This window comes from Burkholderia sp. Bp9016, assembly GCF_003857765.1.
Lineage (GTDB): Bacteria > Pseudomonadota > Gammaproteobacteria > Burkholderiales > Burkholderiaceae > Burkholderia.
On the sequence record NZ_QTPY01000006.1, the window covers coordinates 1 to 115343 of the forward strand.

Genomic DNA, 115343 nt, shown 5'->3' on the forward strand with positions numbered 1-115343 from the left:
CTACTGCCGCATCGTTGGCAACCTCTCTCGACTGCCGCCTAAACTCGCTCGTCAAGACGGGTTGGCTGGTCGCTTACCGCGAACTCGCGCTGATGCTGGCAAGACATAGCAATACGTGGCATAGCTCAAGAGGATAGAGCGCTGATGCAAAGCCACTCGCGGACAGTGGTCGTACGAGGGCTGGGGGGGCCTCCATCGTACGCATTAGAGATCTGGGTTCAAATCCCGGCGCTGCCCCCTGCTTTCACAACGGCGCAGTCCGCAGGGGATCTGCCGCCGTCTATCCGTGACCCGTGAACCCGATTGGTTGTCGCTTAGCTGGAGGTGGTGGCGCCAGCGTCGCAACACACTTTCCCGTTGCTAGCGCGATCGCGAACGCATCGACGACGGTGCGATGAAGCTGGCGCAGATCCAGGTCAGTGCGCTCCGCAAGGCTTGTTGCTCCACCTTCTTCGAGCTGTATATGCTTTCCTGTCGAGCGTTGCAAGTGGTCGACCTTTGCAAGGATGATTTGCATTCGTTGCTCCGGATCTGGTGTCGGAATATCGAACACCTCAACGCGACTGAGAAGCGGGGGCGGAACTCTGTCAAGATCATTCGCAGTGAGCACTATGATCATTCGGCTCGCATCAAATTCCATGCGAAAGAACGCGTCGTAGAATGCTCTAGCCGTATCGGCTTCGAGGAGATCGAGCAGTACAGGAACGATAGGGTAGTTGGTACCGCTTCCGATCTTGTCTACTTCGTCAAGTATCAGTACCGGAGCTGCCGAATCTCCTTTGGCAAGGACTTCGAATATCAGCCCGGGTCTAGCTTGCCGCCATCCACTGTCCCCGCCCACGAGTTGGAAGCTCGCCTGTGCGCTTCCGGCAGACCACTTTCGCATTGGTACCCCGAGCGCCTCGGCGAGCTTGGACGCGAAATGCGTTTTACCAATGCCGGGTTCGCCCATGAGCAGAATGGGGCGAACGTAAAACTCTCTGCTCCGCATGGCGCTCGCGAGCGTGAGATCGACCATTAGTTTTCCGATGGGTTCACTCAGGTTTGCGAAGCTCCCACGCGAAATGTCAAGTCTCTTCAATGCCTTTCGAATATCCGGAAGCTTTCGACAACCGTCGTTGCCGCCGGCCTTCTCAAGCAGCGGGCGTGCGTACTGCTGCTGATTCGCTTCGGCGCCGTCGAGAGCAGCGTTTGCTTGCTCAAGTGCATCTGACGAAAATATGTGGACATGCCGTGCCTTGGATCGACGTGAAGGCATTTTTGTTGTCGGTTTTGCCGCAAGCGCCGATTCCGAGTCTTCTTGCGACTGCGCTGGCTCAGAAGCCATTCGCTGAGTGGCTCGGATGGCAGCAATCTCATCATGTGCGCTCTGTGGAACGAGAAGTCGCCACGAGTCGCGGCACTGAATCGTGGATAGATCGCCAAGTGGGGCGAATCCTGCAGGACACTCGGCGTGTTGTTTGGGGACTGACATGACGCATTCTCCAAATGCGATGTAGCGGCCTAGTCGCCGCAACATCCAAACCGCTTGCGTCGCGGTTTGGCTTGATGCTGAAAGCTCAGCAGTCAGTTCGCATCGAATTTCGCACGAGTTGTGCGAATGCAAGGCTGCCGATCCAGATCGATCGGATCAGTTCATACCAGTAACGAATACTGATGGCAGCCATGGAGAGTCACGTGGTGTTGATGAGTTACTTCCGTGTCAACCAACGATACCGCATCTAGTGCAAAGATGACTAGCACGATTTGCAGAAACTCGATTCGCGTGAAGTACTAGGGATGCCTTGTGAGCCCAATAAGTATCAGCTACGGGTGATCAGGGCCTGCTGCCGTATGACTAACCCTACGTGAAAATTTGACGACACTCCCTATGGCTATGTCACAGGCAAGTCGTACCTCAAATGCCGCGCTGTCGAAGGATCTGGCTCGATGTGCTGGTGCATCCCACACTGGGCTTGATGCACCTGTAGTTACTGGTTGCGATGAAAAGTATCGATAAGTGTATATTTTTAATTATTTAAGATAGAAGTGAAGTTTGTTGAGTAGAAAAAAAGATATTTTTTTGAATCGTAGTATTTATATTGGTAATTGACGGCGAATAGCTGGTGAGATAACGTATTTGAAATTGTCAAAGGCGAGTTCATTTATGCTCGTTGCTCGAACGCAAATATCGTTCGCTGACTACCTCACTGCAATCCGCCGTCGCAGCGGGCAGCGGCAGAAGGCCGTCGCTCATCGAAGTGGCGTGGATCCGTCGTACCTTGCGTCGCTTGAGACTGGCCGCCGGAACCCCCCATCGTCGGAGGTGATGAACCGTCTTCTGGATGCTCTCGGTGCGTCAACGGAGGAGCGGCGGCGATTACATCGGTTGGCGTTCGCTCATGGCCTCCGATCATATGTAGACCATCGAGCTCCACCGGATTGGCCGCAAGAGGGAAGCGAAATCCTGGCAGCAGTCCCCATGCTGTCTGCAACCCAACTGAGATGTCTCTCTTCGATATTGAAGGCCGTTGCTGACAGCGACGCGCCGATCGCCACGGAGGAGCCCATGTAAACGAGAAACGGCGAGAAAGACCCTTTCGAGTCCCCCCGCCGTGTGTACCCAGCAAGGCCGCACTGAGCACGTGAGAGTTTTCAGTATGTGGCCTCGCTGGTACGCACGTCAAGGGCTCTTTTTGCTCAAAAATGCGGGAGCGAAGGAAATGGAACTCCGTGCTCCCATAAATGGAGCAGAGAAATGCCATTTACTGCCAGGCGCAGGCCAGCATCCCACGACCACGAAAGTGCTGACTGGGACGATCTCAATTCCTTGCCCGCCGACAAGGAGAACGAGCAGCCGGCGCGATCGATCATTTCCACGGTGCCACATCGAATCGTTGGAGGGTTCGACCTGCCGGGGCGGGCTCCATATGCGCTCGAGTGGGAGTCGTATCTGGAGCGAGTTTGTTACGCAACTTTGGCGATGTCGCAGGACGTCGAATGGATGGCATCTCAACCGGACGAATTGAAGTATGTACTGGATGGGGTGCCGCGTCGGTACTATCCGGATCTATTTGTACGGTGCAGCAGTGGCGAATGCTACGTCGAGGTGAAGCCGCTAGCTATCCTTGTTCGAGACGATAACTTGTCAAGGTACGCGGAGCTGGCGCTAAAGCTACGGGTCAATGGGAAAAGATTGGTATTCCTTACCGATGAGCAGATTCTGTCCAAGCGTGAGCGCGTCGAAAACGTCATGCTGATGCGTCGGTACATCAATGGGGTACTCGACGAGCAGCGCATCTGCGCCGTTCTACTGCGTCTCTCGGATGGCGCTCTATCTATCGGCGAGCTGACTGCGTGTTGCGAGGTGAGTATCCGAGAGATTTACACGATGATCGCAAGGCGATATCTGACTGTAGATTGGGATCAGCCAATCACACTCGAGTCCGGCGTGACGAAACCTACTTCCGGCAGCAAGGGGCTTGCGTTTGAGACACTCATCAATTCGGGTCGGTTCTATCCTCTTCTGGCGCAACTCGCTATGGGCCGCAGACCGCAGGATCAACGAATGTTGGAGCTTGCGAAGATTGATGGACAACGAGGCCGTACTTCTGAAGGACCATCAATTGTTGGAGGTCTTTCGAGAGAAAAGAGCAAAGGTCGTATCTACGAATCGAACGATGTACTTCGAAACCCTATCTCCCGACGAACTGCTCGATACCGAACGGGCTCTCAGGGCTCTCTGCAGCGAAAAGGGAGGGTCTAATGAGAAATTTCATCATAGCGAGGGGGCTCGTTATCAAGTTGGAAGGGGTGGTGTGTGAATACATTTCACGTGCTACCGGCATTTTCTATTTTCGAGACGTCCTGACGCAAGCTGTTGTTCAAGTCACTGAAGTTAAATTCTGGAATGCCTTTCGGTCTAGAAAGCTCCAAATATTAGAGGCAACATCGACTCCCACACATTTGCTTTATGACGAGGAAAGCCTGGATGCTGATGGAAATAATGATAAAGATATCAGCCAATTAGCCGAAAAATGGCAGGAAGATGCTGACAGGAAGATTTTATATATAGGCGAGCTGCGTCGCCAGGGTATAACGTGTGGCCAGCGTACAAAAATGCGAGCAGTGCTCCGTGAAATCGCCAAAAAATTAGGAGACTTGGAGGAGCCGCCGGCTCCTTCGACAGTTGGGAAGTGGATGAGCGAGTTTGAGCGTTCAGGCGGGGATGTCGCATCCGTTGTGTCAGGCTTCGCCATGAAATCTCGCAGGAAGTCGACTGGTCCTGAGCATGAAGAACTTATTCAAACATCAATCGACGACCATTACTTGCTACCAACGAGGCCGTCACGGACCAGTGCGTATTGGTGGTATCTATCGCATCTCAAGACAGAGAATCGCGAGCGGCTGTCGGATTCGCTTGATCCTCTTGTGCCCATCTCATACCGAACGTTCTCGAGGCGTATCGACGAGCGTCCAAAGTACGAAGTTGATGTAGCCCGTTTGGGAGCGCAAGTCGCAAAGCGACGTTACACCATGATTGAAGGGCATCTGCCAGCGAGTCATCCATTAGATTACGCCGAGTTAGATCATACGCTGCTGAACCTGTTTGTCGTCGATGACGAATCGTGTCTGCCACTTGGTCGACCGTGGCTCACGGCCATGAAAGATCGATTTTCTGGAATGGTGCTCGGACTGTATCTAACCTTCTCGTCTCCGAGTCTGCAAAGCACATTCGGCTTGCTTCGACACTCGTTGGAAGGCCACCATCTCGCCACGCTCAAGTGGCCGGATATCGAGAACCCTTGGTTGTCGTCCGGCCTTGCTGCGACATATGTCTCTGATCGTGGTTCGGACTACCGCTCGCTTCGATACCGGATGGCCATAAGAAGCCTCGGTTCTGAATATCAGTATTGCGAAGTAAGAACTCCATGGCACAAGGCATCAATTGAAAGATTCTTTGGAACAGTCGAGACAACATTTCTTGAGAGTTTGCCGGGAAAGACGTTTCGTTGTCTCGCTGATCGTAACGATTACGATTCATCTGGAACGGCTGTAATAAGATTTTCAGTTATTGTCTACTTGCTTCACAAGTGGGCGGCAGATTTCCACAACGTGTTTCCGAATAGCAGAACTGGAGCTCGTCCGATTGACCTATGGAACGAGGGGATTGTCACGGCGCCCCCCAGCTTGCCAGCTAATCTAGATCAACTAGATGTAGTCCTCGGTAACGTTGCATCTAGTCGTCTCTCGAATGTTGGCTTACGGTATGAAAATATGACATTCGCAGATGGCTACTTGCGGGATCTGATGGAAGATCTCGGTCGTGGAGCAATTGTTCAATTCTCGGTACCAGAGAATGATCTTGGGGTTGCATACGTGCTGGATCCTCGAAGTAACAAAAATGTACCAGTTCCGAATACGCGGCCCGATTATGCGAATGGGCTCTCGTTGTTCCAACATAAGTGGATGAGCAAAATTTGCCGAAATAAATATAAAAAGACATCGATAGACGGATTGATGTCGGTAAAAATGGAAATTAATGCAAGAATTAGAGATGAACTAGCGGCGAAAAATACAAAGTCAAAGACAACGCTCGCTCGTCTTGCGGGTATAAACTCGCAGGCTATTCTGAACGGTGAGGCTAGGACAATTCTCGATCCATTGGCGTCGTCCAAAACCAAATCTGAAGAGGTGCCCGAAACTACTAGTTCGATTTCTGATGTTCGAAGACCTCGCTGGGACGTTATCTGACTTTTTAGTGCGAAATCCTAATGTCGGGATGCGGAGGGTTTATAAATGGACGTCAATGAGAGGGAGCGAGGTCTATTCGAGCCACCATTCGCTGTTAATAAGGATGTGAAGAAGTCGCGAGATGAAGTTCGGATGGAGGCGTTGGCTGGAGACCCGCTCCAGCGCGCAAAGTTTGTGGAGACGATGTTGATTAGAACGACGGAGTTCGATCAAGCTGGACCGGCCAGCCTTTCGTAGACATCTTCGAGCCATAATTTATGGCAACCGAGGAGGTCAGCATGAGCGGCAAGCGGTACACGGATGAGTTCAAGATCGAGGCAGTCAAACAGGTAACCGAACGGGGTCATTCGGTGGCAGAGGTGGCCCAGCGTTTGGGCATCACGACCCACAGCCTTTACGCATGGAAACTGAAGTTCGGCAGGCCCGACGTCGTGCGGCAGGCGGAACTGGATCAGAGCGCCGAGGTTCGGCGACTGAAGGCCGAGCTCAAGCGCATGACCGAGGAACGCGACATTCTAAAAAAAGCCGCCGCGTACTTTGCAAAGGGATAACGGCAAGGTACGCATTCATGCGATCCCATCTCGGCGAGTTTCACCTGCACTCGATGTGCCGAGTCCTTGGCGTGCATCGCAGCGGCTATTACGTCTGGCAGCGGCAGACAGTTGGAGCCCGCAAGCGCGAGGATGATCGATTGCTCGGTTTGATCAAGCATTCCTGGCTAGCCAGCGGCGGCGTCTATGGCTACCGCAAGATCACGGTGGATTTGCGTGAATCGGGCGAAACGTGCAGCCGTCACCGCGTCCATCGCCTCATGAAAGGCGAAGGTCTGCGGGCAGAAGTGGGCTATGGCAGCAAGCCCCGCTATCGGGGTGGTCCGGTCGGCGTAATCGCCAACGTGCTGAACCGTGAGTTCGCGCCAACCGCACCGAACCGGGTCTGGGTAACGGACATCACGTACATCCGGACTTACGAGGGCTGGCTGTATCTGGCGGCTGTTATGGATCTGTACTCGCGCCAGATCGTCGGTTGGGCTACGCGCTCGACGATGACCAGCGATCTGGTTTTACAGGCGTTGTTGGCTGCGGTTTGGAAACGCAAACCGGGACCCGGTGTCATGGTGCATTCCGATCAGGGCAGTCAATTCACGAGCGATGACTGGCAGTCATTCCTGAAGGCGCACCATATGGTGCCAAGCATGAGTCGGCGCGGTAATTGCCACGACAATGCCGTGGCCGAGAGCTTCTTCAGCGCCCTAAAAAAGGAGCGAATCAAGCGGCGCATCTATCCGAGTCGGGCGACCGCGACCTCGGACCTGTTCGATTACATCGAAATGTTTTATAACCCGGTTCGTCGGCATGGTTCCGCCGGCGATCTTTCACCGATTGAGTTTGAGCGGCGCTACGCGCTAAACGGCTCGTGAGTGTCTATGAAACTCTGGCCGGTCCAAGCTGAGGTGACTATTGAATCTCTAATGCAACGCTCGGAAGCACTATCCTATCCCGGTGGTTTATGCGTAATTGGTGAGGGTGGAACAGGAAAGAGTTTTATTCGCGAATACTTTTCACGCCGATATCCAATCGAAGAGACGGCGTTGCGCACATTTTGTCCTGTACTGGCGATTCAGCTATTTGGTACGCCGACCCCGCGTCAGTTGTTCGTTGATCTGCTATCGGCACTCGGTTACCGGTTTGTTCGTGATGATGTGCCGCTGAAAAAATTAACTCCAATATTGCTGAAGGCGTTAATTGAGTGCTCGGTCAAGATAATTATGATCGATGAGGCGCATCATCTGATCCCAACATCTGGATCGCGAAAGAACAAGGAGCGACTGGGAGGTGAGTTGGGAGATGTCGCTAAAAATCTATATGACCAATGCAGATTGCCGTTCGTCTGGAGCGGAAAACCTAGTTTAGGTGATCTGTTTGATGCGGATGAGCAGTTAAAAAGTCGATGGCCGGGAACCATTCGACTAGCAGAGTACAAATGTGACAAATTGTGGAGAGCTGTGCTTGATGTAATCGACGAGGCGCTACCAATGGAGCAGAAATGTGGCCTCGGGGAAGTCGCACGTTCCGATCGCGTTCATCAGATTACACGTGGAAACTTCAGAATATTGAAGTCGTACTTGAGTGAGTGCGTCCGCCTGGCTTGTGCAGACGGTGAGCAACTCATAACGCCTAGTCACTTTGAAAGGGCAAGATGCGCACTATCGCTTTGAGTACATCGCGAGGCATTCATGAAACCAGATCCGAAGCCGTTCTTCTCAGCGATCCCATATTTTGATGAGTCCGTTGGTGGATATCTGTTGCGCATATCTGAGGTAAATATAGGGCTATCAGCTCAGCACCTTCTTCAATCAGTGTTCGGTAGTAAATCTAGATTTTCTTTCGAAAAGGCTGGCGAGCTTGCAGATTGCTGCCGATCTGATCCAACTGCTGTCTGTGAGCTTTCCGGGTATTGGCGATCACGCGATGGCATAGACGAAAGCTTGATAGGAGGATGGTGGATACCTAGAAGACCGCACGTGAGGCGTTCGTGCTCGGCGCTATGCCCGGTTTGCCTGGACGATGTTCCTTACTGCAGGGCGATATGGGACGTTGCGTTGGTTTCTTGTTGCCCGTGCCATAGGACTATGCTTGTCGATAGGTGCCCGCAATGTGCGCTAATGGTTAGTATTCGACGAAACAAAGTGTGTCAGTGTCGATGTGGTCACGACTATCGATCTATAAAGCCGGTGCTGGTATCGGACGGTGCAATTGAGATCGCGTGCGTCATTCACAGTGATATTTGGGGAGGTGAAGGATCAAAATTATCCTCGAAAATCGACGTGGTGAACAGAATTTCTGTCGAGGGAAATCTGTCGATCACTTTCCAATACTTCTGGTTCTTCGGTGTGACCTTCCCTGCACTCGTGACCGGAATTCCGGTCACGAGTCAACGTCCGATGAATAAAGTGCGAGCAATTTCTGCTTGTGAGGAAGCAGTGCTTGTTATGCGTGACTGGCCAGAATCCTTTTTTTGCCGATTAGATCGACTTTATCGGGTACGTAGTCGTGGAAATGCAGAAATGGTTGATAGGGTTCTGAGAGTAGTGTGGGCGAAGATTTCTTTGCTTACAAATGACCGGGATGTAATTGATATGCGAGGTGCTTTTAGGTTGTACGTGCGAGAGTATGTGGCAAAAACCGCACGAAAAAACTCTCTAAAAATTTGCCTTAATCAAGATGAGTTGCCATTTGAGTAATCGAATTTATAGATTGCGTCATATCACTTTCAAAGTAACGAGCGAAAGGTCGGGGGTGGGCGAATACCCAGTTCCTCGATTAATAGGATCCCCTGCTATCTTGACTGATGAAGCGCTAAGCGGATGGATCCATCGTGTATGCACGCATCATGGAATCAAGCCGGGCAGCTTAATTCGGAGGTGGGGGATTGCGGCTCCTACGTCAGCACTTGATTTTTCTCCCATTGGTCGACCTATTCTGATTAAGATCGCCTCGACCACGTTGAGTAATATAGAGGATCTTGATGAGGCAACGTATTTAGATCATACCATTCTGGGTAATTCGAGGTTTTCTTGCCTGACTAACGATTTTTCGGAATCTCGTCCAATATATAGATATTGCCCTGCTTGCATAGGGGGTGATGAAATGCCGCACTTCAGAATTTCATGGCGATTTGCATATAGTTTTGTTTGTGAATTCCATCGTTGTCCATTGTTCGATGCGTGCACGAATTGTGGGAGGCGGATCGATTTAACTTGGCGATTCCCGTGCAGGTCGAAACTATTTAAAATATCTGATATTTCAAGTTGCTACTACTGCGCGAAGCCTTTACGTACGGCACCGTCTGATCCGATCTGCGAAGAAATCGCAAATCAGATGATCGTACTTCAACGGTGGTTTCATGAGAGGGTTCGACGGGGAGGGATGTCGGAAAACGGAATACCAGAATTAGCACCGATGTTTGTCGCGCGCTACCTTAGAAGCATCCCTTCCAAACGTCCGTTGGCTGTGCAATTTGTTGGACTCGATATGGACAAGTTGTTCGGCCGCGATTGGCGAGATCTTGCGGAGCAGATCCCATGCATGCGCAGTTCCGGACGCGCGGTGCCAGAAGAGGAGGCATGAGATCAAATTATGTCAGGACTTCCAGCTCAGCTATCGAGCAGCATTGGTTCAGTGGGTGACCGCGCTGACCACGGAGAGGTCTTTCTCCGCAGTCGGCGCGGGCGCTAGTGAAAAAATCACTTCTCAATCAGGAAACGATTGCGATTCTTGGCATCTTTGATCCATACCGGCGCACGGCCGCGACCTGACCACGTAGCACCGGTTTTCGGATCACGATACTTCGCTTCGACCAGGGTCGTTGCCTTCTTCGCTGCCGGGCGCCCTCGACGGCCGCCAAAGATGTCCTGTTCGGTGATCCCATATTCAGCGACCTTCGTGCGAATGTCGTCGACGACGGCTTTGAATTCGGCGACGCGGGCGGCTTCGGTTTTCTCGGCCAGCGCGTCCATCTGCGCTTTCAGGTCTTTGTAAGTTGCCATCTAATTCTCCTCTGTTCGTGATGCACTCATCATAGCGGGTTCCATAAGAGCCGAGAGCTACGTACATCGCGTGACGATACCAGCCATGGACGTACTCAACGATAGTAAATTGTTAGGATTGGAGACAAGCTATGTCGATCACGGTAAAGTTATCTCCCTATGTTGGCTTAGTCGCGGGCCGGTTTCAATGCCCATCCCCAGAGGCCATTTTGTCCGGAACGGCAATGACTTCACTAGCTGATACGTAGTCACCTTCAAAAGTCAGGCTCGCTGTAACCCATAGCTTGCTACCCAGAGGCACCACGACGCTCGTCGCGTCATCGAAGTCGACCTTGGGCAAGAACGTGTAGCCGTCCGTTGGCATCATGTTGATCGTCTTTGCGAACATCCCTTTCGCGGGGGGATCATCTGGATCGCTCACCGCCCCCAAGGGCTTTCCATCCGGAATCTGTTGAATGGTAAGCTTGTAGACATCACTTTTAGGGTCCAGGTTCACCTCGTTTTCGAGTGGGTTCTTGGCGTGGATGTGGACCACAAGCAGTCCGAGCTTGTCGTGATACTGGACGACCTGGCTAGAAATCGACAGGTTGATCGCCCAATCCTGTGCGCCTGCAACAGAGTATTTGTAGATCGCCCACCCGCCCCCAACGAAAACTGCGACGATTGCCGCCCACTTCGACAACGGGTCCGCAACACGCCCGAACCACCGAGTGACGCGTCGCGACGTGCCGGCGACGCGGAGGAGAAACACACGCCTACGATCCGATTGCCCCATCGACGCCCCCGTTCTTAGAGTACGCGGGACTTACTTTACCTGATCGAACAACACCCCAATTTGCCCGCCGAAGCAGGCTGGTGCGTAGGGGCATCATCCGGTGTCGGGTTAATTCGACTCCGGGGCAGCGGAGGGCGAACCAAGCCCAAACGGTAATGGTTCAGACGCCCACTTAGCCCGCAATTCGTCAATCTCCGCGCGTCGTTGCGTCATGAATTGCAAGGGGTCCCACCGTGCATCCGGTGCGGGCCGCTCAGGCAACCCTATACGCGCACGAAGCTTCGCTGAAATTTCTGCTGCTTGTAGGCCCAGCTTCGCGTATTGGTACTGCCTCTCCTGAAACCATTCCTCGTACTCGGGTGGGGACGCGTGGTCCCCCTCGGCTTCAATTTTTGATTTCGCCCGTTCTATCAACGATGGGAAGCTCAAGACCTCGTACATGAGGTCAGGTGGCATTGACTTCCAATCAACCTGAAGCGCCTCGGGCTCGAATGTCGGCTCCTGCGCTTGCGCCTGATGCACACCATTTTCATCGGGTTGGCCGTGATATAGGCCATCATCCGCCACGACCGCAACACAGCCGGCACTAAATCGCTCCAGCTGCGCGGTCACCCGAATGGCAAGATACTGTCGCTCTCGGGTCTCCTGTCGGCTCTTGAACCACATGTCACGGACGAACGTCATGATTGCGCCAACGACCACTCCAACTAGTCCAAAGACAGCCGGCAACAAAGACGCGAGCTGCATCGTTCCCCCTTCCGTAGGTCTAATTCAGTCCCTATGACGCGTAATGCGCTGTCACTGTACACAGGCGACGCAGGCGCTTATGATTTCATGCACTTACCATCCAGATGAGTGAGCTTTGCTGTGCGGCTACACTATCGTTCGCCGCGGCCATTATCGTCCGTAATCTACCGTCCAAAGCAGCAGCAGATAGCCCCGGTTGTACACAATATACGGTAAGGCGCAGGTCGATTGGTTGGAGCGACTCAAGTACTTCAATTGCCGCGTCGCGCGTTCCTCGAAGGAACGGGGAGATTCCGCCTCCTCGGTTCGCCAATGTTCGGCGCTTCACATGGCGAATGAGTTCGTCCAAGACTTGATAGCGGACCGACTTTACTGCTTGTCCTACCAGTTCATAGACATCGTCAACCCGTTCTCCGCTGGCGTGCGCTCCTCCTGCTCCCTTGCAGTGAAACAGATCGATGTCGTATCTACCATCATCTCCGCGTTTGCCGACAATGAAGTCGGCCGCCTCTCCCGACCTGTGGTCGTAAATTACGAAGTCGACGGCGGGCTTAGCTAGTAGGAGGTCTTGCAGATGGCGTTGGACCGTCCTGCGCCGATCGTCTCTAAGTTCGAACTCTACCTGAATCTCGCAGTCTTGCCAGTCAACGACTTGCAGGTTGCCGATGCTTGCCCCCGGACTTTGCGCTCGTCGATTGAGTGTGTTTCCAACAAACGTATTCAGATGAGCAGTGTAGAAAACGAGCGGCTCATCGTTTAACCACTCCTCCACGCGGGACTGACGCCCGTCACGGGACTCTACGAGGACCGGCGATTGGTTAGGGCCTGCGATGTATTGCGGGACGCGATGCGGGGTAAATGTAATTCTCCGAGATACCAAGTCGTCGCCAATCGTAAACTCCAAAGACTGTCTATCTTCGTTAACCTGAATGTTTGTGATGGAAAGGTCTAGCGCACATCCGCGGCGTTGCTCATCCTCACCCATGATAACGGTGGGATTACTGCGATATGTGTCGCGAGACCAATCGGCTGCCACTGTGTCCGCCGGAATATCGGTGAGTACTTCACCAAAGGGTAAGCGGTCGAGGCCTGACCGTCCGATGGACACAACTGCGGCGGAAATACGCGCGTGCAACGTGTCCATCCAGTCTAGAAGTTCAGGTAGTGACGTCTTACCGTTTGACCATACCCGTCCGCCGCTACTGGCACCTATGATTTCCGACTCGCCATCGATTTCTCCTCTTCCGAAGAAATGGCCCTGGCAGTAGGTGGCGCCATCTGTGTCGCGGACACCTCGATCCGCTTGGCTGCCGGCGACAATACGGTAGCTTTCCGTAGTGGCGACTGGGCTAGTATTTCGTAGGCCTATACTGAAAAACTCTTGCTGATCAAGTCCATTTAGTACTTTTCGAAGTCGCGCGAAAGGGATAGGTGAAACATTGCCTTCTACGAGTTGCTCGACGAGACTTGAATACAGTCGTTCTTTGCGCTGTGTTGTCGTGATGAACAGTATCTGGGTATCAGGATAGTATTTGACAAGAAACAAATCGTGCTTTGCGTCGATAATGTCTCGCCCGCGGGACCAAGTTGGGGCATCGAGATCTCGAACCAAATAGAGATTTGCGTTTCGTTCGAGCGATTCCCAGCGTTTTACAACTTCGAGCGGGCCAATCTTCTCTAGATCATTGGCACCGGCGGGCGCTTGTCGCGCTACGTACGCGGCTATGTGTTGCGGAAGCAATAGATAGCGAGCGTCGACCGAGTCGTAATCAGCGGATGGGCGGCCACCCTCTTCAAAGCTCCTAATGTGCTCTTCCGCTTGTATTGCTAGTTGCTGGCGAGCGTCGGCGACGTTGGCAATCAAGAGATCCCATTGCAATCCGCTCTTGTAGAGTTCATCGCTCTCGGATTCAAGCTCTTGTGGAGCGGCGATGAACGTTGCATCTCCCGTTCGCACACCATTGGTTCGCGCGAAACGGCCGATAAACTGTAAGGTTGGAACGAGCGAGCGGTGCGCGTCGTGCAGCACGGCGACTTTAAGTTGCGGAAAGTCGTATCCTTCGCCGAACATATCCACGCAAACGATTCCGTCAAGTTCTCCTTCGCGTAGTCTTGTTTCGATCGCTTCTACTGCCCGCGGACTTAGCTTGCTCGACACACTCTCGACACGCAGTCCGGCTGCTACATACTTTTCGGCTAATGGACCAGACGCATTGACACGGCCACATCGGATGAGTAAGCGATGTTCGTGCCCTATATCGCGGTCGCGTGCAAAGATTTGAACCGCTCGCGCTACGAGTGCGTCATCGATCTCGTCTCGTGAAGCATATTGTGGTAACACAACGGATTCGAAATTGACTTTGCCGAAGGCGTTCTCCTCGACGGCCCGTTTGAGCGGGTAGTAAAACACAAGACGCCCGGGGAGCTTTATTCCGTCGAGCCGGTAGGGTGTGGCGGTAAATAGCGCATGGCGCGCCTGCGGCAGAAGGCGGATGAACGGCTCCCAAGTTCTCGCTGGCGCGTGATGTCCTTCATCCATCAGAACGAGGTCAAAGAACCCATCCGGCGGTGCGACAACATCCGGAAGTTCAGGGCTAGCGGCATGCGGAGTCGCAATGACCACGTCAGCATTTTCATGAGCGAGCCAGTCGTCAATTCGAGAAACCCGTGCATCTATAACGCCAACCACCGGGAGCCTTTCCTGCTCCAATTGCAGTGTCCCATGCTTGATGAGCACGTCAAGGGAGCTGAAAGAGCGCATGGTCTGCTTCCGCAAGGCCGCTGTTGGAACTATCACCAAAACCCGACGAGCCCGCAAAGTAAAACACGCGCCGGCCATCACGGCTGTTTTTCCATAGCCGGTTGGCAGAGATATGACTGCCGGGTCAGCATCGGCGCAGAAATGGGCGGCTAGTGCATGAAGGGCACCGACTTGACCTCGGCGCAATCCTGTGCCAGGATTTTCCGATTCAAAGAAGATGAAGCGGCCGGCGTTATCGTGAAAGAAGTTCAAAGCAACCCCCGGTTGTGATCCTGATGCTCTTGCCGCTTTTCGACTAGGTGTATCGAGGGATAGGCGGACTCTGTTAAGGCCTCGACGAGTTCGTCGACTTCTCCAGCGGATGGGCTTCGCTGATAGTTGCGGGGCTCCACACGACCGATTTTACGGTGTCGGACTTGATGGATAGCCTGGCCCCCGATATTGTTTCGACGTAGTATGCACTGCTTGTCAAGTAGAGCAACTTTACCGGGAGCAACGTCGTTGCCTTCTCGTCAGCTGCGCTCCCATGAACTTGATGGTTTGATACTAGAGACGGTGGGATTGCTGTTTGCTCGACGACCATTTGTGCAGTGACGGGCTTTCCTCCGCCAAGGGACTGCGGAATCCGAGGGTATAGAGCGACGATGTATGTCAGTAAGATCAATGCTAGATAGATCAATGCAATCACGATGCCGGCAATGCTCTCGACGGCACCAATTACTCTCGTGATTCCGGCTATGCGGTGAAGTCGCCGGGCGGACCGATCGAAAGTTTCTCGATCCTTCGCGCGTGCTGCCGTCAGAACTTCAGTGAGACCGAAAAGTCGTACGATTGCGGGGATGAGTGCCGCACCACCCAAAAATAGTGGTAGCGCACGAGCCGCAGCCTTCAAATCTTCGATCACGGCGAACTCATCTCGGGTCACCGGGTACCTTGCCTGAGCCCATCCATGGCGAATCTCCATTGCAGCGCGGTCGCCAGCTCGTAGGCACATCGTTGTAATCCGGCGCGAAAAGAGCAGAACGACTGAGACTGGTAGCCCAACCCATACATAGACTGGGTGCAGAAGTTCGATCACAGGCAGTCCGAGTCGCCATGTGTGGAGTGTGACAATTCCGAACCCCACCGCGTATGAAACTGATGCCCATGCAACGAGTTGCTTGACATAGTCTTCTGTTGCATTGGCAGCCGAATCCCCCTTTAACTGGCGGTCAAGTGATGGCCGTCTGGCCTTAAGCATCGTGGAGGAGGGTTTGGCAAGGCGCATGCAAGATCTCTTTTTTTGATTTGTCGGCCGATTTCCTGCAATCGAGGGCAAGTTAATGTCTGACGAGACTCGGATTCGAGATGGTCGGCAGATGCTCGAGGTGCGATCACATTTCATCGAATCAGACCGGCTACAAAAGGATTACGGCATACGGATCCATTACTTGATACGGAGCCGTTGCCTGGTATCGAACTCTGAGATTCCTTGAGCCGACTAGGAGCGGGGGGAAATGCGTGACCGTGACAGTCAGGTTGACTGGGTAGACGGTTGAGCTTTGGTAAGACCTGCCTCATCGGGGCGGTCGACGCGCTTGATCGGCCGTTCGGACGCAAGCCATTGATTGTTCTTTTTGCCAGCGCATTTGTGATTCCGGCCGCATGTCGAGAAGGGCGAAGGCACTGGTTGTTGGTGAGGGGCGCGCGGGGAGGAGATGGGTCAGGGTGATTGCCATCCACGAATGGTCCGTGAAGGCGATTGCTATCGGGTTAAAATATAGATTGACAAAATCAACTGATTGTGGCACTATCGTTCTTACCGTCTACGGAGGTGCCAGGGCTCGAAACCCAAAGCTTCAGATGGTCTCTCGTTGTGTGTTGTTGTTGATTGTCATGGCTACGTTGAAATGCGTAGCAATCGGCTTCCCGAGCTTTGACATTTTTAACATTATTCACACTATTAAGGAGATGACTATGGAAACATACACATTTGAAGTGGCTGGCGCAGTGAAGGTTGTTGTAGAAATTGCATGTGAAATTGGATTTGCAACGGCAGCCCATCTGATTGCGGAAGGTTCCGCGCCTCACCTACAGCGAAAGCCCGACTAAGTCGGGCTTTTTCTTTTTCAGTCAATTCGTCCGTCGCGCGCACGTATTAAGTTTTATTAAAACAACGACGTTTGAGTGCGTGGATAATCTTCAGTGTGTGCCGACTCTCAAGAGTTGCACGTATGGCCCATTTGCAATTGACGGCTTCAACGATTGCGTGAGGCGTGCCAGAGACAAGACTGGATCGCGACTAATCACCTTGAGTTCAACAGACATTTGATCCTCCATCGCAGGAGGTGCTGGTAGTTCCCGTGCGATCAGCGCCCCTAGTTTGATTGCGGCGTGGTGTGCTCGCATAGTAGCGATAAACGGTTGTGGCGTTCGTTCGTATCTAATCGAAGCCGAACACATTACGTCGTCTAGCAAATTGAGTGGCAACGCAGGTTTCCTTGCAGCGATCCACGCATTGTGCAATTCGCCGCGGACATCATGTCCATCACTCCCTTTCTTGATCGCCAATCCTTCGTTCGATAAGATTTCTTTCATGGCGCGCTCGACAAAGTATAGAGATTCCCATCGAGCTAAGGCATAGTGAGCTGCGCCGTCGTAAATGCGATGCGCGGACGCCTGTAGGTGAGTTACGGTAGTCGTGTCCAGGCGGCTTATTAAATACAAGAAATTGTAGAACTCATTGTAAGTGAGCTCTAATAGAGTCAAGCTTTTATGGGATGCGTTCTCTACCGCAAGATCGGTAAAATCAATCACGGCCTGGGTAAAGAGCATTTGAGGCTCGCGATGAATGGGAAACCTCAGTAAATATACGACCCCATTAATTTGATACGCGAGCGCCGGGAGGCAATGGGAAATATTCTCCCTGTCTCCGTAGAAGCTACTTATCCAGTTTGCGACGTTTACGCCAACGTCGTCGTGGTCGGAGCCAACGTTGATAGTGTGGCCGTCGGCTGTGATGATCTCGGCAGCATAAAAGAGGTAGAGCGCAGGGTCTGCAGTTTTTGTGGCGAGTCGTTGGATGACAAACTTCATGTAATCGTGAAAATCACCTGATCCTGTATTGAGATCATGTTGAGTAATCTCGACTTTTTGCATGTTCGAGTTTGTTTCCGGGTGTGATCTGACGCATCGTGCGATGAGGTATCCTTCTTGGGCACGTTTCTCGATGCGCCCGGCTGCTAGGAGTGCATCCCCTCAGAACGGTCGTGTGCTACTTGCTAAAGGGTTACGGCATTTGCCCCTAATACTTGCGGCAAGACCGTTGTAAGGCATGGTATCTTGCTGCGGTCCGTCGAGTCGACGGCGAATTGGAATTTGCTCCTGCGCTCTTGGCAAATCCGTGCAAGAGGGCGTGCTCAAATTTCCTGTCATTTTTCGTGATTTTGCTCATCTTACGGGGCAAAATGTACCGAGCGTCTATGGCAAATCTCAATCTAAGTCTTTGATTTTATTGATTTGCCATGCTCTACTTTATTGACAAACGATAGCTGCGGCCGTGCGCTCAGGCCTGCGTGTCGACCCAGAGGCGGCCCCAGCGGGACGCATATGCGAGCGCGTGTTCCTCTTCGAAGAAGAAGTCGATTGCGTCGAACGAGACGGCGCGCGGCGACGGGCCGCCGGTGGCCTTCTCGATCGTCAGGTTCGCGGCGAACAGCCCATTCGGCAGCCGGGCGGCAGCGGGGGCCACTTCGTAGCCTTTGTAGCGGATCGTGCGGTTCATGGCATGCGCAGAGGGTTCGGGCTTTCAGCGTACGAAAACCGGCAGCCCGCGTGAACCAATCTTTCGGCCAATGCAAATTACGTGGCGGGCCGAATCGTTATCGGCGCTGCGGGCGGGCTCGATGGAACGGGATGTGTGGAAGCGGCTCGCGCCGGGCTTCGGGACGCGCACCGCCCGCCGCCGGCGAATCGGGTCGGCCGGGGGCGGGGCGGCGGGAAGGCGGCGATTACTGGTTGGCGATCTTCAGAACGGGCGCGAGCGCGTCGACCGATGCGGCATGCGTGGCCGCGCGATGCGACGCGAACGCGAGCGCGAATTCGGCGGCTTGTGCGCCGACTGTCTCGAGCTGCGCGACGACCTTCGGGTCCGAGCAACTGTCGGCGCTGTCGAAGCGCGTTTCGAGCGTGTTCACGGTAGCGCCGAACGGCGTCGGCCAGCCGCGCAGCGCGTGGACGATCGAGCGCAGCGACGTGAGCACGGTGCCGGCCGCCTGCCACCCGTACGCGGTGACGATCAGGCCGACCGCGCGGCCGTCGAGATACGGACGGTCGTCGGCGCGCAGTTCCTCGAGCGTGTCGAGTGCGTTCTTCACGAGGCCGGACACGCCGCCGTGGTAGCCGGGCGTGGCGATGATGATCGCATCGGCTTCTCGCACGGTGTCGATCAGCTCGCGCTGTGCGTCGGTGAGCGTTTTGTGTTCGGGGGCGTAGTGCGGCAGCGTATGCAGGAACGGGCCGTCGAACAGGCGCGTGCGTGCGCCGGCGGCTTGTGCGCCGCGCAGCGCGAACGACAGTGCGCGCTCGGTCGACGACGCGGCTCGGGTGGTGCCGCCGATGCCGACGACGAAGGGGCGGCGGTGTTGATCGAATGCAGTCAAGGGACGCTCCTCGGATGGCTTGCCCGGCTAAGCACCGGCTTAAAACCAGATGGTAACGACCCTGTCGCCACTCTGAAAACGACTTTTCGTTCTATCGATATGCCATGCACGAGGGTCGCGCGTGCGCGCGACGCCGCAGATGGATAGCAGAAATGCTTGGTTGGGACGGCGAGCCATGCTCGATAAGATGGACTCGTCTCCTCCATGATGTCTCTACTGACATGGGTTGGCCCCGCCAAGCGGATGCAGGCGGGGCTTTTTTTCGTCCGTCGCCGGAGCGCGGCGCGTGCCGTGTGGCGGGTCTCCGATTGACGCGTCAGCCGAACACGGGGCGGAAGAAGCTGCGTTCGTAACTGACGATGCAGCGCGTTTCCTCCGCGTAGCGGAAGGCGGCCTGGCAGGCCGGATCGTCCTTCGAGCGTTCGCGGTAACGCTCGTATTCGGCAAGGCTCGGAAACGAGAACATCGCGAGCGCGATATTGCTCGCGCCTTCGGACGGCAGGAAGTAGCCGTGATGCGTGCCGCCGAATTGCTCGACGAGCGGGATCCACATCTTGCCGTACGTTTCGAACTGATCGAGTTTGTACGGATCGATGACGTAGCGAAGGAAGCAGGTGACCATGGGCGCTCGCGGTGCAATGAAGGAGCAGCGAGTCTGGATCGCGTTGAGTGGCGTGTCAACGGTCGGGCGAGTGCGCGTGACGATGTCGTCGACGAGCGGCAAGCCGTGCACTGATTCCCCGAACAACCATCGACGACTTCGCGCGCATGCGGTCAGTTGCACGCGCACCGGACCCGCACGTCGCCGTCGCGTCGTACGCATTCGTGCAGCGCCGTATTTACGACATTTTTTCTTGCGACGCCAGCCGGCACGCTCCTAGACTTCGGTCATTCGAACCACGGAGCACCGCGATGTCGATTTCCCGGAACACGATCGCCGAATGGTCACCCGATGCGCCGCCTGCGCTGCGCACCGACCGGGTCGTCGTGCGACGCTTCGATCCGGCGTTCGACAGCTATGCTCAGCTCACCGCGCTGCTGCACCGTGCGTTCGCGCGGCTCGGCGCGATGGGGTTGAACTGCACGTGCGTCGACCAGGGCGAGGACGTCACGCGTCGTCGCGCCGAGGGCGGCGAGTGTTTCGTTGCGGTGTGCGGTGGGCGCGTGATCGGCACCGCGACGCTGTACGCGACCGATCCGGCGTCGCCGTGCTCGCTGTACCGGCGCGAAGGTGTCGCGAGCGTGCGGCAACTGGCGGTCGACCCCGAATGCCAGAGCCGCGGAATCGGTGCGCTGCTGCTGTCGTTTGCGGGGCAATGGGCCGCGTTGTGCGGCTATACGCTGCTCGCGCTGGATACGCCGTATCCAGCGGCGCGCCTGGTCGCGTTCTACGGCGCGCAGGGTTTCGAGGTGGTCGACGTGATGCGCTTCGCCGGCAAGCGCTACGACAGCGCGATCCTCTGCAAAAGACCCGTCGCACTGCCTGTTCATCCTGCCCGCCGTGTGTCGCCGGCATCGCGTCTGGCTGCGCGCGCGGCTGCGGTGCGACGCCTCGCGTATGCGTTGCCGTCGCGGGGCGCGACGGTGGCCCGACGCGATTCGCGCATGCGGCGTGGCGCGGGATGGGCTGCGCGCCGTGCGGCCGGCGCCGCGAGCTGCCGCGCGTCGCCGTGGCGGCCGCGCCAGCACGGGCGCCATATGGTCGGCTGAGCATCGCACGCCGGCCCAATCTCGAGTTCTCCCCCGCTTTTACCGCGTCGACGTCGTGTGAGCAGAGCGTGGCGCTCCTGCTCGTGCAAGGCCCATGAGATACCTCGCCGCGTCGCGGCGAAGTGGACGTTTACGCGCTTTTTATGCTTTGACGGTGCCCTTTGTCGCGATCTTCACGCGGACCTTCCTATGACGGTTGTGTGGAAACGGAAGCCGCACGCCCGGACGCGCGAAGGCATCCGGCTCACCCGACCGATACCGGATGCGGCCGCGTCAACGCGCCGGCAAAAGGAAAATCGCCATGTCTCCCGCCCCTGTGACAAGCCCGCCCCCCGATTGCTCCGGCCATCCGCGCACGGCCACCCGCTCGATGTTCGATCCCGCTCTGGTGCGTCCCGCGATCGCCGACGCGTTCCGCAACCCGGTGATGTTTTGCGTGTATGTCGGCAGCATCCTGACGACGCTGCTGTGGATCGCCGCGCTGTTCGGCCAAGCCGAGGCGCCGGCCGGATTCATCGTCGCGATCGCGCTGTGGCTGTGGTTCACGGTGCTGTTCGCGAACTTCGCCGAAGCGCTGGCCGAGGGGCGTTCGAAAGCGCAAACCGAATCGCTGCGCAGTGCGAAACACAACGTCGTCGCGAAGAAGCTCGGCGTGCCGCACGGGAAGGCGGACGTCGAGGTGATGGCGTCGACCGACCTGCGCAAGGGCGACGTGGTGCTGATCGAGGTTGGCGACACGATTCCGGCCGACGGCGACGTGATCGAAGGCGTCGCGTCGGTCGACGAATCGGCGATCACCGGCGAATCCGCGCCGGTGATCCGTGAATCGGGCGGCGACTTCTCATCGGTGACGGGCGGCACGCGCGTGCTGTCCGACTGGATCGTCGTTCGGGTGGCGGTCAATCCGGGCGAAGCGCTTCTCGACCGGATGATCGCGATGGTCGAAGGCGCGAAGCGCAAGAAGACGCCGAACGAAATCGCGCTGACGATCCTGCTGGTCGCGCTGACGATCGTGATGCTGCTCGCGACCGCCACGCTGCTGCCGTTCTCGATGTTCTCGGTCGAGGCGATGAAGGCCGGCCACGTGGTGACGATCACGGCGCTCGTCGCGCTGCTCGTATGCCTGATCCCGACGACGATCGGCGGTCTGCTGTCGGCGATCGGCGTGGCGGGGATGAGCCGGATGATGACGCGCGGCTAGCTGACGACCTTCTCGATCGCGAATGACGTCGCGAAATACTTCGCGATCATCCCGGCGGCCTTTGCGACAACCTATCCGCAACTGCGTGTGCTTGACATGATGCACCTCGCGTCGCCGGCGTCGGCGATCCTGTCGGCGGTGATCTTCAACGCGCTGATCATCGTCGCACTGATCCCGCTCGCACTGAAGGGCGTGCGCTATCGTCCGCTCGGCGCCGCGCCGCTGTTGCGCCGCAACCTGCTGGTGTACGGCCTGGGCGGCGTGCTGTTGCCGTTCCCGTTCATCAAGCTGATCGACATGGTGCTGGTTGCATGCGGATAGGCGTGAACATGAGCTCGCATCGGGACGGAGGCGACGTCGCATGAGCGAGCCGAGCGTCGTCGTCGTGATCGTCGACGATGACAGGTTGATTCGGCATTTCGTCCGGGTCGCGCTGAAGGCCGAGCACATGAACGTCTGCGAAGCCGCGACCGGCGTCGCGGGCGTGGCGGCGGTTCGCGCGCGCCACCCGGACCTGATCGTCGCGGATACGAACCTGCGAGATATCGGCGGCACCGCGCTGATCCGTGCGGTGCGGGCCTGCTCGGCCGCACCGCTGATCGTGTTGTCGGCGCTCAGTGCTGAGCGCGACAAGGTCGCGGCGCTCGACGCGGGCGCGGACGACTACCTGACGAAGCCGTTCGGCACGGCCGAGCTGATCGCGCGGATTCGCGCGCACCTGCGGCGGCAGGCCGGCGGTGGCTGCGTCGGGCCGGTGCGGGTATGTTTCGGCGACGTCATCGTCGATCTCGGCAACCGTCAGGTATTGCGCGGCGGTGCGCGCGTGCATCTGAGCCCGATCGAATACCGGCTGCTCGCCGTACTCGCGCATCACGCGGGACGCCTGCTGACGCACGACCGTCTGCTGAACGAGGTGTGGGTTGCGACGCACGACAAGGACGCCCACTATCTGCGCGTGTACGTCGGTCATCTGCGGCGCAAGCTCGAATACGATCCGCGCAGGCCGCAGCACATCGTGACGGAAACCGGCGTCGGCTATCGGCTGGCCGGCGCGCAGTAGCGGTACGTCGTGCGCTGGCTCAGGGGGGCGCGGCGGTTCTTGGCTCGCTGAGGGGCGCGCCGTTCGGCCGGCGCAATTGCGCGTCGAATTGCTGCACGTGAAGGGCCACGCGCTGCGCATAGCGCTTCGTGCCGCCGTTGTACCGCACGAGCGCGGATTCGACGTCGCCGTCCGCATTGTCGAGATAGCCGTGGAAGATCGCCGCGCCGATTCGCACATTGGTCGCCGGATCGGACAGGTCCTTCACATGCGCAACGAGGTCGCGATGCGCGGACGGCAGCACCTGCATCAGGCCGCGCGCGCCGGCGACGCTGACCGCATGGCGATCGAAACCCGACTCGACGGCGATGATAGCGAGCAGCAACGCGGGTGCGAGTCCGTAGCGGTCCGATTCGGTCTGTACTGCACGGGCGATCGCGCATGCGTCGGCATAGGCAACATGAAAGCGGGTGCGCAGCGTGGCCACGATCGCGTCGAGTGCGGGGGACGGTGACGCATCGGGCTCGGCGACGGCGGTTGCCGAAGCCGTCGGCGTCGTGTCGGCTCGGGCCGCGGGCGTGACCGCCAGCGCCAGCGCCAGCGCGAGCGCGATCGGGACGGCGGACAGCAGTTGCCTCGTCGGCGGGGCCGGGCGCGTGCGTTGGAGCGGAAGGTCATGCGATGGGTACGTGTCCTGCATGTCGTCGCATCGTGGTTGCGATGCGACGACTGTACGCAGTTACCCGTTGCGATCGTCGAAAGAAACGGGGGCGGCGGATAAAAGGCGTGTAAAGCGCTCGGCGAACGCGCGGTATCACTTGTCGCGATTTTATGTGCCGCCGCCGTCGGCGTTGCCGCCGCCCCGTGCGAGGCGCCACGCAATCGTTCCCAGCATGCCGACCGCGACGACCAGCGCGCCCCACAGCACGTAACGGCGTGTCGCGTCCGTATCGGCGACGGCTGATTCCGGCGGTGCTTCCGATACCGGCAATGCCGCGGCCACGCGTGCGGGCCGGACTTCCGGCGCCATGCCGACCAGCAGCGCATCGCGGCTCACGGCTGACGACAGCAGCGCCGCGTTGCCGACGCCGAGCGTAAACGGCGGCGTGCCGCGCGCAACGAAGGTCAGCGCGGCCGGATGCCAGCCGACCGAGACGGCTGGCTGGCCGCCGCCGAGTCCGCCGTTGCGCGTGTCGACGACGATCCGCCATGCGCGGTCCGTATCCGACGGGAATTCGAGCGGCGGATTGCGTTGTTCGCCGCCCTTGCCCTGCAACCGGAACAGCACGGCGTCGGCAACGTCGCGCCACGGCGCTTGCGCGTCGGGGCGGCTCTGCAGTGTTGCACGCGCAACGGTATTCGGTTGCGGCAGGTCGATCCGGACGCGGTCGACCGGGTATGCGCCGTCGGTCTCGAACAGGTATTCGCCGGGCACGCTGCCGGCGCGCACGTGCGTGGCATCGCGCCATTGGCGCGGCACGGTCGACGCATCCGTCGAGCGTGCATCGCGCGGATGCGTCTCGACGTCGACGGACCCGATCGCGGGTGCGCCGTCGAGCCAGTCGAGCCGCAGGTAGCGCGGCCCCGCGCCTTCGAGCGCGATGCGTTCCTGCACCAGCATGTCACCGCCACGCCCGACCTTCAGCAGTTGCGTGCTGCCGAGCGAGCGCCAGCTGCGCAGGTCGTCGCTCGCGGCGACGGCAACGCGCCCCTGGTAGCTGTCGTCGTTCACATGCACGAACAGCGCGTCGATTTCGCCGTCCGCATGCGACAGGTCGACGAGATCCGACGCATGCCTGGCGCGTGCCGGCGCGGTGGCGGCCGCGCGCAGCGAGCCGTCCGGGCCGACGGACACGCCGAGCGGCGCGCGGCTGTCGTCGTTACGGGCCGGCGGCAGCGGGAACCAGTGCACCGGCGTGCGCGACGGCGCCGCCGCGGCCATGACGGGCGCATCGAGTGAATACGGCACGGGCTCGCCCGCGCTGTTGAAGATGCGCACGTCGCCGAGATCGTCGCGCCGGCTGCCCGCATAGACGGCCTGCGGCACGGTGAGCTGGTAATACGCGGCGCTGCCGTCGAGATCGAGCGAGAAGCGATGTACGACGCGTTCGGCGCCCGACGTGGCGTCGGCCGCCGCGAACGACGTCAGCAGGCTCAGGCCGAGCAGGGCTGCGAGTCGTTTCATGATTGTTGATCGTTGCGTTGGAGCGCGGCCTTCGGCGGCAGCGGCGAGAAATAACCGATCAGCAACAGCAGCACGCCGATGCCGATGAACGACACGATGCGCTCGATGCCGGTGACGTGCGACAGGTCGAACAGGAACAGCTTGATCACCGTGAGCGCAAGCAGCGCGGCGCCGACGAACCATAGCGCACGCAACCCGCGACGCGTCGCCCAGATCATCGTCGCGAGCGCGCAGACCGTCCAGTACACGGACACCGACGCCTGCACGAGTGTCGATTCCGCCATCGCATCCAGCGCGTATGGCACGCCGGTCCAGTGATGCAGCGTGCGCAGCAGGATCGCGTTCAGCCACAGGAACGCCGTCGCGCCGGCCGCGCCGAGCAGCCCGACGCGATAGTTGTCGAACGACCAGCCGAGCTTGCGCGCACGCACGAACCACGACCCGGCGAGCGCATAGACGACCACGAGCACGAGATCGAGCGGATTGAGCAGCGGGATGCGCGCCCAGTTGCCGCCGTCCTGCGTGAAGTTCGCGTAGAAGGTCCAGGCCCACATCACGACGATCAGCGGCAGCGCCGCGAGCGCGCACACGCGCGCGATGCCGTCGCGGCGCACGAGCCACATGCCGGCGAACGCGAACAGGCTCCAGCCGACCATGAACACCTGCTGGATGCTGAACGACGATAGCACGGTGTCGATGTCGTAGCCGAAGTGGAACCGCTGATGCAGCGTGCGCAGCAGCAGCGCGTTGAACCACAGGAACACGGTTGCGAGCGCGGCAAGGTCGATCGCGAGCGGATGCCACGTGACGCCGAGCGTCTTCAGGCGGCGCAGCCACGTCGCGAACCCGACGAAGATCAGCAGTTGCGCGACGTCGAGCGGATTGAGCAGCGGCAGCCAGAACAGCGGCGACGCGTCGCCGTCGCTCGTCACACTGGCGATGCTCCACAGCCACAGCAGCGCGGCGAGCGGCGCGGCGCCCCATACCTGATAGGCGCGCGGGAATGCGGCAATCGGCCAGCGCAGGCGCGTGCCGGGGCCGGACACCAGCAGGAGCAGCGCGCCGAAGCCGTATGCCCATGCGCTCCAGCTCCACGCGCCTTCGGGAACGAACGCGCGCAGCCGCCAGAAGCCTTCGAGCGAGAACAGCCCGCACAGCGTCCAGAACGTCAGCGTGTGCAGCGGCGCGATCACGCCGGCGGGGATGGCCGTCGCGCCGGTCGGTGTCGCGCCCGACGTGCCGGCGGCCGCGGTGTTGCGCGACTGGCGCCACAGCAGTGCATGGCATGCGACGACGGCGATCGGCCACGCGAACGCGCCCATGCCCGACAGCGGCGCTTCGTGCGCGTCGAAAGCGCGCAGCGCGAGCAGCGCCAGTACCGGCGTCAGCGCAAGCGCCGGCCATTCGGCGATCGGCCACGCGAGCTTGCGGCGCGCGACGTGTGCGAGCCAGGCGGTGCCGGCCGCGAACAGCGCGGTCGTGTCGACGACGAAGCGGTCCGCATGCAGGTCGACATGACGGCTTGCGTAGACGAGGATCTCGTGCAGCCCGCCGCTCAACCACCACAGCAGTCCCCACGCCGCGGCGGCTGCGCCGACCTCCGGCATCCATGCGTGCCACGCGCGCGCTTCGTCGCGCCCGTGCAGCCACCAGCCCGTGAACAGCCCGGCGAGCGCGATCAGCAGCATCGCGATATACGGGCTGTTGAGCACCGGCAATGCGTTTGCGTCGACCGGACCGAGCACGCTCGTGAAGAACGCGCCGGCCGCGGCCACCTGCATCAGCAGCCCGAAGCCGAACGGCGCGAGGCGCTTCTCGCGCACACCGACCCATACGATGGCCGCGCCTTCGATCGCCCATGCGGCGCTCGTCGTCGGGCCCGAGAATGCGAGCGGCACCGCCAGCGTCGCGAAGATTACCGCGAGCGCGAGCATCGCCTCGAACAGCAGCGCGAGGCGATCGCGGCGCCGCGCGAGCCATGCGGCGACGGCAACGTAGAACGCCGACAGCGCGACGGCGCTCCACGCGAGCCCGAACGGCATGTCCTTCACGAGCGACGCCTGCAGTGCGGTCGCGACGATCGGCGTGCCGAACACGAGGGTGCCGTCCACATAGTGACGCAACGCGAGCTCGCGTTTGACGGCATAGAGCAGCGCGATGCCGACATACATCAGGAAGAACAGGATCAGGAACGGCTCGGTGCTCGCGAACAGCGCGGGGCGGTAGGCCGTCACGCCCCACGCGGAGCCGATCGTGAACGTGAACACGAAGCCGAGCAGGTTCAGCGGGCGCCATGCCTTGAACCACGCGATCGCGAAGATACCCGCGTTCAGCAGCGCGTAGTAGCTGAACAGCGCGACGTGGCTGCCGTGGCCGGTCGACAGCAGCACCGGCGCGAGAAAGCCGCCCGCGCTGCCCATGAACGCGAGCGGCAAGGCGTTCTGTTTCACCGCGAGGAACGCGCTCAGCGCGCAGACCGCAACCATCAGCGGGAACGCCGCGCCGACGGGCAGCAACGGGTAGAGCTTGGTCGCGGCGAAGATCGTCAGATACAGGATGCCGATGCCGCCACCCTGCAGCACGAGACCGTACGCGGCGCGGCGCGCACGCACGCGCCAGCCGATCGCGAGCAGCGCGGCCGCGGCGAGCGCGGTGCCGGCCAGGCGGAATTCGATCGGCAGCATGTTGTTGTCGGCCGCGTACTTGAGCAGGAACGCGACGCCGAAGAACAGCACGATGATCCCGACGCGCACGACCGTGTTGCCGCCGAGCAGCCAGTCGCGCGCGGCACGGAACGCGCGTTCGGCGATGCCGGGTTCGCGCGGCTTCGGCGGGACGGGCGGGGTAGCCGGGGCAGGGCGCTCGATCGTTGCGGGCGCATTCATCGGTGCGGGAGTGGCAGCGTCGGCGTCGCGCATGCGCGGCGTGGTGATTGCAGGCGCGGGAGCCGGCATGGACGTCGGCGACGGCGAACTCGCGCTCGCGGCGGCAGGCTGTGTCGACGGTCGTGGCGGAATCGCGGCGGCGGATGGCGCGACGATGGCGGACGGAGACGACGCTTGCGCGGGGCTGCCGGCTGCTGCTGCGCCGGCCTTCGCACCGGCGAGCTGGCCGCGCAGCACATCGAGCTCGCGCGTGAGCGTGTCGACCGTCGCCTCGAGACGAGCGACGCGATCGGCGAGCGTCGCGGGCGGCTGTGGTGGCGTCGCTGCCGTCGTGATGGCGAATGCGTCGCGTGCGGTGGTGCCGTTCTTGCGCTTGTGTTGCAGCAGCGCGTGGCCGAGACAGAACCCAACCGCCGCGCCGAGCAGCGCGCCGTTGGCGGCGGAGAAATCCCCGAACAATGCGGCGATACCGCCCACGATGAAGCCGATTGCGGCAAAGGCCCAATTCATCGCCTTGCTCCCTCTTTCATTTCGTTATCGTGCTTCGATCGCGGTGCGCCCCGATCGAGGCTGTTTCGGCATGGCCGGCAGGCGAACCGGCATGCGCGCACTCCGGCGCGGTGCGGTGCGTGCAAGGCGCCGCGACGTCGCGAACAGTGTGGTTGCCGGCAATGTATCACAGCGGCCATGCGGGATTTTCTGGGTTGCGGACAGGCCTCCAGACGTGGCTGTCTGGCCGTTGCGACGCGCGGTTTTACGTACGGTCATGCTTTTTGTCCGCATGCGACCGCGATTCGGTCCGATCGGACGTGAAATTGTCGCAAAGCGACCTGCGGCCGATGCGCCTTGACGCAAAACGTCATCGGTCGCGCGTCACGCTGCTGCGCACAAGTCTCGCGCGCGATGCCCGTCGTTGCTGGCCCTGCGCGTATTGCATTGCCGCAATCGGATGCGGTCGCGTGCCGCGGTCCGCCAGGTGCGGCTGCCGGCCGTGTCGTATTTGCGCAAGCGTTTGTCGTAATTCGTCGGCAGGTCGGGGTTTTTTCTGGCAACTATGTAGGCACGCTATGTGACACGCGTGAGTCCCCGCTACACGAGGAGAAGGTTTCGATGGATGCCCCCAAGGTCGTGGTCGAAGGTCTGTGCAAGGTGTTTGGAAGTAACCCGCAGCAGGCGCTCGACATGCTCGCCGCCGGCTCGACGAAGGACGAAGTGCTCAAGCGTACCGGTCAGGTCGTCGGCGTGCACAACGTATCGTTCGACGTGCAGGAAGGCGAAATATTCGTGCTGATGGGCCTGTCTGGCTCCGGCAAGTCCACTCTGATCCGCCTCGTGAACCGGCTGGTCGATCCCAGCGCCGGCAAGGTGATGATCGACGGGCTCGACGTCGCGTCGGCACGCCGCTCGGCGCTGACCGCGCTGCGCCGCAAGGACATGAGCATGGTGTTCCAGTCGTTCGCGCTGATGCCGCATCGCACCGTGGTGTCGAATGCCGCGTTCGGCCTCGAGGTCGCGGGCGTCGGCAAGAAGGAACGCGAGCGCCGTGCGATGGAGGTGCTCGAGCAGGTCGGTCTCGCCCCGTTCTCGCAGAAGCTGCCGTCCGAGCTGTCGGGCGGGATGCAGCAGCGCGTCGGCCTCGCCCGCGCGCTGGCCGTGAACCCGTCGCTGATGATCATGGACGAGGCGTTTTCCGCGCTCGATCCGCTCAAGCGCCGCGAAATGCAGGACGTGCTGCTGCAACTGCAGAAGGAACAGCGCCGCACGATCATGTTCGTGTCGCACGATCTGGAAGAGGCGCTGCGCATCGGCAACCGCATCGCGATCATGGAAGGCGGCCGGCTCGTGCAGGTCGGCACGCCGCAGGACATCATCACGAACCCGGCCGACGACTACGTGCGCGCGTTCTTCGACGGCGTCGACACCAGCCGCTATCTCACGGCCGGCGACCTGATGCAGACGGGCGCCGTGCCGATCGTGTCGAAGTGCGATGCCGCAAATGTCGCAGCGACGCTGAACGGCAGCGCCGAATACGCGTTCGTGCTCGATGCGGCACGCAAGCTGCGCGGCTTCGTCACGCGCGATGCGATCGGCCAGGAGGCGCCGTCCGTGCGCCCGATCGAAAGCATCCGGCACGATGCGTCGCTCGAACACGTCGTCGCGCGCGTGGTCGCGAGCCCGAATGCACTGCCGGTCGTCGACGACGACGGCTGCTACTGCGGCTCGGTCGACCGTGCACTCATCCTGAAGGCCATCACGCGTTCGCGAGGTTCCCATGTCTGAAATGATTCCGCTCGGTACCTGGGTCGACCAGTCCGTTCACTACCTGCTCGATCACGATGCGGCGACGTTCGATGCGATCGGTCGCGCGATCGAGGGTCTCGCCGCCTTCGTCGAACACAGCCTGCAGGCGATCCCGATGTGGCTGATGATGGCGATCTTCATCGGTGTTGGTCTGTGGCGCGTGGGTTGGCGCTTTGCGCTGTTCACGACGCTGTCGCTGCTGCTGATCTTCGCGACGGGCTTCTGGGATCAGACCGTCATCACGCTCGGCCTCACGCTGTCGTCGACGATCATCAGCCTCGTGCTCGGCATTCCGCTCGGCATCTGGGCCGCGAAGAGCAAGTGGGTCGCCGCGATCGTGCGTCCGATCCTCGACCTGATGCAGACGATGCCCGCATTCGTCTACCTGATTCCGGCCGCAATGCTGTTCGGTCTGGGCCGCGTGCCGGGGATCTTGTCGACGGTGATCTTCGCAATGCCGCCGGCCGTGCGTCTGACGAGCCTCGGCATCCGTCACGTGAACCGCGAGATCGTCGAAGCCGGCCAGGCATTCGGCTGCACGCCGTGGCAACTGCTGTACAAGGTGCAGTTCCCGAACGCGCTCCCGTCGATCATGCAAGGCGTGAACCAGACGATCATGATGGCGCTGTCGATGGTGATCATCGCGTCGATGGTCGGTGCGGGCGGCCTCGGCAACGACGTGCTCGCCAGTATCCAGCGTCTCGACATCGGCCTCGGCTTCGAAAGCGGTCTGTCGGTCGTGCTGCTCGCGATCATTCTCGACCGCATTACCGAAAGCTTCGGCCGTGCGCCGGGCACCGTGAAAGCACCGCTGTTCTCGGGCCTGAAGCAACTGTTCCGCGGCAAGGCAACGCCCGTGCAAGCGTGACGCGCTGGCGGCCGGCAAGTCCTCCGGCCGCCTTCCCTGACTCGATACCGGCCTCCGCGGCATCCGCCGCGGGGCTGACCGCCTGCAACCTGCTCAACCCGTTCGCCAGGAGCCCGATGTGACGTCCGCCGCTGCCGTTGCGCCCGCCGCCTGCGTTTCACCGGTTTCGTCCCTCGCCCATTTCGGCTTCCTGACGCTGCCGAATTTCTCGATGATCGCGTTTTCGAGCGCCGTCGAAGTGCTTCGGATGGCGAACTACGTCGGACGCGCCGACCATTACCGGTGGTCGATCTACTCGCTCGACGGCGCTCCCGTGCATGCCAGCAACGGCATCGCGGTGCGGCCGACCCAGGCGCTCGACTACACGAGCCTGCCTGACGTGATGATCGTGTGCGGCGGCATTCGCATCCGCGACGTGGTCGACGACGGCGCGCGCGACACGCTCGCGGCGCTCGCCGAACGCGGGCTGCCGCTCGGCGGCATCTGCACGGGCGCGTATGCGCTGATGTCGGGCGGGCTGCTCGACGGCTATCGCTGCACCGTGCACTGGGAGAACCTGTCGTCGCTGCACGCCGAGTTTCCGAACGTCGGGTTTGCGGACGAACTGTTCGTGGTGGACCGCGACCGGCTGACCTGCACCGGCGGCACCGCGCCGCTCGACCTGATGCTGAACCTCGTCGGAATGCGCTTCGGCCAGCAGCTCGCCGCGCAGGTGTCCGAGCAGTTCATTCTCGAACGCATCCGCAGCTCGACCGACACGCAGCCGATTCCGGTGGATGCGCGCGTGGGCTTCTCGCGCGCGGAGCTGATCGAGGTCGTGCGGCTGATGGAAGCGAACATCGAGGAGCCGTTGTCGCTCGAGGAGCTCGCGCGGCTCGTGCGCCTGTCGCAGCGGCACTTGCAGCGGATGTTCAAGGTGTACCTGAACGTGTCGCCGACCCACTATTACCTGACGCTGCGTCTGAAACGCGCGCGCGATCTGCTGCGCACGACCGACGCGTCGATCGCACGCGTGACGACGACCTGCGGATTCCATTCGCCGTGTCACTTCAGCAAGGCATACCGCGCGCAGTTCGGCCACGCGCCGAGCTACGAGCGCCGATTGCCGGGGCGCTGAGACTTTGCGCGAACCCTGTTCGGTCCGCGACGCCGCCGGGATCGCGGCGCGTGGCTTCAATCAACGATCCCGCATCCAAGCAAACGACGTCACCTTGAGGAGAAGACAAATGAAGCGCCTATTGATCGCAGCGGTATGCGGGATCGGGATCGCCGCGCCGATGTCGGCCGTTTATGCGGCCGACCCGCCCGTGTGCAAGAACGTGCGCTTCGCGGACGTGGGCTGGACCGACATCGCGGCCACCACCGGCCTCGCAGCGACGATGCTGCAGGGCCTCGGCTACTCGCCGACCAAGACGATCGCATCGGTACCGATCACGTTCGCCGGCATCAAGAGCAAGCAGATCGACGTGTTCCTCGGCTATTGGTCGCCGACGATGGACCCGATCATCCAGCCGTTCACGAAGGCCGGCACGATCAAGGTGCTCGCGACGCCCAACCTGACCGGCGCGAAATACACGCTGGCCGTGCCCGACTATGTGTACCAGGGCGGCCTGAAGTCGTTCGCCGACATCCAGAAGTACGCGGACAAGCTGAACGGCAAGATCTACGGGATCGAGCCGGGCAACGACGGCAACCTGCTGATCAAGAAGATGATCGACGGCAACCAGTTCGGCCTCGGCAAGTTCAAGATGGTCGAGTCGAGCGAAGCGGGGATGCTGGTCGAGGTGAATCGTGCGATCCGCGACAAGCAGTGGATCGTGTTCCTCGGCTGGGAGCCGCACCCGATGAACGTGCAGATGAAGATCGACTACCTGAGCGGCGGCGACAGCGTGTTCGGCCCGAACTACGGCGAAGCGAAGGTGCTGACGGCCACGCCGCCCGACTACGCGCAGCGCTGCCCGAACGTCGCGAAGTTCGTGTCGAACCTGCAGTTCACGACGTCGATCGAAAACCACGTGATGGTGCCGATCATGAACAAGGAAGACCCGAACAAGGCGGCCGCCGAATGGCTGAAGGCGAACCCGCAATCGCTCGACAAGTGGCTGGCCGGCGTGACGACGTTCGACGGCAAGCCGGGTCTGCCGGCCGTGAAGGCGTATCTCGGCGTGCATTGAGCGAGGTGGTTGGTTTTTTTTCGCTTGGGCCTAAGGTTTGACGGTGGTCATGCGCCCCCGAACGACAGAGTTGTTATCTGGGTTCGGGGGCTTTTTGCATGCTTGTTCAGCATCCTGGTCGAGCGATTCGGAAGTTCAATGATGGAAATATAAGAAAAATTAGTTATACGAATTTCAAACTCGTATGATTGAAAACCCTTTCGAGAGCGAGCATCTTTGTGTTGGCCAATCACGCCAATTTCATGAACGGGGATCAGGATGCCGCATAAGCAGAAATTTCCCACGTATTTGTTTTCCGTTGTCGACTCGCATGCCGATCGCGGCGGGCACGGGGACGCTACCAATAGAGAACTGATGGTCCTGAGGCTTGCCGTCTCAGGCAGCGAGCGGGGTGGCGGCGCATGATCCGCTATTTTCTTGCCCAAGGTGATCGGGGCGGCAGCGCGACAATTACGGAAGGGCTGCCGACCGTTACCGGTTCCAATCCACCGCCGCGCGTGCATATCGCGCACTCGATATGAAAACCTACTGCACGGCTTGCGGGCAGAAGGGATTTATTGCCCCAAAGGGCCGCGGTGGCCTGGATTCGGGCCGAACGGAAAACCTTGGGCGTTGAGCGGCGACATTAACGTCTGTGGTTGCAATCCGCCGCCGGTGTTCTATGCCGAGCGCGGCATGAGGATGTTATTTACGGCTGAGCAAGCAGCGGCGTTGACTGGGCGGATCCGAAATCACACGGATTCTGCATCGGCAGCCAGCGATGAGCACGATGAGCCGTATGTCTTGTGCGATGAGCGGAGCGGTCGGCCGCTTGCACGTGTTCGGTACCGGATATGCACAACATCAGGTCAGGTCTTTAGTGGCGTCACTGATTTCGAGGGAAACACCCAGCGTGTAACAACGCGTCACGCGGAGAAAATCAGGCTCGAGGTCGTGGAGGAGAGCAGCGATGCCGTGTAACTAATACGTTTGCGTCCACGATTCTGCCGTGACGAATACCGTGCCGGGTTCCAAGCTTAAAGTTTCCCTTACGTTCAACGGGCCGCCAATCTGTCCGACCATGACTGATGCAGAATTCAGAAAACTGATAATGCAGCTTCGCGATGAAGGGGCCGATCTGGTCAAGGAGCGGCTCAAAAGACTGGCCGAGTGGGCACCCGAGGAACGTAGACGAGTCTGGACGTGGTTTGGCGCAAATAACCACGAGATTCGTCATCGCCTCGCCACTGGACTGACGTCGCCCCTTTCTGCCATGCGGTCACTCGGCCCGGGGAATTTCCTAAGGGCTCGTCCCGATCTGGATAGAGCACTTGGGTGCTTGCCTACCAACAAGAATGTTGGAACCGTTGCGCATGTATGTGGCCCCGACACTGAAACGCATACAATAAGCATTCGCGAAGAATTTTGTACCATTCGCGATCGAAGTCGGGCGGCAACTTCGAAGTTGTCAACAATTATCCACGAATGTACTCACTTCAAGGATACGTTCGGGGCGGGCGATCCAAAGTATGGAATCAAGCGATTTCTTCCCGAATGGGGGCAAAATAATCCTGAGATAGCCATTAAAAATGCGGACAGTATTTCGGCATATGTTATCTGGCTTGATTAGCGGTGCATTCTTGTTGTTTGGATCCGTAAATTCGTATGCTTGCGATGGGCCCGAGAATTTGCCGGGGAAAATTTTGATCTTATGTTTGAGCGGAATTCTGCGACGGTGAGCGACGCGCAAGCGAAGAGGCTGAGAGTCTGGGTATCGAAAATGTTGTCGCAGTTTCCGATTCGCGAAGGTGTAGCCGTGAGCGGCGCGGCCGAGTCTGCGGAAGTCTATCCAGGAGAACTGTCTGCCCGGCGTGCCGAGTCCGCCCGGCGGTTGTTGGTGCGTTTCGGGCTGAAACGGGAGCGCTACGCTGTTCATGGTTATGTTTATGAACGCATGAGCATTCAGGACGATGAAAATGCAAAGCGCGCCGAGATAACATTGCTCCCTGGCTGCCCCGACAACTGTTGCGTCGATAAGTAATGCACGTCGTGACGTGAGGCGGGGCGTATCCCGGCGGCGTCATTTCAATGACGACCGCGTCACTCAGGCCTCCTTCCTCGCCGCCGGCACATCGAACACGCGAGCGAACGCCCACTGGAACTTCGTTACCCGAAGCGCACGCAATACACCGGCGGCAAATGCGCCGATACCTGCCGCCAGTTCCCGCCGCCGTCGGCGGAGGTCCATAACCCGCCCGTCGTCGACGCTATCGCGAGGCGCGTGCCGGAATCATCCACGGCGAGCCCGTGCCGATACACGAGGTCGTAGGCCGGCACCGGCGGCAACCCGTTCGACAGGCTCTCGAAGCTGCGGCCGCCGTCGCGCGTGCGCGTGACGACGAACCGGCCGTTCACCGGAATCCGGCATGCATCCTTCACGGCCGGTACGAACCACGCGGTGTCGGGATCCGCTGGGTGCACGGCGACCGCGAAGCCGAAGCTCGACGGCTGTGCTTCGATGCGCTGCCAGCGAACCGCGCCGTCGGTCGAGCGGAAGATCGCGCAATGATGCTGGGTCCACAGCACGTCGGGATTGGCCGCGCACTGGACGACGCGGTGCGGGTCCTGCACGTTGGGCTCGCCGCGCCGCTCGGGCGGCATGTAGTCGGCTTCCATGCCGTCGGCGCTGACGCGCCAGGTCGCGCCGCCGTCAAAGGTCTGCCAGACGCCGCCGCACGAGATGCCGATCGTCACGTGCCGGCTGTCGCGCGGATCGACCATCACCGAATGGATGCCGGGCGCGTCGTAGCCGCCGCCGAACCACTCGGGGCGCTCCGGGCGATCCCACAGTGCGCGGTTGAGCACCCACGAATCGCCGCCGTCGTCGGAGCGGAACAGTCCGCCGGGTATCGTGCCGGCCCACAATACGCCCGGCTCGTCGACGCCGCCGGTTTCGAGCGACCAGATCTGCCGAAGCGTCCAGGGCGGGCGCGGCGGGGCGGGCGCTGCGCCGTCCGCGTCGCCGGCGGCTGCGTGTGCGCCTAGATCGGCGCGCGGTGCGTCGGCGGGCTGCAACGGATACACGGGAACCGCGCATTCTTCCCATTCGGCCGCGCCGGCGCGGTGGCGATGCAACTTGACGCCGAAATGGCCGAGATCGAGCGCCGCATACAGCGTGCCGTCGCGCGGGTCGGCGAGCGCCATGCTGACCGGGTCGCCGATGAAGTGCGGTTCGCCGAGCGACCAGCCGCCGTTGCTGTCGGCTTGCAGCACGAACAGGCCCTTGCGGGTCGCGACGAGCAGTCGATCGTTCATGTCGGGTGTCTCCGGTGGGCGCGGTCGGACGCCGGCTTCGGTGAGGATGGGACCCTTTATCCTCCGGACAACGCTTGCACGACGTAGACGCGGCTGGCGTCGCCGAGCGCATCGGACAGATGCTGCCGGTCGCGCACCGGCTGGCCGTCGATGAACACCGACAGGTGCTTTCTCAGCGCGCCCTGGTCGTCGACGATGTAGCCGCGTAGCCGCGGCTGTGCGCCGAAGACGGTTTCAAGCGCTTCGCCGAGCGTCCGTGCGTCGATGTCGCGTTCGGACACGTCGATGTGCCGCTGGATCGACGCCGCGAAGAAGAGATGTGCCATGACAGTGGCTGGCAGAACCCGTGCGGAAATGGGCGGGATATCGGTTCTATAGTTTAGGCGATCGTTCGGGGCGGCGACGCAGCGATGTTGCTGCGTCGCGCAATGGCTGGCATGCGCCGGACGGTTTGCTAAACCGGGATCGACCGTCCCCGCAAACGGATGCCGAGCCGCACGATGCCGATCACCGCATTCGACAGCCACGTCAGCAAGCGCGGCATGCCGCGCCGGCGGATATCGAGCAGCAGCACGATCCGCACTTCGTCGCTGTCGTTCCACACCTCGTGCATGAACGTGTCGTCCCACAACAGGAAGCGGCCTTCGTCGAGCCGGTATTCGCTGCCGTCGACCTTCAGCACCGCAGCGGGCGAGCCGTCCGCGCGCTTCGGCATCGACAGCACCAGATAGCCGCGCAGGATGCCGCGGAACGGCCCGCGATGCGGCGGGATGTGCTTGCCCGGCGCGAGGAACGACAGCGATGCGGACAGCACATCCGGCGACGCCGTGACGATCGATGCGATGGTCGGGCAGCGCGACAGGTTGCGCGGGAACGGCTGGCCATACGCCTGCATGATGAACATCCGCCAGTCGCGCGTATCGTTGGCCGAGATGTCGTACTGCTCGCGCATGATCTCGTGAAAGCGCGGGATGCGCGGCATGTCGCGCGCGACGGCGAGTGCCTCTGCCTGAATGTCGGGCCACGCACGGACGAAACGTTCGGCATCGGGGAACACGGCCGTGTCGAGCACCGCGCCGCCGTCGATATGACGGTCGTAAAGCGTGCGAAGCCAGCCGGCTGCATAGTCGTAAGCGACGGACATGATCGAAGGGCGATCCACAGGATGTCGTCAGTCTGCCCCACGCGCGGTGGGGGCTGCGTTACGTCAGGTTACGCCGGCTAACGAACGAATGACAGCAGGGTGAACGGCCGGCGCCGATGATCCGGAAGGCGGGGAGGTATCGCCTTCGCCGCCGCGGCACACCCGGGAATAAACACGCGTCGGGCGTCGTCATACGGGATGTAGCACGTCGTCTCGTTGATCTCGGAGGAGTAGACCATGAACGGGTACTGGATGAAGGCCGCCACGGTGGCGGCAATGGCTTTCGCGGGTGTCGCGACGCAGGCGTCGGCCCAGGCGCTGACGCGCGCGCAGGTCAGGCAGGAACTGATCGACGCCGAACGACACGGGATGAGCCTCGTGACCGATACGTCGTATCCGGACGTGAGCCCGCTGTTCCGGCGGCAGGTCGAACGGATGCCGTGGTATCGGACCGAGGCCGCGCTCGGAAGCGAGCCGGCAGCGACTTCCGAGGCGGGCAGGCCGGCGGTGGCGCCATCGCGTCCCGGCCCGGTTGCGTGCGTCGGCCCGGAGAGCTTCTGCAGGCCTTATTTCGGAAGCTGACGCATTCGCTCGCGTCGCCGGGTTCGACATTCACGCGGTTGATCGCTACGGAACATGGATGGAGTTCGTGATGAAAACATATATCGCACTACTGATGATGATCGGTGCAATGGCCGGTCAGTCTGGGTTCGCGCAGTCGTCTGAGCCGCTGACGCGCGCACAGGTTCGAGAAGAACTGATTCGTCTGGAAGCGGCCGGGTACGAGCCGTCGAAGGGCGACGACGGCGAATATCCCGCGGACATTCAGGCTGCGCAGGCGCGGGTTGTGGCGCAGGAGCAGGCGAGGCCGGCGGCGTCCGGCGTGCGTGCCGTCACCGCGGGTACACCGCTGCAGGCCGGAAACTAGGCGCCCGCACGAGGGCGGGCTCGTCCCGTTTCATGCCCGCGGCGCGGGGATCACCACGGCATCATGCGCTGCATCACGCCGTCGCGCAGCACGAAGCGATGCGCGAGTGCGGCCGCCACGTGCAGGCAGATGCCGCCGAACAGCACCCATGCGAGGATGCCGTGCACGTCGCCCATCGCATGACCGAATCCGGAGCCGGCCGCCGACAGCGCCGGCAACGGCACGATCCCGAGCAGCGTCACGCTCCATGCACGCGACGATGCGTTGATCCAGCCGAGCAGCGGCACCGCGACCAGCAACGCGTAGAGGGCGACGTGCGTCGCACCGGACAGCGTGCGCATCACGGGCGACAGGTCGTCGGGGGGCGGCCTGTGCGTCACGCGCCAGAGCACCCGGCATGCCATCGCCGCGAGCAGCGCGGCGCCAACGATCAGGTGTGCGGCGATCAGGCCGACCGGTTGCGTGTCGCGATGCACGTCGGGCATCGTCCAGCCGATCGCATACTGCGCGACGATCAACGTCACGATCAGCCAGTGGAGAAGGCGCGCAACGGCGTCGTATCGGGCAGGTCCGGACATGAAAGCTCCTGACGGATGGCGGAGGGTATCGATGGGGCGGATTCTACGGGGGAATCCTTAACGAAACGTTAAGCGCGAGGCGTCGCGTGCGAACGGTCTGCGCGCTCGCTGCCCGGCTCCGATCCGGCTTCGTCTGCTGATGGCAGCGCGATCACGATGCCGAGGCCCTGGCCGTCGATGCCCGTTCCGAATCGCACGGTGCCCCCGAAGTACTGGGCAATGCGCGTGACGATCGACAACCCGAGCCCGCTGCCCGGCGCCTGCGCGCCGCTGCCTCGATAAAAGCGGTCGCCGAGCCGTTCATGTTCGCCGTGCGCGACGCCCGGCCCGTCGTCGCGCACGACGATGCGCTGCACGGCGCCGTCGTCGTGCACGCCCAGCGCGATGTGTCCGCCCCGATGTCCGTACTTGATCGCGTTGTCGATCAGGTTGTCGAGCAGGATGCCGATCAGGATCGGATCGGCCGGCACCGCGCGCACCGATGCGCCGGTCGCCCGGATGTCGATGGCATGGTCCGACGCTTTCGCGGCGTGGCGGTCGATGGCGGCGTCGACGAGTTCGCGGAGGTCCACGGCGCGCGCCGGAATGCGTTCGTATTCGTCGAGCCGCGCGAGCAGCAGCAACTGCTCGGCAAGTCGCGCGCTGCGGTCGACGCCTTGCACGACGCGCTGCATCGCGAGCTGCTGGCGCGCCGGATCGTCGGTCGCGAGCGCCACCTGGGCCTGCACCTTGATCGCGGCCAGCGGTGTCTTGAGTTCGTGCGCCGCATCCGACGTGAACGCGCGCTCGCGCACGATCGATTGGCGCAGGCGGCCCAGCAAGCGGTCGATCGCGTCGACCAGCGTGCGCACTTCGTCCGGCACGGTGACGACGCCGAGCGGTTCCAGCGATCGCGCATCGCGCGCGCCGATCAGTGTCGACAGCGTTTTCAGCGGGGCGAGGCTGCGCCCGATCATGTACCACAGCAGGAGCGCGAGCACAGGCAGCGCGACGACCAGCGGCAGCACGATGCCGCGCGCGATCCCGGTCGCCAGGTCGCTGCGCGTATTGGTCGGCTCGATCACGCGCACCCATCGGCCCGACGCGTCGTCGTGTAGCGCATACGTGCGCCACGGTGCGTCGTGGACGACGATCGTCACCGGCGCGTCGTGCCCGTCGTGCCCGTCGTGTGCATTGTGTGTATCCGTCGACCCGGCAGCGCCCGCCGGCAGGCTCGATGCAACGACCTTGCCCTGCGCATCGCGCACTTCGAACAGCACGTCGCGCGGCAGGCGATCGCCGTCGGTGTCGGCGTCGTGTCTCGATGCGCCGCGAGCGAGTTCTACGCGCGCGTCGGGCGGGATGCGGGCAAGACGATCGAGATCGGCCGGCGACAGGTTGACCAGCAGCGACGCGTATTCGACGAGACGCGCATCTTCCCATTCGCCGATTTCGCGCGTCGCGTGCCGGAAGCTGCTGAATACGGCGACGAGCCACACCACGGTCACGCAGCCGAGCGCCATCAGCGAGACGCGGCGCCGTATCGAGCGCGAGATCATGGCTTGTCGACGACGTAGCCGATGCCGCGCACGGTTCGGATCAGCTCCGCGCCGAGCTTCTTGCGCAGGTTCGAGATATGGACCTCGATCGCATTGCTTTCGATGCCTTCCTGCCAGCCGTACAGGCCGTCCTCGAGACGCGAGCGTGACTGAGGCGTGCCCGCGTGACTGACGAGTTGCACCAGGATGCTCCATTCGCGCGACGTCAGCGCGATGCGCGACGCATTGCGGGTGACCGTATGGGCGGCCAGATCGATCGTGATGTCGCGCCAGACGATCTCGTCGCCGGCGCGGCCCTGCGAACGGCGCACGAGTGCACGGCAACGGGCGAGCACTTCGCTCAGCTCGAACGGCTTCGCGAGATAGTCGTCGGCGCCGTCGTCGAGGCCGCGGACGCGGTCGGCCACGGTGCCGCGCGCGGTCAGGACGAGCACCGGCGTCGTATCGCCCCCGTCGCGCAACGCGCGCAGCAGTTCCGATCCGGATTTCCCGGGCAGCCCGAGATCGAGCACGACGAGCGCGAAGCGCGTCGTCGCGAGTGCCGCGGCGGCCGCGTGGCCGTCGCGCAGCCAGTCGACTTGGTAGCCGGCCTGGCCGAGGCTGATCTCGAGGCCGCTGCCGATCAGGTCGTCGTCTTCAACAAGGAGGAGTCGCATGGTCGATCCGTATGCAGGCGTGTGCGATTGTACGAGCGTGGCCGCGAGTTCGTGCAACGGAACGTAATCGCGCCGCGTCGAATGTCGACCGATTCTGAAGAACGCTTAAGGTTTGCCGCCGGCATTCCCGCTACCATCGGCCACACCGTTTCCCGGTTATCCCCCGCTTCTCCAGGTCCCGAACGGCTCGGCACGTTCGGCACGGACCGCACACGGGGCCCCGAATCCGCGACCCGTCGATCGAACCGGATCGACGCCGGTCGACTGCACGGGAGGTTTGTTCGTGATGGCACCCTCGACGATCGAGCGATGGCGCGCCCATCTGCTGATCGCCGCGCTGGCCGGCATGGTCATCCAGTGCTTCGTGCTGGTGTCGTTGCTCGCGCTGCGCGTACCCGAAGCATTTTTCACCACGATGACATTTCGCGCATGGACCGTCGTTGCGATCGCGACGGCAATCCTGTCGGCCCGCAAGGTTGCCGACGCTGCGTTTGCGACCGCGCTCGCGTGCGGCGACGTGTGCGTGAGCGGGATCGATCGTTGCACGGTAGCCGTGTCATCGGATTGCGCGTACCGTGCGTGGGTCATTCTCTACATCCGGCTCAACGGCAACCGTTTCGACCGCGTGTGTGGATGAGCCCGTGCGCGCGGTGCCGGTCCCGGCGTCGCGGTCGTACGGGAAACCATGGGGACGAAGCATGGTCTTGCTGCATGTGGCGCACGCGCTGGCCTGGGCAATGTCGGTCGTTTGCGGGCTCGGCGCGGTGCTGGGCACGGCGTACACGATCGTGGCCAGCGTGCTGGTCGGCCGGTTCTTTTCCCGCGCGGCGGCGATGCCGCGCGATTTTCCGGGCGTCACCATCGCGAAGCCGCTGCACGGCGACGAGTGGCAGCTCGTACAGCATCTTGAAAGCTTCTTCGTCCAGGACTATCCGGGTCCGGTTCAGCACCTGTTCGGCGTGCACGATGCGGACGACGCCGCGCTCGACGCCGTCGCGACGCTGCGCGCGCGCTATCCGGACGCGAACATCGCGGTCGTCGCCGACGCGCGGCTGTACGGGCCGAACCGGAAGATCGCCAATCTCGTCAACATGCTCGAACGCGCGGAGCACGCGGTGCTCTGTCTCGCCGACAGCGACGTGCTGGTCGAGCGGGATTATTTGCGCGCCGTCGTCGGCGCGTTGCAGGAGCCGGAGGTCGGGATCGTGACGAGCGTGTATCGCGGCGTCCCGTCGCCGGGCTTCTGGCCTCGTGTCGCGGTCGCGATGACGAACTACCATTTTCTGCCGGGCGTGATCACCGGGCTTTTCATCGGTCGCGCGCGGCCGTGCTTCGGCCAGACCATTGCGATCACGCGCACGACGCTCGAACGCATCGGCGGCCTCGCGCGCTTCGCCCATCACCTGGCCGAAGATCACGCGCTCGGCGAAGCGGTGCGGCAGGCCGGCGCGCGGGTTGTCGTTCCGCCGTTCGTGGTCGGGCACGCGTGCGTCGAGGACACGTTTGCCACGCTGTACGCGCACGAATTGCGCTGGAGTTGCACCATCCGCGCCGCGGACCGGATCGGTCATGCCGGTTCGGTGCTGATGCATCCGTTGCCGCTCGCGCTGCTGGCGCTGCTGCTGTCCGGCGGCGCGCCGGCCGCGTGCGTGCTGACGGCGGCCTCGCTCGCCGCTCGCGCGCTGCTGATGGTGAAAACGGGCCGTGCAACCGGCGCGGGGCTGAGCGGCGCGGCGTGGTTGCCGCTCGTCGATCTGCTGCAGTTCGCGGTGTTCGTGTCGAGCTTCTTTTCGTCGCACGTCATCTGGCGCGGCACACGGTTTCGCGTCGACCGCGAGGGTCTGCTGTCGCCGGCGGGGAAATCATGACGCACGACACGCATTCCGGCGACGACGGTACGCGCCCGCCGTCCGTGCGTGGCGACGCACGGCTGCGGCATGCGGGCCGCCTGGCTGCGCTCGCGGGGCTGGCGATCGCGGTATGGCTGATCTGGCGCGAGCATCCGCTCGATATCCTGCACCGCCTCGAGGCGGCCGGTGCCGGGCTGCTGGTCGCCGCGCTCGTCCATATCCTGCCGATGCTTGCGAATGCGTGGGACTGGCGGATGCTGATTCGCGGCCGGCGCCGGCCGTCGTTCGCGACGATGCTGAAAATCGTCTGGATCCGCGAATCGATCAACGGGTTGCTGCCGGTCGCGCGGATCGGCGGCGAAATCGTGTCGTTCAGCCTGCTGCGGCAGGCCGGTGTGCGGCCGGCAACCGCCGTCGCGAGCCTCGTCGCCGACATGCAGCTCACGCTGATCAGCCAGCTGGTGTTCGCGCTGGTCGCGATCGGCTACGTGCTCGAGCGCGTGTCGTCCGATGCCGCGCGCGTGGCCGCGCAGCTCGCGATCGGGATGGCGGCGCTGGTGCCGGTGCTGCTGCTGTTCGCGCTGGTTCAGCATGCGCGGCCGTTCGAGCGGGCGATGCGCGCGCTCAACCACATCACGAGCGGAAAGGTCTATGCGCTGGTCGGCGAATCGGCGCGTACCGATCAGTCGATCCGAATGATCTGGAGAAAGACGGGGATCGTCGTCCGCTATCTGGGCATCTGGCAGACGCTGCAGTTTGCCGGTTATGCGCTGGAACTCTGGCTCGCGCTGCGTTTTCTCGGCACCGATGCGACTTTCGCGCAGGCGCTCGCGATCGAGGCGCTGATCCAGCTGCTGAGCAGCATCGCGTTCCTGATGCCGGGCGGGCTCGGCGTGCAGGAGGGCGGCTTCGTGTTGATCGGCGGCCTGCTCGGGTTCGACGCGTCGACCTGTCTGGCGCTGGCCGGCGCGCGGCGGGTGCGCGATCTGCTGTTCTATCTGCCGGGTTTGCTCGCGTGGCAGCACGCGGTCGGCGCGGCACGCCCGCCGGGCGGCGCGAAACCCGCGTCGATGCGTATCGGCGAATCCACCGGGCGGCGCTGAGCAGCGCGGCCCGATGTGGCTGCCTGCCGGCGCGGCCCGTTGCGGGCCGGGCGCGGCAGGCGCGACCGTCAACCGCGTTCGTCGGCGATATGACTGCGGATCACGTCCGCGAACGACGTATCGCCCTTCAACCCGAGCGCTTCGGCGCGCGTCGTGTCCCAGCGGCCCGGCCAGCTGCCGACGATCTTCTCGACACGCTCGTCCGGTGCATGGCGAATCAGCTTCACGACGTCGTCGCCGGCCACTTCGCGCAGCGCCGCGATCATTTCGTCGACCGACACCGACAGGCCGGGCAGGTTGATCACGCGCTTGTTGCCGAGCTTCGCGCTGTCGATCTCGCAGCCCGCGACGAGCGCCTCGATCGCGCCGCGCGGCGACAGCAGCCACAGCCGCGTCGACCCCGGCACCGGGCACACGCTTTCCTCGCCATTGAGCGGCTCGCGGATGATGCCGCTCGCGAACGACGACGCAGCCGCGTTCGGGCGGCCCGGCCGCACGCTGATGGTCGGCAGGCGCAGCACGCGGCCGTCGACGAAGCCGCGACGGGCGTAGTCGCACAGCAGCAGCTCGGCGATCGCCTTCTCCGCGCCGTACGACGATTGCGGGTTCAGCGCGGTGTCGTCCTGCACGACGTCGGGCAGCACGCCGCCGTAGACGGCGACCGAGCTCGTGAACACGACGCGCGGCTGGTGGCCGCGCGCGCGGCACACTTCGAGCAGCGCGCGCGACGCGTCGAGGTTGATCCGCATGCCGAGATCGAAATCGGCTTCGGCTTGCCCGCTGACGATCGCCGCGAGATGGAAGATCGCATTCGTCTGCGTGTCGATCGCGCTTTCGAGCACCGCGCGATCGGCGATGTCGCCGACGATCGACTTCACGCGTGCGTCGCCGAAATCGCTGCCCTTGACGACGTCGAGCAGCACCAGCTCGTCGATCTTCCCGATACGGCCGTCGGGGCCGGTCAGTTCGCCGCGCTCGAGCAGCTTGCGTGCGAGACGCTGGCCGAGAAAGCCGGCGCCGCCCGTGATCAGTACTTTCATTTGGATTGCCCTCTTCGAATGCTTTGAATTACAGGTAAGGCTTGAGCCAGCCGAGCCCTTCCGACGTGCCGGCCTTCGGGCGATATTCGCAGCCGATCCAGCCGTCGTAGCCGAGCGCGTCGATCAGCGCGAACAGGTACGGGTAGTTGAGTTCGCCGATGTCCGGCTCGTGGCGCTCTGGCACGCCGGCGATCTGGATGTGGCCGATGCCCGCGAAATCGCGCTTGAGCTTCATCGCGAGATCGCCCTCGACGATCTGGCAGTGATAGCAGTCGAACTGCACCTTCAGGTTCGGCGCGCCGACTTCCGCGCAGATCGCCTGCGCGTCGTCCTGCCGGCTCAGGAAATAGCCGGGCATGTCGCGCTGGTTGATCGGCTCGATCAGGATCGTGATGCCGTGCGCGGCAGCCGCCTGCGTCGCATGCCGCAGGTTCGACAGGTAGGTATCGCGATGGCGTGCGCGGTCCGCGCCCGGCGCTACCATGCCGGCCATCACGTGCAGCTTCCTGTTGCCGAGCACGCGCGCATAGTCGAGCGCCTGGTCGATGCCGCGGCGGAACTCGTCCTCGCGGCCCGGCAGCGACGCGATCCCGCGCTCGCCGGCGGCCCAGTCGCCGGGCGGCGCGTTGAACAGCGCCTGTTCGAGGTTGTGCGCGTCGAGGCGCGCACGGATGTCCCCGGCGGCGAAGTCGTACGGGAACAGGTACTCGACGGCCTTGAAACCGTCGTAGGAGGCAGCAGCGAAGCGTTCGAGGAACGCGTGCTCGGTGTACATCATCGAGAGGTTGGCGGCGAAGCGGGGCATGGCAGCGGGTCCTGTGAATGAGTGGGGCGGGGCGTCGCGCCCCGCGTCGAATGACGTGCGCGTCAGCGGTTCACGAGCTTCGCGGGCGTGAGCCACACGGCGATCGCACCGATCACGAGCATCGCCGCGAGCATGTACATGCCGGACGACGTGCTGTGCGTGACGTCCTTCAGGTAGCCGATCACGTACGGGCTTGCGAAGCCGGCGAGGTTGCCGACCGAGTTGATGATCGCGATCCCGGCGGCGGCGGCGGAGCCGGCGAGAAACGCGGTCGGCAGCGACCAGAACAGCGGTGCGCAGGTCAGCACGCCGCCTGCCGCGAGCGACAGGAACACGATCGACACCGCCGTATTGTGCGAGTACGACGCGGCGACCGCAAATCCGACCGCGCCCATGAGCGCCGGCACGATCAGGTGCCAGCGGCGTTCGCGGCGCTTGTCCGCGCTGTGGCCGAACAGGTTCATCACGAAGATTGCGACGAGGAACGGAATCGCGGACAACAGGCCGATCTGGAACGTATCGGTGATCCCGGTGGATTTGACGAGCGTCGGCATCCAGAACGTCAGGCCGTACTGGCCGGTGACGAACGCGAAGTAGATCAGCGACATCCACCACATGCGCGGGTCGGCGAACACGGCCTTCAGCGAATGGCCGTGCTGTTGCCGTTCCTGCGGCTGCGCGGCGATTTCCGTTTCGAGCAACTGCTTCTCGCGCTCGTCGAGCCACTTCGCGCTGCGGATGTTGTTGTCGAGATAGAGGATCGTCGCGATGCCGACGAGCACGGCCGGCACGGCTTCGATCATGAACATCCATTGCCAGCCGTGAAAACCCGAGCCGCCGTGAAAGCGCTCCATGATCCAGCCCGACAGCGGGTTGCCGAAGATGCCCGACACCGGGATCGCGGACATGAACACCGCGATGATCTTCGCGCGGCGATGCGACGGGAACCAGTACGTGAGGTACAGGATCACGCCCGGATAGAAGCCGGCTTCCGCGAGACCGAGCAGGAAGCGCAGCACGTAGAACTGCGTCGGTGTCTTCACGAACGCGAACACCGCCGACAGCAGCCCCCACGTGATCATGATCCGCGCGATCCAGATGCGTGCGCCGATGCGGTGCATCAGCATGTTGCTTGGCAGTTCGAACAGAAAATAGCCAAGGAAGAAGATGCCGGCGCCGAGGCCGAACACTGTTTCGCTGAACGCGAGATCCTGCGACATCTGCAGCTTCGCGAAGCCGACGTTGACGCGGTCGAGATACGCGACCACGTAGCAGAGCATCAGGAACGGCACGATGCGCCAGAACACTTTCCTGTAGGTGCGATCGAGTTCGGCCGCTTGGGCGGGCGCGGCGGGCGAGCGGCTTGCGGCCGCATCGAATGCAGTCATTGTCGTCTCCATGAATGTCGTGTGCCGGCGGCGCGTACGCCGCCGGATCGTGTGTGCTGACGGAAGGGCCCGCGCACACGGCGGGCATGGGAATCGGTGCGGATGCGTGCGCGACGGGTTACCAGCGTGCGCCGAAGGTGTCGCGCAGTTCGTCGAGCGCCGCGTCGGACAGCGGCTCGGGCTTCGGGTGCGTCATCAGCCACAGCCGCGCGGTTTCCTCGAGCTCCTCGAGTGCATACGACGCGTGCGACACCGACGGCCCCCACATCACCGGCCCGAGGCGGTCGAGCAGCACGCCGCGCACCTGGTCGGCCAGCGCGGCGACTTCGGCCGCGACGGCCGGGTCGCCGGGGCGGCGATAGCGGATCAGCGGAATGTGGCCGACCTTCATCACGTAGTACGGCGTGATCGGCGGCAGCACGTCGGTGTCGCGCCACACGCCCGCGAGCGTCAGCGCGACGAGGTGCGTCGAATGCGTATGGACGATGCCGTTCGCTTGCGTGTTGCGCGCGTAGATGCCGCGGTGCAGCGCGAGCGTCTTCGACGGCTTGCCGCCCGATATGGGCTGGCCGTCGACGCCGACCTTCGCGATGTCGTTCGGGTCGAGCCGGCCGAGGCAGGCATCGGTCGGCGTGATCAGCCAGCCGTCGGCAAGCCGCGCGCTGATGTTGCCGGCGCTGCCGACCGCATGGCCGCGCGCATACAGGCTCGCGCCGACGACGCAGATTTCTTCGCGCAGTTTCGCTTCGACGCTCATCGTGCGGCTCCGTCCAGCGCGCGCAGCGCCTTGTCGAAAAAGTCCACCGTGCCGAAGTTGCCGGATTTCAGCGCGAGGCCGAGCGGCTGCGCGTCGATGGTGGCGGTGGCGGGCACGCCCGGATCGATCTGCGCGCCGATCTGCAGCGACTTCACGTCAAGCGCCTGCACGACCGCGCCGGACGTCTCGCCGCCGGCGACGACGAACTTGCGCACGCCGAGCGCGCGCAGGCCGCGGGCGATCTCCGCGAGCGTGCTTTCGACGAGATGGCCGGCCGCTTCGACGCCGAGCGCCTGCTGGACGGCCCTCACCTCGTCGGGCGTCGCCGTTGCATAAATCAGCACGGGCTGCGGCAGGTGCGCGCGCGCGAAGGCCAGTGCGTCGTCGACGACGGGTTCGCCGCGCGAGGCCGCGAGCGGATCGATCCGGAAGCTCGGCCGGCTGTCGCGCCACACGGCGACCTGTGCATTGGTCGCCTTCGATGCGCTGCCGGCGAGCACCGCCGACAACCCGTCGATGCGCGGCAGCGACGCCGCGTTGTCGCGCGCGGGCAGCAGCCCCGCGCGGCGGAAATTCTCCGGCAGGCCGAGCGCGATGCCCGAGCCGCCGGTGACGAGCGGCAGGCTCGCGCATGCTTCGCCGAGCACGTGGAGATCGTGGTCCGACAGCGCATCGGCGATCGCGAAGCGCACACCGTCCGCACGCAGCGCGTCGATGCGCGCACGTACGGCAGCCGCGCCCTGCGCGATCGTGTCGTAGCGGATCAGGCCGACCGGCGACGTCGTTTGCCGCTGGAGCACGCGCACGAGGTTCGCGTCCTGCATCGGCGTGAGCGGGTGGTTTTCCATTCCCGATTCGTTCAGCAGCACGTCGCCGACGAACAGGTGGCCGCGGAAGATCGTGCGGCCGTTCTCGGGGAACGCCGGGCACGCGATCGTGAAGCCGCCGTCGGTCGCATCGAGCAGCGCGTCGGCCACCGGCCCGATGTTGCCCGCGTCGGTCGAGTCGAACGTCGAGCAGTACTTGAAGAAGAATTGCCGGCAGCCCTGCGCGCGCAGCCATGCGCAGGCGGCGAGCGATTGCGCAACGGCGTCGGCGGCGGGAATCGTGCGCGACTTCAGCGCGACGACGATCGCGTCGGCGTCGATGACCGTGTCGGCAGCGGCGCCGTCGGCGGGCACGCCGATCGTCTGCACGGTGCGCATGCCGCTCTTGACGAGCATGTTCGCGAGATCGGTCGCGCCGGTGAAATCGTCGGCGATGCAGCCGAGCAGGGGACGGGAAGCGGAAGCGGTCATGGCAGGAACGTCGTTCGAATCAGCGGGCAGGCGGCAGCGTGATGCCGGGGAAAGTCTTGATCACGGCGGAATCGTCCTCGCCGCCGTGGCCGGCGCTCGACGCGCTCATGAACATCTGGTGCGCGGTGGCCGACAGCGGCAGCGGGAACTTGCTGCGGCGCGCGGTATCGAGCACGAGGCCGAGATCCTTCACGAAGATGTCGACGGCCGACAGCGGCGTGTAGTCGCCGTTCAGGATGTGCGGCACGCGGTTCTCGAACATCCACGAATTGCCGGCGCTATGCGTGATCACGTCGTACAGCGCGTCCGCATCCACGCCTTCGCGCAGGCCCAGCGCCATCGCTTCGGCGGCCGCGGCGATATGCACACCGGCCAGCAGCTGGTTGATGATCTTCACCTTCGAGCCGACGCCGTGCGTGTCGCCGAGGCGATAGACTTTGCCGGCGATCGCGGCGAGCACGTCGTCGCAGCCCGCATACGCGGCGGCGGGGCCCGATGTCATCATCGTCATTTCGCCCGACGCCGCGCGCGCGGCGCCGCCGGACACCGGCGCATCGAGCATCTGCAGGCCCGCGGCCTCGATGCGCGCACCGAGTGCAACGGCGAATTCGGGGGCGACGGTCGCGCTCGCGATCACGACGCCGCCCGGCTTCATCGCGGCGACCGCGCCGTGCTCGCCGAACAGCACCGTTTCGGTTTGTGCGGCATTGACGACGAGCGTGACGACGACGTCGCACTGCGCACCCAGTTCGGCCGGCGTCGTGCAGGCCACGCCGCCTTCGGCCGCGAACGCCTGCAGCACGGTGTCGCGCACGTCGCATGCGTGCACGCGAAAGCCGGCGCGCAGCAGCGAGCGCGCGACGCCTAGGCCCATCGCGCCGAGGCCGATGACTCCAACATTTCGTGACATGGTCAACCTTGATCGATTCGGGAGAGGTTCGGGACAACGGCGGCGCACGCGCGCCGCCGGCTTCAGCAGATGCCGGCTTCCGCGAGACGTCGGGCAGCGTTGTACATGTGAGTGCGCGCCGCGTTGCGTGCCGCCATCGGGTCGCGCGCGCGGATCGCGTCGGCGATCGCCGCGTGTTCGTCGCGCACCTGGCGCGAGAAGTCGTCGCGCGTCGCTTCGTTGCGCCGCGTGACCTTCACGCCCGCTTCGAGGTACTGGTTCAGGAACTGCAGCGTCTTCAGGAAATACGGGTTGCCGGTGACGGCCGCGATCGTGCGGTGGAACGCGACGTCTTCCGCGACGCCGTCGCGGCCTTCGGCCACCGCATCGTCGATCCTGCGCAGCGCGTCGTCGATGTCGGCCATGTCGTCGTCGGTGTGGTGCAGCGCGGCTTCGGCCGCGACTTCAGCCTCGATCGCGCGGCGCACAGCGAGCAGGTGCGGCAGCGAGCTGGCTTCGACCGCTTCCGCGTAGTCGATCCGCAGCGGCCGGATCGCGCCGTGCTGGTTCACGTACACGCCGCTGCCCTGGCGCGGCTCGACCACGCCTTCGTTCTTCAGCCGCGAGATCGCCTCGCGGATCACGGTGCGGCTCACGCCGAATTCCTGCGCGAGCACGGCTTCCGTCGGCAGCTTGCCGCTGGCCGAGAAACTGCCGACTTCGATCTGCTTGAGCAGTTGCTGCGCGACATGGTCGCTCATCGCACGGGCGGGAATTTTCTCGAACATGACGCTCTAGTTTGTAAGGTGATGTGGTCATCATACAAATTTGAATGTGCGTCAGCATCCGGGATAACCCTCGGTTAATGCGCTGTAACGTCGGTCAAATTGATTGGAACCGGTTCCAATTGGCGGTAAAAATGGCTATCGCGCGCGGTTCGGCGCGCGATAGGGAGCGAAAAAGGGTGTCTTGCGTCAGTCGGCGATGTCTTCGACGGGATCGGTCACGGCCGGCGCCGCGACTTCCGCTACGTCTCCGCCGCGCTCGCGATACGTCGCGGGCGGCACGCCGAACTGCTTGCGGAATTCACGCCCGAGGTGCGACGCGTCGGCGAACCCGCAACTCGATGCGATATCGGCGACGGTGCGATCCGAACTGGTCAGCAGCCATGCGGCCGTGCGCAGCCGCACCTGTTTCGCGAACGCCTGCGGGCTCTTGCCCGTCTCGGCCTTGAACAGACGCTCGAGCTGGCGTGTCGACATGTCGAGCTTGGCCGCGAGTTCTTCGAGCGGCAGCGCGCGCCCGACATGCTGTTCCATCAGAAGAATCGCACGTTTGACCTTCGGGTGCGTGGCCGGCTCGAGGCCGGGCGGATGCGGCTGCGGCGCATTGCCTTTCTGCATCTCGCCAACGAGGAGGATACGCAGCGCCTTCTGCACCGTCGCATGGTCGAAATGGCGCAGCAGGATCGCGGCGGCGACGTCGATCGACGCGCGGCCGCCCGAACACGTGATCCGGCGCCGGTCGATCACGAACAGCCGGTCGGCGATCAACAGGTCGGGATCGGCGCTCGGGAAGCGCTCGATGAAATCCCAGTAGTGGAACCAGCTCACGCAGGTGCGGTAGCCGTCGAGCACGTTCGCGCGCATCAGCGTAAACACGCCCGTGCAAATCCCGACGACCGTCGCGCCGCCCGCCGCCGCCTGGCGGATGAACTGGAGCGTTTCGGGGCCGGCCTGCGGCCCCGAATGCAGCAGGCCACCCACCACGACCACGTAGTCGAACGGCTCGGCCGCATCGAAGGTTTCCCACGGCGTGATCTGGATCCCGCAGCTTGCGCGCACCGGCGCGAGGGTTTCGCCGATCACGCTCCAGGCGCAGCGCACGGGCTTGCTGTAGTCGCCGTCGTCGGCCGACAGCCGCAGCATGTCGACGAAACCCGAGAACGCGGTCAGCGTGAAATTCGGCAGCAGCAGGATGCCGAAGCGAATGCGCTGCGGCGCGGGTTCGGCGAGGGGGGAAGCGGGTACGTCGGGTGTCATCGCGGTAAATCTCGTCACGCCGGGCAGGCGGGTCTCACTCGTTTCACTCAGTTTGGGGGCACGGCTGCCGGCGCGCGCATCGCCGGCCGACTTGTGCTTTTTCGTCGCGAACCATCGTCAAAACGTACTTTCGGACCGACCTTTTCGGGGCTTGGCGGCGGTGTCCCACGCCGATGCCGTTTTTGTTCTATCGGCCAATTTTACGCTTTGATGTACTGATGCCAACGACATTTCACGTACGTCCACCCAGAGGAAGTCAGATGAACGTCAGCGCGTTCGACCTGTTCAAGATCGGTATCGGCCCGTCCAGTTCGCATACGGTCGGCCCGATGATCGCCGCCTGCCGCTTCGCGTCGCATATCGAAGATGCGAACCTGCTCGGCTTCGTGCGCCGCGTGCGGGTCGAACTATACGGCTCGCTCGGTGCAACGGGCAAGGGCCACGGCACCGACAAGGCCGTCTTGCTCGGTCTCGAGGGCCATCTGCCCGACACGATCGATCCGGACCTGATCGAGCCGCGGCTCGCGGCGATCCGTGCGGAGAAGTCGCTGTCGCTGCTCGGCAAGCAGACGATCCGCTTCGACGAGAAGGAAAACATCGGCTTCTATCGCAAGCTGATGAGCGGCACGAGCATCGTGCATCCGAACGGGATGCGCTTCCAGGCGTTCGACGAGCACGGCCAGCTGCTCGTCGAGAAAGAGTATTACTCGGTCGGCGGCGGCTTCGTCGTGAACCGCGACGGCGATCGCGTGAACGGCGTGCGCGCGGCGGCCGAAGTGCCGTATCCGTTCCGCACCGGCGACGACCTGATGCGCCAGTGCCGCGAACACGGCCTGTCGATCGCCGAACTGATGCTGCGCAACGAAAGCGCGCTGCGTTCGGCCGACGAGGTGCGCGCCGGGCTGCTCGCGATCTGGCGCACGATGGCCGCATGCGTGGAGCGCGGCTGCAAGGTCGAAGGCGAACTGCCGGGCCCGATGCGCGTGAAGCGCCGCGCGGCCGAACTGAACGGCCGCCTGCGCGCGCGTTCGGAGGAGTCGCTGCGCGATCCGCTGTCGATGCTCGACTGGGTCAACCTGTATGCGATGGCCGTCAACGAAGAGAACGCCGCGGGCGGCCGCGTCGTCACCGCACCCACCAACGGCGCGGCCGGCGTGATTCCCGCCGTGCTGCACTACTACGTGAAATTCGTGCCGGGCTCGAGCGAGGCCGGGATTGTCGAATTCCTGCTGACGGCCGCGGCGATCGGGATCATCTACAAGGAAACCGCGTCGATCTCCGGTGCGGAAGTCGGTTGCCAGGGCGAAGTGGGCGTTGCGTGCTCGATGGCCGCCGCCGCGCTCGCCGCGGTGATGGGCGGCACGCCCGACCAGGTCGAGAACGCCGCCGAGATCGGCATGGAGCACAACCTCGGCATGACCTGCGACCCGGTCGGCGGGCTCGTGCAGATTCCGTGCATCGAGCGCAACGCGATGGGCGCGATCAAGGCGCTCAACGCGTCGCGCATGGCGCTCAAGGGTAACGGCCAGCACTACGTGTCGCTCGATTCGGTCATCAAGACGATGCGCGAGACAGGTGCGGACATGAAGACGAAATACAAGGAAACGTCGCGCGGCGGTCTTGCCGTGAACGTCATCGAATGCTAACGAAGGATCACTAACATGAGCCGCTACTCGATATTCAGCCTGTTCCGCAACGGCCTCTCGTATCACGAGAACTGGGAAAAGCAGTGGAAGAGCCCGGAACCGAAGAAGGAATACGACGTCGTGATCGTCGGCGGCGGCGGCCACGGCCTCGCGACCGCGTATTACCTCGCGAAGGAGCACGGGATCACGAACGTCGCGATCCTCGAGAAGGGCTGGATCGGCGGCGGCAACACCGCGCGCAACACGACGATCGTGCGCTCGAACTACCTGTGGGACGAATCGGCCGCGCTGTACGAGAAGGCGATGAAGCTGTGGGAAGGGCTGTCGCAGGATCTCAACTACAACGTGATGTTCAGCCAGCGCGGCGTGATGAACCTCGCGCACACGCTGCAGGACGTGCGTGACACCGAGCGTCGCGTGAATGCGAACCGGCTGAACGGCGTCGACGCCGAATTCCTGACGCCCGCGCAGATCAAGGAAATCGAGCCGACGATCAACCTGAACAGCCGCTACCCGGTGCTCGGCGCATCGATCCAGCGCCGTGCGGGCGTCGCACGTCACGACGCGGTGGCCTGGGGCTTCGCGCGCGGCGCGGACCGCGCCGGCGTCGACATCATCCAGAACTGCCAGGTGACGGGCATTCGCCGCGAAGGCGGCGCGGTGGTCGGCGTCGATACGGTGAAGGGCTTCATCAAGGCGAAGAAAGTCGCGGTGGTCGCGGCCGGCAACACGACGACGCTCGCCGACATGGCCGGCGTGCGCCTGCCGATCGAAAGCCACCCGCTGCAGGCGCTGGTGTCCGAGCCGATCAAGCCGGTGGTCAACTCGGTGATCATGTCGAACGCGGTGCACGCGTACATCAGCCAGTCCGACAAGGGCGATCTCGTGATCGGCGCGGGTATCGACCAGTACACGGGCTTCGGTCAGCGCGGCAGCTTCCACATCATCGAAAGCACGCTGCAGGCGATCGTCGAGATGTTCCCGGTGTTCTCGCGCGTGCGGATGAACCGCCAGTGGGGCGGCATCGTCGACGTGTCGCCGGACGCCTGCCCGATCATCACCAAGACCGACGTGAAGGGCCTGTATTTCAACTGCGGCTGGGGTACCGGCGGCTTCAAGGCGACACCGGGCTCGGGCTGGGTGTTCGCGCACACGATCGCCCGCGACGAACCGCATCCGCTGAACGCACCGTTTGCACTCGACCGCTTCTACACGGGTCACCTGATCGACGAACACGGCGCTGCCGCCGTCGCGCACTAACCCCCGCACTGAAGGAGAAAGAAACATGTTGCTGATCGAATGTCCGTGGTGCGGGCCGCGCGCCGAATCCGAGTTCACGTGCGGCGGTGAAGCCGACATCGTGCGCCCGGTTGCGAACGAGAACATGACCGACCGCGAATGGGGCGAGTACGTGTTCATGCGCGAGAACAAGCGCGGAATTCACCGCGAGCAATGGCTGCACACGCAGGGTTGCCGCCGCTGGTTCAAGGTGACGCGCGACACGGTCACCTACGATATCAAGGGCTACGAAAAGTTCGGTGGGGCTGCCGTCAGTGGCGCAGCCGCCGGCAACGCACACGAAGAGGGCACGAGCAAATGAGCCAGAAAGACCGCCTCGGCACCGGAGGCCGCATCAATCGCGCGATTCCGTTGACGTTCACGTTCAACGGCCGCACGTATCAGGGCTTCCAGGGCGACACGCTCGCATCCGCGCTGCTCGCGAACGGCGTGCATTTCGTCGCGCGCAGCTTCAAGTACCACCGTCCGCGCGGGATCGTGACGGCGGACGTCGCGGAACCGAATGCCGTCGTGCAGCTCGAAACCGGCCCGTACACGGTGCCGAATGCGCGCGCGACCGAGATCGAGCTGTACCAGGGCCTCGTCGCGACGAGCGTGAACGCCGAACCGTCGCTCGAGAACGACAAGTACGCGATCAACCAGAAGCTGTCGCGCTTCATGCCGGCGGGCTTCTACTACAAGACCTTCATGTGGCCGCGCAACATGTGGCCGAAGTACGAAGAGAAGATCCGCGAGGCCGCCGGCCTCGGCAAGGCGCCTGAAGTGCTCGACGCCGATCGCTACGACAAGTGTTACGCGCACTGCGACGTGCTCGTGGTCGGCGGCGGGCCGTCGGGCCTCGCGGCCGCGCATGCGGCGGCCACGGCAGGCGCGCGCGTGATCCTCGTCGACGACCAGCGCGAACTCGGCGGCAGCCTGCTGTCGTGCCGTGCGGAAATCGACGCGAAGCCGGCGCAGCAGTGGGTCGAGAAGATCGAGGCCGAGCTGCGCAAGTTGCCCGACGTGACGATCCTGTCGCGCAGCACCGCGTTCGGCTACCAGGACCACAACCTCGTGACGGTCACGCAACGCCTGACCGATCACCAGCCGGTGTCGATGCGCAAGGGTACGCGCGAACTGCTGTGGAAGATCCGCGCGAAGCGCGTGATCCTCGCGACCGGCGCGCACGAGCGTCCGATCGTGTTCGGCAACAACGACCTGCCGGGCGTGATGCTCGCGGGCGCGGTGTCCACCTACATCCATCGCTTCGGCGTGCTGCCGGGCCGCAACGTGGTCGTGTTCACGAACAACGATCGTGCGTACCAGACCGCGCTCGACCTGAAAGCGTGCGGCGCGAAGGTGACGATCGTCGATTCGCGCGCATCGTCGAACGGTGCGTTGCCGGCGGCGGCAAAGCGGCAGGGCGTGACGGTGATGAGCGGTGCGGTCGTCACGGCCGCTTCGGGCAAGTGGCGCGTATCGTCGGTCGACGTCGCGTCCTATTCGAACGGCAAGACGGGCGGCAAGATGCAGTCGTTGCCGTGCGATCTCGTCGCGATGTCGGGCGGCTTCAGCCCGGTGCTGCACCTGTTCGCGCAGTCGGGCGGCAAGGCGTGCTGGAACGACGAGAAGGCGTGCTTCCTGCCGGGCAAGCCCGTGCAGGCCGAGGCGAGCGTCGGTGCGGCCGCGGGCGAGTTCGGTCTCGCCCGTGCGCTGCGGCTCGCGCTCGACGCGGGCGCCGAAGCGGCGAAGGCCGCGGGCTACACGGCCGCGCAGCGCCCCGTCGCGCCGCAGGTCGCTGAAACCGTCGAAGGCGCGCTGCAGCCGTTGTGGCTGGTCGGCAGCCGCGAGGCTGCGCCGCGCGGGCCGAAGCAGTTTGTCGACTTCCAGAACGACGTGGCCGCCGCCGACATCCTGCTGGCCGCTCGCGAAGGTTTCGAGTCGGTCGAGCACGTGAAGCGCTACACGGCGATGGGCTTCGGCACCGATCAGGGCAAGCTCGGCAACATCAACGGGATGGCGATCCTCGCGCAGGCGCTCGGCAAGACGATTCCGGAAACGGGCACGACGACGTTCCGCCCGAACTACACGCCGGTATCGTTCGGCACGTTCGCGGGCCGCGAAACGGGCGACTTCCTCGATCCGATCCGCAAGACGGCCGTGCATGAATGGCACGTCGAGCACGGTGCGATGTTCGAAGACGTCGGCAACTGGAAGCGGCCCTGGTATTTCCCGAAAAACGGCGAAGATCTGCACGCGGCCGTGAAGCGCGAATGCCTCGCGGTGCGCAACAGCGTCGGCATCCTCGACGCGTCGACGCTCGGCAAGATCGATATCCAGGGTCCGGACGCGGTGAAGCTGCTGAACTGGATGTACACGAACCCGTGGAACAAGCTCGAAGTGGGCAAGTGCCGCTACGGGCTGATGCTCGACGAAAACGGTATGGTGTTCGACGACGGCGTGACGGTGCGCCTCGCCGATCAGCATTTCATGATGACGACCACCACCGGCGGCGCGGCTCGCGTGCTGACGTGGCTCGAGCGCTGGCTGCAGACCGAATGGCCCGACATGAAGGTGCGGCTCGCGTCCGTCACCGACCACTGGGCGACGTTCGCAGTGGTCGGCCCGAAGAGCCGCAAGGTCGTGCAGAAGGTGTGCCAGGACATCGACTTCGGCAACGATGCGTTCCCGTTCATGAGCTACCGCAACGGCACCGTCGCAGGCGCGAAGGCGCGCGTGATGCGGATCAGCTTCTCGGGCGAACTGGCCTATGAAGTGAACGTGCCGGCGAACGCGGGCCGCGCGGTATGGGAAGCGCTGATGGCGGCCGGTGCCGAGTTCGACATCACGCCGTACGGCACCGAGACGATGCACGTGCTGCGCGCGGAGAAGGGCTACATCATCGTCGGACAGGATACCGACGGGTCGATCACGCCGTACGACCTCGGGATGGGCGGCGTCGTCGCGAAGTCGAAGGACTTCCTCGGCAAGCGCTCGCTGTCGCGCTCGGATACGTCGAAGGAAGGCCGCAAGCAGTTCGTCGGCCTCTTGACCGAAGACGAACAGTTCGTGCTGCCGGAAGGCGCGCAGATCATCGCGAAGGACACGCAGGTGTCGGCGACCGATCCGACGCCGATGCTTGGCCACGTGACGTCGAGTTATTACAGCCCGATCCTGAAGCGCTCGATTGCGCTGGCCGTGGTGAAGGGCGGTCTGAACAAGATGGGCGAGAGCGTCGTGATTCCGCTGGCCAACGGCAAGCGCATCACCGCGAAGATCTCGAGCCCGGTTTTCTATGATACGGAAGGGGTGCGCCAGCATGTGGAATGAAACGAGAAACCAGACGCCGGTGGCGGGCGCGAGCGTGACGCTCGAATCGCCGCTCGTCGGCGCGGCCGATGTGCTGAAGCCGCACCAGGCGCGCGTATCGAAGAAGTTCACGCTGCGCGAGCGGCCGTTCCTCGATCTCGTGAACGTGCGCGGCGAGCTGAGCGACCCGGTCTTCGTCAGCGCGTTCGAGCGCGTGGTCGGCTGCCGGCCGCCGGCGGCGCCGAACACGGTGGCGCGCGGCGCGGAGTACGACGTGCTGTGGCTCGGTCCTGACGAGTGGCTCGTGCGCTCGAACGGGCCGGTGCAGGCCGGCGTGCTCGAGGGCCGGCTCGCGGAGGCCGTGCAGGGTCTGTATGCGGCGGCCGTCGACGTCGGCAGCGGCTACACGGTGGTGGAAATCAGCGGCGAACGCGTGCGCGACGTGATCGCGCGCGGCTGCCCGCTCGATCTGCATCCGCGCGTGTTCAAGCCGGGCCAGTGCGCGCAGTCGCACTACTTCAAGTCGCCGATCACGCTGATCCCGACCGGCGACGATACGTTCGAGATCGTCCTGCGTCGCAGCTTCGCCGACTATTTCGTGCGCATCATGCTCGACGCCGCGGCGCCGCTCGCATCATGAAGCCGTTCGACGAACCGTTCGTGGCGATCGAATCGCCGCGCCTGCGCGGGCGCGGCTGGAGCGTGTTCGTCGACGAATTGAAGGTGCCTGCGCGGATCGGCATCCATGCTCACGAGCACGAGGCGCCTCAGCCGATCGTGGTCGATGCGCGGCTCGGGTATCGCTGCGAGCCGAGCGAGCAGGGCGAGTGGATCGACTACGACGGCTACTGCGCGCGTCTCGCGTCGTTCCTGTCGCACAAGCCGCATACGCGGCTGCTCGAAACGCTGGTCGCCGACATCGCGGTGCTGTCGTTTCGCGAATGGCCGGCGCTGGAGTCGCTGACGCTGTCGGTGTACAAGCCGAAGATACGGCCGGGCACGAAGCGCGTCGGCGTGTCGCTCGATTGGACGCGCGGGGATTACCTTCGGTGGACGGGGGCGGCGGGGCAGTTGTAGGCAGAGGGGACCGGATCGACGCAGGTGATCCGGCGACAGGGCGAACACGGCGGCGCGGATGCGCCGCCGTGTTCGTTTATAGTTCCTGAAATATGCGATCAATGTGGTGCCGCTACCTGTTCCGGTATTTATTCCTGAAATAACGGAATTATCGGCGGCCACGTCTGCGAACCACTATAATTCCGATATTCTCGGAACTATGCCGGTCGCTCGCTCGCGCCGGCGCTTTGTTCCTGAAATTTCGGAATTATGGCCCGCACCCTACCGCAACCCATCCCGACCCCCGATCCGCTCGCAGCCGACCTGGCCGCACTCGGAGCGCTCGTGCGCAACCGGCGAGCGCAGACCCGGATGCGGATCGACGATGCGGCCGATATGCTCGGCGTGTCGAAGGATGTGCTGTCGCGGCTCGAAAACGGCCGCGCGGTGAGTCTCGACAAGCTGTTCAAGGTACTGGACGGCTTCGGCCTCAATTTGCTTGTCGTGCCGAAACGCGATGTACAGACGGCGCGCAACGTATTGCGCGATCAGGCGACGGTACGCGCTGGCTCGTCCGGGGGCGCGTGATGATTCATCGCCTGCGCATTTCGGCCGACGGCTCGCCGGTCGGGCAGTTGACTTATGATGCTCGCCGCAACGACTACGGCTTCTCGTACGATCCGGCGTGGCTGGTGCGCGGCGATGCGTTTGCGTTGTCGCCATGCATTCCGCTCGATGTCGGCACGCCGCCGGAGGGTGCAATCCAGCGCTTCGTGGGCAACCTGCTCCCCGAGGGCCGCGCACTCGACGTTGCCGCATCGATGTATCAGATATCGAAGGACAACGTCTTCGGCCTGATCCGGATGCTCGGCAAGGAGCCCGTCGGCGCGCTGAGCTTCGTCCCGGTCGACGACTCGGCCGCGCGAGCGCCTGACACCCTCGAGCCCGTACGGCGACCGATCTCGGCGGAAGAATTGACCGACCGTATCCGTAAGCGCGATGCGATTCCGTTTTCCGTCTGGGACGATCGGGTGCGCCTGTCGATCGCCGGCCATCAGGACAAGCTGCAGGTACTCGTCGAGGGGGAGCGGTATGCGCTTGTCGACGGGGCGCTCAGCAGCTCGCATATTCTGAAGCCGGAATCGCGCAGCTCGAATGCGCCGTTCATGGTGGCCAACGAGCATTTCTGCATGACGCTGGCGCGCCACATGGGATTGCCGGTCGCGCATGTCGAGATTCGGCGTATCCCCGAGACGATTCTGCTGATCGAACGATTCGATCGGCTCGTGACGACCGAACCGGACGATCCGCAGCGCGTGAGCTCGGTGCGGCGACTGCATGTCATTGATGGATGCCAGGCCCTCGACTTGCCGGCGACGCTCAAATACGAACGCAATCTCGGCAACAACGAGGACATCCGCAATATCCGCGAAGGCGTGAGCTTCGAGAAACTGTTTTCGCTGACACCGTCGCTCGAGACACCCGCCGCAGCACGTTCAGCGATGTTGCGCTGGGCGCTGTTGCAACTGCTGATCGGCAACAGCGATGCACACGGCAAGAACATTTCGTTTTTCGTCAGCAGTGGCGGGCTCGATCCGGCGCCGCTTTACGATCTGGTGTGCGTGAACGTGTACGGCGACGCTTACGTGCAGGATATGGCGATGGCCTACGGGGATGTGTTTCGCACCGAGGAACTGACCGCTTTCGCGCTCGCGGACTTCGCGCATCGTGCGCGGATCCGGCCGGCGCTCGTTGCGCGTGAAATGACACGGATGGCGACGCTGGCTGCCAAACTGGCGCCCGGGCTGGCGGAGTCGGGCGTTTATGCAGGCGACGAGCGTGCGTGGGTGCATCGTATTTCGGAATATGTGCGCGTTCAGGCCGAGCGAGCCCTTCGCATTGCGCCCATGGTGCCGAAGGTCGACGTCGCGCTGCTCTGATCCCGCGCTTCGCCGACCATCGCCGCGACACCGATCCGGCATGTCACGGCGATGGCCCCGAATTGACGCCGTTACCCGCAACTGCGCTGCTCAGCGCCGGATAGTCGACGTACCCGCGCGCATCGCCGCCGAAGAACGTGTCGCGCTGCGCGTCGTTCAGCGGCGCGTCCGTCTTCACGCGCGTCACGAAATCCGGTTGGGCGAGCGCCATCTGGCCTTACGTTTCGAGATCGGCCACGCCGGACGCCACGTCCGCAACGATCGCGACCCGCGTGCGATTCTCGATCGACCCGCCGTATTCATCGCTGCCCGTTTATGCGATGACGGAAACGCGGCTGCTGCCTGCGAAGACGCAGCGCTTCATCGGGTTTCTGCGCGCGCACTTCGCACGCGAATGACGGGGGAAGCGCGTCGTCCCGCCGCTCAGGGCGACGCGTCCAGTTGCGCTTCCCACTTCTTCAGGATGCGCACGCGCGCGTCGCTGAAATCGACCAGGCAGTTCATCCAGGCGTCGTCCGGAATCATCCGCTGCGGATTCGCGGCTTTCACGTAATCGCAGGTGTCGCCGGCGAAGCTGGTCCAGCTCGCCTGCGATTGCGCGAGCCGGATGGCCGCATCGGGGTTGCGTCGCTGGAGCTTGCGCTGGAGCGACCGGTACGCACGGTCGACTTGCTGCTCGCGGGCGTCGAGTGCGCAGCGGCGCACGGCTTCCATCGTCGGCCCCCGTTGTTCGCAGCCGACGGCGGCGAATGCCGCAACGGAGCGGGCCGACAGCGCGGCGATGACGAGCAGGCGGGCAGCGGGGCGCACGGGCGAGTGAACGGGAAAGCCGCGCCTACTTCGCGCTGCGGGTCGCGGCGGGCGCCGCGGTCGACGGATCGCTGACCGGCACCATATGCGCTTTGCCGTCGTTCGCGTTTTGCGTGCCGTCTTCGGGGTCGAGCACGAACCGGAACGTGTCGACGCGCTGCATGACCTTTGCTGCATACGCATTCGAGCCGCCGTAGTTCTTCAACCCGGCCTGCACGTTGCCGCCGGCCGCCCGCACGTAGCCCGACAGGATCGCGGAACCGGCCTCGACGTTGGCGTTCGGCTCGGTCAGATCCTTCACGTTGCGCAGCAGGCCGCGATGCGCAGCCGGCACGACCTGCATCAGCCCGGTCGCGCCATGCTGGCCGCGCGCCTTCTCCTGGAAGCGCGATTCGATCGAGATGATGGCGTAAACGAGTGCCGGAGGCAGTGAATATTTCGTCGCAGTGACGCTCACGATATCGGCAAGCTTCGCGGCCCGCTCTTTCGCGACACCGAATTTCTTCGTCAGGTAGGACGTGATGCGGCGGTTTGCTTCGTTCGGCTGATCGTTCGCGACCGGTGCGGAGGCATCGATCGGCGCGGATGCGGCCGCTTCGGGCGCGGGCGCCGGCAACACGGCCGCCTGCTGCGCCGAGGCCTGCTGCGCAATGCCGAGCGAAAGCACGATCAGCCAGAAAAACCGTCGTCGCATGGTGAAGGGCGGGGGGATGGGAGGCGCATAGTATATCGGCCAATCACGGCTTGTGTTCGAGCGAGGCTTCGAATGAAAGCGCGGTGTAGGCTTGGGGCGTGACGGACCGGACCAGGCGGGGCCATCGTGCTCGGTTGTTGTGCAGACACCCATCGGAGTCCGGACGAACCGGCATGGCCGGATTTCCACCCGGATCCCCTTTTGCGCGCACGAGCCTCCACGGCTGCACGAGGCTCACGTCGCCGCTCGGTCTTTTCATATGTGCCGCACCGCCACTCGCGCAAGCGCGCCGATCGCATCGCTGACCAGCACCGCGAGCAGTCCGACGATCACGCCGCCCTGCAGCACGAACGCGGTGTTCGACGTCTGCAGCCCCGCGATGATCACGTCGCCGAGCCCGCGCGCGGCGACCGTCGAGCCGATCGTCGCGGTGCCCAGGTTGATCACGACCGCGAGCCGGATGCCGTTCACGATCACCGGAAACGCGAGCGGCAGCTCGACCGACACCAGTTGCTGCCAGCCGTTCATCCCCATCCCGCGCGCGGCTTCGACGACGTCGCGCGGCACGTCCTCGAGCCCGGCGATGGTGCTCTCGAAAACCGGCAGGAGTCCGTACAGGACGAGCGCAATCAGCACGGGCTTCAGTCCGAAGCCCACGGCCGGCACCGCGAGCGCGAGCACGGCGACCGGCGGAAATGTCTGGCCGATGTCGACGATGCTGCGCGCGACCGGCAGGAAATCCGCGCCGGACGGCCGCGTGACGGCGATGCCGGCCGCGACCGCGACGAGCGTGCCGATCAGGCTCGACAGGGCGACGGTGCCGAGATGCGCGAGCGTGAGATCGAGCAGGCTCGCGCGATCGTAGATGACCGGCGCGCCGTTGTCCGCGAACGGCGCGAATATGCCCTGCAGCCATGCGGGGCGCAACAGCAGCACGAGCAGCAGCGCAAGCGCGGCCGCGCGGGCCGCATGGGCGGGCAGCCGCCGGGGCAGGGGCGAGCGTGCGGCGTGCGCCGTCATGCGGGCTTCCTCGCATGCGCGCGAATCGCATCGAGCGTGATGCGGCGCGATCCGCGCCCTTGGCCATCGTCGACGGGCAGTGCGTCCGTGCCGCGCCACAGCAGCTCGGACACCGCATCGCGCAGCGTGCGGGTCGCGGCGATCGGTTCGCCTTCCGCGTGGCCGGGTTCGGCCACCGCATCGATCGCCGTCAGCGCGAGCAGGCGCAGCGGCCGATCGACGCCCGCGACGAGCTGTTCGACGACGCCCGCCGCCGGCCTGCCGAGAATCTCGGCGGGCGATGCCACCTGCAGCAGCCGGCCGCCGTCCATCACCGCGATCGTGTCGCCGAGTTTCAACGCTTCCTCGATATCGTGCGTGACGATCACGACCGTGATGCCGAGGCGGCGCTGCAGCGCGTACAGATCGTCTTGCGCCTTGTTGCGGATGATCGGATCGAGCGCGCCGAACGGCTCGTCCATCAGCAGCATCGCGGGCTCCGCCGCGAGCGCGCGCGCGACGCCGACGCGCTGCTGCTGGCCGCCCGACAGCGCGTGCGGCAGCTTGTCCGCGAATTCGGACGGTGCGAGGTGAAACAGTTCGAGCAATTCGCGCACGCGCGCGTCGATGCGCGCGGACGGCCAGCCGAGCAGGCGCGGCACGGTCGCGATATTGCGCGCGACGCTCCAGTGCGGAAACAGGCCGTGTCCCTGGATCACATAGCCGATGCGCCGCCGCAGTTGCTCGGGCGGCACGCTGGCGGTGTCCATGCCGTCGATGCGGATCGTGCCGCTCGTCGGCGCGATCAGCCGGTTGATCATCCGCAGCAACGTCGACTTGCCGCTGCCCGATGCGCCGACGAGCGCGGTGATCGTGCCTTGCTGCATCGTCAGCGACACGTCGTCGACGGCGACGATGTCGCCGAAGCGTTTGCCGATGCGGTCGATCTCGATCATGCGGTACGTCCCTTCGCGAGCGTGGTCGCGGCTTCGAACACGACGGCGGCCGCCAGCGCGAGCGCGATCGTCGGGATCGCGCCGAGCAGCACGAGATCGGCTGCCGATTGCCCGATCCCCTGGAAGATGAAGGTGCCGAACCCGCCGCCGCCGATCAGCGCGGCGACCGCGGTCAGGCCGATGTTCTGCACGAGCACGATGCGCACGCCGCTCAGGATCACCGGCAGCGCGAGCACGAGATCGACGCGCAGCAGCCGCTGCGCGCGCGTCATGCCCATCGCGCGTGCCGCCTCGCTCACGTGCTCCGGCACCTGCGCGAGCCCGACCACGACGCTCGACGCGATCGGCAGCAGCGAATAGAGGAACAGCGCGAGCGCGGCCGGCGCAACGCCGATTCCGCGGATGCCGAGCGCGGCCGCGAGGGGCACGTGCGCGGCGAGCAGGCCGAGCGGCGCCATCATCAGCCCGTACATCGCGATGCTCGGGACTGTCTGCACGATATTGAGCACCGGCATCACGACGGTGCGCACCGGCGCGACGCGCGCGCATGCGATGCCGAGCGGCACGCCCGCGACGAGCGCGGCGGCGACCGAGCCGCCCGCGAGCGACACGTGGCGGATCGCTTCGCGCCAGAAGTCGTCGCTGCGCACCGCATATTCGCGCATCACGGAAAGGCCGTCCCACCAGCCGCTCGCAAGCGGCACCGAAATCGCCGCGATCGCGACGACGAGCGCGGCGAGCCGGCGCCACGGGCCGAACGCGAGCCGCGCGAGCGCGTCGGCGACGAGCACGGCCCAGGCGAACAGCAGCAGCCAGACGCCTGCGGCGGGCGACACGCGCGCGAGCATGTCGTCGGGCGTGACGACGTGCGTTGCCGCCGCGCCGACCGCATACGCAAGCGTCGCGAGCCATGCGCAGCCGGCCGTGAGCCGCCATGCGGGGCGGCTCGCCGTCATCGCCCACAGCGCGCCGGCGATCCACAGCGCGGCGAGCGCGGCTCCGTGCACCGCGGGCAGCGCCGCGAACACCGACAGCCCGGTGCCGGCCGCGATGCGGTTCGGGCGCAGCACCATGAACGGCAGGCCGAACACCGCGACGATCGTCAGCACGCCGATCAGGACGCCGACCTTGTCGAGCGTCACGCGCCGCGCGGACACCGCCGCGCGATCCGTCATTTGATGAAACCCTTCGACTTCAGATAGCTCTTGGCCACGCCGGCCGCAGGCTCGCCGTTGATCTGGATGCGCGCGTTCAACGTCTGCAGCGTCTTCAGGTCGAGGCTGGCGAACACCGGCTTCAGATAGTCGGCGATTTGCGGATGCGCCTTCAGCACGGATTCGCGAATTACCGGCGTCGGCGCATAGACGGGTTGCACGTGCTTGTCGTCGTCGAGCACGACGAGGCCGCTCGATGCGATGCCGCCATCGGTGCCGTACACCATCGCCGCGTTCACGCCGTCGGTCTGGTTCGCGGCCGCCTTGATCGTCGCGGCCGTGTCGCCGCCCGACAGCACGACGAGCTGGTCGGGCTTCAGCTTGAAGCCGTAGGCCTTCTCGAACGACGGCAGCGCGGACGCGCTGTTCACGAATTCGGCCGATGCCGCGAGCTTCACCTTGCCGCCGCCCGCCACCCACTTGCCGAAGTCGGAGAAGGTCTTCAGATGCTGCGACTGCGCAACCGGCGCGAGCACGGCGATGCCCCACGTGTTGTTCGCGGGCGCCGGTGCGAGCCACACGAGATGGTTCGCCGCGTAGTCGAGCTTCTTCGCGGTGTCGTAGCCCTGGGCCGCGTTCTTCCACACGGGGTCGTCGGCCTTGTTGAAGAAGAACGCGGCGTTGCCGGTGTATTCGGGGTAGATGTCGATCTCGCCACTCGTGAGCGCCTTGCGCACGATCGGCGTCGCGCCGAGCGCGATCTTTTCGGTGACGGGGATGCCGTGGGCCTTCAGCACCTGTGCGATGACGTTGCCGAGCAGGTTGCCTTCGGTGTCGATTTTCGACGACACCACGACGGGCGTGTCGGCATGCGCGCCGGGTGCAACGACAGCGGCGGCGAGCGCGAGGCCCAGTATCCGGGCGGGCAGGGCGAGCTTCATCGGGGCCATTCTCCAGAACGGGGACGTACGCCGAAAGTTACTTGAGTGAGTCGGCTTTGGCAAACCGCGTGAGGCGGCGCGCCCACAGTGCGCGTGGGGGTAACCCGCGTGCGTCACGCGCCGTTGTTACACTGGAACGTATTCCCGCCTGCGGACATTTCCTGACATGAAACCCGAGTTGCTGGTCCTCATCGCGTTGCGCGGCGACGCGCATCGCCTGATCGCCGCGTCATACGACGTGCACTACGCACCGACCGCCGACGAGCGCGAGCGCGCGATCGCCGCACACGGCGGCACCGTTCGCGCGGTGCTGACCAACGGCAGCACGGGTCTGGCCGCCGCCGACATCGATCGCCTGCCGCAGCTCACGTTCGTCAGCGCGCTCGGCGCAGGCTACGAGCACATCGACGTCGCGCACGCGAAGGCGCGCGGCATCACCGTGGTTACGGGTGCAGGCACCAACGACGATTGCGTCGCCGATCACGCCTTTGCGCTGCTGCTCGCCGTCGTGCGCGGGGTGGTGCGGCTCGATGCGGCAACGCGCGACGGTGTGTGGCGCGATGCGCTGCAGATGCCGCCGAATGTGTCGGGCAAGAAGCTCGGAATCGTCGGCCTCGGCAAGATCGGCGAGAAATGCGCGCGTCGCGCGGCCGGCTTCGATATCGAGATCGGTTATCACAACCGTTCCGAAAAGCCCGTGCCGTACCGCTTTTTCGACCGGCTCGACGCGCTTGCGCAGTGGGCCGATTTCCTGATTGTCGCGACGCCCGGCGGCGCGAATACGCACCATCTGATCGACCGCGCGGTGCTCGATGCGCTGGGGCCCGACGGGTTTCTCGTCAACGTGTCGCGCGGCAGCGTCGTCGATACCGCTGCTTTGGCGGATGCGTTGCGCGAGCGGCGCATCGCGGGCGCCGGGCTCGACGTGTACGAAGGCGAGCCGGCGCCGCCGCGCGCGCTGACCGAGCTCGACAACGTCGTTCTGACACCGCACATGGGCGGCTGGTCGCCGGAGGCGCTCGATCGCTCGGTGCGGCAGTTTCTCGACAACGCCGCGCGGCACTTCGCCGGGGAGCCGGTGCTGACGCCCGTGTAGGCACGGGCCGTGCGCGGCGCTAGCGCGTCAGCCTCGATTTCGACGCGCTCGCCGATTGCACGCCGGACGGCAGCATCAGCATCGGTTCCCACGAGACCGCGCAACGGCGTGCCGCTTGTGCTGCCTGTACCGATGACGCCTATTCGTCGCGCAGCGCTTCGGCTGGCCGTACGCGTGCGGCGCGCCAGCTCGGGTACAGCGTCGCGACGCACGACATCAGGAATGCGGCCGCGGCGATCGCGATCACGTCGGCCGTCGCGAGTTCCGACGGCAGCGCACCGAGGAAATACACGGACGGCGTCAGGAAGCGGATGCCGAGTAGCCGCTCGGGCGCCGGCGGTACGTCGGAATGCTCGTCGCGTGACCGGCGTTGGTCAGCGGCGCCCGCGCATCCACATAGGGCGCGACGGCGCAACCCGTAGTGTTCCGTAACGATTTGCGAGGCGGGCAGCCCCCAGTCGGGCAGCGTGCCGGACGGCGAGAAGATCTCCACGTGCGCGAGCACTGACAGCATCCGGTCGCACACCTCGGTGCGAAAGCTGTTCATTACCGACAGCACGACGATCAGCGCGGCGCCGGCGATGAGCGACACGAAACCGTCGCCGGCCGCGCGACGCCCGCCGTGCGCATGGCGCAGGCGGGTCTGCCATTCGAACGGGCGTTTCACGGCGGCTCCTTTCAATTTGATTCGAGTCACGACGCGCCGCGCATTCCAGCGAACGCGGCGGGCTCGCGTGCAGCGGTTGGCGGCGCACGCGACGTCGCCTGCCCGGCCGGCTGGCCGGGCATGGCGCGGCGTCGCGCACCCGCACGCCGATATTTCCAACGTTTCGGCTGTAGCAGATAATGGCGCGCAGCATCCGGTCGAACATACCAAGCATTCACGGCGCAACCGGGCCGCGCCGTTACAGACCTGCAACAGTTCGGGGCACGCCGCCGCGTCGGGCAGCACGTCCGCGACAAGGAAACAACAATGGATTTGCTGCGTTTTCTGCTGCTCCTGCCGATTCGTGCGGCGGGCTTCGTCTGGCGCCTGCTCGGCCGCGTGCTGCGGCCGCTCGTGGGCGACGTGTCGTGGACCGCGCCCGCCTGGGCGGGCATCACCGCTGCGGCGGTGCGGCGCCGCCCGTGGCATGCCGGCGGCATCGTGCTGGCCGCCGCCGCGCTCGGCTACGGCGGGTACTGGTTCAAGCACCGACCGAAGCCGCCCGAGCCCGAAACCGTCAGTCTCACCGTGAAGGCGCCGGCCATCACGACCTACGAGGTCGACGACAGCGACAAGCCGAAAATCACCGTGCATCCGCTCGAGGTGGCATTCTCGCGCTCGGCTGCGCCGATCGAACGAGTCGGCAAGCCGGCCGGGCAGGGCATCGAGATGACGCCCGCGCTCAAGGGCGCATGGGAATGGGCCGACGACAGGACGCTGCGCTTCACGCCGGCGGCCGACTGGCCGGTCGGCGCGCATGTCGAGGTGAGCTTCTCGGTGCACCAGGTGTTCGCACCGCAGGTGCGCATGCACGACGACCACTTCGCGTTCGATATCCCGGCCTTCAGCGCGACGTCGGGCAACAACGAGTTCTACCAGAACCCCGACAATCCGGCGGAGAAACAGGCGCTGCTGCAGTTGCGCTTCAACTATCCGGTCGATCCGGCCGAGTTCGAGAAGCGGATCGGCCTCGTGCTGGTCGGCCGCGACGGCAAGAACGCGACGCCGCTGCGCTACACGGTCAACTACGACAGGATGAAGACGAGCGCGTGGGTCTACTCGCAGCCGCTCGAGATCCCGCACGATCCGCTGGCGGTGCGGCTCGACGTCGACAAGGGCGTGAAAAGCGCGCGCGGCGGCGACGGCACGCCGCAGGCGCTGCACGCATCGGTCGACGTGCCGGGGCTCTACAGCCTGTCGATCGGCAACATCGCGCCGACGCTTGTCGACAACGAGCGCTACGAGCCCGAGCAGGTGCTCGTCGCCGAAGCGTCCGACGGCGTGCGCAGCGGCGACCTCGCCGCGCGCGCGAAGGCGTGGGTGCTCCCCAGGCGCAGGCCGGGCGCCGATCAGTCGGAAGACGATCCGCCGTACGAATGGAACGTGGACGACATCAGCGACGCGGTGCTGAAGCAATCGAAGCCGCTGCCGCTCGAAGTCGTGCCGACCGAGAACGATTTCGCGACGCTGCAGAGCTTCAAGTATCACGCGACGCCGGGCGACCGCATCGTCGTGCGCTTCGCGGGCGACCTGAAGTCGGCGGGCGGCTATCTGCTCGGCGCGCCGGTCACGACCGCGTTCACCGTGCCCGACTATCCGAAGCTGTTGCGCTTCATGGCCGACGGTTCGTTGCTGTCGATGAGCGGCAGCAAGCGGCTGTCGGTCGTGTCGCGCAACCTGCCGGGGATGAAGGTCGAGATCGGCCGCGTGCTGCCCGACCAGATCCAGCATCTCGTGAGCTTCAACAACGGCACGTATGCGCGGCCCGAGCTGTCGTATTCGTTCAGCGAGGATCACATCGTCGAGCGTTTCGTGCAGACGCGGGCGTTCCCGGCCGGCGACCCCGGCAAGGCCCGTTACGAAGGCGTCGATCTCGGCCAGTACCTGCAGGGCGGCAAGCGCGGCGTGTTCCTGCTGCACCTGTCGAAGTACGATCCGGCCGCCGGGAAGAAGAAAGCCGGCGACGCGACGGATAGCGATGCATCGTCCGACGACGGCAACAACCAGGATCAGTCCGACAACGCCGATTCGGGCGACGGCAACGGCAATGGCGACGACGGCGACAACGCGATCGGCGACACGCGCCTGATCGTCGTGACCGACCTCGGGATGCTGGTCAAGCGCGCGCTCGACGGCAGCCAGGACGTGTTCATCCAGTCGATCCGCAACGGCCGGCCGGTTGCGGGCGCAACCGTCTCGGTGCTGGCGGTCAACGGGCAGGCGCTGTTTACGCAGACCACGAGCGCCGACGGCGTCGTGCATTTCCCCGCGTTCAAGGGGCTCGATCGCGAGAAGCGTCCGCAGCTTTACGTCGTGAAGAAGGACAGCGACCTGTCGTTCCTGCCCGTCGCGGGCCGCGACCGCCAGCTCGACTTCTCGCGCTTCGACGTCGACGGCGAGCGCAACGCGACCGGCCAGGGGCAACTGTCGGCGTACCTGTTCTCGGATCGCGGCCTGTACCGGCCCGGCGATCCGTTCCACATCGGCCTGATCGTGCGGGCGGCGAGCTGGGCGCGCAGTCCGGCCGGCGTGCCGTTGCAGGCGGAGATCGTCGATCCGCGCGGGATCACCGTCGAGCGCAAGCCGGTGACCGTCGACGCGACGGGCTTCACCGAGCTCGGCTATACGACGACCGAAACCGCGCCGACCGGCACGTGGACGGTCAACCTGTACATCGTCAAGGACGGCCAGCCGGGCGACGAGCCGATCGGCAGCACGACGGTGCAGGTGAAGGAATTCCTGCCCGACCGGATGAAGGTCGACGCGAAGCTGTCGCAGCAGGTCGTCGAAGGGTGGGTGAAGCCGAAGGGGCTGAAGGGCGTCGTCGATGCGCAGAACCTGTTCGGCACGCCGGCCGAGAAGCGTCGCGTTGCCGCGACGCTGACGCTGCGCCCGGTGTGGCCGTCGTTCCGTAGCTGGCAGGGGTACCGCTTCTTCGACGCACGGCGCGCGAAGGAAGGCTATACGACGACGCTGCAGGACGGCACGACCGACGACAAGGGCCATGCGGAGTTCGATCTCGACCTCGACAAGTACGCGGACGCGACCTATCAGCTCTACTTCCAGGCGAAGGCGTACGAGGCGGAAGGCGGTCGCAACGTCGCCGCGAATGCGCAGACACTCGTGTCGAACAACGACTGGCTCGTCGGCTACAAATCGGTCGACGATCTCGGCTACGTGAAGCGCGGCAGCCCGCGCACGGTGCGGCTCGTCGCGATCGATCAGGGTGCGAAGGCGATCGGCGTGAAGGATCTGCGCGCGCAGCTCGTCGAGGAGCGCTACGTGTCGGTGCTGACCAAGCAGGACTCCGGCGCATACAAATACGATTCGCGCCTGAAGGAGGTGCCCGTCGACGACAAGCTGCTGACGATTCCGGCGGCCGGCCTCGACTTCGCGCTGCGCACCGACAAGCCGGGCAGCTATGCGCTCGTGATCCGTCGCGCGGACGGCACCGCGGTGAACCGGATCGAGTATTCGGTCGCTGGTGACGCGAACGTCACGCGTTCGCTCGACCGCAACGCGGAGCTGCAGGTGAGCCTCGCGAAGCACGACTACAAGCCGGGCGAGCAGGTGGAGATCGCGATCCGCGCACCGTATGCGGGCAGCGGGCTGATCACGATCGAGCGCGACAGGGTGTATGCGCACGCATGGTTTCATGCGGACACGACGAGCTCGATCCAGCACATCACGGTGCCGGCCGGGTTCGAGGGCAACGGCTACATCAACGTGCAATACATCCGCGATCCGTCGTCCGACGAAATCTTCATGAGCCCGCTGAGCTACGGCGTCGTGCCGTTCTCGGTGAACCTCGACGCGCGCCGCAATGCGTTGACGGTCGACACGCCCGCGCTCGTGAAGCCGGGCGACACCGTCAACTTCACCGTGCATTCGGCGAAACCCGCAAAGGTCGTCGTGTTCGCGGTCGACGAAGGGATCCTGCAGGTCGCGCGCTACAAGCTCGGCGACCCCCTGAAATTCTTCTTCCGCAAGCGGATGCTCGAGGTCGGCACGTCGCAGATCCTCGACCTGATCCTGCCGGACTTCGAGAAGCTGATGGCGATGGCCGCGCCCGGCGGCGACGCCGACGACGCGATCGGCCGCCAGTTGAACCCGTTCAAGCGCAAGCGCGACAAGCCGGTCGTCTACTGGTCGGGGATCGTCGACGTGAACGGCGACACGCGCCTGAGCTACACGGTGCCGGATTACTTCAACGGCAAGCTGCGCGTGATGGCCGTGTCGGTGTCGCCGGACCTGGTCGGCACGTTCGAAGGCGCGACGACGGTGCGCGGCGATTTCGTGCTGTCGCCGAACGTGCCGACGACGCTCGCGCCGGGCGACGAGGCCGACGTCAGCGTCGGTGTCGCGAACAACCTGACGGGCGTCGGCAACCAGCCGGTGCCGGTCGCGGTCACGCTGAAGACGGGCCCGCAGCTGCAGGTGATCGGCGCGGCCACACAGAACGTCGCGCTCGCGCCGCAGCACGAGGGCGTCGCGCTGTTCCGCGTGAAGGCAACCGACACGCTCGGCTCGGGCGCGCTGTCGTTCGGCGCGCGCTACGGCGCAAAGGGCGCGCAGCAGCGCGTGGACGTGTCGGTGCGGCCGGCCGCCGCGTTCCGCACGCAGCTCGACATCGCGCGGCTCGATCCGGGCAAGAAGGCGAGCGTGCCGAACCTGCGATCGATGTACGACGCGTATGCGTTGCGCGACGCGAGCATCTCGACCGCGCCGCTCGTGCTGTCCGAAGGGCTGTCGTCGTATCTCGTCAATTTCGAGCACTACTGCAGCGAGCAGATGGTCAGCGCGGTCGTGCCGCGCGTGTTCGCGTCGAAATGGCTGTCGGTGCGCGCGCTGACGAGCCCGATGCATGCGCCCGAGGCCGGTGCCGACGCGGCGAACGCGGCGGCGATCGCGCAGTTCCTCGACGTGCTGCGCAGCCGGCAGAACGCGCAGGGCGGCTTCGGGCTGTGGAGCGCGACGCCCGATGCCGATCCGTTCGTGTCCGCGTATGCGATGCACGTGCTGCTCGACGCGCGCGAGCGCGGCCTCGCGGTGCCGAAGGACATGCTCGACGCGGGCAACCAGTATCTGCAGAAGCTCGCCGCGAACGATTCGCTCGGCTCGCTCGACCTGCTGCGGCAGCGCGCGTACGCGGTGTATCTGCTCACGCGCCAGGGCAACGTGACGACCAACAGCCTCGCGGCCGTACAGAAGCGGCTGCAGGATGCGTATCCGAACGACTGGAAGAGCGACCTCGCGGCCGCGTGGCTCGCCGCGTCGTATCAGCTGCTCAAGCAGGACAAGGAGGCCGCCGCGCTGATCGCGGGTCCGCAGGCGTTGCTCGAACGCAAGCGCGCATCCGACGGCGGTTACGCGACGGGCTACTACATCGATCCGCTGACGCGCGACGCGAGCGTGCTGTATCTGCTCGCGAAGCATTTCCCGGACCGGGTGCGCAAGCTGTCGCCGCGCGCGATGGACAACATCGCCGCACCGCTCGTCGACAATCGCTACAACACGTTGTCGTCGGCGATGACGATTCTCGCGCTCGATGCGTACGCGGCGTCGAACGCGGGGCAGCTCGACAAGCTCGCGATCGACGAGGTGCGCACGGGCGGCGCACCGAAGGACGTGTCGTCGATCCAGGCGAACCTCGTGCGTACCGGTACGTGGGCGGGCGGCGCGTCGCGCGTCGACTTCGTGAACGGCAGCTCGCTGCCGGCGTGGTGGGTCGCGAGCCAGTCGGGCTACGACCGCGGCACGTCGACGAAGGCGATCAGGAACGGGCTCGAGATCGTGCGCGACTACACCGACACGAACGGCAAGCCGCTCGACAGGATCACGGTCGGCCAGGAGATCGACGTGCACCTGAAGATCCGCGCGACGGGCTCGGCGAGCGTCGGCAACGTCGCGATCGTCGACTTGCTGCCTGGCGGTTTCGATCCGGTGATCGCGCCGCCGCCCATGATCGACGCGCAGAGCGACGACAGCGGAGACGGCGCGGCGTCGGCGCCGCCGGCCGACGCGCCGTGGCGTTCGCCGATCGGCGTGACCGGCTCGACGTGGCAGCCGCAGTTCGCGGACGTGCGCGAGGACCGCGTGGTGATCTACGGCACCGCGACCGCCGACGTGCGCGAGTTCGTCTACCGGATCAAGGCGAGCAACGCGGGCCGCTTCGTCGCCCCGCCCGCCTATGGCGAGTCGATGTACGACCGTCGCATGCAGGCGCAGGCGCCGGGCGGCGCGACGCTGACGGTGGGGCGCGCGCGATGATGCTGCGGTCGCTGCGGCCCTGCATGCCGCACCGGGCGCGAGGAGCGTGGGCGCGTGACTGATGCTTCGATGCTTCGCCGCGCATTGCGCGGCGCCGGCCGTTGGCTGCATCGCTGGCAGAACGCGATCGCCGGCGTGCTGCTCGTGTTCGGTGCGCTGGCCGCGTGCCGGATGTGGCCGCATCAGCCGCTGCGCGACTGGAAGCCGTCGTCGGTCGCGGTGGTCGATGCGCACGGCCGGCTGCTGCGCCTGACGCTCGCGCAGGACGATCGCTATCGGTTGTGGGTGCCGCTCGAACGGATGTCGCCGCAGCTCGTCGAGGCCGTGATGCTGCACGAGGACCGCTGGTTCTGGTGGCATCCCGGCTTCAATCCGTACGGGCTCGCGCGCGGTGCGTGGGTCACGTATGTGCGCGGCGGCAATCCGCAGGGCGGCTCGACGCTGACGATGCAGCTCGCGCGCTCGCTGTGGCGGCTCAACACGCGCACGCCGGCCGGCAAGCTCGAGCAAGTCGCGCGCGCGGTGCAGCTCGAACTGTTCTATTCGAAGCGGCAGATCCTCGAGGCGTATCTGAACGACGCGCCGTACGGCCGTAACGTCGAGGGTGCGGGCACCGCGAGCGTCGTCTATTTCGACCGGATGCCCGATGCGCTGACGCTGCCCGAGGCGCTCGCGCTGGCGGTGATTCCGCAGGACCCGGCACGCCGGGTGCGCGGCGGGCAGGACGAGATCAACCGCGCGCTGACCGCGTCGCGCAACCGGCTGTATGCACGCTGGCTGATGCAGCACCCGGGCGATGCTTCGTACAAGCCGCTGTTCACGCTGCCGCTTGCGATGCGGTCGCTGTCCGCGCTGCCGTTCGACGCTCCGCATGCGGTCAATCAGGTGCTGGCCGCGCGCAGTACGTGGCGCGCGACCTCGGGCGGCGCGGCCGAGGACGGCGACGCCGGCGCGCGGCTCGTGACGACGCTCGACCTCGATCTACAGCGCACGCTCGAACGTCAGATCGCGCGCTACGTCGCGCGCAACGCCACGCGCGGGGTGCGCAACGCGGCGGCCATGCTCGTCGATACGCGCGACATGGGGGTGAAGGCGCTGGTCGGCTCCGCGAACTTCTTCGACCGCACGATCGACGGGCAGGTGAACGGCACGCTCGCGCGTCGCTCGCCGGGCTCGACGCTCAAGCCGTTCATCTACGCGCTCGGTTTCGACCAGGGCGTGCTGCACCCGCAGACCGTGCTGCGCGACGTGCCGACCGCGTTCGGTCCGTATGCGCCGGAGAATTTCGACGGCCATTTCCTCGGGCCGATCACCGCGACCGATGCGCTGAACCGCAGCCGCAACGTGCCGGCCGTGTGGGTCGCGTCGCAGCTCAAGTCGCCCGACCTGTACCGGTTCCTGCAGGAAGCCGGTGTGCGCCGGCTCGCGAGCGCGCAGCACTACGGACTCGCGCTCGTGCTCGGCGGCGGCGAAGTGACGATGCAGGAGCTCGCGGCGCTCTACGCGATGCTCGCGAACCGCGGCGAATTCCGGCCGCTGCGGCTGCGTGCGGATGAGCCGGTGGCGCCCGGCCGGCGTCTGCTGAGCGCGGCGGCGAGCTACATGACGATGGACATGCTGCGCCAGCACCTGCGCCCTGACGAGACGAGCGGCGCGCAGCCGTCGCGCATGCCCGTCTACTGGAAGACCGGTACGTCGTGGTCGTTTCGCGATGCGTGGACGGCCGGCGTATCCGGTCCTTACGTGCTGATCGTGTGGGTCGGCAACTTCGACAATTCGAGCAACACGGCTTTCGTCGGCGTCGATGCCGCGGCGCCGCTGTTTTTCCAGGTGGTCGATGCGCTGAACGCCGAGCGCACGCTCGTCGAGCCGCCGCGCCCGGTGCCGCCGCAGCTGAAGCGCGTGCGCATCTGCCTCGCGAGTGGCGACCTGCCGAACGAATGGTGTCCGCAACAGGGCTGGACCTGGTTCATTCCAGGTACATCGCCGATCCGCGTGAGTACCGTGCATCGGCCCGTCGTGATCGACGATGCGACAGGGAAGGCCGCATGCCCGCCGTATGACGGCAAGCGCACGCATACGGAGATCTTCGAGTTCTGGCCGTCCGACCTGCAACAAGTGTTCGCGCAGGCCGGCATTCCGCGCCGGCGGCCGCCGCAGAATGCGGACTGCCGTGATGCGGGGCAGGTCGAAGGCGATCCGCCTCGCATCACGTCGCCGCTGCGCGGCAGCACGTATGCGATGCGCGTGAAAAGCGCCGGCGATACGCGCATCGCGTTCAACGCGACGGCCGACGCGAGCGCGCATGCGCTGTACTGGTTCGTCAACGACGCGTATGTCGGCCGCAGCACGCCGGGCGACGCATTGTTCTGGCAGCCGCGCACGGCCGGCAGCTATACGGTGCGGGTAGTCGACGATCACGGGCGGAGCGATCAGCGGCCGCTGGGGGTGGGGCTGGAGCAGTAGGAGGGGTTTGCGTCGTGACGGTTGCCGCCGCGTGACCGTGATGTCGCGGCTCGGTCGCGCGTGCTCGCCGATGCCGTTCGCGGACGATCGGGCCGGCCCGTGCGCGCCGTCATCCCAACTCGAACGACGTCACGCCGAACACGCGATCGATCGCAATCGCGGGCGCATGTTGCGTGTACATCCGTGCGGTTTCGAACACGCTCGTCATGCCGTGCCGTTCCGCCAGCGCGACGGCCGCGCGGTTCGTTTCCGGTACGTCGAGCACGATGACCTCGCCGGGCATGCGCGCCGCCAGCGCACGAAACAGCCCGGTCGCGACGTCCGCATCGTCGGCGAAGAGCGGGCCGATCTTGCAGCCCGTGTTGCAGCGGCGCACGACACCGTATCCGGCGACGCGGCCTGCATCGACCGCCGCGAGCGCGACGGCATCGGGCTGGGCGATCCACGCGGAGACGAAGCGCTCGCGCGCGGCGGGGAAACACTGGCGATCGTACGCAAGCAACTGCTCGAACGGCACGTCGGCCGCTGGCGCCACCTGTGCGCATCCGATGCCGCTTACGTGCCCCTGATAGCGAATGTTGCGGTACGCGAGCCGGAAGCCCGACTTCCTGTAGTTCGCCTGCTGGGCAACGACGCCGTCGAGCCCGATGTTGCGATCCCCAAGGTAGCGCATGCCGTGCTGCCAGATTCGCATGCCCAGGCCTTTGCCGCGATACCCGGGTTTGACGATGTAAAGACCGAGGAAGCCAAAGTGATCGTCGTACGCGACGGTGGCGAGGCACGCGACCGGCTCGTCGCGCCAGACGCCGACGAAGAAGCCGGCCGGATCCGCTTCCCTGAAACAGCGCGGGTCATGCCGGCCGGGGTTCCACCCTTCTGCCGCCGCCCATTCGACCGACATGGCGACGTCGTCCGCCGACATGGTGCGCACGATGAATGCGTCGTCTCGATCCACGGTTCGCCCCGAGGCTGTTGACCGAATCATCATAGTCCCGGTCGCGGGTATCGGCACGGTCATTTCGTGCCGTCATCGGTGCTCGAGTTGCCGGTCGATGCGGGCGGCGCTTCGTTCTTGCTGCACCGTTACCCGTCGTCCGCCTTCGCCTGCAGATCCTTCAATCCCTGAATCACGACCAGCAGCGCGCGGCCGTGCTCGTCCGAGCCGTCCCACGCGTCGACGATCGCGTCGCGCAGCAGGTCGTTGTAGCGGCGGCGCGTCGGCCCGGTATCGACACCGTAGAAACTGCATAGCTTGTTGAATGGCGCGCTGCGCCTCAGCCGATGCCCGTTCGACAACCGCAAACGCGACACGGTCGGCTGGCTGACGCCGGAAAGCCGTGCGATTTCGCTGGACGAGCGCGTATCCGCCATCAGACGGCGCAACAGGTCTTGAACAGGAAAATCGTGGTCCGGGGCTTCCATGTGATGCATTATACCTATACAGTTACGGTTGTTGAATGGGCTTGCTGTCACCAGCGAGGCTGTATTCCGAGAAAGTTGATGACACTGAAACACCTCCCTCCCACGTTCTGCTGGACGAAGATCGGTACCGAGTCCGGCGAGGAACTGCCGACCGTCGTGCTCCGCAAGGAATGGGAGCGCCGGCTTGGGGGTGGGCGTTTTCTGTGGGGAATCAACCAGCCGCTCGGCAGCAGCGCAGAAGTCGCCGCGCATCGCACGGGCTCGCTGCTCGCGCTGTTTTCGCCGGTCGCATCGCGCACGCGGCCGGGCGAGCGCAAGCGCGAGGACGCGCTGCTGTGGAATGCATGGGTCGACGCAAGCGGCCAGGTGCGGCCGTTGCCGCCGCACACGTTCATCGCGAGCCGTTCGACGCTGCCGTCGGGCCGGCGTCGCGAACAACACTATGCGCTGGTGTGCGCGTCGTCCACCGCGCTGACGGTCGGCACGCAACTGCGCGTGTTCCCGGATCACCTGCGCAGCGTGAGCACGGGCAAGCCGCTCGGCGTCGCGCAGGGCGCGGCCGTGGTCGACTGCATAGGGCGTGCGAAGGAACAAACGGGAAAGAGCTATCCGCTCGCGCTGTCGGTCGAGCTCGAGGCACCGTATTTCGTGCGGCTCGCGCAGCCGTGCGTGCTGAAAGCGCGCGATCTCGCCGATGTGAACAAGGCCACGCGCGCTGGCGATTTCGATCGCTTCGTGGAACTGGTCGCGCGCCTGCGCGGCCGGTCACCGACGGATGCCGTGCGCGGCGTCACGCGCGATCTGTTCGACGTGCCGCCGATCGAAACGGCGGCCGCCTATGTCACGCCCGCGCATGTGGCGCGGTTGCGCAGTCGGCCCGCTACCGAGCACCCGCGCGAACCCACCGGCGATCTGTTCGATCTGTCGCCCGGCGAAGCAGCGGCGTTCGGCGGCTTGACGCATCCGCGCATCGGGCGCGCGTGACGTTTGCGCCGCTGAGGTGCGGCGCGTGACATCCGCAGCGAAACCGATGCGTGTGCAATGCACGCGCCGGTGCGGCCGTCGTGACGGCGGCCGCAAGAATTTGTTGCAATCTCGCCATAGCGGATCCGCGAACCCGGAGCGACAATCGGCTCGAAGCATCGCTGCGATGCGCAGGCAGGCGGTTGGCGATCGTTCACGCCGTCGACATGCGCGTGCCGCATACTGGGCATCGGCTTGCTTCGCACAGCAACCCTGAGGGAGAAGTGTCGATGTCGACCCACATCCGTTCGCAGGAAGCCCGGGCCGCGCAACGCTTCGTCGAAGCGACGCGCAATGTCGATCAGGCGTTTCGCGTCGTGCGCGGCGAAAGCGACGACGATATCTCGTCGGCCGAATATGCACGCGCGATGTCGCGTCTCGATCGCGCGCTCGACGAGCTGGCGCAAGCGCAGGAATTTTTCGATCGCGTGGTGAGCGCTGACGCGGCAAGCGGCAACTGAGTTCGCCGCCGCTGCCGCTGCCGCCGCCGTCTCTGTTTGCCGTTTTTCGTTTTCTGTTTTTCGCCGCGTCGCCCGCCGCGCACTGCCTCGGTTCACCCGCTCACCCGCTCACCCGCTTGCCGGACGCGCCGTCCGGCCCGTCAGTCGTACATCCTTCTCGCGCCTGCAATCGCGATCGCCGCATCATGGCGGCGGGCAGCGGGCCTCCCGCTTCAATCTCCCGACGTCAAACCTTCCGTCCTTCGACCGGATAGCCGGGATCCGTATAACCGTGCGTCGACGCGTGCCCGGGCGGCACCAGCGCGTCGACGAAGCGCTCGTCGTCGGGGCCGAGTTCGAGCGTCAGCGCATCGACGTAGCTGTCCCAGTGCGCCTCGGTGCGCGGGCCCGCGATCGTCGAGCTGACGATACGGTTCTTCATCACCCAGGCGAGTGCGAACGCGACCGACGTCGTGCCGCGCGCAGCCGCATGCGCGGCCACCTGCTGCGCGATGTGCAGCGATTCGGGCCGCCATTCCGTCTGCCGGATGCGCCGGTCGCCGCGGCCTGCGCGCGAATCGGCGGGCGGCTGCGCATCGACCGCATATTTGCCGGTCAACACACCGCGCGCGAGCGGGCTGTACGGCACGACGCCGATCCCGTAATGCGCGGCGGCCGGAAGCTGTTCGACCTCGGCCGTGCGGTCGACGAGGTTGTACAGCGGTTCGCTCGCAACCGGCCGATCGATGCCGAGCTGATCCGCGAGTCGCACGATCTCGGCAATGCGCCAGCCCTTGAAGTTCGACAGCCCGATGTAGCGCACCTTGCCTTGCCGGATCAGGTCGGCCACCGCGCGCATCGCTTCGTCGAGCGGCGCGTCGGTCAGCGCGCGATGGAAATAGAGGATATCGATGTAATCGGTACCGAGCCGCTTCAGGCTCGCGTCCACCGATTCGAAGATCCACTTGCGCGACTGGCCCTGACGGTTCGGCCCCGCGTCCGGCCCGGCCGGATAGCCGAATTTCGTCGCGACGACCCAGCTGTCGCGATGCCGTGCGATCGCTCGGCCGACGATTTCTTCCGAGCGTCCGGCGTGATAGACGTCGGCCGTGTCGATGAAGTTGACGCCCTGGTCGAACGCCTTGTCGATGATGCGCGCTGATGTCGCTTCGTCGGTTTCCCCGCCGAACATCATCGCGCCGAGACACAGCGGCGACACCTTGAGCGCGCTGCGCCCGAGATAGCGGTAATCCATATGCAGACTCCATGCGGGGATACACCCGCGTCGGTTCAAGTCGGTTGAACGGGAACGTGCCGGCCGTACGTCGTGTTCACACGCCGGCTTCGTCGAAGATGCGTTGCGCGACCGGCAGCGCCGAGCTTGCGGTCGGCCAGCCCGAATAGAACGCGAGATGGGTGATCGCCTCGATCAGTTCATCGCGGGTCAGGCCGTTGTCGAGCGCTTTCTTCAGATGGAACGGCAGCTCGTTCACGCGATACAGCGCGACGAGGCTCGCGACGGTGATCAGGCTGCGATCGCGCGGAGACAGGCCGGGGCGCTGCCATACGTCGCCGAACAGCACGTTGTCGGTGTAGTCGGCGAGAGCCGGCGCGATGGCGCCGAAGGCGCGCCGCGCGGGGGAGGTCGGTTCGGACATCGATGGCTCCGGATGACGTTGAAGACACCGACGATGGTAGCGACCGATACGCTTATCGATAATCCCCAAGAATTCGCATGCACTTATCGAACGGGCTCATGAGTGAGCCGGATGGCGCAGCGTGTCGACGATCAGTGCGAGCGCGCGCGACGACTGTCGCCGGCTTGCGTAGTACAGGTGATGACCGGGGAACGTCGGACACCAGTCGTCGAGCACGCTGACGAGGCAGCCGGCATCGACATGCGGCGCGGCGAGTTCGGCCGGCACGTACGCGAGGCCGTAGCCGGCGAGCGCCGCGTCGAGCATTTCATAGGTGCCGTCGAACGTAACCTGGCCGTCGACGCGCACTTGCAGCGTGTCGTCGCCGCGCGCGAGTTCCCATGCGTACAGCGCGCCATGCGTCGGCAGGCGCAGGTTGATGCAGTCGTGCGCGACGAGATCCTGCGGCGTCATGGGCCGCTCGCGTTGCGCGAAATACGCGGGCGCGCCGACGATCGTCATTTTCAGGTCGGGCGAGATGCGCACCGCGATCATGTCCTTCGCGACCTGGTCGCCGAGTCGCACGCCGATGTCGAAGCGTTCCGCGACGATGTCGGACAGCCCGTAGTCGGTCACGAACTCGACCTTCAGGTCGCGATAGTCGCGCAGCATCGGCGACAGCTTCGGCCACAGCAACGTGCGGATCGCGTAGTCGGTCGCGTTGATGCGCACGGTGCCGGCCGGCTTGTCGCGCAGCTCGGCGAGCGCGGACAGTTCGGCCTCGATTTCGTCGAAGCGCGGCGCGAGGTTCAGCAGCAGGCGCTCACCGGCTTCGGTCGGCGACACGCTGCGCGTCGTGCGCGCGAGCAGCCGCACGCCGAGACGCGTCTCGAGCGAGCGGATCGTATGGCTGAGTGCGGATTGCGATACGCCGAGCCGGGCGGCCGCGCGCGTGAAGCTGCGCTCGCGTGCGACGGCGATGAAGGCAAGCAGGTCCGCAAAGTTGTCGCGCGGCATGGGGAAACGTGGGTGGTCGATGCCAGCGCATCGTACCACCGGGTTCGCCGCGCCGCGCCGTGCGGAGGGTGGCGCCGCACCGCAGTGCCGCGCGCGTCAGCCCGCGTGCGTCATGCCCGGCGCATGGGGCGCCGGATGGTAGGCATAGCCGCCGTGCTGGAACGACATCGCGAAGAACCGCATCTGGTAGCGGATCGCGTGCGCCCAGTAATCCCACGTGTGGCCGCCGGGACGTTCCGCATAGTCGTGCGGCACGCCGAGCGCGACGAGCCGCTCGTGCAGCGTGCGATTCGAGCCGACGAACGCGTCGTCGCGGCCGCAGTCGATCGTCAGGTCGAGATGCGCGCGGACGAACGCGCGTGCGTTTTCGACGATCGCGTTGCGGTTCCAGAACGACGGATGGCGGACCGGGTCGCCGAACACGTGGTCGATGCCCGGCTCGTCCTCGCAGCAGCGCGGGTCGACCGCGCCGCTGATGCTGCCGACCGCGCCGAACGTGTCGGGCCGGTCGAGCGCGATGCGCAGCGCGCCGAAGCCGCCCATGCTGAGCCCGGTGATCGCGCGCGCATGCTTGGCGGCGATCGTCCTGAAGTGATCGTCGATATAGGACACGACTTCGTTGCCGACGAAGGTTTCGTAGCGGCTGCCCGAGTCGAACGGGCTGTCGAGGTACCAGCTCTCGTGTCCGCCGTCGGGCATCACGAGGATCGCGTGATAGCGGTCGGCGAGTGCGGCGATATGCGTGTTGCTGGTCCAGTCGGTGTGGTCGCCGCCGGAGCCGTGCAGCAGGTAGACGACCGGAAAGCGTTCGGCGCCGCCGTGCGGGCGTGCGTAGTCGTCGGGCAACACGACGGTCGCCTTCAGCGTTTCGCTCATCGCCGCGCTGGGGATCGCCACGACCCGCGTCTGGAACGCGAGGGCGGGGCCCGCGACGGCGAGCAGCAGGAGCAGCCAGAATGCACGTACCAGGTTCATTGATCGTTGCATGTATCGCCTCCGTCCGGCGGTCGGGCGCCAGGACAACCCGGTTCGGCGACTCTAGCAACCGCGTCTTTCAGCCATATTTCGGCGAAACCTACGGGTTGTCAGATGGGCGGCGACGCAGGCGTCAGCCGAGACAGCGCGCGAGCGTGTCACGAAACGCAGCGGGCCGCTCGGCCGGCATCAGATGCCCGCAGCCGCCGATCGTTTCGAAGCCGGCGCAGCGCGCGAGCGCCCAGTCCGGCACATGCCAGCCCGCCCGCGAGCGTTCGCCCGCGACGAGCCACACCGGATGACGCTCGAACACCTGCGCGAGCGTTTGCAGATAGCCCGGTTCACCGGTCGTTGCTACGACCGAGCGCCCCATCGCGCGCAGCGTCGACGCCGGCTGATGCGCGAGCCAGCGGCGTGCATCGTCGAGCTGGCGCGGCGACGGATCGTCGATCGCGCCGCGCAGCCAGCCCGGCGGATCGTCGCGCAGTCCGTCGAGCATCGCATCGGCTTGCGCGGGCGTCATGCGGCCGACCGACGCCGACCAGAACGCATCGTCGAGCGTGAAGTTGCCTTCGACGTTGACGATCCGGCGCACGTGCGCCGGATGCGCATGCGCGAACAGCATCGCGATTGCGCCGCCCACCGAATGACCGACGATATCGACCGGCTGCGCGCCGAACTGCTTGCCGACGGCCTGCCGCACATGTTCGACCTGCGCGGCGAGCGTGATCGCGGCGGGCTGCGCGGCGCGATGGATGCCGTAGCCGAGCAGGTCGGGCGCGAGATGCGGGCCGGACCATTCGGGCACGTCGAGCGTGCCGATGAAGCCGTGAATGAAGACGACGGGTGTGGTGGGCTGGGTCATTCGGCGGCCGTGGCAGGAAGGGGCGGCAATTCGAGTTCGGCGAGCAGCTCGTCGAGTTCGAGCACGTGCGTGCGATCGTGGTCGAGCAACTCGCGCACGAACTCGTCGAGCGACATCCGGCTGATGCCGTCGCGCAATCCGCAGCGAGCGAGTTCCGGCGCCTGCAGGGCGGCGGCCGTCGCGCACAGCGCTGCGCGGCCGGTGCGGAATGCGGCGAGCGCATCGCCGAGCGGCTGCGCGAGATAGTCGCGCTGCGCGGCGAGCGCGGTGCCGTCGACGGAGGCGATCGCCGGCAGCTCGTGCGTGCGCACGGCGTCGATGCGCGCGGCGAACACGGCGTCGAGGTCGCGCAGGTGGCATGCATGTTCGACGAGCGAGAAGCCGGTGCCGGCCGGCCGTCGCGTGACGAGCGCGGCGGGAATGTGCGCGGCATACGCGGCGAGCCGGTCGGGCATCGCCGCCAGCGCGGCGACGACGTCGGCGAACGGCAGCACCTGCGGATACGCGCTGAAGACCGCGCCGTAGCTGAACAGCGCGCCGCCGATCCGGCCGCGCGCCTGCACGACGTCGTGCCCGTGGCGGCGCATCACGTCGGCGACCATCGCGCCGCAGAACTGCCGGGCGGTCGTATCGGCTTCGATTTCAGGGAATTTGCGTGCGACCTCGTGCTGGATCGCACCGATCGCGGCGACGCCGACGCGCGACAGCGCCGCGAATTCGACATAGCGCCCGGGCTGCGCGATCAGCGCTTCGAGCTGCGCGCCGAGGGGCGTCGCACGAAAGCGGTCGAAACGGGAATGCATGAGGGGGGCGGCTTCGTTTTATAACGTGTCAAGACGATACGTTATAAAACGACGATGCGTCAATCGGTTTGTTCGGCGAATGCGGACGGCGGCGCCTGGCTGGCGCCGCGCGTGGAAATCGACATCGCGAACCCGAAAAATCGACGCCGAAGCGCCGCATGCCACTGGTCTCACGCGGCGACATCGCGATGTCGCGATCCATCAAGTGCGGGCCGGCGGGCACCCATAAAGTTCGCTTCATGGTGGATGGCCAGCCGGACCGGGCCGCCACCTTCCGACGAACGACAGAACAGGAAAACGCCCATGCAACCGATCTCCGTTGTGAAGAAGCAAGACATTGTCGCTGCCGACCGCTGGATGCAGCAACGGCCCGAAAACGCGCTGACGCTGCCGTCGCGCTATTTCTATGACGATGCGGTGTTCGCGGCCGAGCGCGACCGCATCTTCATGTCGGCATGGCACGTGATCGGCCACAGGTCGGAACTGAGCACGCCCGGGCAGTTCGTGATGACCGACGTGTTCGACCAGAGCGTGATCGCCGCATGCGGCCGCGACGGCCAGGTCCATGCGTTCCACAACGTCTGCCAGCATCGCGGCAACCGCCTCGTCGAAGCGCGGCGCGGCGTGCAGAAAGGGCTGTTCCGTTGCGCGTACCACTCGTGGTGCTATGGCGCCGACGGCAGCCTGCGCGGCGCGCCGCGCACCGATCGCATCGAAGGGTTCGATATTTCGGACTACAACATTCCGAAGGTGCGCGTCGAGGAACTCGGCGGGTTCTACTACTTCAACCTCGACCCGAACGCGCCGTCGATGCGCGACCAGTTCCCCGGCGCCGATGCGGAGATGAAGCGCGTGTTTCCGAAACTGGATGCGTACCGGCTGATGGAGGAGAAGGACGTGATCGTGCCGGCGAACTGGAAGGTCATCATGGACAACTCGATCGAGGGTTATCACTTCTCGCTGTCCGGCCCCCATCACGTCGAGCTGGCCGGCCTGATCGACTTCGACGGATACCGGCTCACGCAGCACGACAGATGGTGGACCTACACGGCGCCGGCCAATCTCGGCGCGACCGCCGCGTACGGCGTGCCGCTCGGCGACAAGAATCCGGACGAGTGCTTCTTCAACATCGGGATCTGGCCGCACAACACGTTCTACACGTTCCCGTACTCGGAATTCCTTGCGACGTTCCTGATCATTCCGCTGGAGCCGGAGAAGACGCTGCTGCGCTTCGGCTACTACTCGACGCACGACGAAATGCCCGCAGTGACGAAGGCGTGCATGGACTGGATGAACACCGATCTCGGCCCGGAAGACATCCGCTTGAACATCTCGGTGCAGAAGGGGCTGCATTCGGTCGGCTACAACCAGGGCCGCTACGTGATCGACGCCGAGCACAGCAACGAGAGCGAACACCTCGTGCATCACTTCCACACGCTCGTGCACGACGGCATTCACGGCGCGTGAGCGACGGGGAGCGCCGCTCTCCGTTGCGTCTCCGGCGAGGACGACGGCGCCGATCCGCCCGTTCGACCTTCATGATCACGATCAACTGCATGCAAGCGTTGACGTCCCCCTCCGCGCCTAACGGCGGAGGATTCCCACCCCTGGCGATGCACGTCCGCATCGGAGAATGTTCAGCGCAGCGTTGATATCACGATCATGCACGACACCACAGCCATCGCAGGCCCACTCTCTTACTCGCAGTCCCGCGATACCTTTCGGCCGCGTCGTGCTGTCTTTCGACCCGCACGACGAACAGGACTGGGTAGAACCGCTTTCGTCGACTTCCTCGAACGTGGCTCCGTGCGCAATCGCCTTGTAACGGAGCTTGTTCCGGAAGGACGACCAGGATGCGTCGTAGACGCTTTTCGCCATCCTGGTTCTGGCGAGTTTGGCGGCCGATACGTTGCCGACCGCGATGTAATCGAAGCGCCGCACCAGATCGAGCGCAAGCTTGTTCTGGAAATCAGCGCGGGCATTCGCGACCTTGGCGTGCAGCTTCGCGATGTGTCGTTTGTGCTTTCGTGCTCGCTGCGCTTTCGCCAGCTTCTCCGCCGCGCGTCGACCGAACCGGTCATTGGGCAGTTTCTCGCCGGTCGAAAGTGTGGCGAAGTCTTTCAAGCCCAGATCGATGCCGACACCGGAACGGATCGGGCGGGCCTGGACATCGGGTATCTCAATCGCGATGTTAAGGAACCAGTTGCCGCGCGCGTCCTGCGCAAAGTTGGTTCCGTCCTTGATCTTGCCTTCCGGAAGCGGACGACTGTTGAACACGCGAAAGGTGTTGCCGGCGAAGCGAAATGCGTCGCCTTTGCGCTTCAGGTCGCGGCCCTTCAGCGGCACCCAGCCCAGCGATTTCTTGCCGCGATAGCGCGGGTAGGGCCGACGGTTCCGGCTGCGCGACTTCGCGTATTGCTCGCACGTCGCGTTGATCGTGCCGGAGTGGATGCCGAGTTCCTTGCTGCTGCCGGTCGTCAGCACGTTCAGGTCGAAACCGGATGGCCACCTCTTGTTCCACCTGAGCGCGTGCTTCTGCGTGTCGTTGCAGAAGTTCCAGACGAAGTTCACCGCACGGCTCTGCTTGTTGAGCAGTCCGTTGAGCGACTTTACCCGGTAGCGATAGACAAGAATCATGCCGGCGATCCTAACCCGTGGGAGAAGCGGCCTGTCAACAGCGCTCCTTCCCTCCCCGTCATCCGCCCAGAAGGAAGTCCCTTTGGGGGAAATGGCCGGGGTTCTCGGAGCAATTGGTGATGAAGAAACCAGAGGCAATCGACGCCGTGCGTCGCGACTACGACTATGTGATTGTCGGTGCGGGATCGGCCGGCTGCGTGCTGGCCAACCGGCTCGGGCAGGACCCTAACGTGCGGGTCCTGCTGCTCGAGGCCGGCCCCGCGAACCGGCACTGGTCGATCGACATGCCGTCCGCGATGGGCATCGTGGTGGGCGGCAACCGTTTCAACTGGCAGTACCGGTCGGAACCGGAGCCGTTCCTGAACCGTCGCCGCATCGCGACGCCGCGCGGGCGCGTGCTCGGCGGCTCGTCGTCGATCAACGGGATGGTCTATATCCGCGGCCATGCGCGCGACTACGACGGTTGGGCCGAGCAGGGCTGCACCGGATGGAGCTACCGCGAGGTGCTGCCGTATTTCATCCGCTCGGAACGGCACGAACTGGGCGCCGACGCCTATCACGGCGACAGCGGCCACCTGCGCGTGACGGCCGGGCGCACCGACACGCCGCTCACGCGCGCGTTCATCGCATCGGGCGTCGATGCGGGCTACGCGCATACCGACGACGTGAACGGCTATCGGCAGGAAGGCTTCGGCCGCGTCGATCGCACGACGTGGAACGGTGCGCGCTGGAGCACCGCGCGCGGCTATCTTGCGCAGGCGCTCGAACGCGGCAACGTCACCGTGCTGACCGGCGCGCTCGTGCTGCGCGTGCTGTTCGACGGCAAGCGCGCGACCGGCATCGAGTACGCGCGCGACGGCGCCTCGCACGAGGTGACGGCGAATGCCGAAGTGCTGCTGTGCGGCGGCGCGATCAACACGCCGCAACTGCTGATGCTGTCCGGCGTCGGGCCGGCCGGTGAACTGGAACGCGCCGGCGTGCGCACGCGGCACGATCTGCCGGGCGTCGGCCGCAGGCTGTCCGATCACCCAGACACCGTGGTGCAATATCTGTGCAGGAAGCCCGTGTCGATCTATCCGTGGACGGTCGCGCCGCGCAAATGGTGGACCGGCGCGAAATGGTTCGCGCAGCGCGAAGGGCTGGCCGCGACCAACCATTTCGAGGCGGGTGCGTTCATCCGTTCGCGCGCGGGCGTCGAGCATCCGGACCTGCAACTGACGTTTATGCCGCTCGCGGTGCAGCCGGGCAGCGTCGACAGCGTGCCCGCGCATGCGTTCCAGGTGCATATCGACCTGATGCGCCCGACGAGCCTTGGCGCGGTGACGCTGACGTCCGGCGATCCGCGCCAGCCGCCGCGGATCCTCTTCAACTATCTGAAGACCGAACGCGACCGGGCCGACATGCGCGCCGGCGTGCGTCTCGTGCGGGAGATTCTCGCGCAGCCGTCGTTCCGCGACCTGTGCGGCGACGAGCTTTCGCCGGGCGCGGGCAAGACCGACGACGCGTCGCTCGACGCGTGGGCGCGCGACGTCACCGAGACGGGCTACCACGCGGCGGGCACCTGCAAGATGGGCCCGGCGTCTGATCCGGAAGCGGTGGTCGGCCCCGACCTGCGCGTGCACGGCCTCGAGCGGCTGCGCGTGATCGATGCGTCGGTGATGCCGACGATCGTCAGCGGCAACACCAATGCGCCGACCGTGATGATCGGCGAAAAGGGCAGCGATCTCGTGCTCGGGCGCACGCCGTTGCCGCCTTCGTCGGCGCCCGTCTGGGCGCAGCCCGAATGGCGCACGCGTCAACGGTGAGCACGATGGAGCCGATCCTCTCGATTCCGACCGTCGCGCACATCGACGCGCGTGTCGTCGATGCGACGATGCTTACACCGGAGATCCGCGGCGTCGTGTTCGCGTCGGCCGACGGTACGGCGCTGCCGCCCGCCGCGCCCGGCGCGCATGTCGAACTGCGCCTGCCGGACGGCATCGTGCGCCAGTACTCGATCGTCGAACGCGCGGCCGACGGATCGACCTACCGGATCGCGGTGCTGCGCGAGCCGCGCTCGCGCGGCGGGTCCGCGTATGTCGTCGAGCGGCTGGCGCTGGGCGACGCGGTCAGCCTGAGCGCGCCCCGGAATCATTTCGTGCTCGACGAGCAGGCGAGCGACTACGTGCTGATCGCGGGCGGCATCGGCATCACGCCGATCCTGCCGATGGCGCGGCGGCTCGAGGCGCTCGGCAAGCCGTTCACGCTGTGCTACCTGGCGCGATCGCGCGAGCGGATGGCGTTGCTCGACACGATCGAAGGCGGTGCGCTGCGACTGAAAACCCGGCTGCATTTCAGCGAACGGGACGGCGAGGTCGATCTGCGCGCGCTGCTGGGCATGCCGCGCGCGGGCACGCAGGTGTATGTCTGCGGCCCGGCGCGACTGATCGACAGCGTGCTCGACGCGGCGCGCGACTGGCCGGCCGGCGCGATCCGCTTCGAGCGCTTCGCGGCGCCCGCGGCGCCGTGCGCGCCACGGGACGACGCGCGGGCGTTCGAGGTCGAGCTTGCGAGAACCGGCCGCCGCATCGCGATACCCGCGGAGCGGTCGATTCTCGACGTGCTGCGCGACGAGCGGATCGCGGTCGAATCGGTGTGCGGAGAAGGCATCTGCGGCACCTGCGCCGTCAGGCTGCTCGACGGCGAGGCCGACCATCGCGACTGTCTCCAGACGGACGAGGAGAAGCGCGCGAACCATCTCATCTATATCTGCGTGTCGCGCGCGAAGTCGTCACGGCTCGTACTGGATCTTTAGTTGTCCTTCAACCTGTCTGGAGAAATCACGATGAACGTCGTCAGGAAAACCCTCGGGTGTATCGCGCTGGCGGGCGTCTGCGCGGGTCATGCGGTCGCACGGGAACCGGCAACCTGCCGCGTCGTGCGGTTCGCGGAGATCGGCTGGACCGACATCGCCGCGACGACCGCGCTCGCGTCGACCGTGCTGTCGAGTCTCGGCTATCAGCCGACCAGGACGATGGCATCGATTCCGATCGCGCTGGCCGGGCTGAAGGCGCGCCAGATCGACGTGTACCTCGGCGACTGGCGGCCGTCGATGGATGCGACGAGCGGGCCGTTCGTGAAGAGCGGCGCCGTGAAGGTGCTGGATCGCCCGAACCTCGTCGGCGCGAAGTACACGCTCGCGGTTCCGGCGTATGCATACGACGCCGGTCTGCGCTCGTTCGGCGACATCGCGAAGTTCGCGGACAAACTGCAGGGCCGTATCTACGGGATCGAACCGGGGAACGACGGCAACGAGCTGATCCGCAAGGCGATCCAGGGCAACCAGTACGGGCTCGGCAAGTTCAAGCTGATCGAATCGAGCGAAGCCGGCATGCTGGTCGAGGTCAAGCGGGCGATCCGCGATCATGCGTGGATCGTCTTTCTCGGCTGGGAGCCGCATCCGATGAACCTCGACTTCAACATGCGCTATCTCGGCGGTGGCGACGCGCTGTTCGGCCCGAATTACGGCGAGGCGAAGGTCTATACGATGACGGCGCCCGACTACGCGGCGCGCTGCCCGAATGCGGCGAGGCTGGTCGCGAACCTGCAGTTCACCACGGACATGGAGAACCAGGTGATGAAGGCGATCGCCTCCGGCAAGCAGCCCGAGGTCGCGGCGAAGGCGTGGCTGCAGCAGCATCCGGGCGTGCTGAAGGACTGGCTGGCCGGCGTCACGACGACCGACGGACGCGATCCGCGCGCTGCGCTCGACGTCGCGCTGGATCTTCACTGAGCGTGCGGCGCGCTTCGTGTGCGCCGCGGCTCGTGCCGGAGCACGCGATGACGAACGGGAACCCATCGGAGCAAACGACGATGAACGAGAACCAGGCCGGCCGGCTGGCCGGCAAGGTCGCCGTGGTGACGGGTGCGGCGAGTGGAATCGGCAGGTGCATCGCGCTGCGATTCGCGCGCGAGGGCGCCCGCGTGATCGCGACGACGAGCCGCAATGTCGCGCAGCTCGACGCGACGTGCGCGATGGCGCCTGACGGCGCGATCGTCGGCAGGCAGGCCGACGCGCGTTCCGCCGGGCAGGTCGGCGAACTGGTCGATTTCGTGGAGCGCGCGTTCGGCCGGCTCGACATCCTGTGCAACAACGCGGGCGTGATCCGCGAAGCGATGCTCGTCGACACGACCGAGGCGGACTGGGACGCCGTGATGGACGTGAACCTCAAGGGCGTGTTTCTCGGCTGCAAATACGCGATTCCGGCGATGATCCGCAGCGGCGGCGGCTCGATCGTCAATCTCGGCTCGACGAGCAGCTTCGTCGGCGAACCGCTGCATGCGGCCTACTGCGCATCGAAGGGCGGCGTCCTGATGCTGACGCGCTGCGTGGCGATCGAGCATGCGAAGGACCGCATCCGCGCCAATGCGGTGTGCCCGGGCTGGATCGATACGCCGATGAATACGCCGTTCATCGACGCGCTCGGCGGCCGGCAGCGGATGGATGCGCTGCTCGACGAGGTTCAGCCGCTCGGGATGGGCACGCCGGAGCAGGTCGCCGACGTCGCGCTGTTTCTCGCGTCCGACGAAAGCAGCTTCGTCACCGGCACGTCGGTGCTCGTCGATGGCGGGTTGACCGCAAAATAACGTGCGTCGACGGACGATTCGCGCGACGCGGCGCGAATCGTCCATGCGGACGTGCGGGCATGCTTTCGCATGCCGCTCCGCGCGCCGGGCGTCGCTACCACGCATACGACGGCGACTCGTCGTCGAGAATCGCGCGAAGCTCCGCCAGATGTTGCGCCGCGAATCCCGCATAGTCGTCGTGCCACTGGATCATCGTCTTGCGTGCGACCTGTTCGGTCGCGATTTTCAAGGGCTGGCCGGTTTGCAGCGCGGTTACGTAGGTCTCGCACGCGCGCTCGAAGTAATACAGATCGTCGAACGCCTGCGCGACCGACGACGCGACGACGATCACGCCGTGCTGGCCCATCAGCAGCACGGGCTTGTCGCCCAGCGCGTCGGCGACGCGGCACGCTTCGTCGCCGAGCCCCATTCCGTCGAATCCGGTATCCACGGCGACCCGTTCGAAGAAACGCATGCAGTTCTGGTCGAGCGGCGGCAGCGCGGGCTGCGCGAGGCACGACAGCACCGTCGCGTATTTCGAGTGCACGTGGAGCACGCAGCGCGCATGCCGGTGACGCTTGTGGATTTCCGAATGGAGCGCCCACGCGGTGATGTCGGGCGCGTCGTCGCGGCGGATCGTGTCCGCGTCGTCGGCATCGACGAGCAGCAGCTCGCTCGCGCGCACCCGCGAGAAGTGACGTCCGCGCGGGTTGATCAGGAATTGCCGGTTGTCGTCGGATACGGCGGCGCTGAAGTGGTTGGCGATCGATTCGTGCATGCCGAGGCGCGCGGTCCAGCGGAACGCGCACGCGAGATCCGCGCGTGTTGCGCGATGCGTCTGGTCGGGTTGCGTGGCAGTGAGCATGTCGGGTTCTCGTGTCGGTGGAGATCAGAACCAGCGTTGCGGGCTGGCTTCGAAATTGACGTACGCGTGCTTCAGTTCGGTGTATTCGTCGAGGCCGCTGCGCGACAGTTCGCGGCCGATGCCGCTGGCCTTGTAGCCGCCCCACGGCGCGCCCGGCAGCGTCACGTTGTAGTCGTTGACCCACACGGTCGCCGCCCGCAACCGGCGCATCACGCGGTTGGCGCGCGCGAAGTCGCGCGTCCACACGGCGCCGGCGAGGCCGAACGGCGTGTCGTTGGCCAGCGCGAGCGCGTCGTCCTCGCTGTCGAACGTCTCGACGGTCAGCACCGGGCCGAACACCTCGTCGCGCGCGATCGCCATCGTCGTGCGCACGTCGGCGATCAGCGTCGGTTCGATCCAGAAGCCGGTCGCGAATGCGTCGCCCGAGGGCGCGCGGCCGCCGCATACGATGCGCGCGCCTTCGCGCGCGGCGTCGCCGATCAGCGCCAGCACGCGATCGCGCTGCTGGGCGGAAATCACCGGGCCCATCCGCGTGGCCTCGTCGACGCCGTGGCCGAGCCGGATCGCCGTGATGCGTGCGGCGAGCGCATCGACGAAGCGGTCGTGCAGCGCGCGTTCGACCAGCAGGCGCGAGCCGGCCGAGCACATCTGTCCGGCGTTGAAGAACGCGGCGTTCAGTGCGTAGTCGAGCGCCGTGTCGAAATCGGCGTCGGCGAACACGATGTTCGGATTCTTGCCGCCGAGTTCGAGCGACACGCGCTTGAAGTTCGACGCGGCCGCGCGCATCACGCTGGCGCCGGCCGCGTTGCTGCCGGTCAGCGAGATCAGGTCGACCTCGGCGCTCGACGCGAGCGTGTCGCCCACGTCGGCGCCGCCCGTCACGAGATTGAGCACGCCGCGCGGCAGGCCCGCGTCGCGCGCGAGCTCGACCAGGCGATGCGTGGACAGCGGCGTCAACGACGCGGGCTTGATGACGACCGTGTTGCCGGCCACGAGCGCCGGCGCGAGCTTCCACGCGGCCTGCAGCAGCGGGTAGTTCCATGGCGTGATCAGCCCGCACACGCCGACCGGCTCGCGCAGCGTGACGCTGAGCGCGTGCGGCTGCGTGGCGTTCACGCTGCCCGACTCGGTGACCGCGAGGCTCGCGAAATAGTCGAAGGCCGCGGCGGCGTCGTGCACGTCGGACGCCGATTCGGCCAGCGTCTTGCCGGTGTTCGCGGTCTCGATGCGCGCGAGCGCGCTCGCTTCGCCGCGCAGTGCTTCGGCCAGCGCGCGCACGCAGGCCGCGCGCTCGCCTGCGGACCGGCGCGGCCACTCGCCGTGGTCGAACGCGGCCCGCGCCGCGCGAATCGCGTGTTCGGCATCGGCCGTCGTGCCGTACGACACGCGTGCAATCGTTTCGCCGGTGCCGGGATCGACGATGGCACGCTGTCCGCCGGCTGCGGCGGGTTGCCACGCGCTGTCGATATAGAGCTGTTTGATTTGCATGGGGCAGGTTCCCGGAAGTCAGTGGATACGCGTGCATCGCCCGGATGCGGGCGGAACGCGAGCCGACTATAAGGGGCGTGCGCGGCCCGCACTTGATCGATTGCGACGGCGCGTGACGCACCGCGGCGGCGCGCGCGGGGCAGGCGCCGCCGGCGCTGCGACCCTGCGGAAAGCGACAGCGCAATGTCGCTTTTCATCAAGTATCGAAAGGCGGCGGGCGGCACAGTCGGGGTTGAACGGATGGCGCGTCGGAGACGCGCCGCCTACGATTTCCCGCCAGGCGGCCCCTGTATCCGGCCGGATCGAAACTGCCATGACTTCACGGAAACTGCCTTTGCCGGCCGGGCCAGCGGCCATGCACACACCGCGCCAGGTCGGCTTGCTCGTCATGCCGCAGTTCTCCCATCTGGGGCTCGCGCTGCTGATCGAGGCGATGTCGCTCGCGAACTGGCTCGGGCAGCGCACGCTGTACGCGTGGACCGTGCTGTCGGCCGACGGCGAACCGGTGCAGGCGACCAACGGCATGTCGACGCCGACCCGGCCGATCGGCGACCAGCGGGGCGCGTTCGCGACGATCTTCGTGGTCGCGAGCTTCGAGGCGCAGCAGCACGCGAAGCACCGTGGCGTGAAGACGTGGCTGCAGAACCAGATGGCGTTCGGCACGCAGATCGGCGGCGTCGAGACGGGGACCGAACTGCTCGCCGCGGCCGGCCTGCTGCACGGGCGGCCGTCGGCCGTGCACTGGGACAACGTCGAAGGGTTTCAGGAGGCGTATCCGAAGGTCGGCGCGACCACGCGGCTCTACACGATCGAGCCGCGCCTGATCACGTGCGCGGGCGGCACCGCGATCATCGACATGATGCTCGACTGGATCGGCCGCGAACACGGCGCCGAGCTCGCGCGGGAGATTGCGCGGCATCTGCTGCATGCGCGGCCGCGCGGCGCGGACGAGGCGCAGTTGTCGGACCGCGAGGCGGAGCCGGAGGCGATGAGCGCCTCGGTCGCGAAGGCGATCCGGCTGATGCGCGAGTCGATGTCGGAGCCGATGTCGTGCGAATCGGTCGCGCAGGCGGTCGGGCTGTCCAAGCGCCAGCTCGAGCGGCAGTTCAAGCGGCATACGGCGACCGCGCCGCTGCAGTACTACCTGAGCCTGCGGGTCGCGACCGCGCACCAGTTGCTGCAGCAGACGGAGCTGAGCGTGTCGCAGGTTGCCGCGGCGACCGGCTTCGAATCGGTCGAGCATTTTTCCCGCGTGTACAAGTCGCGGTTCGGATGCCCGCCGAGCCGCGATCGCCTGCAATCGTGGGGCGCGCCGGTGATGCGTCATCCGGTGCCGGCGGCGTAGCGCGCCGCGGTTGTGCGATCGGCGCTTCGATGCGCTGCACGACAGCGGTCGAAATGGACAGGCATGGCGGCGCGATCTCGCCGGGTAACGTATCGAGGCGATGTGTCACCCGGCGAGACCGCGCCGTCGATCCGCTTGTCCGAGGATTGGGCCGCGCCGGCTTACGCGTTGCGCTTGCCGTCCATTTCCGCGCGCAGCCGCGCTTCCTGTTCCTGCAGTTCCGGCGTGAAGGCGTCGCCGAAGTCCTCGAGCGCGAAGATCCCGCGGATCTCGATGTCAGAATCGGTCGGCATCGGGTTCGGGCAGCGCTTGACCCACTCGACGGCTTCTTCCATCGACTTCACTTCCCACAGCCAGTAGCCGGCGACGAGCTCCTTGGTCTCGGCGAACGGGCCGTCGATGACGGTCCGCTCCTTGCCGGAGAAATGCACGCGCTTGCCGCGCGAGCTCGGATGGAGCCCTTCGCCGGCGAGCATCACGCCGGCCTTCACGAGTTCCTCGTTGTACTGGCCCATTGCCGCCAGCAGTTCGGTATCGGGCATCGTGCCCGATTCGGAAAAGGCCGTTGCCTTGACGATCACCATGACGCGCATTGTTGCTGCTCCTTGAACGGTAAAAGGGATGGCGGCCGGCCGCGCGGACGGCAAAACGACTGGTTACGACACTACGACGCGCGACGATCGCGTCAATCGACATCGCCTGCGAAAAAATTCCGGAGACCGGTGACGGGGCGGGCGGTTCTCGGCAATACGCGCGGATGGCCGGGCAGGTTCGCGGTCGGCCGCACATGCCGCCTTGGCGGGCACATCGAACATGGTGCCTCGCGACGAGGCTCGCCGGCCAGCCGTCGAGCGGCCCGGGCCGGAGTGCCGGTTCAAAACTGGTATGCTGACCGGCATCACATTCGCGCGGAGGGCGCCATGGCAGCGAAGGAAGTGTCGAAGAAGAAGTACCTGAAAATTCTGAACAAACGCTTGCGCGCGGAGCCGGATGCGCCGGCCGGCGCGTCGTTCGTGTTCTTTCCGCTCGGCGCGAAGGCCAAGCATGCGACGGGCGTCGTGTCCGGCGAGCCGCGCAGCAAGCGCGAACTCGCGTTGATGGCTTCGATCCAGAGCAAGGCGGCCGACGAATTCGTCGTCACGGGCGCCTGAGCGGCGCTGGCCGGCCGCGCGCGGCGCGCTTGCGCTACGCGGTGGCCGCCTCGCAGTGGGCGATCACCCCGGCGATCACGCGCGGAATGTCGTGCGTGATCGCCGGGCCGTGCATCGGCAGGATGATGTCGAGGTCGAGCGCCTGGATGCGGCGCAGCGCGCTCGCCATGTGCGCGAGCGACGGCAGGTAATCCGAGCGCGTGATCGAATCGAGAATCGCGGGCAGCGGGTCGTCCGTTTCCGCGTTGCCGAAGCGCATCAGGATGTCCGACGACAGCAAGGCCCTGTACGCCGGCAGATACACGACGAGCGCGTCCCATTGATGCACGTGCTTCGTGAAGACCGGCACGACGTCGATGCCCGACAACGTCGTCGGCACGCCGTCCTTCAGCGGAATCGCGCGCACGCCGAACACGTCGGCGAGCCCCCACGTACACATCGGATGACCGTACGCGACGAGCGCCGGATTGGCCGCGAGGAAATCGGGCAGCGCGCCCATTTCGTCGGCCTCGAAGTGCGGAACGATCACGCTGCTCACCATCGACGGCGCGATGCCGACGGTGTCGAGCGCCGCACTCAGTTGCGTGAAATTGGAGCGGGTGCCCGTTTCGACACACAGCACGTCGCCGTGCGGCGAGCGGATAAAGAACTGGCTGAAGCCCAGGTTCAGCGTATCGACGAACGTCGTGGCGCGAAACAGGCCGTCGCGGACGGCATCGATCCGGGAAGCGCTCATCGGGGGTCCTCACGCAGGGAGTGGGGCCGTGCGGCCCGCGCCTGTCGGGCGGTAGCGGCCGGTCTTCCGATCCAGTCTAGCAGCGCCGGCCCGGTTGCGCGAACCGGGCCGATGCAGCCGCGACTGCGCGCGTCGCGTCAGTTCTTCAGCTTGTAGCCGGTGCGGAACATCCACGCGACGATCGCGAGCAGGATCGCGAGGAACAGCGTGGTCGCGGCGAGGCTGATCCATACATGCACGTCGGCCAGCCCGTAGAACGACCAGCGGAAGCCGCTGATCAGATACACGATCGGGTTGAACAGCGTGATGATGCGCCACGCGGGCGGCAGCATGTCGACCGAGTAGAAGCTGCCGCCAAGGAACGTGAGCGGCGTGATGATCAGCAGCGGCACGAGCTGCAGCTTCTCGAAGCTGTCGGCCCAGATGCCGATCACGAAGCCGAACAGGCTGAACGTGATCGACGTCAGCACGAGGAACAGCACCATCCAGAACGGATGCAGGATGTGCAGCGGCACGAACAGGCCGGCGGTGGCGAGGATGATCAGCCCGAGCAGCAGCGACTTCGACGCGGCCGCGCCCACGTAGGCGATCACGATTTCCCAGTACGACACGGGCGCGGACAAGATCTCGTAGATCGTGCCCGTGAAGCGCGGGAAGTAGATGCCGAACGACGCGTTCGAGATGCTCTGCGACAGCAGCGACAGCATCACGAGGCCCGGCACGATGAACGACCCGTAGCCGATCCCGTTCACGTCGCTGATGCGCGAGCCGATCGCCGAGCCGAACACGACGAAGTACAGCGACGTCGAGATCACTGGCGCGATGATGCTCTGCATCAGCGTACGGCGCGTGCGGGCCATTTCGGCGCGGTAGATCGCGCGAATGCCGTGGAGATTCCAGTTGGCCATGTGCGTTACGCCCCTTGTGCGCCGTTGCGGCGGTTGTCGATCAGGCTCACGAAAATATCCTCGAGCGAGCTCTGCGTCGTATGCAGGTCGCGAAACCCGATGCCGGCCGCGCCGAGCGCGTTGATCAGCTTCGCGATGCTCGCATCGTCGCGCTGCGAGTCGTACGTGTAGACGAGCGCGGTGCCGTCGTCCGCGCGTTCGAGGCCGAACGGTGCGAGTTCGGCAGGCACGGCTGCCAGCGGCTGCTCGAGCTGCACGGTCAGCTGCTTCTTGCCGAGCTTGCGCATCAGCTCGCGCTTCTCCTCGACGAGCACGAGCTCGCCGCCGAGGATGATGCCGATCCGGTCGGCCATTTCCTCGGCTTCCTCGATGTAGTGCGTGGTGAGCAGGATCGTCACGCCGCTTTCGCGCAGCGAGTCGACGAGCTTCCACATGTCGCGGCGCAGCTCGACGTCGACGCCGGCCGTCGGCTCGTCGAGGAACAGGATGCGCGGCTCGTGCGACAGCGCTTTCGCGATCATCACGCGGCGCTTCATTCCGCCCGACAGCGTCATCAGCTTGTTGTCGCGCTTGTCCCACAGCGACAGCGCCTTCAGCGTCTTCTCGATGTATGCGGGATCGGGCGCCTTGCCGAACAGGCCGCGGCTGAACGACACGGTCGCCCAGACGGTTTCGAATGCATCGGTCGTCAGTTCCTGCGGCACGAGGCCGATCATTTCGCGCGCGGCGCGATAGTGATCGCGGATGTCGTGGCCGCCGACCGTCACGCGGCCCTCGGTCGGCGTGACGATCCCGCAGATCGAGCCGATCAGTGTGGTCTTGCCCGCGCCGTTCGGCCCGAGCAGCGCGAAGATCTCGCCGGGGCGGATGTCGAGGGTCACGTGCTTCAGCGCCTGGAAGCCGGACGCGTAAGTCTTGGAGAGGTCGGAAACGGAAAGGATCGGTTGCATGCTCACGGATGGCACGGCCGGTCGGTCCGACGCTGCGTGCCGCGCGTGCCCGGTGCCGCCGCTGCGAGGCGGCCGGTTGCGGGTGCGGCATGGCCAGCGGGCGTCATGTCGAACGGCGTTGTGGTGCGGGATCGCAGGACCGCCATATTAGCAATCGGCAGATGGAAATGCATTCTGGTGCAAAGGCCGGGCGATGTCGGCGCCGGATTTGCGTCCAGTGTGTGGGCATTGGTCGATAACGCCGCACTTTATTTGAGATGTGCGAACAATCCGCATCGCTTTCGGCAACGCGGGCGTCGATTGCGGGTTCGCGCGGCGGCACGACGGCGGGGCGGCAAACTGTGCCGCCCGGACACCGCCGCGCCGTACCGGGACGCCACGCGCGGCGCTCGCGATAATGCATTCCTTTCACCTCTTCGGAGCGGTGCGCATGTCTTTGGTCGATTTCAAGTCGGTGGCGGCCGCGCAGGCCGTCGCGTGGAAGTCCGCGATCGTCGGTGAAGTCGGGCCGGCCCGGATCAAGGTATTGCGCATGGACGCGCAGCCGTACGAAGCGGAAGTGCACGACTACAACGAAGGGCTGCTGGTGCTCGACGGCCGGCTGATGCTCGAGGTCGACGCACAAACGATCGTGGTCGAGGCCGGCCAGATGTATCTCGCGCTCGCCGGCACGCGCCACGCGGTGCTGCCGGGCAGTCACGGCACGCTGGCCGTCATCGACGTGTAATGTTGCGCCGCGGTATCCCGGTCGGCCGCGGCAGGCCGCCCCGCCGGCGTTCGCGCGGGTCGGCCGCGATCGTTCAAACGCGCGTTATATCGCCCTGGTATTTGTCTGAGCAAAGAAAATGAAGGCTGTTTGAAAAACTGTCAAATGCCCTGCAAGCGCTAGGGTCGCGCGCCGCGGCCCGTTTGGAACTCTGCATCCATTTACTTGTGCGGATCGTCCGCTCATAGTCTCGACAAACGACGCATCACGATAACGAATCAAGCGTACGTATGGAGACCACTTCATGAGACGCCTATCCGCGGGGCCAGCCGGACTGCCGTTTCCCTGTTTTTCGCCGGACGCCGGCGCGACGCGAGTCGCGTGCGAGCGTCATCGCATTGCGTTATCGCTGTAGCGACGCATCCTGTTCCGTTTCGTTTCGTTTTTCCCGACGGCGCCGTGCCGCATGACGGCGCGGCCGGATCGCGCTTGCCTGCCGCGGCGGTTCTGATCGCATTGGCCTGACCGGCCACGCGGCGCGCATTGCGCGCATCGTTATGCGCTGCGTGCCTGCACGACGGCGCGATACCAACCGGCGGGCCACGCAGCCCGTCCGGACGAGACTTGTCGTACCTGAAAAGGAGGGGTTGATGCTTTGCATTCCTGAATGGCGGAAGGCGGTCCTGTCGTGCGCCGTGCTGGCGCTGCCGTTCGTCGCCGGTTGCGGCGGCGGCGACGATCCGGGGCCGATCAACGTGCCGCAGTGCTCGGGCAGCGCATGCGGGCCGAGCGGTGCAGAAACGACGCCGCCCGTCGTGACGAAGCTGTGTCCGGATTCGCTCGACTACACGACGACCTACACGGGTGGCTCGGGCAGCGGCGAATACGTGAAGGTGAAGTTCGACACGACCAGGCTCACCTACCAGATGCAGTTCATCGAATCGTCGGTGCCGACCTCGGCGGGGCAGGTCAACGACACGCGCGCGGGCCTGACGATCAGCGGCGCATTCCATCATCCGACCAATCTGCCGACCGCCGAGCAGAACCGCTGCGCGTTCGTGCTCGACAACGGCGCGACGAGCGACGGCACGTATGCGGTGACGATCAAGCGCAGCGACCCGCCGATGCTGTTCGTCGGGAATGGTGTGGTGGGTGGCGGAATTCCGGGTGCGACGATCCAGTTCGACGGCATTCCGCTCGCGCCGGGCATCTTTGTCGGCACCGTGCCGTCGCGTACGTTCGATTTCTATCCGTTTATCGGCTTTACCGACACCGAGACCGATTTTGCGAAGGTGGCCGGAGTCTACAACGAGGTCGGCATTCATCTGTCGCCGACCGGCAGCAGCTATCAGACCGCAACCCCGCAGGGCTGGCAGCCGGATGTCGTGAACTGGAACCAGACACTCAATGCGGACGGCACGTGCACGATTACGTCGGGCAGCGACTACTCGTGCCAGACGACCGGCACGCCGTGGACGCTGCGCAAGAACATGGACGGCAGCGCCGATAACGTGTTCGTCAGCGGCGCGCATCCGGGCATGCCCTATCCGTCGGCCGGTCAGGAGCAGCCGCTCGTGCTGCTGTCGCCGACCCAGGCGCGTGGCGTGATGATCGTCGGCAAGCTGAACGGTGTGCTGGTGCCGATCGTGATTCGCGTCGGCTACTCGCATGCCGACGCGAGCAACCTGCTGGCGTCGGTCGCCGACGCGGAAGTCGGCATCTCGATGCTGTCTCCCGCGCAGTCTGTCGCGACCAATGCGCTCAAGGGCGGTTTCATCGGTGCGACGAGCGCGTCCGCATGCGGGGTGGTGACATCCAACGGCCTGTATGGCGCACCGGGGAATTCGGGGCCGAGCTTCAATAACTCCATACCGCATCCCGACCTGCCCGGCACGTTCAACGGCACGTTCTTCATGCCCGAGGCCGGAAATTGCACGGACGGCACCGCCGTGTCGACGATGGCCGCGAACTATACGTCAACGCTGTTCCAGAGCGCCACCGCGGCATTCATCGACCCGCAGACGTCGTCGGTTACCTCGCAGTTCGCGCTCGACTATACGCAGGCGACGCCCGGCAAGATCAAGGTCACGGCCTCGCAGGACTTCAACGCGAAGGGGGCGGACGGCAATGTGGCGATCTTCAGCAAGGGCGACACGGGCTGGCTCGTGACGGCGGGGAGCGTCTACGCGATGGTCGTCAACAACAGCAAGGTCAATCCGTTCTTCACGGTCGGCGCGTTCGTCCAGTGACGGCGTACTGAACACGGAACACCGGCGGCGCACGCGTCGCCGCCGGCGAATCAAAATTAAAGAGGATTCCTATGAATGTGAAGCATTGGATGGCCGCGGCGTCGCTCGCGCCGGTGCTGGTCGCCTGCGGCGGCGACGGCGACCCGCCGCCCGCACCGGTGGTCCGGCTGTGCCCGCAGGCGATCGACTACAACACGGTGTTCATCGGCGGCTCCGGTTCGGGCGAACTGGTGAAGGTGCAGCTCGACACGACGAAGATGACGTACCGGATGACCTATCTCGCGTCGCCGGTGCCGATCACCACCGGCACCGTGCAGCCGACGCGCGACACGGCGCCGGCCAACGTGGTCGACGGCACGCTGGTCGACGAAACCGGGCTGCCGACCGTGAAGCTCAATCAGTGCACGTTCCGGATGCAGAACGCGAGCCTCGACCCGAATCGGCCGGCCCGGCTGTTCCTCGGCGAAGGCGTGCTGGGCGGTGCGATTCCCGGTGCGACGATCCAGTTCGACGGCGTGATCGGCGTCGGCAAGATTGCGCAGACGACGTTCCCGTACTACCCGTTCATCAGTTTCTCGTCGCTCGAAACCGATCTGTCGAAGATCGCCGGCACGTACAACCAGCTCGGCTATCACCAGGTGCCGTCGCAGAACTTCCAGCCGGTGGCGCTCGACCAGCAGGTGACGATCAACGCGGACGGCAGCTACGTCGAGACCGACAACTTCGGCAAGAAGAACGGCGGTCAGCCGCTCGCATCGAGCGCGACTGTGAACCAGCCGTTCACGCCGCGCCCGGATGCGCCGGCGTTCCAGTCGCTGAACTACCAGCCGCAGATTCCGCCGACGCTCGCCGCGCTCGATCCGGCGAAGGCCGGCAAGGGGATCCTGATCGTCGGCAAGCTGCGCAATCAGCTCGTGCCGATCTTCATCCGCACGGGTGCCGCGAACGCGGACCTCACGCAGGGCCCGCCGAGCGCGGACGACGAATCGGGCATCTCGTTCCTGAGCCCGCAGGCGGCGATCGCGTCGGGTTCGCAGAACGGCGAGTACACGGGCGTCGACAGCGCGTTCAACTACCGCGCGACCGCGCTCGTCGATGCGCAGGCCACGCTGCTAGATCCGTTCAACGCGTCGCAGGCCGCGCTCACGCGCGCGCTGAATCTCGACTACACGCAGAAGGTGCCGGGCGTCGTGACGACCGTGCATGCGGATGCGGCGGCGGGGCCGGCGACCGGCAAGTTCGTGTTCACCGGCGGCGTGTTCGGGTTCCTCGACATGGCCGACACGAGCAATCCGTACTTCACGGTCGGCGCGTTCGTGCAGTGACCGCGTAGAGCAGGAGACACGATGGCGCCGCGCGCAGGTGCGCGGCGCCCGGACAGAATGAGGGGGAGACTGATGAAGAAGCTGATTGTCGCGGGGATCGTCGCAGGCGTGTCGACGCTCGCATCGGCCCAGCAGGCGGGCGACAACGTCGCGACGCTGGGCTGGCTGCACATCGTGCCGATGGATTCGACCAACGGGTTGACGACGAATCTCGCGAGCATGCCGATCAACGGGCCGCTGCGCCTGCCCGGGTCGTTCACGTCGCCGGGCACGAGCCTGACGGTCAACAACGCCGATACGGTCGGCCTCACGCTCACGCACTTCTTCACCGACCACATCGCGGTGACGTCGGTGCTCGGCGTGCCGCCCGAGTTCACGCTGACCGGGCACGGCGTGATCCGGCCGCCGGGCCCGGCAGGCGCGCTCGGCAGCGTCAACATGGACAATCCGTCGAACCAGCCGGCCGTGAAGAACGCGCGGCAATGGAGTCCGACGATCATTCTGCAGTACTACTTCAATGCACCGACGGCGAAGTTCCGTCCGTTCGTCGGGATCGGCGTGGCGTATAGCTGGTTCAGCAACATCGAACTGAACGGCAACTTCGCGAAGGACATCAACGAGAACCTCGGCAGCGTGCTTGCGGCCGGCGCCGGCAAGCCGGGGCCGACGTCGGTGGAGGGCAAGGCGTCGTCGTCGTTCACGCCGGTCTACAACGTCGGTGCCAGCTATGCGATCGACAAGCACTGGGGGCTGACGGCGACGCTGACCTACATGCCGCTGAAGACCTACTCGTCGCTCGTGATCAGCGCGGCAGACGGCACGACGCTCGCCACGACGCGCACGCGGCTGAAGGCCGATCCGCTGATCTCTTTCATCGGGATTTCCTACAAGTTCTGAGCCGTCCGGCGCGCGGCACGCGCGCCGGCGGCTTCCTGCGACCGAGCGGCCGGGGCGATCCGGCCGGGGCGTCGCGTTCCTGGCGGCGTGCCGCCATTTGTGAAGAGAGAGGGGGCAGTTCAAATGAGCATTCGCAAAATCGTATCGTTTGTTGCTGCAGTGGCATTCACCGCGGTATCGGCCGCGCCTGCTTTCGCCGTGACCGTGACGCGCGTCGACGGTCAGGCCATGAACCCGAGCGGAGAGCCGTTCTCCGCGACGGGTCTCACGGTGCTGGCCAAGGGAGCGATCAACGCGAGCTGCAACGCGACCTTCAACGGCACGATCTCCTCGACGGGCATCGTCAACATCACGTCGACGACGTTCACCGGTGGCGCGACGTGCGGCCTGATCAGCGGCAGCGCCAGCAGCGCGTCGCCGTGGACGGGGCAGGCCGACAGCACGACGCAGCTGTCGATCAACAACGCGAAGGTGACCGTTTCGCTGCTCGGCGCTTGCGGGCCGAGCAAGGTGGTCACGACGTGGAGCGATCCGAACTCGTCGCTCACGTTCAACAACGCGGTGCTGACGCCGGACTGTACGGTCAGCGGCACGGTTGCCACGTCGCCGAAGTTCCACGTGCAGTAAGCGCCGTGTGACCGAGGCCGGGTCGCTCGCCAGAGACGAGGGCCGTGCAGGGATGCGCGGCGGGCGTACCGGTTTCGCGATGGCGACGCGCCGTCGTGCGTATCGGCACGACGACCGGCTGGCCGCCTGCTTCGCGATCCGGCGCGGGGGGCCATGCAGCGGACGGTGCGGTATGCCGTGCCGTCCGATCCGACCGACACAAAACGACTCCCTGATTTGCCAGACCATGTCCGGACCCCCCATTCTCACCGACCCAGCGAAGTATGGCGATGCCCGCGCTGCGACGCGCGACCGGCTGCGCACGGCTGCGTGGCTGCAGTACCTGATCGACCATCTTGACGAAGCCGAAGCCGCCCGCGCGATGGCGACCGGAACCGGCGACACGGCCGTCGTGCCGTCGCAGGCGGGGATGAACCTGTCGCGCGATGCGATTGCCGTGCTGCACGAACTCGCGCCGTGGACCGCCACGGACGGCGGCGGTTGCGCGTGCGATGCGAGCGATCCGCGCAATGCGTGCATGCACGTTCCCGATGTGCGGCAGCTCGCACATGCGGAGCGGCGCTGCCCCGGGTCGCGCGATGCATTCGAAGCGGCGCACGGCATCGTCGACGCGTGGGCGTTCGAGCACCCCGATGACGGCTGGGCCGCGCTCGGGCGAATCGCGACCGGCGTCGAAAGCGGCGAAGCAGGAACGGACGAAGCGCCAGAGCCCGAAGAAGGCGGCGTCGATGCGCCGCCTGCGAAGAGCCCGGGAGAACGACGCGCAGCCGTGGCCGCGGCCTGCGTGGAACCGTCGACCCGGCCGGGCGCCATCATCGACGCGATCGTTCTGCGCGTCTGCGGGCCGCGTGACGATGCGGCGCAGATCGACGAAATGGCCGCGCTCGCGATGTTCAGCGCGGAGCTGGCTGCCGGGAACGGGGTATCCATTGCCGCGTATGGCGGCGGACACAATATCGTCGCGCGCGCGATCCGCGAACGACGCGCCGATCTCGCATCGGTGGACGGCCTGCTCGCCGCGGTGTCGGTGTGCCGGCTCGACCGGCTCCTCGGCGCGGGCAGCTTCTGGGCATATTACCTGCTGGCGGGCATCGTGATCGCCGCGCCCGGCATGGTGCACGCATTCGCGCGCCGCTTTCATGGCGATGCGTGGCGGACGTGGCTCGACGCGGTGCTCGCATGGCCGGCGGTCAGCCGCTTCGGAACGCAGGAGGACGTCGCGTTCGAGCGCTTGCGCGGCACGATGAGCCTGACGTCGCGCGCGAATCCGATCGTGCGTGCGAAACGGATGCGACGAAAGGGCACCGCGATCACGCGCTTCGGTACGGACGGCGCAAGCACCCCATGAAAAACGGCTCGCGGCGAGAATGCCGCGAGCCGTGCATGCTGCTGCACCCTCCGAAGGGCGCTCGTGCGGTTACACCGTCTCCGGCTGCCGCACCGCCTTCGCGACGTTGCGCGCCATCGCGCCGTTCGCGACGAAGTAGGGCACGTCGACGCGCGCGAGCGGCTTGCGGCCGCGGATCTTGTCCGCGATCTTCTCCGCGATCATGATCGTCGGCGCGTTCAGGTTGCCGGTCGTGATGATCGGCATGATCGATGCATCGACCACGCGCAACCCTTCCAGCCCGTGCACGCGACCTTCTTCGTCGACCACGGCCATGTCGTCGTAACCCATCTTGCACGAGCACGACGGATGGAACGCGGTTTCCGCGCGCGCCCGTACGAACGCGTCGAGTTCCTTGTCGCTCTTGCAGTCGGCGCCCGGGTTCAACTCGCGGCCGCGATAGCGGTCGAGCGCCGGCTGCCGCATGATCTCGCGCGTCGCGCGGATCGCATCGCGGAACTCGCGCCAGTCGAGCGCTTCGGCCATGTAGTTGAACAGGATGCTCGGATGATCGTTCGGATCCCGCGAGCGCAGCTTCACGCGGCCGCGGCTCGGCGAGCGCATCGAGCCGACGTGCGCCTGGAAGCCGTGCATTTCGATCGCGTTCGAGCCGTTGTAGTTGATCGCCACGGGGAGGAAGTGATACTGGATGTTCGGCCACGGATCGTCGTCGCGCGTGCGGATGAAGCCACCCGCCTCGAAGTGGTTGCTCGCACCGAGGCCGGTGCCGTTCAGCATCCATTCGAGACCGATCTTCGGCTGGTTCCACCACTTGAGCGCCGGATATAGCGACACCGGTTCCTTGCACTCGTACTGGATGTACATCTCCAGGTGATCCTGCAGGTTCTGGCCGACGCCGGGCAGGTCGAGCACGACCGGGATGTCGAGTTCCTTCAGCCACGCGCCGGGGCCGACGCCCGAACGCTGCAGCAGTTGCGGCGATGCGATCGCGCCGCTGCACACCAGCACTTCGCGGCGCGCATGCGCGCTTGCGCGCTCGCTGCCGCGCAGGTACGTGACGCCCGATGCGCGCTTGCCGTCGAACAGGATGCGATCGGCGAGCGCGTGCGTGACGATTTCGAGGTTAGGCCGCGCCTTCGCCTGGTCGAGGTACCCGCGCGCTGTGCTCGCCCGGCGGCCCTTCGGCGTGACGGTGCGGTCCATCGGGCCGAAGCCTTCCTGCTGATAGCCGTTCAGGTCGTCGGTGCGCGGATAGCCGGCCTGTACGCCTGCATCGACCATCGCCTCGAACAGCGGATTCACGCCCGGCTTGCTGGTCGTGACCGACACGGGGCCGTCGCCGCCGTGATAATCGTTCGGGCCGACGTCGCGCGTCTCGGCCTTCTTGAAGTACGGCAGGCAGTCGAGATACGTCCAGTTCTCGAGCCCCTTGTGCGTCGACCAGTTGTCGTAGTCGAGTGCGTTGCCGCGGATGTAGCACATCCCGTTGATCAGCGACGAGCCGCCGAGCCCCTTGCCGCGGCCGCATTCCATCCGGCGGTTGTCCATGTGCGGCTCGGGGTCGGTTTCGTAGGCCCAGTTGTAGCGACGGCCCTGCAGCGGATAGGCGAGCGCCGCCGGCATCTGCGTACGGAAGTCGAAGCGGTAGTCGGGGCCACCCGCTTCGAGCAGCAGCACCGTGACATTCGGATCTTCCGTCAGGCGCGTCGCGAGCACGTTGCCCGCGGAACCGGCGCCGCAGATGATGTAGTCGTATTCGCGTGTCGTCATGACGGGGTATCTCCTATCGTTCTCAAAACACCGGGTTGTAGCGGCCGAGCTCGACCTGCACCGACTTGATTCGAGTGTAGTGTTCGAGCGTCGTGATGCCGTTCTCGCGTCCGACACCGGATTGCTTGTATCCGCCAACCGGCATCTCGGCCGGCGATTCGCCCCACGTGTTGATCCAGCAGATGCCGGCTTCGAGGCGGTGGATCGTGCGATGCGCGCGCGACAGGTTCTCGGTCACGACGCCGGCCGCGAGGCCGTAGTGCGTGTCGTTCGCGCGGGCGATTACTTCGTCCTCCGATTCGAAATCGAGGATGCTCATCACCGGCCCGAAAATCTCTTCGCGGACGATCTTCATGTCGTCGCGGCAGTCGCCGAACACGGTCGGCGCGACGTACTGGCCGTTGCCGAAGTGGCCGTCGGTCAGGCGCATGCCGCCCGCAAGCAGCTTCGCGCCTTCGGCCTTGCCGCTCTCGATGAAGCCGAGCACCTTGTCGAGCTGCGCGGCGGAAACGAGCGGGCCGAAGTTGGTGTCGGCATCGGTCGGCTTGCCGACTCGGATGCGCTTCACGCGTTCGAGCACCTTCTGCGTGAACGCGTCCTTGACCGAGCGGTGCGCGAACACGCGCGTGCCGTTCGTGCAGACCTGGCCCGAGCTGAAGAAGTTGGCGGTCACGGCGATGTCGGCCGCACGGTCGAGATCGGCATCGTCGAACACGATCAGCGGCGACTTGCCGCCGAGCTCCATCGTCACTTCCTTCAGCGACGATGCGCCGGCCAGCGACATCACCTTCTTGCCGGTCTCGACGCCGCCGGTGAACGATACCTTCGCGATTTCCGGATGACCGGTGAGCAGTGCGCCGACCGAGCCGTCGCCCTGCACGACGTTGAACACGCCGGCCGGCACGCCGGCTTCCGTATAGATTTCGGCGAGCTTCAGCGCGGTGAGCGGCGTGACCTCGCTCGGCTTGAACACCATCGCGTTGCCGGCCGCGAGCGCGGGCGCCGTTTTCCAGCATGCGATCTGGATCGGGTAGTTCCATGCGCCGATGCCCGCACACACGCCGAGCGGCTCGCGACGCGTATAGACGAACGACTCGGCCCGCAGCGGCACCTGCAGCCCTTCGATCGCGGTCGCGAGGCCCGCGTAGTACTCGATCACGTCCGCGCCGGTGACGATGTCGACCGCGAGCGTTTCGCCGATCGGCTTGCCCGTGTCGCGGGTTTCGATCGCCGCGAGTTCGTCGTTGCGTTCGCGCAGCAGGTCGACCGCGCGGCGCAGGATGCGCGAGCGCTGCATGGCCGTCATCGCGGCCCATTCGCGCTGGCCTTCCTGTGCCGATGCGACCGCGCGGTCGACGTCGGCCGCGCTTGCCTGCTGCACCTGGGCGAGCAGTTCGCCGGTGGCCGGATCGAAGGTGTCGAAAGTCTTGCCGCTGGTGGCGTCGACGTAACCGCCGCCGATGTAGAGGCGCTGCAAACCGTATACGGACATGAGGATCTCCTTGAAGGCGAGTGCGTGACGCGTCAATCGGACGCGAGCAGCAGGTCGATGTAATCGTGGGCGAGCTTCAGCGTGGCCCGGGTGTCGATCGGGCCGCCGGCGAGTGCGCCGCGCAGCCACAGGCCGTCGATCAGCGCGGCGAGGCCGCTGGCGGCTTCGCGTGCCTTCGCACGCGGCAGCGCCTTCGCGAATTCGGCGCACAGGTTCGAATGGAGGCGCCGCGTGTTGACGTGCTGCAGGCGCTTGAGCATCGCGTCGTGCATGCTCTGCGACCAGAACGCGAGCCAGGTCTTCATCACGGGCGCGCTGACCTGCGTGTCGTCGAAGTTCGCGGCGACGATCGCGCGCAGCCGGGAGCGCGGATCCTTGCGCGCGGCGACGCGGCGGCGCGTGGTGGCCGTCCAGAGGTCGCGCAGCACGTGCCGCATCGTGGCTTCGAGCAGGCCGTCCTTGTCGCCGAAGTAATGGCTGACGATGCCCGTCGAGATGTTCGCGCGCTGCGCGACCGATGCGAGCGTCGTGCCGGGCAGGCCGGCTTCGTCGATCGAGCGCAGCGTCGCGTCGATCAACTGCGCGCGGCGAATCTCCCGCATTCCGACTTTCGGCATCGCGACTCCCCTTCGCCCGGACGGGCCGTTCCTGGAAGTCGAGAGCTTAGCGATTTTTTATTGATCGTTCAATCAACAAAAAATCGGGGTCCGATAGTAGATCTCCGTACCGAAGGGGTGGAGCGCCTGCCTGGCGCAATTGTGCGGGTGCGGGAAAATGGTTTGAAAGACGGTTAAATAAATTGAAGTTTGTTTAAAACGATTTCCGAAAAGGTGGCGTAATGGCGGCCAAAGTTTCTGAATTTAAATTATTACGTTCCGAAAGAATGTCGAGGCATGTGAAATTCGATTCGATATGGAAATTCTGGAGCCCGGCGACCATCCCGGTAATTTCCTGGAATCCGTTTCAATCGGGCGGATTAAATGATATATGTATTTGAATTTGAACGATATATTATAATTTAACGACTGCTGGTTCGGATTTAGGCAAACGATTGCGATTGCCTTTCGATCGATCGTGCTTACCATAAAAAATGCCGAAAAAATTTGAATCGACGGTATTTCCTGCTGGAGTAGAGGGGATCGTTGAGATGACTTGAGTAAGTAATATTGCCCGTATTAGTATGGTGCCGCACTACAAGGAATGAATCGGCGCCGCGCGTATTGATCGCGGTGCGCCAGCCATTGCGCACCGCAGCATGCCGAGACGCCGCATCCACCGGAGAACGACGATGCCGACCGAAAAACACGTGGTCCCGCTACCGAATGGTCTGAAGGTCTACGTCGAACGGAACGTGTTCGATCCGTCCTTCGACACGGCGATGCTCGTCAACGGCGCCCTCGCGACCACCGCGTCGTTCGGGCAGACCGTCCAGTATCTCGGCGAGCGGATGAACACGATCTGTTTCGACCTCCCGTATGCGGGGCAGTCGCGCCAGCACAATCCCGGCTGCTTCATCCTGACGAAGGACGACGAGGCCGCGATCCTCCAGCATCTGGTCGAGCGCTTCGCGCCCGCGTTCCTCGTGTCGGTGTCGTGGGGCGGCGTCGCGTCGCTGTTCGCGCTCGCTCGCGGCTGCCCGAGCGTGCGGCGCGCGGCGATCTGCTCGTTCTCGCCGTTCCTGAACGACGCGATGGTCGACTACGTGACCCGCGCGCGCGATCACATCTCGGCCGGCGAGAACCTGAAGGCCGCACAACTGTTGAACGATACGGTCGGCCGCTACCTGCCGCGCATCATGAAGCTGTACAACTACCGGTATCTGACGCGCCTGCCGCGCGACGAGCAGGACCAGGTCGCATTCCACGTCGACCAGATCCTGTCGCTGCAGCCGGAACGCTATCTGAGCGAGTTTTCGAACATCGGTTGCGAGCTGCTGTTCCTGAACGGCGAGCGCGACGAGTACACGACGCCGGCCGACGTTCGCCAGCTTGCCGCGCACGTGCCGCGCGCACGCTTCGCGACCATTCCCGACGCCGGCCACTTCCTCGACATCGAAGGCCGCGCGCAGCGCGAGACCACGCGTGCGGCGCTGCTCGACTTCTTCTGCGATGCGCCGCCGGCCGCCGCCGGCATCGCGCTCGGCGCCGCGCACGCATGCGTGTCCGCGCCGATGCCGGCGATGTCGTGACGCAGCACGTCGCGCATCGGGCGCATCCCCGCCGGACGCATCCGCGCCGGGCGTATCCAAATTCTTATCCATACGAGGCAGGCCAGCCGTGAATATCGTTCAGAGCATCGCCATCGTCGTTCCGTGGGCCGTATGGCTCGCCTACTGGATCGCGACGTCGCAGGGCGTGAAGACGACCGTGCGCAAGGAGGCGTCGCGTTCGCGCACGCTGCAGTCGATTCCGCTGATCGTCGGCGGCGCGCTGATCATCCTGCCCGATCCGTCGTGGCAGGCGCTCGTGCCCGACTGGCAGCGCTTCGGCCTGCTCGCGCAAGGCGGGCTCGCGGTGCTGGTCGCGGGGCTGCTGTTCTCGGTGTGGGCGCGGCTGCACCTCGGCACGAACTGGAGCGTGTCCGTCACGCTGAAGGAAAACCATGAACTCGTGCGCACCGGCCCGTACGGCCTCGTGCGCCATCCGATCTACACCGGCTGCCTGATCGCGCTGGTCGGCGCCGCGCTGATCGGCGGCGAATGGCGCGGCGCGCTCGGCGTCGTGCTCGTGTTCGCGTCGCTCGCGTACAAGGTGCGCGTCGAGGAGAGCTGGCTGACCGGCTATTTTGGGCCCGCGTATACGCAGTACCGCCGCGAGGTCGCGGCGCTGATCCCCGGTTTCTACTGATCCCCGCGAGGCGCGCGATGGCGAAGGTGATCGTGACCGCGATCGGCTCGGCGGGCGACGTGCACCCGCTGCTCGGCGTCGCGCGCGCGCTCGCGATGCGCGGCCACGACGTCGTGTTCTGCACGCATCCGCCGTTCGAGGCCGCCGCACGCCGCTTCGGCTTCGCGTTCGTGCCGGTCGGCACCGCGGCCGAGTATGAAGCCGCGATGGCGAACCCGGCGCTGTGGGATCCGCGCACGTCGTTTCGCACGCTATGGCAGGTGATCGCGCCCGTGGTCCGCCCACATTACGACGCGCTGCGCGCGCTGACCGATCGCGACACCGTGCTGGTCGGCACGCTGTGGGCGTTTTCCGCGCGGCTGATGCAGGAGCTGCACGGCACGCCGTACGTGTCGGTGCAGGTGTCGCCGTCCACGTTGCTGTCCGCGCAGGTGCCGCCGACGCACCCGCGCCTGACGATCCCCGCGCGCTGGCCGCTGCCCGTGAAATCGGCGCTGATGACGCTGATCGAGCGGCAGGTGCTCGACCGCGTGTGCGGCCCGGCGCTCAATGCGGTGCGCCGCGAACTGGGGCTGGCGCCCGCGCGGCGCGTGCTCGGCCGCTGGCTGCATTCGACGGACGGCGTGCTGTGCCTGTTTCCCGACTGGTTCGCGCCGGCCCAGCGCGACTGGCCGGCGCATCTTCTGCAAAGCGGCTTTCCGCTGTTCAACGACATCGCCGCGCATGACGACGATCCCACGCTTGACGTGTTTCTCGCGGCGGGCGAGCCACCCGTCGTGTTTACGGCCGGCTCGACGCTGATCGATCACGCGGCGTATGCACGCGCGGTGTCGGACGCGCTGCGCGCAACCGGCACACGCGGCATTCTGCTGACGCCGCACGATGCGGCAACGGACGGCGAGCGGCTGCTGGTGCGCCGCTTCGTGCCGATGCGTACGCTGCTGCCGCGTTGCCGCGCGCTCGTGCATCACGGCGGGATCGGCACCGCGGCGCTCGCATACGAAGCGGGGATCGTGC

Annotated in this window: 100 protein-coding genes and 5 pseudogenes (1 of these 105 running past the window's edge); 53 read left to right on the forward strand and 52 right to left on the reverse strand. The window is 64.9% G+C overall.

What is annotated here, in order from left to right:
- Positions 1-280 precede the first annotated feature (280 nt).
- On the reverse strand, positions 281-1474 hold the full coding sequence (locus DIE13_RS09020; RefSeq protein WP_124826823.1) for an AAA family ATPase: 1194 nt from the start codon (positions 1472-1474) through the stop codon (positions 281-283).
- Positions 1475-2146: 672 nt separating this feature from the next.
- Between DIE13_RS09020 and DIE13_RS09025 the strand changes: the two genes are divergently transcribed.
- From DIE13_RS09025 to DIE13_RS09060, 8 genes and pseudogenes are all read left to right on the forward strand, one after another.
- Positions 2147-2554, forward strand: a complete 408-nt coding sequence (locus DIE13_RS09025) for a helix-turn-helix transcriptional regulator (protein WP_124826824.1) — start codon at positions 2147-2149, stop codon at positions 2552-2554.
- A 183-nt stretch (positions 2555-2737) separates the two neighbouring features.
- Entirely contained in the window at positions 2738-3745 is a 1008-nt protein-coding gene (locus DIE13_RS09030; RefSeq protein WP_260435046.1) for a hypothetical protein, read from the forward strand.
- Positions 3745-5733, forward strand: a complete 1989-nt coding sequence (locus tag DIE13_RS09035; RefSeq protein ID WP_124826826.1) for a DDE-type integrase/transposase/recombinase — start codon at positions 3745-3747, stop codon at positions 5731-5733. Before DIE13_RS09030 ends, DIE13_RS09035 begins: the two co-directional genes overlap by 1 nt.
- A gap of 278 nt (positions 5734-6011) precedes the next feature.
- A protein-coding gene (locus DIE13_RS09045; RefSeq protein WP_175752761.1) for an IS3 family transposase occupies positions 6012-7153 on the forward strand; the annotation gives its coding sequence in 2 pieces (ribosomal slippage) (positions 6012-6249 and positions 6249-7153; 1143 coding nt in all).
- A gap of 6 nt (positions 7154-7159) precedes the next feature.
- A complete protein-coding gene (locus DIE13_RS09050; RefSeq protein ID WP_124826829.1) occupies positions 7160-7951 on the forward strand; it encodes a TniB family NTP-binding protein in 792 nt (263 codons plus the stop codon).
- Between the two features lie 18 nt (positions 7952-7969).
- Positions 7970-8311 (forward strand): annotated as a pseudogene (locus tag DIE13_RS33370) (TniQ family protein); the annotation flags it as partial.
- A gap of 156 nt (positions 8312-8467) precedes the next feature.
- Positions 8468-8977: a hypothetical protein gene (locus tag DIE13_RS33375; RefSeq protein WP_260435048.1), complete on the forward strand. Its 510-nt coding sequence runs from the start codon at positions 8468-8470 to the stop codon at positions 8975-8977.
- The gene (locus tag DIE13_RS09060; RefSeq protein ID WP_260435047.1) at positions 8958-9863 is read left to right on the forward strand and encodes a TniQ family protein; all 906 of its coding nucleotides are present in this window, start codon (positions 8958-8960) and stop codon (positions 9861-9863) included. The genes DIE13_RS33375 and DIE13_RS09060 overlap by 20 nt, the downstream gene beginning before the upstream one ends.
- Before the next feature lie 116 nt (positions 9864-9979).
- Here DIE13_RS09060 and DIE13_RS09065 read toward each other — a convergent pair whose 3' ends face one another.
- The 4 genes from DIE13_RS09065 to DIE13_RS09080 form a co-directional block, all read right to left on the reverse strand.
- Complete coding sequence (locus tag DIE13_RS09065; protein ID WP_124826832.1) at positions 9980-10282, reverse strand: H-NS histone family protein; 303 nt, start codon at positions 10280-10282, stop codon at positions 9980-9982.
- A 184-nt stretch (positions 10283-10466) separates the two neighbouring features.
- Positions 10467-11033, reverse strand: coding sequence for a hypothetical protein (locus DIE13_RS09070; RefSeq protein WP_124826833.1), 567 nt, complete (start codon positions 11031-11033; stop codon positions 10467-10469).
- A 132-nt stretch (positions 11034-11165) separates the two neighbouring features.
- Positions 11166-11741, reverse strand: coding sequence for a hypothetical protein (locus DIE13_RS09075; RefSeq protein WP_124826834.1), 576 nt, complete (start codon positions 11739-11741; stop codon positions 11166-11168).
- A gap of 148 nt (positions 11742-11889) precedes the next feature.
- The gene (locus DIE13_RS09080) at positions 11890-14817 is read right to left on the reverse strand and encodes a DEAD/DEAH box helicase (protein ID WP_124826835.1); all 2928 of its coding nucleotides are present in this window, start codon (positions 14815-14817) and stop codon (positions 11890-11892) included.
- Positions 14818-16272: 1455 nt separating this feature from the next.
- On the opposite strand from DIE13_RS09080, the gene DIE13_RS09085 reads away from it, so the two are divergent.
- On the forward strand, positions 16273-16656 hold the full coding sequence (locus tag DIE13_RS09085; RefSeq protein WP_124826836.1) for a hypothetical protein: 384 nt from the start codon (positions 16273-16275) through the stop codon (positions 16654-16656).
- Between the two features lie 90 nt (positions 16657-16746).
- On the opposite strand, the gene DIE13_RS09090 is transcribed toward DIE13_RS09085, so the two are convergent.
- From DIE13_RS09090 to DIE13_RS09105, 4 genes are all read right to left on the reverse strand, one after another.
- On the reverse strand, positions 16747-17703 hold the full coding sequence (locus tag DIE13_RS09090; RefSeq protein WP_124826837.1) for a hypothetical protein: 957 nt from the start codon (positions 17701-17703) through the stop codon (positions 16747-16749).
- A gap of 406 nt (positions 17704-18109) precedes the next feature.
- The gene (locus DIE13_RS09095; RefSeq protein ID WP_096502005.1) at positions 18110-18328 is read right to left on the reverse strand and encodes a transcriptional regulator; all 219 of its coding nucleotides are present in this window, start codon (positions 18326-18328) and stop codon (positions 18110-18112) included.
- A 226-nt stretch (positions 18329-18554) separates the two neighbouring features.
- Positions 18555-19205, reverse strand: coding sequence for an NADPH-dependent FMN reductase (locus DIE13_RS09100; RefSeq protein WP_098551163.1), 651 nt, complete (start codon positions 19203-19205; stop codon positions 18555-18557).
- Positions 19206-19521: 316 nt separating this feature from the next.
- A complete protein-coding gene (locus DIE13_RS09105) occupies positions 19522-19827 on the reverse strand; it encodes an NIPSNAP family protein (protein ID WP_124826838.1) in 306 nt (101 codons plus the stop codon).
- 290 nt (positions 19828-20117) lie between these two features.
- On the opposite strand from DIE13_RS09105, the gene DIE13_RS09110 reads away from it, so the two are divergent.
- The 3 genes and pseudogenes from DIE13_RS09110 to DIE13_RS09120 all read left to right on the forward strand — a co-directional run bounded on the left by DIE13_RS09110 (position 20118) and on the right by DIE13_RS09120 (position 23176).
- Positions 20118-20915, forward strand: coding sequence for a GNAT family N-acetyltransferase (locus DIE13_RS09110; protein ID WP_124826839.1), 798 nt, complete (start codon positions 20118-20120; stop codon positions 20913-20915).
- Between the two features lie 370 nt (positions 20916-21285).
- Positions 21286-22437 (forward strand): annotated as a pseudogene (locus DIE13_RS09115) (HAD-IC family P-type ATPase).
- A 40-nt stretch (positions 22438-22477) separates the two neighbouring features.
- Positions 22478-23176, forward strand: a complete 699-nt coding sequence (locus DIE13_RS09120) for a response regulator (RefSeq protein ID WP_124826840.1) — start codon at positions 22478-22480, stop codon at positions 23174-23176.
- Between the two features lie 19 nt (positions 23177-23195).
- Here the strand turns inward: DIE13_RS09120 and DIE13_RS09125 are convergent, their stop codons facing one another.
- The 3 genes from DIE13_RS09125 to DIE13_RS09135 form a co-directional block, all read right to left on the reverse strand.
- A complete protein-coding gene (locus tag DIE13_RS09125) occupies positions 23196-23855 on the reverse strand; it encodes a lytic transglycosylase domain-containing protein (protein WP_233410037.1) in 660 nt (219 codons plus the stop codon).
- Positions 23856-23984: 129 nt separating this feature from the next.
- A complete protein-coding gene (locus tag DIE13_RS09130; protein WP_124826841.1) occupies positions 23985-25340 on the reverse strand; it encodes a DUF3999 domain-containing protein in 1356 nt (451 codons plus the stop codon).
- Positions 25337-28735, reverse strand: a complete 3399-nt coding sequence (locus tag DIE13_RS09135; protein ID WP_124826842.1) for a DUF2339 domain-containing protein — start codon at positions 28733-28735, stop codon at positions 25337-25339. Before DIE13_RS09135 ends, DIE13_RS09130 begins: the two co-directional genes overlap by 4 nt.
- Positions 28736-29187: 452 nt before the next feature.
- Between DIE13_RS09135 and DIE13_RS09145 the strand changes: the two are divergent.
- The 6 genes and pseudogenes from DIE13_RS09145 to DIE13_RS09175 all read left to right on the forward strand — a co-directional run.
- Positions 29188-30505, forward strand: a pseudogene (locus tag DIE13_RS09145) (glycine betaine/L-proline ABC transporter ATP-binding protein); the annotation flags it as partial.
- The gene (gene choW / locus DIE13_RS09150) at positions 30498-31394 is read left to right on the forward strand and encodes a choline ABC transporter permease subunit (RefSeq protein WP_124826843.1); all 897 of its coding nucleotides are present in this window, start codon (positions 30498-30500) and stop codon (positions 31392-31394) included. The pseudogene DIE13_RS09145 and the gene choW, both read left to right, overlap by 8 nt.
- Before the next feature lie 118 nt (positions 31395-31512).
- The gene (locus DIE13_RS09155) at positions 31513-32511 is read left to right on the forward strand and encodes a GlxA family transcriptional regulator (RefSeq protein ID WP_124826844.1); all 999 of its coding nucleotides are present in this window, start codon (positions 31513-31515) and stop codon (positions 32509-32511) included.
- Between the two features lie 109 nt (positions 32512-32620).
- Complete coding sequence (locus DIE13_RS09160; protein WP_124826845.1) at positions 32621-33568, forward strand: choline ABC transporter substrate-binding protein; 948 nt, start codon at positions 32621-32623, stop codon at positions 33566-33568.
- Between the two features lie 988 nt (positions 33569-34556).
- Positions 34557-35177 (forward strand): M35 family metallo-endopeptidase, encoded by a 621-nt coding sequence (locus DIE13_RS09170; protein WP_124826846.1) that lies wholly within the window; start codon positions 34557-34559, stop codon positions 35175-35177.
- Positions 35178-35258: 81 nt separating this feature from the next.
- Positions 35259-35588 (forward strand): OmpA family protein, encoded by a 330-nt coding sequence (locus DIE13_RS09175; RefSeq protein ID WP_124826847.1) that lies wholly within the window; start codon positions 35259-35261, stop codon positions 35586-35588.
- A 125-nt stretch (positions 35589-35713) separates the two neighbouring features.
- Here the strand turns inward: DIE13_RS09175 and DIE13_RS09180 are convergent, their stop codons facing one another.
- The 3 genes from DIE13_RS09180 to DIE13_RS09190 all read right to left on the reverse strand — a co-directional run bounded on the left by DIE13_RS09180 (position 35714) and on the right by DIE13_RS09190 (position 38006).
- A complete protein-coding gene (locus tag DIE13_RS09180) occupies positions 35714-36862 on the reverse strand; it encodes an exo-alpha-sialidase (RefSeq protein ID WP_124826848.1) in 1149 nt (382 codons plus the stop codon).
- A 56-nt stretch (positions 36863-36918) separates the two neighbouring features.
- A complete protein-coding gene (locus DIE13_RS09185) occupies positions 36919-37188 on the reverse strand; it encodes a MoaD/ThiS family protein (protein ID WP_124826849.1) in 270 nt (89 codons plus the stop codon).
- A 128-nt stretch (positions 37189-37316) separates the two neighbouring features.
- On the reverse strand, positions 37317-38006 hold the full coding sequence (locus DIE13_RS09190; protein WP_124826850.1) for an aspartyl/asparaginyl beta-hydroxylase domain-containing protein: 690 nt from the start codon (positions 38004-38006) through the stop codon (positions 37317-37319).
- Between the two features lie 237 nt (positions 38007-38243).
- On the opposite strand from DIE13_RS09190, the gene DIE13_RS09195 reads away from it, so the two are divergent.
- Both DIE13_RS09195 and DIE13_RS09200 read left to right on the forward strand, forming a co-directional pair.
- Positions 38244-38588, forward strand: a complete 345-nt coding sequence (locus tag DIE13_RS09195; protein WP_124826851.1) for a DUF4148 domain-containing protein — start codon at positions 38244-38246, stop codon at positions 38586-38588.
- A 70-nt stretch (positions 38589-38658) separates the two neighbouring features.
- Positions 38659-38934 carry a DUF4148 domain-containing protein gene (locus DIE13_RS09200; protein WP_124827035.1) on the forward strand — a complete coding sequence of 92 codons (276 nt, stop codon included), beginning with the start codon at positions 38659-38661 and terminating at the stop codon, positions 38932-38934.
- Between the two features lie 50 nt (positions 38935-38984).
- On the opposite strand, the gene DIE13_RS09205 is transcribed toward DIE13_RS09200, so the two are convergent.
- From DIE13_RS09205 to DIE13_RS09215, 3 genes are all read right to left on the reverse strand, one after another.
- Positions 38985-39512 (reverse strand): cytochrome b, encoded by a 528-nt coding sequence (locus tag DIE13_RS09205; protein WP_124826852.1) that lies wholly within the window; start codon positions 39510-39512, stop codon positions 38985-38987.
- Between the two features lie 68 nt (positions 39513-39580).
- Positions 39581-41050: an ATP-binding protein gene (locus tag DIE13_RS09210; RefSeq protein ID WP_124826853.1), complete on the reverse strand. Its 1470-nt coding sequence runs from the start codon at positions 41048-41050 to the stop codon at positions 39581-39583.
- Positions 41047-41706, reverse strand: coding sequence for a response regulator (locus DIE13_RS09215; RefSeq protein ID WP_124826854.1), 660 nt, complete (start codon positions 41704-41706; stop codon positions 41047-41049). The genes DIE13_RS09210 and DIE13_RS09215 overlap by 4 nt, the downstream gene beginning before the upstream one ends.
- A 286-nt stretch (positions 41707-41992) precedes the next feature.
- On the opposite strand from DIE13_RS09215, the gene DIE13_RS09220 reads away from it, so the two are divergent.
- The 3 genes from DIE13_RS09220 to DIE13_RS09230 all read left to right on the forward strand — a co-directional run bounded on the left by DIE13_RS09220 (position 41993) and on the right by DIE13_RS09230 (position 44659).
- Positions 41993-42343 (forward strand): hypothetical protein, encoded by a 351-nt coding sequence (locus tag DIE13_RS09220; protein WP_124826855.1) that lies wholly within the window; start codon positions 41993-41995, stop codon positions 42341-42343.
- Between the two features lie 61 nt (positions 42344-42404).
- On the forward strand, positions 42405-43574 hold the full coding sequence (gene hpnI, locus DIE13_RS09225) for a bacteriohopanetetrol glucosamine biosynthesis glycosyltransferase HpnI (protein ID WP_124826856.1): 1170 nt from the start codon (positions 42405-42407) through the stop codon (positions 43572-43574).
- Positions 43571-44659, forward strand: a complete 1089-nt coding sequence (locus DIE13_RS09230; protein ID WP_124826857.1) for a lysylphosphatidylglycerol synthase domain-containing protein — start codon at positions 43571-43573, stop codon at positions 44657-44659. Before hpnI ends, DIE13_RS09230 begins: the two co-directional genes overlap by 4 nt.
- Positions 44660-44727: 68 nt before the next feature.
- Here the strand turns inward: DIE13_RS09230 and denD are convergent, their stop codons facing one another.
- The 8 genes from denD to DIE13_RS09270 all read right to left on the reverse strand — a co-directional run bounded on the left by denD (position 44728) and on the right by DIE13_RS09270 (position 52878).
- Entirely contained in the window at positions 44728-45699 is a 972-nt protein-coding gene (gene denD / locus DIE13_RS09235; protein WP_124826858.1) for a D-erythronate dehydrogenase, read from the reverse strand.
- A 28-nt stretch (positions 45700-45727) separates the two neighbouring features.
- The gene (gene otnI / locus DIE13_RS09240; protein WP_124826859.1) at positions 45728-46504 is read right to left on the reverse strand and encodes a 2-oxo-tetronate isomerase; all 777 of its coding nucleotides are present in this window, start codon (positions 46502-46504) and stop codon (positions 45728-45730) included.
- Positions 46505-46566: 62 nt separating this feature from the next.
- Positions 46567-47892, reverse strand: a complete 1326-nt coding sequence (locus DIE13_RS09245; protein ID WP_124826860.1) for an MFS transporter — start codon at positions 47890-47892, stop codon at positions 46567-46569.
- A gap of 118 nt (positions 47893-48010) precedes the next feature.
- Entirely contained in the window at positions 48011-48649 is a 639-nt protein-coding gene (locus DIE13_RS09250) for an aldolase (protein WP_124826861.1), read from the reverse strand.
- On the reverse strand, positions 48646-49947 hold the full coding sequence (gene otnK, locus DIE13_RS09255; protein WP_124826862.1) for a 3-oxo-tetronate kinase: 1302 nt from the start codon (positions 49945-49947) through the stop codon (positions 48646-48648). Before otnK ends, DIE13_RS09250 begins: the two co-directional genes overlap by 4 nt.
- 19 nt (positions 49948-49966) lie before the next feature.
- On the reverse strand, positions 49967-50905 hold the full coding sequence (ltnD, locus tag DIE13_RS09260; RefSeq protein ID WP_327796269.1) for an L-threonate dehydrogenase: 939 nt from the start codon (positions 50903-50905) through the stop codon (positions 49967-49969).
- 14 nt (positions 50906-50919) lie between these two features.
- A complete protein-coding gene (locus DIE13_RS09265; protein WP_124826864.1) occupies positions 50920-51624 on the reverse strand; it encodes a FadR/GntR family transcriptional regulator in 705 nt (234 codons plus the stop codon).
- Positions 51625-51810: 186 nt separating this feature from the next.
- Positions 51811-52878, reverse strand: coding sequence for a GlxA family transcriptional regulator (locus tag DIE13_RS09270; protein ID WP_124826865.1), 1068 nt, complete (start codon positions 52876-52878; stop codon positions 51811-51813).
- A gap of 260 nt (positions 52879-53138) precedes the next feature.
- On the opposite strand from DIE13_RS09270, the gene DIE13_RS09275 reads away from it, so the two are divergent.
- The 8 genes from DIE13_RS09275 to DIE13_RS09310 all read left to right on the forward strand — a co-directional run bounded on the left by DIE13_RS09275 (position 53139) and on the right by DIE13_RS09310 (position 62107).
- The gene (locus DIE13_RS09275) at positions 53139-54524 is read left to right on the forward strand and encodes an L-serine ammonia-lyase (protein ID WP_124826866.1); all 1386 of its coding nucleotides are present in this window, start codon (positions 53139-53141) and stop codon (positions 54522-54524) included.
- A gap of 15 nt (positions 54525-54539) precedes the next feature.
- Positions 54540-55784, forward strand: coding sequence for a sarcosine oxidase subunit beta family protein (locus DIE13_RS09280; protein WP_006480591.1), 1245 nt, complete (start codon positions 54540-54542; stop codon positions 55782-55784).
- A 25-nt stretch (positions 55785-55809) separates the two neighbouring features.
- Positions 55810-56124, forward strand: coding sequence for a sarcosine oxidase subunit delta (locus DIE13_RS09285; RefSeq protein ID WP_124826867.1), 315 nt, complete (start codon positions 55810-55812; stop codon positions 56122-56124).
- Entirely contained in the window at positions 56121-59132 is a 3012-nt protein-coding gene (locus DIE13_RS09290) for a sarcosine oxidase subunit alpha family protein (protein ID WP_124826868.1), read from the forward strand. Before DIE13_RS09285 ends, DIE13_RS09290 begins: the two co-directional genes overlap by 4 nt.
- Positions 59122-59751, forward strand: coding sequence for a sarcosine oxidase subunit gamma (locus DIE13_RS09295; protein ID WP_124826869.1), 630 nt, complete (start codon positions 59122-59124; stop codon positions 59749-59751). The genes DIE13_RS09290 and DIE13_RS09295 overlap by 11 nt, the downstream gene beginning before the upstream one ends.
- Entirely contained in the window at positions 59748-60188 is a 441-nt protein-coding gene (locus DIE13_RS09300) for a dihydroneopterin aldolase (RefSeq protein ID WP_124826870.1), read from the forward strand. The genes DIE13_RS09295 and DIE13_RS09300 overlap by 4 nt, the downstream gene beginning before the upstream one ends.
- Before the next feature lie 249 nt (positions 60189-60437).
- On the forward strand, positions 60438-60755 hold the full coding sequence (locus tag DIE13_RS09305) for a helix-turn-helix transcriptional regulator (protein ID WP_124826871.1): 318 nt from the start codon (positions 60438-60440) through the stop codon (positions 60753-60755).
- Positions 60755-62107, forward strand: coding sequence for a HipA domain-containing protein (locus tag DIE13_RS09310; protein WP_124826872.1), 1353 nt, complete (start codon positions 60755-60757; stop codon positions 62105-62107). The genes DIE13_RS09305 and DIE13_RS09310 overlap by 1 nt, the downstream gene beginning before the upstream one ends.
- Positions 62108-62150: 43 nt before the next feature.
- Here DIE13_RS09310 and DIE13_RS09315 read toward each other — a convergent pair.
- Positions 62151-62384: pseudogene (locus DIE13_RS09315) on the reverse strand (hypothetical protein); the annotation flags it as partial.
- Between the two features lie 28 nt (positions 62385-62412).
- Between DIE13_RS09315 and DIE13_RS09320 the strand changes: the two are divergent.
- A pseudogene (locus DIE13_RS09320) lies at positions 62413-62505 on the forward strand (LysR family transcriptional regulator); the annotation flags it as partial.
- Between the two features lie 25 nt (positions 62506-62530).
- Here the strand turns inward: DIE13_RS09320 and DIE13_RS09325 are convergent.
- From DIE13_RS09325 to DIE13_RS09350, 6 genes are all read right to left on the reverse strand, one after another.
- Positions 62531-62917: a lysozyme inhibitor LprI family protein gene (locus tag DIE13_RS09325; protein WP_234746007.1), complete on the reverse strand. Its 387-nt coding sequence runs from the start codon at positions 62915-62917 to the stop codon at positions 62531-62533.
- 25 nt (positions 62918-62942) lie between these two features.
- Positions 62943-63611 carry a lytic transglycosylase domain-containing protein gene (locus DIE13_RS09330; RefSeq protein ID WP_124826873.1) on the reverse strand — a complete coding sequence of 223 codons (669 nt, stop codon included), beginning with the start codon at positions 63609-63611 and terminating at the stop codon, positions 62943-62945.
- A gap of 255 nt (positions 63612-63866) precedes the next feature.
- Positions 63867-64631: an ABC transporter permease gene (locus DIE13_RS09335; protein WP_124826874.1), complete on the reverse strand. Its 765-nt coding sequence runs from the start codon at positions 64629-64631 to the stop codon at positions 63867-63869.
- Positions 64628-65566 carry an ABC transporter ATP-binding protein gene (locus DIE13_RS09340; RefSeq protein ID WP_124826875.1) on the reverse strand — a complete coding sequence of 313 codons (939 nt, stop codon included), beginning with the start codon at positions 65564-65566 and terminating at the stop codon, positions 64628-64630. Before DIE13_RS09340 ends, DIE13_RS09335 begins: the two co-directional genes overlap by 4 nt.
- Positions 65563-66741 carry an ABC transporter permease gene (locus tag DIE13_RS09345; protein WP_124826876.1) on the reverse strand — a complete coding sequence of 393 codons (1179 nt, stop codon included), beginning with the start codon at positions 66739-66741 and terminating at the stop codon, positions 65563-65565. The genes DIE13_RS09340 and DIE13_RS09345 overlap by 4 nt, the downstream gene beginning before the upstream one ends.
- Positions 66738-67661 (reverse strand): ABC transporter substrate-binding protein, encoded by a 924-nt coding sequence (locus DIE13_RS09350; protein ID WP_124826877.1) that lies wholly within the window; start codon positions 67659-67661, stop codon positions 66738-66740. The genes DIE13_RS09345 and DIE13_RS09350 overlap by 4 nt, the downstream gene beginning before the upstream one ends.
- Positions 67662-67827: 166 nt before the next feature.
- Here DIE13_RS09350 and DIE13_RS09355 point away from each other — a divergent pair, with 166 nt between their 5' ends.
- Positions 67828-68757, forward strand: a complete 930-nt coding sequence (locus tag DIE13_RS09355; RefSeq protein ID WP_124826878.1) for a 2-hydroxyacid dehydrogenase — start codon at positions 67828-67830, stop codon at positions 68755-68757.
- A gap of 139 nt (positions 68758-68896) precedes the next feature.
- Here the strand turns inward: DIE13_RS09355 and DIE13_RS33810 are convergent, their stop codons facing one another.
- Positions 68897-69424 (reverse strand): hypothetical protein, encoded by a 528-nt coding sequence (locus DIE13_RS33810; RefSeq protein ID WP_124826879.1) that lies wholly within the window; start codon positions 69422-69424, stop codon positions 68897-68899.
- A 306-nt stretch (positions 69425-69730) separates the two neighbouring features.
- Between DIE13_RS33810 and DIE13_RS09365 the strand changes: the two genes are divergently transcribed.
- Together DIE13_RS09365 and pbpC are read left to right on the forward strand one after the other, a co-directional pair.
- Positions 69731-75733 (forward strand): alpha-2-macroglobulin, encoded by a 6003-nt coding sequence (locus DIE13_RS09365; RefSeq protein WP_124826880.1) that lies wholly within the window; start codon positions 69731-69733, stop codon positions 75731-75733.
- 54 nt (positions 75734-75787) lie between these two features.
- Positions 75788-78199, forward strand: coding sequence for a penicillin-binding protein 1C (gene pbpC / locus DIE13_RS09370; RefSeq protein WP_124826881.1), 2412 nt, complete (start codon positions 75788-75790; stop codon positions 78197-78199).
- A gap of 109 nt (positions 78200-78308) precedes the next feature.
- Here the strand turns inward: pbpC and DIE13_RS09375 are convergent, their stop codons facing one another.
- Both DIE13_RS09375 and DIE13_RS09380 read right to left on the reverse strand, forming a co-directional pair.
- The gene (locus DIE13_RS09375; protein WP_233410114.1) at positions 78309-79100 is read right to left on the reverse strand and encodes a GNAT family N-acetyltransferase; all 792 of its coding nucleotides are present in this window, start codon (positions 79098-79100) and stop codon (positions 78309-78311) included.
- Between the two features lie 182 nt (positions 79101-79282).
- Positions 79283-79621, reverse strand: a complete 339-nt coding sequence (locus DIE13_RS09380) for a helix-turn-helix transcriptional regulator (protein WP_096501913.1) — start codon at positions 79619-79621, stop codon at positions 79283-79285.
- A gap of 78 nt (positions 79622-79699) precedes the next feature.
- Between DIE13_RS09380 and DIE13_RS09385 the strand changes: the two genes are divergently transcribed.
- Together DIE13_RS09385 and DIE13_RS09390 are read left to right on the forward strand one after the other, a co-directional pair.
- The gene (locus DIE13_RS09385) at positions 79700-80605 is read left to right on the forward strand and encodes a hypothetical protein (protein WP_124826882.1); all 906 of its coding nucleotides are present in this window, start codon (positions 79700-79702) and stop codon (positions 80603-80605) included.
- A 269-nt stretch (positions 80606-80874) separates the two neighbouring features.
- On the forward strand, positions 80875-81105 hold the full coding sequence (locus DIE13_RS09390; protein WP_124826883.1) for a hypothetical protein: 231 nt from the start codon (positions 80875-80877) through the stop codon (positions 81103-81105).
- Between the two features lie 226 nt (positions 81106-81331).
- Here DIE13_RS09390 and DIE13_RS09395 read toward each other — a convergent pair whose 3' ends face one another.
- The 6 genes from DIE13_RS09395 to DIE13_RS09420 form a co-directional block, all read right to left on the reverse strand.
- The gene (locus tag DIE13_RS09395; protein WP_124826884.1) at positions 81332-82339 is read right to left on the reverse strand and encodes an aldo/keto reductase; all 1008 of its coding nucleotides are present in this window, start codon (positions 82337-82339) and stop codon (positions 81332-81334) included.
- Between the two features lie 76 nt (positions 82340-82415).
- Positions 82416-82742 carry a carboxymuconolactone decarboxylase family protein gene (locus DIE13_RS09400; protein WP_124826885.1) on the reverse strand — a complete coding sequence of 109 codons (327 nt, stop codon included), beginning with the start codon at positions 82740-82742 and terminating at the stop codon, positions 82416-82418.
- Positions 82743-82838: 96 nt separating this feature from the next.
- Positions 82839-83738: a LysR family transcriptional regulator gene (locus DIE13_RS09405; protein ID WP_124826886.1), complete on the reverse strand. Its 900-nt coding sequence runs from the start codon at positions 83736-83738 to the stop codon at positions 82839-82841.
- 96 nt (positions 83739-83834) lie between these two features.
- Positions 83835-84713: an alpha/beta hydrolase family protein gene (locus DIE13_RS09410; protein WP_175750824.1), complete on the reverse strand. Its 879-nt coding sequence runs from the start codon at positions 84711-84713 to the stop codon at positions 83835-83837.
- A gap of 133 nt (positions 84714-84846) precedes the next feature.
- Positions 84847-85578: an alpha/beta fold hydrolase gene (locus tag DIE13_RS09415; RefSeq protein WP_124826888.1), complete on the reverse strand. Its 732-nt coding sequence runs from the start codon at positions 85576-85578 to the stop codon at positions 84847-84849.
- Positions 85575-86381, reverse strand: a complete 807-nt coding sequence (locus DIE13_RS09420) for a DinB family protein (protein ID WP_124826889.1) — start codon at positions 86379-86381, stop codon at positions 85575-85577. Before DIE13_RS09420 ends, DIE13_RS09415 begins: the two co-directional genes overlap by 4 nt.
- A gap of 303 nt (positions 86382-86684) precedes the next feature.
- Here DIE13_RS09420 and DIE13_RS09425 point away from each other — a divergent pair, with 303 nt between their 5' ends.
- The gene (locus tag DIE13_RS09425; RefSeq protein WP_124826890.1) at positions 86685-87848 is read left to right on the forward strand and encodes an aromatic ring-hydroxylating dioxygenase subunit alpha; all 1164 of its coding nucleotides are present in this window, start codon (positions 86685-86687) and stop codon (positions 87846-87848) included.
- Positions 87849-87965: 117 nt separating this feature from the next.
- Here DIE13_RS09425 and DIE13_RS09430 read toward each other — a convergent pair whose 3' ends face one another.
- Positions 87966-89018, reverse strand: a complete 1053-nt coding sequence (locus DIE13_RS09430) for an RNA-guided endonuclease TnpB family protein (RefSeq protein WP_124826891.1) — start codon at positions 89016-89018, stop codon at positions 87966-87968.
- 119 nt (positions 89019-89137) lie between these two features.
- Between DIE13_RS09430 and DIE13_RS09435 the strand changes: the two genes are divergently transcribed.
- Genes DIE13_RS09435 through DIE13_RS09450 form a run of 4 tightly spaced genes read left to right on the forward strand, consistent with a single transcriptional unit; the run spans position 89138 to position 93644 of the window.
- On the forward strand, positions 89138-90823 hold the full coding sequence (locus DIE13_RS09435; RefSeq protein ID WP_124826892.1) for a choline dehydrogenase: 1686 nt from the start codon (positions 89138-89140) through the stop codon (positions 90821-90823).
- Between the two features lie 5 nt (positions 90824-90828).
- Entirely contained in the window at positions 90829-91812 is a 984-nt protein-coding gene (locus DIE13_RS09440; protein ID WP_175750778.1) for a PDR/VanB family oxidoreductase, read from the forward strand.
- A 30-nt stretch (positions 91813-91842) separates the two neighbouring features.
- Complete coding sequence (locus DIE13_RS09445; protein WP_124826894.1) at positions 91843-92790, forward strand: choline ABC transporter substrate-binding protein; 948 nt, start codon at positions 91843-91845, stop codon at positions 92788-92790.
- Between the two features lie 47 nt (positions 92791-92837).
- The gene (locus tag DIE13_RS09450; protein ID WP_208447499.1) at positions 92838-93644 is read left to right on the forward strand and encodes an SDR family oxidoreductase; all 807 of its coding nucleotides are present in this window, start codon (positions 92838-92840) and stop codon (positions 93642-93644) included.
- Positions 93645-93738: 94 nt separating this feature from the next.
- On the opposite strand, the gene DIE13_RS09455 is transcribed toward DIE13_RS09450, so the two are convergent.
- Together DIE13_RS09455 and DIE13_RS09460 are read right to left on the reverse strand one after the other, a co-directional pair.
- A complete protein-coding gene (locus DIE13_RS09455) occupies positions 93739-94488 on the reverse strand; it encodes a class II aldolase and adducin N-terminal domain-containing protein (protein WP_124826895.1) in 750 nt (249 codons plus the stop codon).
- A 24-nt stretch (positions 94489-94512) separates the two neighbouring features.
- A complete protein-coding gene (locus tag DIE13_RS09460) occupies positions 94513-95976 on the reverse strand; it encodes an aldehyde dehydrogenase family protein (protein WP_124826896.1) in 1464 nt (487 codons plus the stop codon).
- Between the two features lie 313 nt (positions 95977-96289).
- On the opposite strand from DIE13_RS09460, the gene DIE13_RS09465 reads away from it, so the two are divergent.
- Positions 96290-97321: a GlxA family transcriptional regulator gene (locus tag DIE13_RS09465; RefSeq protein WP_226278080.1), complete on the forward strand. Its 1032-nt coding sequence runs from the start codon at positions 96290-96292 to the stop codon at positions 97319-97321.
- A gap of 161 nt (positions 97322-97482) precedes the next feature.
- On the opposite strand, the gene DIE13_RS09470 is transcribed toward DIE13_RS09465, so the two are convergent.
- Positions 97483-97914, reverse strand: a complete 432-nt coding sequence (locus DIE13_RS09470) for a YciI family protein (protein WP_124826897.1) — start codon at positions 97912-97914, stop codon at positions 97483-97485.
- A gap of 327 nt (positions 97915-98241) precedes the next feature.
- Here DIE13_RS09470 and DIE13_RS09475 point away from each other — a divergent pair, with 327 nt between their 5' ends.
- On the forward strand, positions 98242-98472 hold the full coding sequence (locus DIE13_RS09475; protein WP_096501889.1) for a hypothetical protein: 231 nt from the start codon (positions 98242-98244) through the stop codon (positions 98470-98472).
- Between the two features lie 34 nt (positions 98473-98506).
- On the opposite strand, the gene DIE13_RS09480 is transcribed toward DIE13_RS09475, so the two are convergent.
- From DIE13_RS09480 to DIE13_RS09490, 3 genes are all read right to left on the reverse strand, one after another.
- Positions 98507-99208 (reverse strand): MBL fold metallo-hydrolase, encoded by a 702-nt coding sequence (locus DIE13_RS09480; protein ID WP_124826898.1) that lies wholly within the window; start codon positions 99206-99208, stop codon positions 98507-98509.
- A 137-nt stretch (positions 99209-99345) separates the two neighbouring features.
- Positions 99346-100116, reverse strand: coding sequence for an ABC transporter permease (locus DIE13_RS09485; protein ID WP_124826899.1), 771 nt, complete (start codon positions 100114-100116; stop codon positions 99346-99348).
- 5 nt (positions 100117-100121) lie between these two features.
- A complete protein-coding gene (locus tag DIE13_RS09490; protein WP_124826900.1) occupies positions 100122-101066 on the reverse strand; it encodes an ABC transporter ATP-binding protein in 945 nt (314 codons plus the stop codon).
- 430 nt (positions 101067-101496) lie between these two features.
- On the opposite strand from DIE13_RS09490, the gene DIE13_RS09500 reads away from it, so the two are divergent.
- From DIE13_RS09500 to DIE13_RS09525, 6 genes are all read left to right on the forward strand, one after another.
- Positions 101497-101793 carry a cupin domain-containing protein gene (locus DIE13_RS09500; RefSeq protein ID WP_124826901.1) on the forward strand — a complete coding sequence of 99 codons (297 nt, stop codon included), beginning with the start codon at positions 101497-101499 and terminating at the stop codon, positions 101791-101793.
- A gap of 629 nt (positions 101794-102422) precedes the next feature.
- On the forward strand, positions 102423-104021 hold the full coding sequence (locus DIE13_RS09505; protein ID WP_124826902.1) for a DUF2957 domain-containing protein: 1599 nt from the start codon (positions 102423-102425) through the stop codon (positions 104019-104021).
- Positions 104022-104092: 71 nt separating this feature from the next.
- Positions 104093-105346: a DUF2957 domain-containing protein gene (locus tag DIE13_RS09510; RefSeq protein WP_124826903.1), complete on the forward strand. Its 1254-nt coding sequence runs from the start codon at positions 104093-104095 to the stop codon at positions 105344-105346.
- Positions 105347-105418: 72 nt separating this feature from the next.
- Positions 105419-106243 carry an OmpW family protein gene (locus DIE13_RS09515; RefSeq protein WP_124826904.1) on the forward strand — a complete coding sequence of 275 codons (825 nt, stop codon included), beginning with the start codon at positions 105419-105421 and terminating at the stop codon, positions 106241-106243.
- 123 nt (positions 106244-106366) lie between these two features.
- On the forward strand, positions 106367-106870 hold the full coding sequence (locus tag DIE13_RS09520) for an activator protein (protein ID WP_124826905.1): 504 nt from the start codon (positions 106367-106369) through the stop codon (positions 106868-106870).
- 241 nt (positions 106871-107111) lie between these two features.
- Positions 107112-108218 (forward strand): hypothetical protein, encoded by a 1107-nt coding sequence (locus DIE13_RS09525; protein ID WP_124827040.1) that lies wholly within the window; start codon positions 107112-107114, stop codon positions 108216-108218.
- Positions 108219-108287: 69 nt separating this feature from the next.
- On the opposite strand, the gene betA is transcribed toward DIE13_RS09525, so the two are convergent.
- Genes betA through betI form a run of 3 tightly spaced genes read right to left on the reverse strand, consistent with a single transcriptional unit; the run spans position 108288 to position 112097 of the window.
- Entirely contained in the window at positions 108288-109988 is a 1701-nt protein-coding gene (gene betA / locus DIE13_RS09530; protein ID WP_124826906.1) for a choline dehydrogenase, read from the reverse strand.
- A 22-nt stretch (positions 109989-110010) separates the two neighbouring features.
- Positions 110011-111480: a betaine-aldehyde dehydrogenase gene (betB, locus tag DIE13_RS09535; RefSeq protein ID WP_124826907.1), complete on the reverse strand. Its 1470-nt coding sequence runs from the start codon at positions 111478-111480 to the stop codon at positions 110011-110013.
- A gap of 32 nt (positions 111481-111512) precedes the next feature.
- Positions 111513-112097, reverse strand: a complete 585-nt coding sequence (gene betI, locus DIE13_RS09540) for a transcriptional regulator BetI (protein ID WP_124826908.1) — start codon at positions 112095-112097, stop codon at positions 111513-111515.
- A gap of 671 nt (positions 112098-112768) precedes the next feature.
- Between betI and DIE13_RS09550 the strand changes: the two genes are divergently transcribed.
- From DIE13_RS09550 to DIE13_RS09560, 3 genes are all read left to right on the forward strand, one after another.
- Positions 112769-113668: an alpha/beta fold hydrolase gene (locus tag DIE13_RS09550; protein ID WP_124826910.1), complete on the forward strand. Its 900-nt coding sequence runs from the start codon at positions 112769-112771 to the stop codon at positions 113666-113668.
- Between the two features lie 88 nt (positions 113669-113756).
- A complete protein-coding gene (locus DIE13_RS09555) occupies positions 113757-114326 on the forward strand; it encodes a methyltransferase family protein (protein WP_124826911.1) in 570 nt (189 codons plus the stop codon).
- Positions 114327-114343: 17 nt separating this feature from the next.
- Positions 114344-115343, forward strand: the 5' portion of a protein-coding gene (locus DIE13_RS09560; RefSeq protein WP_124826912.1) for a glycosyltransferase. It continues 284 nt past the right edge of the window; only the first 1000 of its 1284 coding nucleotides appear in the window; its start codon is at positions 114344-114346; its stop codon lies off the right edge, out of view.

Coding starts and splice junctions, on each gene's coding strand:
- DIE13_RS09020 (WP_124826823.1), bottom strand. CDS start 1,474: ATGTCAGTCCCCAAACAACACGCCGAGTGTCCTGCAGGATTCGCCCCA.
- DIE13_RS09025 (WP_124826824.1), top strand. CDS start 2,147: ATGCTCGTTGCTCGAACGCAAATATCGTTCGCTGACTACCTCACTGCA.
- DIE13_RS09030 (WP_260435046.1), top strand. CDS start 2,738: ATGCCATTTACTGCCAGGCGCAGGCCAGCATCCCACGACCACGAAAGT.
- DIE13_RS09035 (WP_124826826.1), top strand. CDS start 3,745: ATGAGAAATTTCATCATAGCGAGGGGGCTCGTTATCAAGTTGGAAGGG.
- DIE13_RS09050 (WP_124826829.1), top strand. CDS start 7,160: ATGAAACTCTGGCCGGTCCAAGCTGAGGTGACTATTGAATCTCTAATG.
- DIE13_RS09060 (WP_260435047.1), top strand. CDS start 8,958: ATGAGTTGCCATTTGAGTAATCGAATTTATAGATTGCGTCATATCACT.
- DIE13_RS09065 (WP_124826832.1), bottom strand. CDS start 10,282: ATGGCAACTTACAAAGACCTGAAAGCGCAGATGGACGCGCTGGCCGAG.
- DIE13_RS09075 (WP_124826834.1), bottom strand. CDS start 11,741: ATGACGTTCGTCCGTGACATGTGGTTCAAGAGCCGACAGGAGACCCGA.
- DIE13_RS09090 (WP_124826837.1), bottom strand. CDS start 17,703: ATGCAAAAAGTCGAGATTACTCAACATGATCTCAATACAGGATCAGGT.
- DIE13_RS09095 (WP_096502005.1), bottom strand. CDS start 18,328: ATGAACCGCACGATCCGCTACAAAGGCTACGAAGTGGCCCCCGCTGCC.
- DIE13_RS09105 (WP_124826838.1), bottom strand. CDS start 19,827: ATGGTCACCTGCTTCCTTCGCTACGTCATCGATCCGTACAAACTCGAT.
- DIE13_RS09110 (WP_124826839.1), top strand. CDS start 20,118: ATGTCGATTTCCCGGAACACGATCGCCGAATGGTCACCCGATGCGCCG.
- DIE13_RS09120 (WP_124826840.1), top strand. CDS start 22,478: ATGAGCGAGCCGAGCGTCGTCGTCGTGATCGTCGACGATGACAGGTTG.
- DIE13_RS09125 (WP_233410037.1), bottom strand. CDS start 23,855: ATGCAGGACACGTACCCATCGCATGACCTTCCGCTCCAACGCACGCGC.
- DIE13_RS09130 (WP_124826841.1), bottom strand. CDS start 25,340: ATGAAACGACTCGCAGCCCTGCTCGGCCTGAGCCTGCTGACGTCGTTC.
- DIE13_RS09135 (WP_124826842.1), bottom strand. CDS start 28,735: ATGAATTGGGCCTTTGCCGCAATCGGCTTCATCGTGGGCGGTATCGCC.
- choW (WP_124826843.1), top strand. CDS start 30,498: ATGTCTGAAATGATTCCGCTCGGTACCTGGGTCGACCAGTCCGTTCAC.
- DIE13_RS09160 (WP_124826845.1), top strand. CDS start 32,621: ATGAAGCGCCTATTGATCGCAGCGGTATGCGGGATCGGGATCGCCGCG.
- DIE13_RS09175 (WP_124826847.1), top strand. CDS start 35,259: ATGTTTGAGCGGAATTCTGCGACGGTGAGCGACGCGCAAGCGAAGAGG.
- DIE13_RS09180 (WP_124826848.1), bottom strand. CDS start 36,862: ATGAACGATCGACTGCTCGTCGCGACCCGCAAGGGCCTGTTCGTGCTG.
- DIE13_RS09185 (WP_124826849.1), bottom strand. CDS start 37,188: ATGGCACATCTCTTCTTCGCGGCGTCGATCCAGCGGCACATCGACGTG.
- DIE13_RS09190 (WP_124826850.1), bottom strand. CDS start 38,006: ATGTCCGTCGCTTACGACTATGCAGCCGGCTGGCTTCGCACGCTTTAC.
- DIE13_RS09195 (WP_124826851.1), top strand. CDS start 38,244: ATGAACGGGTACTGGATGAAGGCCGCCACGGTGGCGGCAATGGCTTTC.
- DIE13_RS09200 (WP_124827035.1), top strand. CDS start 38,659: ATGAAAACATATATCGCACTACTGATGATGATCGGTGCAATGGCCGGT.
- DIE13_RS09205 (WP_124826852.1), bottom strand. CDS start 39,512: ATGTCCGGACCTGCCCGATACGACGCCGTTGCGCGCCTTCTCCACTGG.
- DIE13_RS09210 (WP_124826853.1), bottom strand. CDS start 41,050: ATGATCTCGCGCTCGATACGGCGCCGCGTCTCGCTGATGGCGCTCGGC.
- DIE13_RS09215 (WP_124826854.1), bottom strand. CDS start 41,706: ATGCGACTCCTCCTTGTTGAAGACGACGACCTGATCGGCAGCGGCCTC.
- DIE13_RS09220 (WP_124826855.1), top strand. CDS start 41,993: ATGGCACCCTCGACGATCGAGCGATGGCGCGCCCATCTGCTGATCGCC.
- hpnI (WP_124826856.1), top strand. CDS start 42,405: ATGGTCTTGCTGCATGTGGCGCACGCGCTGGCCTGGGCAATGTCGGTC.
- DIE13_RS09230 (WP_124826857.1), top strand. CDS start 43,571: ATGACGCACGACACGCATTCCGGCGACGACGGTACGCGCCCGCCGTCC.
- denD (WP_124826858.1), bottom strand. CDS start 45,699: ATGAAAGTACTGATCACGGGCGGCGCCGGCTTTCTCGGCCAGCGTCTC.
- otnI (WP_124826859.1), bottom strand. CDS start 46,504: ATGCCCCGCTTCGCCGCCAACCTCTCGATGATGTACACCGAGCACGCG.
- DIE13_RS09245 (WP_124826860.1), bottom strand. CDS start 47,892: ATGACTGCATTCGATGCGGCCGCAAGCCGCTCGCCCGCCGCGCCCGCC.
- DIE13_RS09250 (WP_124826861.1), bottom strand. CDS start 48,649: ATGAGCGTCGAAGCGAAACTGCGCGAAGAAATCTGCGTCGTCGGCGCG.
- otnK (WP_124826862.1), bottom strand. CDS start 49,947: ATGACCGCTTCCGCTTCCCGTCCCCTGCTCGGCTGCATCGCCGACGAT.
- DIE13_RS09265 (WP_124826864.1), bottom strand. CDS start 51,624: ATGTTCGAGAAAATTCCCGCCCGTGCGATGAGCGACCATGTCGCGCAG.
- DIE13_RS09270 (WP_124826865.1), bottom strand. CDS start 52,878: ATGACACCCGACGTACCCGCTTCCCCCCTCGCCGAACCCGCGCCGCAG.
- DIE13_RS09275 (WP_124826866.1), top strand. CDS start 53,139: ATGAACGTCAGCGCGTTCGACCTGTTCAAGATCGGTATCGGCCCGTCC.
- DIE13_RS09280 (WP_006480591.1), top strand. CDS start 54,540: ATGAGCCGCTACTCGATATTCAGCCTGTTCCGCAACGGCCTCTCGTAT.
- DIE13_RS09285 (WP_124826867.1), top strand. CDS start 55,810: ATGTTGCTGATCGAATGTCCGTGGTGCGGGCCGCGCGCCGAATCCGAG.
- DIE13_RS09290 (WP_124826868.1), top strand. CDS start 56,121: ATGAGCCAGAAAGACCGCCTCGGCACCGGAGGCCGCATCAATCGCGCG.
- DIE13_RS09295 (WP_124826869.1), top strand. CDS start 59,122: ATGTGGAATGAAACGAGAAACCAGACGCCGGTGGCGGGCGCGAGCGTG.
- DIE13_RS09300 (WP_124826870.1), top strand. CDS start 59,748: ATGAAGCCGTTCGACGAACCGTTCGTGGCGATCGAATCGCCGCGCCTG.
- DIE13_RS09305 (WP_124826871.1), top strand. CDS start 60,438: ATGGCCCGCACCCTACCGCAACCCATCCCGACCCCCGATCCGCTCGCA.
- DIE13_RS09310 (WP_124826872.1), top strand. CDS start 60,755: ATGATTCATCGCCTGCGCATTTCGGCCGACGGCTCGCCGGTCGGGCAG.
- DIE13_RS09330 (WP_124826873.1), bottom strand. CDS start 63,611: ATGCGACGACGGTTTTTCTGGCTGATCGTGCTTTCGCTCGGCATTGCG.
- DIE13_RS09335 (WP_124826874.1), bottom strand. CDS start 64,631: ATGACGGCGCACGCCGCACGCTCGCCCCTGCCCCGGCGGCTGCCCGCC.
- DIE13_RS09340 (WP_124826875.1), bottom strand. CDS start 65,566: ATGATCGAGATCGACCGCATCGGCAAACGCTTCGGCGACATCGTCGCC.
- DIE13_RS09345 (WP_124826876.1), bottom strand. CDS start 66,741: ATGACGGATCGCGCGGCGGTGTCCGCGCGGCGCGTGACGCTCGACAAG.
- DIE13_RS09350 (WP_124826877.1), bottom strand. CDS start 67,661: ATGAAGCTCGCCCTGCCCGCCCGGATACTGGGCCTCGCGCTCGCCGCC.
- DIE13_RS09355 (WP_124826878.1), top strand. CDS start 67,828: ATGAAACCCGAGTTGCTGGTCCTCATCGCGTTGCGCGGCGACGCGCAT.
- DIE13_RS09365 (WP_124826880.1), top strand. CDS start 69,731: ATGGATTTGCTGCGTTTTCTGCTGCTCCTGCCGATTCGTGCGGCGGGC.
- DIE13_RS09375 (WP_233410114.1), bottom strand. CDS start 79,100: ATGTCGGTCGAATGGGCGGCGGCAGAAGGGTGGAACCCCGGCCGGCAT.
- DIE13_RS09380 (WP_096501913.1), bottom strand. CDS start 79,621: ATGGAAGCCCCGGACCACGATTTTCCTGTTCAAGACCTGTTGCGCCGT.
- DIE13_RS09385 (WP_124826882.1), top strand. CDS start 79,700: ATGACACTGAAACACCTCCCTCCCACGTTCTGCTGGACGAAGATCGGT.
- DIE13_RS09390 (WP_124826883.1), top strand. CDS start 80,875: ATGTCGACCCACATCCGTTCGCAGGAAGCCCGGGCCGCGCAACGCTTC.
- DIE13_RS09395 (WP_124826884.1), bottom strand. CDS start 82,339: ATGGATTACCGCTATCTCGGGCGCAGCGCGCTCAAGGTGTCGCCGCTG.
- DIE13_RS09400 (WP_124826885.1), bottom strand. CDS start 82,742: ATGTCCGAACCGACCTCCCCCGCGCGGCGCGCCTTCGGCGCCATCGCG.
- DIE13_RS09405 (WP_124826886.1), bottom strand. CDS start 83,738: ATGCCGCGCGACAACTTTGCGGACCTGCTTGCCTTCATCGCCGTCGCA.
- DIE13_RS09410 (WP_175750824.1), bottom strand. CDS start 84,713: ATGAACCTGGTACGTGCATTCTGGCTGCTCCTGCTGCTCGCCGTCGCG.
- DIE13_RS09415 (WP_124826888.1), bottom strand. CDS start 85,578: ATGACCCAGCCCACCACACCCGTCGTCTTCATTCACGGCTTCATCGGC.
- DIE13_RS09420 (WP_124826889.1), bottom strand. CDS start 86,381: ATGCATTCCCGTTTCGACCGCTTTCGTGCGACGCCCCTCGGCGCGCAG.
- DIE13_RS09425 (WP_124826890.1), top strand. CDS start 86,685: ATGCAACCGATCTCCGTTGTGAAGAAGCAAGACATTGTCGCTGCCGAC.
- DIE13_RS09430 (WP_124826891.1), bottom strand. CDS start 89,018: ATGATTCTTGTCTATCGCTACCGGGTAAAGTCGCTCAACGGACTGCTC.
- DIE13_RS09435 (WP_124826892.1), top strand. CDS start 89,138: ATGAAGAAACCAGAGGCAATCGACGCCGTGCGTCGCGACTACGACTAT.
- DIE13_RS09440 (WP_175750778.1), top strand. CDS start 90,829: ATGGAGCCGATCCTCTCGATTCCGACCGTCGCGCACATCGACGCGCGT.
- DIE13_RS09445 (WP_124826894.1), top strand. CDS start 91,843: ATGAACGTCGTCAGGAAAACCCTCGGGTGTATCGCGCTGGCGGGCGTC.
- DIE13_RS09450 (WP_208447499.1), top strand. CDS start 92,838: ATGACGAACGGGAACCCATCGGAGCAAACGACGATGAACGAGAACCAG.
- DIE13_RS09455 (WP_124826895.1), bottom strand. CDS start 94,488: ATGCTCACTGCCACGCAACCCGACCAGACGCATCGCGCAACACGCGCG.
- DIE13_RS09460 (WP_124826896.1), bottom strand. CDS start 95,976: ATGCAAATCAAACAGCTCTATATCGACAGCGCGTGGCAACCCGCCGCA.
- DIE13_RS09465 (WP_226278080.1), top strand. CDS start 96,290: ATGACTTCACGGAAACTGCCTTTGCCGGCCGGGCCAGCGGCCATGCAC.
- DIE13_RS09470 (WP_124826897.1), bottom strand. CDS start 97,914: ATGCGCGTCATGGTGATCGTCAAGGCAACGGCCTTTTCCGAATCGGGC.
- DIE13_RS09475 (WP_096501889.1), top strand. CDS start 98,242: ATGGCAGCGAAGGAAGTGTCGAAGAAGAAGTACCTGAAAATTCTGAAC.
- DIE13_RS09480 (WP_124826898.1), bottom strand. CDS start 99,208: ATGAGCGCTTCCCGGATCGATGCCGTCCGCGACGGCCTGTTTCGCGCC.
- DIE13_RS09485 (WP_124826899.1), bottom strand. CDS start 100,116: ATGGCCAACTGGAATCTCCACGGCATTCGCGCGATCTACCGCGCCGAA.
- DIE13_RS09490 (WP_124826900.1), bottom strand. CDS start 101,066: ATGCAACCGATCCTTTCCGTTTCCGACCTCTCCAAGACTTACGCGTCC.
- DIE13_RS09500 (WP_124826901.1), top strand. CDS start 101,497: ATGTCTTTGGTCGATTTCAAGTCGGTGGCGGCCGCGCAGGCCGTCGCG.
- DIE13_RS09505 (WP_124826902.1), top strand. CDS start 102,423: ATGCTTTGCATTCCTGAATGGCGGAAGGCGGTCCTGTCGTGCGCCGTG.
- DIE13_RS09510 (WP_124826903.1), top strand. CDS start 104,093: ATGAATGTGAAGCATTGGATGGCCGCGGCGTCGCTCGCGCCGGTGCTG.
- DIE13_RS09515 (WP_124826904.1), top strand. CDS start 105,419: ATGAAGAAGCTGATTGTCGCGGGGATCGTCGCAGGCGTGTCGACGCTC.
- DIE13_RS09520 (WP_124826905.1), top strand. CDS start 106,367: ATGAGCATTCGCAAAATCGTATCGTTTGTTGCTGCAGTGGCATTCACC.
- betA (WP_124826906.1), bottom strand. CDS start 109,988: ATGACGACACGCGAATACGACTACATCATCTGCGGCGCCGGTTCCGCG.
- betB (WP_124826907.1), bottom strand. CDS start 111,480: ATGTCCGTATACGGTTTGCAGCGCCTCTACATCGGCGGCGGTTACGTC.
- betI (WP_124826908.1), bottom strand. CDS start 112,097: ATGCCGAAAGTCGGAATGCGGGAGATTCGCCGCGCGCAGTTGATCGAC.
- DIE13_RS09550 (WP_124826910.1), top strand. CDS start 112,769: ATGCCGACCGAAAAACACGTGGTCCCGCTACCGAATGGTCTGAAGGTC.